Origin of the sequence: Paenibacillus aceris, from assembly GCF_017874035.1 — a bacterium.
Lineage (GTDB): Bacteria > Bacillota > Bacilli > Paenibacillales > NBRC-103111 > Paenibacillus_E > Paenibacillus_E aceris.
The window spans coordinates 1-100,265 of the sequence record NZ_JAGGKV010000025.1 but is presented as its reverse complement, the minus strand read 5'-3'; the positions used below and the strand labels follow the sequence as shown (position 1 = coordinate 100,265).

Annotated in this window: 87 protein-coding genes and 1 riboswitch; of the genes, 36 read left to right on the top strand and 51 right to left on the bottom strand. The window is 47.6% G+C overall.

Features of this window, described 5'->3' with window-relative positions; genetic code table 11:
- Nucleotides 1-360: 360 nt before the first annotated feature.
- Together J2Z65_RS29645 and J2Z65_RS29640 are read right to left on the bottom strand one after the other, a co-directional pair.
- Complete coding sequence (locus J2Z65_RS29645) at nt 361-639, bottom strand: hypothetical protein (RefSeq protein ID WP_167068393.1); 279 nt, start codon at nt 637-639, stop codon at nt 361-363.
- A gap of 162 nt (nt 640-801) precedes the next feature.
- Nucleotides 802-2,016, bottom strand: a complete 1,215-nt coding sequence (locus tag J2Z65_RS29640) for an S-layer homology domain-containing protein (RefSeq protein WP_167068390.1) — start codon at nt 2,014-2,016, stop codon at nt 802-804.
- A gap of 216 nt (nt 2,017-2,232) precedes the next feature.
- Here J2Z65_RS29640 and J2Z65_RS29635 point away from each other — a divergent pair, with 216 nt between their 5' ends.
- The 4 genes from J2Z65_RS29635 to J2Z65_RS29620 all read left to right on the top strand — a co-directional run bounded on the left by J2Z65_RS29635 (nt 2,233) and on the right by J2Z65_RS29620 (nt 6,833).
- Nucleotides 2,233-3,888 carry an FAD-dependent oxidoreductase gene (locus tag J2Z65_RS29635; protein ID WP_167068387.1) on the top strand — a complete coding sequence of 552 codons (1,656 nt, stop codon included), beginning with the start codon at nt 2,233-2,235 and terminating at the stop codon, nt 3,886-3,888.
- 152 nt (nt 3,889-4,040) lie between these two features.
- Nucleotides 4,041-4,817: a DeoR/GlpR family DNA-binding transcription regulator gene (locus tag J2Z65_RS29630; RefSeq protein WP_167068385.1), complete on the top strand. Its 777-nt coding sequence runs from the start codon at nt 4,041-4,043 to the stop codon at nt 4,815-4,817.
- Nucleotides 4,810-5,634, top strand: a complete 825-nt coding sequence (locus tag J2Z65_RS29625) for an HAD family hydrolase (RefSeq protein WP_167068382.1) — start codon at nt 4,810-4,812, stop codon at nt 5,632-5,634. Before J2Z65_RS29630 ends, J2Z65_RS29625 begins: the two co-directional genes overlap by 8 nt.
- Nucleotides 5,631-6,833: an MFS transporter gene (locus tag J2Z65_RS29620; RefSeq protein ID WP_167068379.1), complete on the top strand. Its 1,203-nt coding sequence runs from the start codon at nt 5,631-5,633 to the stop codon at nt 6,831-6,833. Before J2Z65_RS29625 ends, J2Z65_RS29620 begins: the two co-directional genes overlap by 4 nt.
- A gap of 67 nt (nt 6,834-6,900) precedes the next feature.
- On the opposite strand, the gene J2Z65_RS29615 is transcribed toward J2Z65_RS29620, so the two are convergent.
- From J2Z65_RS29615 to J2Z65_RS29600, 4 genes are all read right to left on the bottom strand, one after another.
- Nucleotides 6,901-7,446, bottom strand: a complete 546-nt coding sequence (locus J2Z65_RS29615; RefSeq protein WP_167068376.1) for a hypothetical protein — start codon at nt 7,444-7,446, stop codon at nt 6,901-6,903.
- Between the two features lie 53 nt (nt 7,447-7,499).
- On the bottom strand, nt 7,500-8,879 hold the full coding sequence (locus J2Z65_RS29610; protein ID WP_167068373.1) for a DEAD/DEAH box helicase: 1,380 nt from the start codon (nt 8,877-8,879) through the stop codon (nt 7,500-7,502).
- A 145-nt stretch (nt 8,880-9,024) separates the two neighbouring features.
- Complete coding sequence (locus tag J2Z65_RS29605) at nt 9,025-9,606, bottom strand: RNA polymerase sigma factor (RefSeq protein WP_193581162.1); 582 nt, start codon at nt 9,604-9,606, stop codon at nt 9,025-9,027.
- 110 nt (nt 9,607-9,716) lie between these two features.
- Nucleotides 9,717-10,526, bottom strand: coding sequence for an alpha/beta hydrolase family protein (locus J2Z65_RS29600; protein ID WP_167068371.1), 810 nt, complete (start codon nt 10,524-10,526; stop codon nt 9,717-9,719).
- Nucleotides 10,527-10,608: 82 nt separating this feature from the next.
- Here J2Z65_RS29600 and J2Z65_RS29595 point away from each other — a divergent pair, with 82 nt between their 5' ends.
- Complete coding sequence (locus J2Z65_RS29595) at nt 10,609-10,866, top strand: DUF2573 family protein (RefSeq protein ID WP_167068368.1); 258 nt, start codon at nt 10,609-10,611, stop codon at nt 10,864-10,866.
- Between the two features lie 147 nt (nt 10,867-11,013).
- On the opposite strand, the gene J2Z65_RS29590 is transcribed toward J2Z65_RS29595, so the two are convergent.
- The gene (locus J2Z65_RS29590; protein ID WP_240160077.1) at nt 11,014-11,790 is read right to left on the bottom strand and encodes an SDR family NAD(P)-dependent oxidoreductase; all 777 of its coding nucleotides are present in this window, start codon (nt 11,788-11,790) and stop codon (nt 11,014-11,016) included.
- Between the two features lie 110 nt (nt 11,791-11,900).
- A complete protein-coding gene (locus J2Z65_RS29585; RefSeq protein ID WP_167068363.1) occupies nt 11,901-12,359 on the bottom strand; it encodes a chemotaxis protein CheX in 459 nt (152 codons plus the stop codon).
- A 285-nt stretch (nt 12,360-12,644) separates the two neighbouring features.
- Here J2Z65_RS29585 and J2Z65_RS29580 point away from each other — a divergent pair, with 285 nt between their 5' ends.
- Together J2Z65_RS29580 and J2Z65_RS29575 are read left to right on the top strand one after the other, a co-directional pair.
- Nucleotides 12,645-14,339, top strand: a complete 1,695-nt coding sequence (locus tag J2Z65_RS29580) for a PAS domain-containing sensor histidine kinase (RefSeq protein ID WP_167068360.1) — start codon at nt 12,645-12,647, stop codon at nt 14,337-14,339.
- Nucleotides 14,336-15,130 carry a TIGR01457 family HAD-type hydrolase gene (locus tag J2Z65_RS29575; protein ID WP_167068357.1) on the top strand — a complete coding sequence of 265 codons (795 nt, stop codon included), beginning with the start codon at nt 14,336-14,338 and terminating at the stop codon, nt 15,128-15,130. Before J2Z65_RS29580 ends, J2Z65_RS29575 begins: the two co-directional genes overlap by 4 nt.
- Before the next feature lie 177 nt (nt 15,131-15,307).
- Here J2Z65_RS29575 and J2Z65_RS29570 read toward each other — a convergent pair whose 3' ends face one another.
- From J2Z65_RS29570 to J2Z65_RS29555, 4 genes are all read right to left on the bottom strand, one after another.
- Entirely contained in the window at nt 15,308-15,547 is a 240-nt protein-coding gene (locus J2Z65_RS29570; protein WP_167068354.1) for a hypothetical protein, read from the bottom strand.
- Nucleotides 15,548-16,176: 629 nt separating this feature from the next.
- Nucleotides 16,177-16,338 carry a hypothetical protein gene (locus J2Z65_RS29565; protein WP_209856200.1) on the bottom strand — a complete coding sequence of 54 codons (162 nt, stop codon included), beginning with the start codon at nt 16,336-16,338 and terminating at the stop codon, nt 16,177-16,179.
- A gap of 3 nt (nt 16,339-16,341) precedes the next feature.
- A complete protein-coding gene (locus J2Z65_RS29560) occupies nt 16,342-16,920 on the bottom strand; it encodes a PadR family transcriptional regulator (protein ID WP_167068351.1) in 579 nt (192 codons plus the stop codon).
- Between the two features lie 13 nt (nt 16,921-16,933).
- Complete coding sequence (locus tag J2Z65_RS29555) at nt 16,934-18,460, bottom strand: MDR family MFS transporter (protein WP_167068348.1); 1,527 nt, start codon at nt 18,458-18,460, stop codon at nt 16,934-16,936.
- Between the two features lie 222 nt (nt 18,461-18,682).
- Between J2Z65_RS29555 and J2Z65_RS29550 the strand changes: the two genes are divergently transcribed.
- Both J2Z65_RS29550 and J2Z65_RS29545 read left to right on the top strand, forming a co-directional pair.
- Nucleotides 18,683-19,585 carry a LysR family transcriptional regulator gene (locus tag J2Z65_RS29550; protein ID WP_167068345.1) on the top strand — a complete coding sequence of 301 codons (903 nt, stop codon included), beginning with the start codon at nt 18,683-18,685 and terminating at the stop codon, nt 19,583-19,585.
- A gap of 37 nt (nt 19,586-19,622) precedes the next feature.
- On the top strand, nt 19,623-20,429 hold the full coding sequence (locus J2Z65_RS29545) for a histidinol-phosphatase (RefSeq protein ID WP_167068343.1): 807 nt from the start codon (nt 19,623-19,625) through the stop codon (nt 20,427-20,429).
- Nucleotides 20,430-20,477: 48 nt separating this feature from the next.
- On the opposite strand, the gene J2Z65_RS29540 is transcribed toward J2Z65_RS29545, so the two are convergent.
- Nucleotides 20,478-22,784, bottom strand: a complete 2,307-nt coding sequence (locus J2Z65_RS29540) for a putative bifunctional diguanylate cyclase/phosphodiesterase (RefSeq protein WP_167068341.1) — start codon at nt 22,782-22,784, stop codon at nt 20,478-20,480.
- Nucleotides 22,785-23,047: 263 nt separating this feature from the next.
- Here J2Z65_RS29540 and J2Z65_RS29535 point away from each other — a divergent pair, with 263 nt between their 5' ends.
- Complete coding sequence (locus J2Z65_RS29535) at nt 23,048-23,932, top strand: helix-turn-helix domain-containing protein (RefSeq protein WP_167068339.1); 885 nt, start codon at nt 23,048-23,050, stop codon at nt 23,930-23,932.
- 70 nt (nt 23,933-24,002) lie between these two features.
- Nucleotides 24,003-25,058 carry a ParB/RepB/Spo0J family partition protein gene (locus tag J2Z65_RS29530; RefSeq protein ID WP_167068338.1) on the top strand — a complete coding sequence of 352 codons (1,056 nt, stop codon included), beginning with the start codon at nt 24,003-24,005 and terminating at the stop codon, nt 25,056-25,058.
- Here J2Z65_RS29530 and J2Z65_RS29525 read toward each other — a convergent pair.
- The 3 genes from J2Z65_RS29525 to J2Z65_RS29515 form a co-directional block, all read right to left on the bottom strand.
- Entirely contained in the window at nt 25,050-25,553 is a 504-nt protein-coding gene (locus tag J2Z65_RS29525) for a GNAT family N-acetyltransferase (protein ID WP_167068336.1), read from the bottom strand. The two genes, J2Z65_RS29530 and J2Z65_RS29525, sit on opposite strands and share 9 nt — an antisense overlap.
- Nucleotides 25,554-25,598: 45 nt before the next feature.
- Nucleotides 25,599-26,093: a CYTH domain-containing protein gene (locus tag J2Z65_RS29520; protein ID WP_167068334.1), complete on the bottom strand. Its 495-nt coding sequence runs from the start codon at nt 26,091-26,093 to the stop codon at nt 25,599-25,601.
- A 76-nt stretch (nt 26,094-26,169) separates the two neighbouring features.
- Nucleotides 26,170-26,988 (bottom strand): helix-turn-helix transcriptional regulator, encoded by an 819-nt coding sequence (locus J2Z65_RS29515; protein ID WP_167068332.1) that lies wholly within the window; start codon nt 26,986-26,988, stop codon nt 26,170-26,172.
- A gap of 112 nt (nt 26,989-27,100) precedes the next feature.
- On the opposite strand from J2Z65_RS29515, the gene J2Z65_RS29510 reads away from it, so the two are divergent.
- Nucleotides 27,101-28,807, top strand: coding sequence for a glycoside hydrolase family 2 protein (locus J2Z65_RS29510; RefSeq protein ID WP_167068331.1), 1,707 nt, complete (start codon nt 27,101-27,103; stop codon nt 28,805-28,807).
- A 519-nt stretch (nt 28,808-29,326) separates the two neighbouring features.
- Here J2Z65_RS29510 and J2Z65_RS29505 read toward each other — a convergent pair.
- Together J2Z65_RS29505 and J2Z65_RS29500 are read right to left on the bottom strand one after the other, a co-directional pair.
- Entirely contained in the window at nt 29,327-30,106 is a 780-nt protein-coding gene (locus J2Z65_RS29505; protein WP_167068329.1) for an APH(3') family aminoglycoside O-phosphotransferase, read from the bottom strand.
- A gap of 24 nt (nt 30,107-30,130) precedes the next feature.
- Nucleotides 30,131-30,709 carry an AAA family ATPase gene (locus tag J2Z65_RS29500; protein WP_167068327.1) on the bottom strand — a complete coding sequence of 193 codons (579 nt, stop codon included), beginning with the start codon at nt 30,707-30,709 and terminating at the stop codon, nt 30,131-30,133.
- A gap of 328 nt (nt 30,710-31,037) precedes the next feature.
- On the opposite strand from J2Z65_RS29500, the gene J2Z65_RS29495 reads away from it, so the two are divergent.
- The gene (locus J2Z65_RS29495) at nt 31,038-32,345 is read left to right on the top strand and encodes an erythromycin esterase family protein (protein WP_338111825.1); all 1,308 of its coding nucleotides are present in this window, start codon (nt 31,038-31,040) and stop codon (nt 32,343-32,345) included.
- A gap of 117 nt (nt 32,346-32,462) precedes the next feature.
- Nucleotides 32,463-33,416, top strand: a complete 954-nt coding sequence (corA, locus tag J2Z65_RS29490) for a magnesium/cobalt transporter CorA (protein ID WP_167068325.1) — start codon at nt 32,463-32,465, stop codon at nt 33,414-33,416.
- A 95-nt stretch (nt 33,417-33,511) separates the two neighbouring features.
- Here corA and J2Z65_RS29485 read toward each other — a convergent pair whose 3' ends face one another.
- Both J2Z65_RS29485 and J2Z65_RS29480 read right to left on the bottom strand, forming a co-directional pair.
- On the bottom strand, nt 33,512-34,015 hold the full coding sequence (locus J2Z65_RS29485; protein WP_167068323.1) for a DinB family protein: 504 nt from the start codon (nt 34,013-34,015) through the stop codon (nt 33,512-33,514).
- 75 nt (nt 34,016-34,090) lie between these two features.
- Entirely contained in the window at nt 34,091-34,606 is a 516-nt protein-coding gene (locus J2Z65_RS29480) for a DUF6886 family protein (protein ID WP_167068321.1), read from the bottom strand.
- A gap of 179 nt (nt 34,607-34,785) precedes the next feature.
- On the opposite strand from J2Z65_RS29480, the gene J2Z65_RS29475 reads away from it, so the two are divergent.
- Nucleotides 34,786-35,691: a phosphotransferase family protein gene (locus tag J2Z65_RS29475; protein ID WP_167068319.1), complete on the top strand. Its 906-nt coding sequence runs from the start codon at nt 34,786-34,788 to the stop codon at nt 35,689-35,691.
- A gap of 93 nt (nt 35,692-35,784) precedes the next feature.
- Here J2Z65_RS29475 and J2Z65_RS29470 read toward each other — a convergent pair whose 3' ends face one another.
- Complete coding sequence (locus tag J2Z65_RS29470) at nt 35,785-36,147, bottom strand: hypothetical protein (RefSeq protein ID WP_167068317.1); 363 nt, start codon at nt 36,145-36,147, stop codon at nt 35,785-35,787.
- A 241-nt stretch (nt 36,148-36,388) separates the two neighbouring features.
- Between J2Z65_RS29470 and J2Z65_RS29465 the strand changes: the two genes are divergently transcribed.
- A complete protein-coding gene (locus tag J2Z65_RS29465) occupies nt 36,389-36,700 on the top strand; it encodes a hypothetical protein (RefSeq protein WP_167068315.1) in 312 nt (103 codons plus the stop codon).
- A gap of 94 nt (nt 36,701-36,794) precedes the next feature.
- Here the strand turns inward: J2Z65_RS29465 and J2Z65_RS29460 are convergent, their stop codons facing one another.
- The 15 genes from J2Z65_RS29460 to gcvH all read right to left on the bottom strand — a co-directional run bounded on the left by J2Z65_RS29460 (nt 36,795) and on the right by gcvH (nt 55,441).
- Nucleotides 36,795-38,639 carry a hypothetical protein gene (locus J2Z65_RS29460; protein WP_167068312.1) on the bottom strand — a complete coding sequence of 615 codons (1,845 nt, stop codon included), beginning with the start codon at nt 38,637-38,639 and terminating at the stop codon, nt 36,795-36,797.
- A complete protein-coding gene (locus J2Z65_RS29455; protein ID WP_167068309.1) occupies nt 38,636-39,358 on the bottom strand; it encodes a formylglycine-generating enzyme family protein in 723 nt (240 codons plus the stop codon). The genes J2Z65_RS29460 and J2Z65_RS29455 overlap by 4 nt, the downstream gene beginning before the upstream one ends.
- Before the next feature lie 62 nt (nt 39,359-39,420).
- The gene (locus tag J2Z65_RS29450; RefSeq protein WP_167068306.1) at nt 39,421-40,920 is read right to left on the bottom strand and encodes an extracellular solute-binding protein; all 1,500 of its coding nucleotides are present in this window, start codon (nt 40,918-40,920) and stop codon (nt 39,421-39,423) included.
- A 226-nt stretch (nt 40,921-41,146) separates the two neighbouring features.
- Nucleotides 41,147-41,833, bottom strand: coding sequence for a FadR/GntR family transcriptional regulator (locus tag J2Z65_RS29445; RefSeq protein ID WP_167068304.1), 687 nt, complete (start codon nt 41,831-41,833; stop codon nt 41,147-41,149).
- 319 nt (nt 41,834-42,152) lie between these two features.
- The gene (locus J2Z65_RS29440; RefSeq protein ID WP_167068301.1) at nt 42,153-43,859 is read right to left on the bottom strand and encodes a dienelactone hydrolase family protein; all 1,707 of its coding nucleotides are present in this window, start codon (nt 43,857-43,859) and stop codon (nt 42,153-42,155) included.
- On the bottom strand, nt 43,856-44,752 hold the full coding sequence (gene rbsK / locus J2Z65_RS29435; RefSeq protein ID WP_167068298.1) for a ribokinase: 897 nt from the start codon (nt 44,750-44,752) through the stop codon (nt 43,856-43,858). Before rbsK ends, J2Z65_RS29440 begins: the two co-directional genes overlap by 4 nt.
- A gap of 27 nt (nt 44,753-44,779) precedes the next feature.
- Entirely contained in the window at nt 44,780-46,894 is a 2,115-nt protein-coding gene (locus J2Z65_RS29430) for an ADP-ribosylglycohydrolase family protein (protein WP_338111824.1), read from the bottom strand.
- 5 nt (nt 46,895-46,899) lie between these two features.
- A complete protein-coding gene (locus J2Z65_RS29425; protein WP_167068295.1) occupies nt 46,900-48,060 on the bottom strand; it encodes an ADP-ribosylglycohydrolase family protein in 1,161 nt (386 codons plus the stop codon).
- An 81-nt stretch (nt 48,061-48,141) separates the two neighbouring features.
- Nucleotides 48,142-49,617, bottom strand: a complete 1,476-nt coding sequence (locus J2Z65_RS29420) for an extracellular solute-binding protein (protein WP_167068292.1) — start codon at nt 49,615-49,617, stop codon at nt 48,142-48,144.
- Between the two features lie 31 nt (nt 49,618-49,648).
- On the bottom strand, nt 49,649-50,533 hold the full coding sequence (locus J2Z65_RS29415; RefSeq protein ID WP_167068290.1) for a carbohydrate ABC transporter permease: 885 nt from the start codon (nt 50,531-50,533) through the stop codon (nt 49,649-49,651).
- A gap of 12 nt (nt 50,534-50,545) precedes the next feature.
- On the bottom strand, nt 50,546-51,472 hold the full coding sequence (locus tag J2Z65_RS29410) for an ABC transporter permease (RefSeq protein WP_167068287.1): 927 nt from the start codon (nt 51,470-51,472) through the stop codon (nt 50,546-50,548).
- Nucleotides 51,469-51,780 carry a DUF4387 domain-containing protein gene (locus J2Z65_RS29405; RefSeq protein ID WP_193581160.1) on the bottom strand — a complete coding sequence of 104 codons (312 nt, stop codon included), beginning with the start codon at nt 51,778-51,780 and terminating at the stop codon, nt 51,469-51,471. Before J2Z65_RS29405 ends, J2Z65_RS29410 begins: the two co-directional genes overlap by 4 nt.
- Nucleotides 51,781-51,782: 2 nt before the next feature.
- On the bottom strand, nt 51,783-53,144 hold the full coding sequence (locus tag J2Z65_RS29400) for an acyclic terpene utilization AtuA family protein (RefSeq protein WP_167068284.1): 1,362 nt from the start codon (nt 53,142-53,144) through the stop codon (nt 51,783-51,785).
- A 39-nt stretch (nt 53,145-53,183) separates the two neighbouring features.
- Complete coding sequence (locus J2Z65_RS29395) at nt 53,184-54,188, bottom strand: substrate-binding domain-containing protein (RefSeq protein ID WP_167068281.1); 1,005 nt, start codon at nt 54,186-54,188, stop codon at nt 53,184-53,186.
- A gap of 863 nt (nt 54,189-55,051) precedes the next feature.
- Nucleotides 55,052-55,441 (bottom strand): glycine cleavage system protein GcvH, encoded by a 390-nt coding sequence (gene gcvH / locus J2Z65_RS29390; protein WP_167068279.1) that lies wholly within the window; start codon nt 55,439-55,441, stop codon nt 55,052-55,054.
- A gap of 162 nt (nt 55,442-55,603) precedes the next feature.
- A riboswitch (glycine riboswitch) is annotated at nt 55,604-55,703 on the top strand.
- A 202-nt stretch (nt 55,704-55,905) separates the two neighbouring features.
- Between gcvH and gcvT the strand changes: the two genes are divergently transcribed.
- Genes gcvT through gcvPB form a run of 3 tightly spaced genes read left to right on the top strand, consistent with a single transcriptional unit; the run spans nt 55,906 to nt 59,859 of the window.
- The gene (gene gcvT, locus J2Z65_RS29385) at nt 55,906-57,000 is read left to right on the top strand and encodes a glycine cleavage system aminomethyltransferase GcvT (protein WP_167068276.1); all 1,095 of its coding nucleotides are present in this window, start codon (nt 55,906-55,908) and stop codon (nt 56,998-57,000) included.
- Between the two features lie 22 nt (nt 57,001-57,022).
- Nucleotides 57,023-58,375: an aminomethyl-transferring glycine dehydrogenase subunit GcvPA gene (gene gcvPA / locus J2Z65_RS29380; RefSeq protein ID WP_167068273.1), complete on the top strand. Its 1,353-nt coding sequence runs from the start codon at nt 57,023-57,025 to the stop codon at nt 58,373-58,375.
- Nucleotides 58,372-59,859, top strand: a complete 1,488-nt coding sequence (gcvPB, locus tag J2Z65_RS29375; protein ID WP_167068270.1) for an aminomethyl-transferring glycine dehydrogenase subunit GcvPB — start codon at nt 58,372-58,374, stop codon at nt 59,857-59,859. The genes gcvPA and gcvPB overlap by 4 nt, the downstream gene beginning before the upstream one ends.
- A 59-nt stretch (nt 59,860-59,918) precedes the next feature.
- Here the strand turns inward: gcvPB and J2Z65_RS29370 are convergent, their stop codons facing one another.
- From J2Z65_RS29370 to J2Z65_RS29350, 5 genes are all read right to left on the bottom strand, one after another.
- A complete protein-coding gene (locus tag J2Z65_RS29370; protein WP_240160076.1) occupies nt 59,919-60,251 on the bottom strand; it encodes a DinB family protein in 333 nt (110 codons plus the stop codon).
- 20 nt (nt 60,252-60,271) lie between these two features.
- Nucleotides 60,272-60,427, bottom strand: coding sequence for a hypothetical protein (locus tag J2Z65_RS29365; RefSeq protein ID WP_167068264.1), 156 nt, complete (start codon nt 60,425-60,427; stop codon nt 60,272-60,274).
- Between the two features lie 74 nt (nt 60,428-60,501).
- On the bottom strand, nt 60,502-61,476 hold the full coding sequence (locus J2Z65_RS29360) for a helix-turn-helix transcriptional regulator (protein ID WP_167068261.1): 975 nt from the start codon (nt 61,474-61,476) through the stop codon (nt 60,502-60,504).
- A 365-nt stretch (nt 61,477-61,841) separates the two neighbouring features.
- On the bottom strand, nt 61,842-62,765 hold the full coding sequence (locus tag J2Z65_RS29355; protein ID WP_167068259.1) for a Gfo/Idh/MocA family protein: 924 nt from the start codon (nt 62,763-62,765) through the stop codon (nt 61,842-61,844).
- Nucleotides 62,766-62,772: 7 nt separating this feature from the next.
- The gene (locus J2Z65_RS29350; RefSeq protein WP_167068256.1) at nt 62,773-64,041 is read right to left on the bottom strand and encodes an MFS transporter; all 1,269 of its coding nucleotides are present in this window, start codon (nt 64,039-64,041) and stop codon (nt 62,773-62,775) included.
- 131 nt (nt 64,042-64,172) lie between these two features.
- Here J2Z65_RS29350 and J2Z65_RS29345 point away from each other — a divergent pair, with 131 nt between their 5' ends.
- Complete coding sequence (locus J2Z65_RS29345; RefSeq protein WP_167068253.1) at nt 64,173-64,730, top strand: hypothetical protein; 558 nt, start codon at nt 64,173-64,175, stop codon at nt 64,728-64,730.
- Nucleotides 64,731-64,882: 152 nt separating this feature from the next.
- On the opposite strand, the gene J2Z65_RS29340 is transcribed toward J2Z65_RS29345, so the two are convergent.
- The 5 genes from J2Z65_RS29340 to sigI form a co-directional block, all read right to left on the bottom strand.
- On the bottom strand, nt 64,883-66,334 hold the full coding sequence (locus tag J2Z65_RS29340; RefSeq protein WP_167068249.1) for an IS1182 family transposase: 1,452 nt from the start codon (nt 66,332-66,334) through the stop codon (nt 64,883-64,885).
- Between the two features lie 151 nt (nt 66,335-66,485).
- The gene (locus J2Z65_RS29335) at nt 66,486-67,994 is read right to left on the bottom strand and encodes a leucyl aminopeptidase (protein ID WP_167068246.1); all 1,509 of its coding nucleotides are present in this window, start codon (nt 67,992-67,994) and stop codon (nt 66,486-66,488) included.
- Nucleotides 67,995-68,015: 21 nt separating this feature from the next.
- On the bottom strand, nt 68,016-69,029 hold the full coding sequence (locus tag J2Z65_RS29330; protein WP_167068243.1) for an aldo/keto reductase: 1,014 nt from the start codon (nt 69,027-69,029) through the stop codon (nt 68,016-68,018).
- Between the two features lie 657 nt (nt 69,030-69,686).
- The gene (locus tag J2Z65_RS29325) at nt 69,687-71,093 is read right to left on the bottom strand and encodes an anti-sigma-I factor RsgI family protein (protein WP_167068240.1); all 1,407 of its coding nucleotides are present in this window, start codon (nt 71,091-71,093) and stop codon (nt 69,687-69,689) included.
- A 29-nt stretch (nt 71,094-71,122) separates the two neighbouring features.
- The gene (sigI, locus tag J2Z65_RS29320) at nt 71,123-71,902 is read right to left on the bottom strand and encodes an RNA polymerase sigma factor SigI (protein ID WP_167068237.1); all 780 of its coding nucleotides are present in this window, start codon (nt 71,900-71,902) and stop codon (nt 71,123-71,125) included.
- Between the two features lie 196 nt (nt 71,903-72,098).
- On the opposite strand from sigI, the gene J2Z65_RS29315 reads away from it, so the two are divergent.
- Both J2Z65_RS29315 and J2Z65_RS29310 read left to right on the top strand, forming a co-directional pair.
- Nucleotides 72,099-72,740 (top strand): helix-turn-helix domain-containing protein, encoded by a 642-nt coding sequence (locus tag J2Z65_RS29315; protein WP_240160075.1) that lies wholly within the window; start codon nt 72,099-72,101, stop codon nt 72,738-72,740.
- Nucleotides 72,741-72,976: 236 nt separating this feature from the next.
- Nucleotides 72,977-73,759: a LytR/AlgR family response regulator transcription factor gene (locus J2Z65_RS29310; protein ID WP_167068234.1), complete on the top strand. Its 783-nt coding sequence runs from the start codon at nt 72,977-72,979 to the stop codon at nt 73,757-73,759.
- 113 nt (nt 73,760-73,872) lie between these two features.
- Here the strand turns inward: J2Z65_RS29310 and J2Z65_RS29305 are convergent, their stop codons facing one another.
- A complete protein-coding gene (locus J2Z65_RS29305) occupies nt 73,873-74,295 on the bottom strand; it encodes a hypothetical protein (protein WP_167068231.1) in 423 nt (140 codons plus the stop codon).
- Between the two features lie 220 nt (nt 74,296-74,515).
- Here J2Z65_RS29305 and J2Z65_RS29300 point away from each other — a divergent pair, with 220 nt between their 5' ends.
- From J2Z65_RS29300 to J2Z65_RS29265, 8 genes are all read left to right on the top strand, one after another.
- Nucleotides 74,516-74,926: a DUF4912 domain-containing protein gene (locus tag J2Z65_RS29300; RefSeq protein WP_167068228.1), complete on the top strand. Its 411-nt coding sequence runs from the start codon at nt 74,516-74,518 to the stop codon at nt 74,924-74,926.
- 9 nt (nt 74,927-74,935) lie between these two features.
- Entirely contained in the window at nt 74,936-77,758 is a 2,823-nt protein-coding gene (locus J2Z65_RS29295) for a 1,4-alpha-glucan branching protein domain-containing protein (protein ID WP_167068225.1), read from the top strand.
- A gap of 132 nt (nt 77,759-77,890) precedes the next feature.
- Entirely contained in the window at nt 77,891-80,299 is a 2,409-nt protein-coding gene (locus J2Z65_RS29290) for a sugar phosphate nucleotidyltransferase (RefSeq protein ID WP_167068222.1), read from the top strand.
- 72 nt (nt 80,300-80,371) lie between these two features.
- Entirely contained in the window at nt 80,372-80,584 is a 213-nt protein-coding gene (locus tag J2Z65_RS29285) for a hypothetical protein (protein ID WP_338111827.1), read from the top strand.
- Nucleotides 80,585-80,744: 160 nt separating this feature from the next.
- Nucleotides 80,745-81,263, top strand: coding sequence for a DUF4912 domain-containing protein (locus J2Z65_RS29280; RefSeq protein WP_205301095.1), 519 nt, complete (start codon nt 80,745-80,747; stop codon nt 81,261-81,263).
- Complete coding sequence (locus J2Z65_RS29275) at nt 81,260-84,220, top strand: 1,4-alpha-glucan branching protein domain-containing protein (RefSeq protein WP_167068215.1); 2,961 nt, start codon at nt 81,260-81,262, stop codon at nt 84,218-84,220. The genes J2Z65_RS29280 and J2Z65_RS29275 overlap by 4 nt, the downstream gene beginning before the upstream one ends.
- A gap of 223 nt (nt 84,221-84,443) precedes the next feature.
- Complete coding sequence (locus J2Z65_RS29270; protein WP_167068396.1) at nt 84,444-86,411, top strand: glycoside hydrolase family 15 protein; 1,968 nt, start codon at nt 84,444-84,446, stop codon at nt 86,409-86,411.
- A 273-nt stretch (nt 86,412-86,684) separates the two neighbouring features.
- The gene (locus J2Z65_RS29265; protein WP_167068211.1) at nt 86,685-86,870 is read left to right on the top strand and encodes a hypothetical protein; all 186 of its coding nucleotides are present in this window, start codon (nt 86,685-86,687) and stop codon (nt 86,868-86,870) included.
- 155 nt (nt 86,871-87,025) lie between these two features.
- Here J2Z65_RS29265 and J2Z65_RS29260 read toward each other — a convergent pair whose 3' ends face one another.
- From J2Z65_RS29260 to J2Z65_RS29245, 4 genes are all read right to left on the bottom strand, one after another.
- Nucleotides 87,026-87,409, bottom strand: a complete 384-nt coding sequence (locus tag J2Z65_RS29260) for a glycine cleavage system protein H (RefSeq protein ID WP_167068209.1) — start codon at nt 87,407-87,409, stop codon at nt 87,026-87,028.
- Between the two features lie 81 nt (nt 87,410-87,490).
- On the bottom strand, nt 87,491-88,039 hold the full coding sequence (locus tag J2Z65_RS29255; protein ID WP_167068206.1) for a peroxiredoxin: 549 nt from the start codon (nt 88,037-88,039) through the stop codon (nt 87,491-87,493).
- 887 nt (nt 88,040-88,926) lie between these two features.
- Nucleotides 88,927-90,006, bottom strand: a complete 1,080-nt coding sequence (gene leuB, locus J2Z65_RS29250) for a 3-isopropylmalate dehydrogenase (protein ID WP_127455529.1) — start codon at nt 90,004-90,006, stop codon at nt 88,927-88,929.
- Nucleotides 90,007-90,191: 185 nt separating this feature from the next.
- On the bottom strand, nt 90,192-90,647 hold the full coding sequence (locus tag J2Z65_RS29245; protein ID WP_167068204.1) for a DUF2269 family protein: 456 nt from the start codon (nt 90,645-90,647) through the stop codon (nt 90,192-90,194).
- A 252-nt stretch (nt 90,648-90,899) separates the two neighbouring features.
- On the opposite strand from J2Z65_RS29245, the gene J2Z65_RS29240 reads away from it, so the two are divergent.
- The 6 genes from J2Z65_RS29240 (at nt 90,900) to J2Z65_RS29215 (ending at nt 100,017) form a co-directional block, all read left to right on the top strand.
- Complete coding sequence (locus J2Z65_RS29240; protein WP_167068201.1) at nt 90,900-92,234, top strand: extracellular solute-binding protein; 1,335 nt, start codon at nt 90,900-90,902, stop codon at nt 92,232-92,234.
- Between the two features lie 82 nt (nt 92,235-92,316).
- Nucleotides 92,317-93,192, top strand: coding sequence for a carbohydrate ABC transporter permease (locus tag J2Z65_RS29235; protein ID WP_167068198.1), 876 nt, complete (start codon nt 92,317-92,319; stop codon nt 93,190-93,192).
- Between the two features lie 18 nt (nt 93,193-93,210).
- Nucleotides 93,211-94,089, top strand: coding sequence for a carbohydrate ABC transporter permease (locus J2Z65_RS29230; RefSeq protein WP_167068195.1), 879 nt, complete (start codon nt 93,211-93,213; stop codon nt 94,087-94,089).
- 35 nt (nt 94,090-94,124) lie between these two features.
- Nucleotides 94,125-95,894 (top strand): cache domain-containing sensor histidine kinase, encoded by a 1,770-nt coding sequence (locus J2Z65_RS29225; RefSeq protein WP_167068192.1) that lies wholly within the window; start codon nt 94,125-94,127, stop codon nt 95,892-95,894.
- Complete coding sequence (locus J2Z65_RS29220; RefSeq protein ID WP_167068189.1) at nt 95,875-97,455, top strand: response regulator; 1,581 nt, start codon at nt 95,875-95,877, stop codon at nt 97,453-97,455. Before J2Z65_RS29225 ends, J2Z65_RS29220 begins: the two co-directional genes overlap by 20 nt.
- 30 nt (nt 97,456-97,485) lie before the next feature.
- Complete coding sequence (locus J2Z65_RS29215) at nt 97,486-100,017, top strand: beta-mannosidase (RefSeq protein WP_167068186.1); 2,532 nt, start codon at nt 97,486-97,488, stop codon at nt 100,015-100,017.
- The last annotated feature ends 248 nt before the right edge of the window (nt 100,018-100,265 follow it).

Below are 100,265 nucleotides of genomic sequence, written 5' to 3'. Positions count from 1 at the left end.
TATTAGGCACGCCGCCAGCGTTCGTCCTGAGCCAGGATCAAACTCTCCATAATAGAAAAGCTTAATTGTACTCATTGACTTGCTAGCGAGATTTTACAATCTCATTTATAGTCGATTGCTCGACTGTGCTTTACTCACTCGTTGTTCAGTTTTCAAAGATCAATTTCTCTCTCATTCCGTACCACTCTCGCGGCCGGAATTACAATATAGCACATTCAACCAACCAGACGCAAGCTTTATTTTTTACATTTTTCGATGAAATTTTCAGCTCGTCTTGGCCGGAATGACAATATACCATGGTGGCAGAAATAATGCAACACTTTTCTACATTTTTTTCAGATGGTTCGGTTAAGCATTTTATTATGAATGTCCTCGATTAAGCATTTCTTCAACCAATTCCTGTTCGAAACGCTCTTTCAGTGCATCATTGCTAGGTGCAACTGCTAAGCCGATCTCTTTGTATTCGCGGATCATATTTTGAATAGCCTCCAAGTTGCCCCCCTGGGCGAAATGATCCGTTTGCTCAATAACATGATACGCCATAGCTTGGTAAGCATCGGTAAAGCTTTGCTCCATATTGGCAGACCCTCTATAGTCGGCGTAATACCTTTTGAATGTTTCCATAAGTGTTTCGTTCATATCAATACCACTCCTTTCAAGATAAAGAACAGTTTCCCACAAGAAACGGAAGTTTATACGGCATAAAACACAACAGCCCCTCGCTATAAAAAGCGAGGAGCCTGTTATGTTGTATTTAACCTTCGTCTATCTCTCTAAGAGTTCTTTATTACCTTACATCATTTATTTTACATCAATAGATGTAACAACTTGGTTTTGACCTTTAAGCTCTACAACATGACCTTGTGTAAATGAACCAAGGTTGCCTGTCAAAGCTACGTTAGCTGCTACGTTGTAAACCGTAGTTTGGTTAACGTTATTGATATTTTGAGTGATGGAAATCGTTGTGATTTTACCATTGGCATCAACGGTTGTTCCGTTCAATGTACCTACTACATCAAAAGATTGGTTCACTTGCGCCAATTTCGTAACTTCTACGAATACAACTTGATTATTGAAAGAACGAACTTTTACTTCGTCTCCAACTTGAATATCGGAAGCAGCAACTTTCACGCCGTTACGCAAAATGAATGCATCCGGGTGCAGAACATAGTTTGTTGTAACTCCCGCTTTAGTTACCGGAAGCACGTTATTGTAAACTGCTGCGTTCACAGTTCCAGCTACGTTGTTTTCTTCATCAGGCATTTGCCCGCCAGTACGATCCAACAAAGCTGCCAATTGGGCACGTGTTACGTTTTGGTTTGGTCTGAATGTGTTATCTTCGAATCCGTCAACTAGACCTTTTTCGATAGCTACAGCTACATAGCCAACAGATCCAGCAGGGATTTGTTTTGCATCTTTGAAAGTAAGTGCTGTGTTCATTTTTGCTTTAGCTTCGGACTCAAGTTTCAGAGCTTTCACTAGAAGCGTAGTTGCCCATAGGCGGTCAGCTTCTTTATTCGGTTGAACGGAGTCATCGCTCTCAGTGAAAAGGTCGTTTTCAAGTGCTACAGCTACGTATCCTACTGCCCAAGCAGGGATTTTATCAGCATCTTTGAAGTTTAATTTTGTTGCCATTTCAGTAGCGGATTCCGCTTGATCACGCAGACCCATCAATCTTACAGCGGCTGTAATCGCTTCAATACGGGAAACGGATTTGTCCGGTTTGAACGTACCGTCTTCGTAGCCTTCGAATACTTGTTTGGATGCCAAGCTAGCTATGTAACGCATTGCCCATTGAGCGCCTTTGAGGTCGTCAAAGTTAATGCGGATTTGAATGTTGCCGCTAATGTTACCCTTGTTGTTTTTACCATTATTATAAAAGCTATTATAGCTATTGTTTCCTTTGCCGTGGTCATCACGGTCATTTCCTTTGGCAAACGCTGCAGAAGCGCCTCCCATTACCATTGTTAATACTAGTCCAGTTGCTACAGCTTTTTTCATTAAATTCTTTTTCATATCAAGTTCCCTCTCCCTTATTCATATGATTGGTATAAATAATGTGGAGCCTTCGCGAAGGGTTCCTGGTTATGTTACAAGGATTCGCCCTTGAGGAAATGTTTAGGGGGGTCGTACTTGGAATCTTTTAAAATATCGATTTGTCGAGTCTGTTAAATCCCCTATGAAACTGCTAAACTAAACGAGATATAAGACTATCACTAAAGGAGCTCATACATGCGTTTACGAAAATCAAGAGTTCAACTCGTCATTGCTCTTGTCGTTATCCTTATTGTTTTGTCAGTCTTCACTTTCGGCAAATTCGGACATAAACAAGCAATAGAGGAACCTGCTGATCTTACAGCACCAACTATCACGCATCAAGATCCTCCCCCTGCTAGCGTAGCGCCCTCGGCTCCAGCGGCAGGAATCAGTAATGAAAATTTAAACACGTATCCATCGGAGCAATTTGACGTAGTTGTAATCGGCAGTGAGCTAGAAGGTCTGTATTTAGCCCGGGCGGCGGCAGATGAAGGCTTGAAGGTTAAGGTTCTTGATCCTCATAAGGCTTTTGGGGGTCAAATTCTTCAGAGTCAAATGCTCTTTCTGGACGAAACACGCGACGATCAAGGTCATTTACTCGTACAAGGCCGTGTTAAAGAATTATTCGACGGTTTCCGTAATGCCAAGATTCGCAAGCTTTCCGAGTTTACTTCCTATATGAATAAATTGATCCTAAATATCCCTGTTGAATCCGGGGTCACCATGAATGAAATTGAGCAACTCAAAACGCCTGACAACATGCACAAAGTTGCTTCTATTGTGTATACAACAGCTCAAAATGAGAAGAAGAAGATTACAGCGAGCTACTGGGTCGATAATAGCGATTACGCTGCGCTCATCTCTCGACTTGATGCCAAAAGATTGCCAGGACTTGAGAAATTTTATGGACAAAAAGAGATCGAATATATGAGTGCCGGCATGATGATGAAGTTCAAGCATGTCGATTGGAAAAAGTTCAATACAACTTTCAACGCGCTAAAACCCGATGAAAAATCCAAACAATTCGGCGGCGGCTATGTCAGCGACAGCTTTGCAATCGGACTAAGCGGAATGACGAAAGCTTATCATCCTTCTAATGACCGCTTATTTTTAAGAGGATTAAATGCCGTGAATCAAAGGGATGGGGAAGTTTTGATTAACGCCCTTCTGGTGTATACGGTTGACCCGTCCAAACCAGAATCCATCCAGGAGGCTGTTACATTGGGCAATAAAGAAACGGCGTCCATTCTGGGGCATTTCCGAAAAACATTGCCGGGCTGGGAGCATGCCGAGCTTGGCGAACTGCCGACTTATCCTTATGTACGGGAATATAATCATTACGAAATGGATTATGTATTAAAACCGTCCGATCTCCTTTCGGGCACGATGTTCTGGGATAATGTCAGCATCGGCGGTTATCCGCTTGATTTACAGGGCACGAGCGCCAACAAGTGGGGAATTGAAATGGGACGTCCCGATAAATACGGCATGCCACTGCGCAGCTTTTTGCTGAAAAACTATGAAAATGTCATTGCGGCTGGAAAAAATGTGGGCTCTTCGGCGATTGCTTATGGCAGCACAAGAATTCAACCGAATACGAGTCTGGCAGCTGAATCGATCGGCGTCATTCTGGGTCAAGTTCATGGCAAGCAAAAGCTTAGAGAGATTACACCGGATGAAATGGCCAAGCTGCAGCAATATTTAGCTGCCCATTACCAAATCAAGTTGACGGGAATAACCGGCACGAACAAAATTAGCGGTTGGAATGAAGAAGAAATTAGAAAGCTCGATAGCGGAGAAATTACGTATCCCAGCTATGTGCAGACCCGTAAAAAAACAGCTGTAAAATAACGAAAGACCGTACATTCGTTCTTAGACGATTGTGCGGTTTTTTTTACGAAATTTTAATGAATGGATGGTTGAAAAAAAGAAACTGCAGTCATATAATAATGATAATACTTAAAAACACTTATATTCACTTAAGCGAAGGGAGTGAAAATCAATTGTTTCAAGAAGAGAGACTCATTTCAATTATTGATTACTTAAAATCGAATAAGCGCATTACGGTTGATGTGATTTGTGAGCTCTACGATGTTTCCCGGGATACGGCGAGGCGTGACATGGTGAAGCTTGAGGAGCAAGGACGCATTGTGCGAACACGCGGCGGCGCTATCCTTCCCACTCTATCCAAAGAAGTAGGCAACTATGAGCAAAGACTGCAAGCCGAGTCCTCCTCGAAGCTAACCATCGGCAAGGCTGCCGCAGGGCTCATACAGGATGGGGACTATATTATGATGGATGCTTCCACCACAGTTCTTCATGCTGCAACCGCACTAAGCTCTAAGAACAATGTAGTGGTGACAAGCTCCATAGAAATTGCTGCTATCTTAACCCGTAAGGATCAGACGACGATCCATATTCTTGGCGGTGTCTTGGACAACAAACACCATAGCGTATACGGAGCAAAAGCAATTGAAATGTTAAATGATTACCACGTCGATAAGCTATTGATCGGGACCTGTGGAATTACGGAAGAGGGCCTGTCGGCGCCTAACGAAGAGGATAGTTATCTAGTTCGCGCCATGATGCAGCATGCTGATCAGGTCATTGTTTTAGCCGATCACTCCAAGTTTGGTAAAAGGCTTTTTCATCGTGTGGTAGGTTTCGATAGCATCGATATTCTCGTTACGGATCAGGCGTTAAGCCCGGAAATGAAAGAAAAATTACTTGCAAGCGAAGTTGAAATCGTTTATGCAGAAGGAGATGACTTACATGATTAAGCTTATCGTAAGTGATTTGGATGGCACATTGCTCGATCATAGCAAGAAGGTTAGCGCACGAGAACAAGCCGCCCTCAAAAGAGTAAAAGAAGCCGATATGATACTCTGTCTGGCATCAGGAAGAATGAATGTAGAGATGCAGCAAGTCTTAGAGGAAATTGGGCATCGAGCTTATTCCTTATCACAAAATGGCGCATTCATCCATCTGGAGGACGGTACGTTTTTGAAATCCGAGCTTTTCGATCCTGAAGTATCTTTTCAAGTGTACCAATTGCTGAAAGATTTTGATCTCGTCAAGCTGGTTTGCTCGGGGGAAGCGAATTATATCACGCATCTGACACCTGCCTCCGACGACGTTCAGTCACGAACATTCCGGCCTTTTATTTTGAAAGAGGACTTGGAACAGTCATTAAGAGGCGAACTATCCGTTTGTAAATTCTCTTTGTTTGGTGATATCCATGTACTCTTAAAGCTTAAGGCACTAATGGAGGAAAAGCTCGGCGATCAAGTCGAACTGTTCATCTCCGACAAGGATTGCTTGGACATTATGCCGCTCCAAGTTTCCAAAGGCAACTCGCTGCTTGTGCTTATTGAGAAATTGGGCCTACAACCTGAAGAAATCGCATGTATCGGAGATTCCTTCAATGATATCTCCATGTTCGGCGTAACTCCCCATAGCTTTGCAATGAAAGGCGCTCACCCGGATGTCAAACAACGAGCAACTTATCACGTCGAGTCTGTAGCTGAAGCGATTAATCATGTATTTGCCTATAACGAGAAATATGCAGCCGAGCAAAAAGGATACACAATTTTATGAAAAGATTGCTCATCATGGGCTGCTTGTCCTACTTATTAACAGGCTGTACTCACGTTATTTTTGGCGCTGTTTTGCCTGAATTACTTGCACACTATGGACGGAGCTACAGCGACGGGGGTCTGCTGGTGTTCCTGGAGTTCGGCGGATTCCTTCTTGGTGTGCTAAGCATGCCCTCACTCAGCCGTCGCATCAGCCGGCGAAGCACGATAATTACGGCTTTTGGGCTGCTCTTTATAGCCATGATCGCCATCGTGATGCTGCCTCCTTGGCCTCTCGCGGTGTGTCTGTCATTCTTAGCAGGTGTGGCTTTCGGGCTCGTTGAAGCGAGCATTTCTACTTTTGTTTTAATGGCAGCGAAGGATAAGCAAGCTTCTGCCTTCAGTACGCTTGAAGTTTTCTTCGGTCTTGGCGCATTAATTATGCCAATTGTTTCGAGTTTCCTGATTGCCAACGGGCTATGGAAATATGGCTTTATGCTGCTGGGACTAAGCGCTCTAGCCACAGGCTTCATTTGGTCGAAGCTTTCCTTAGGGGAGCACGACGAATTGTTGGCTCACAAAGCAGACCGGACGCAGCAAGATAATAAGCCTCCGGCTCTGACGAAAAGCTCCTTAACTTTCCTTATCCTATTCATGCTTGTTTTCTTCATTTACGTAGGGATGGAAAATACGATTGTTAATTTCCTGCCTTCGATCTTTATCGATCAAATGCACACATCAAGCTCTGTTTCCACTTTGGCGGTAACGGCTTACTGGATTGCTATGGTAGTAGGGCGTCTATTCGCCGGCGTTCTTGCCGAGAAAATGACCTATTTCCGCTACTTGGCCGTCTCTTTTGGCGGCAGCTTGATTACTGTTTTTTTGTGGTTGTTCAGCACTCAGCTGTGGAGCAGCTTCGCTATCGTTCTTCTGCTTGGCCTCTTCATGTCAGGAATGTTCGCTGTCGCTCTAATCTATGCGAATCAACTGCTCCCTGGACGTACGGAGCAAACAACAAGCACGCTTATTGCAGCTGGCGGTTTAGGCGGATCCGTCCTTCCGCTGGGCGTTGGCTGGGGGATGGATAAATTTCAAGTTGGCGTGTCGATTTGGTTTGTGTTAGCTGGCATGTGTGTGGTGTTCGGGATTGTTGTCTATTCTCGCAGGTGGAAGGTGCAAGCTGCGAGTAAAAGGGCACAGGAGTCCGCGATTGTAACATAGCAGACGCTGTTTATAGAAAAAGGACAACCCGTCCATCGGGTTGTCCTTTTTTTGCTCAGCCACCTTATTACCGCAGCGCCTTCAATTGTATATAGACCGCTTTCTCCTCGAACCGCACATCCTTCACACCAATAAGCAGCGGCAAGTGATCTTCGATTGAAAGCTCAATTGGAGCCAGCTGAAGCCATTCTTTTGGTAACTGCATGCCTTTGATCATCGTGCTTTGATGTTGAATAACCACATTCGGCGGATCCCATGCTAGGGTAAAAAGCAATTGGGCACCCACAGGCACTTTGTCCTGCCACCTGACATTTACGTCAGCTACAAGGTCTGCCCCCTGAAGTGTGAGCTTGGCCCCTTCGATTCGAACACCATTAGGCAAAGTCTGATGGGCGGCCAACTGCTTTTTGACAAGATTGTTTAAATCTTGCTCGCTTACCTGCACCTCCAGCTTCCTGTTCTTGACAATGTCTGCGACTTTACTGGCGATCGAGATTTCTTCATAGTTCAGGTCTAGATCCTCAGTAGGTTTGATGTGCCGGATGATCATCGCCGCGGCGGCCGTAAGAATGACGATAACCGCAATGGCGAAAACAAATAACTTTTTCAGCACGCTTCACACCCCGCAGAAGACAGATTTGACGAGCTGTACCGAACCGTAATCGGCTACTCTTTGTTCTGCTGCTTTTCCTTAAGCCAGCGAGGAGCGCCCTTGCTCTTGCGATCTCGCTCGCGCTGGGCTTTACTCACGGCCTTGCCGCCGGCGGCCGTGTGCTTCGGCGCTGCCGGCTTCGCCGGGGCAGCGCTAACCTCGCGCGCGTCCATCGACGCAGCGCTGGTGCGTACAGCTGCCGCTTCCCTCGGGCGCGCAGCTTCACGGCGGCTGCGCATAGCAGCCGCACTACGATCCTGGGCCGGATCGACGAGCCGGCCCTCGTACATCGCCTTCGGCGCGATCGTGATACCGAGCTGTTTCTCGAATTTATCGAGAATGAACTGCTCCTTCGGTGTCACGATGGAAATGGTCGTGCCCTCGCGGCCCATTCGACCGGTCCGGCCTACGCGGTGGAGATAGTACTCCGCGTTAGTGGCAGGATCCAAATGGAAGACATGCGTAACCCCTTCAATGTCCAATCCTCTTGCAGCAACGTCCGTCGCCAGCAGCAATTGGAATTTCCCATCGCGGAAACTCCCCATCACTTTGGCCCGGTCCTGTTTGCTCGCTTCTCCGTATAAAGCTTCTATAGACAATCCAACATATTGAAGCTTAGCTACAACTTGAGCGATATCGTCCGTAACATTGATAAAGACAATTGCAGATTTGGGCTTAATTAAACGCACAAGTCTTCGAAGTGTATCAATCTTTTCACGTTCCTGGCATACCACATACAGATGTTCCAAGGTTTCCGCAGTGCGCTGGCTTGGATTGATTTTAATAATAACAGGCTCCTTCAGCCATCTGCCTGCCGCTTGCTCTGTACTTTGCGGAATTGTCGCAGACACGAATACTTTTTGACTGGACTTCAGCATCCCTTTTAGGACGGCTTCAACATCCTGCATAGAACCTAACTCGAACACTTGATCCACTTCATCGATAACGCCGATTTTCACATGGTGCAACGTCAGCTTTTTTATTTTCATTAGCTCAAGCAAACGCCCAGGTGTTCCCACAACGATATGAGGATGCAGTCGAAGCTTTTCGACCTGTCTGACCACAGCCGCTCCGCCAATCAAAGATTGCGAACGAATTGGGCCGCCGGCCGTTAATTTTTCAATTTCCTGCATGATTTGCATCCCCAGCTCCCTTGTAGGGACAACAACAAGAACCTGCAGCTGTTTCTGTGTTGGATCAATTTGTTCCAGAGCCGGCAGTAAATACGCTAACGTTTTGCCTGTGCCTGTTTGGGACTGAATGATCGCATCGCTACCTTGTTTTAAAACAGGGATCGCTTCTGTCTGAATCGGCGTTGGCTCTCCAATGCCCAGTTCTTTCAATTTATCTAAATACGTTTGTGCAATTTGCAGCTGTTCAAAGCTTGTACTCAATGGACGTAAACCCCTTTTCTCATTCAACCTAATGACCCTATTATATGCCACGCCTTATATCGATACAAATCGGAACTTGGAAAAACACCGCTAAACGGACAATATCTTTCTCCATATAAGCAGAAATAAGAGTCCGCATGGACTCTTATTTGCCTGTTCCCCACTCTTCTAACAGCTTCTGCTTGATCACGTCTCTTGCCCGGAACAAACGCTGACGTACAACACCCTCTGTAACCCCGAGCTCCATCGCCATATCCTTGTAAGATAAATTATGTATCCATTTCATCGCAATAATTTGCCGGTAGGACGGTGTTAATTGGTTGATATAAGAGATGATGGCTTCGCGCATAAGCTTCAGCTCGACCTCTTGATCCAGAGTACCCAAATAATCCGAGGTTGGCGCCGTTTCCTTTATACACAGCATGAGCTCAGTTTCTAATTCATCCCGGTTGCGTTTGTGCTTCCGGAGGTGATTCAGCGTTACATTCCGGGTCAACTTCTTAACCCAGCTTTCATATTTATCTATATCTTGAAGCAGCGGCGCCTTGTGCACAGCCCGAAGAAAAGACTCTTGAATGATATCCTCTACAGCCGCATGATCCCTAAGAATAAAATAAATCATCGGATAGACGAGGAGATAGAACTCATGATATATCTGTTCCTGCACGCTCTTCTCTAAGTTATAGAAATCACTGCTAAATAACAGTCTGAGAGACTTCGAAATCAACGCCCCCTAGCCAACCAGGTAAAAACAATCTCTATTTCATACCCTTATTTTAGGGCAAAGCTAGGGAGTAAACAACAATAAAAACAAAGTATTATGGTAATATAATCCACTTAGTACTTATGTTGGTTTTTTTCTCGTAGCCAGGCAAATACATCATCAAGCGCCTTCTCATCTTCTTTCCGGGGAAAGCGGTGATCTAGTCCTGTGAATAAGGCCATCGTGTAAGCTTTTCCTGCTCTTTCCAAGGATTCAGCCAATTTTTTGGCATGACCGATATCGACTTGCGAGTCATGAGTACCATGAATGATATAAATGGATGTGTCGACCTCGTGAACCCATGACGCCGGGGACCGATCTTGATAAGCTTCCACTTGTTTCTTCGGGTGCCCGACTACGCGCTTTAACATCCGCCGCAAATCCACTCGCTGCTCGTACGTATCGAACATGTCACTCACTCCTCCCCAAACAACAACAGGGCCAACCCCGCTGCACTCTCTAGCCGCGCGCATCGCCATAACGGCCCCACGGGAAAACCCGATTAAAGATACAGGACCAGGTTGTACTTCATCTAAGGACTGTACCAATGGAATGGCATGAAATACATCGAACCTGTCTTCCCCTGCGAAATCTTCGCGCCCTTCACCGCCTTCATTTCCTCTATAATAGGGCGCAAAGACGACATAACCGCGTTTCGCCATGGAGATAATTCGCCGCTTCCGAACCATACCCACACGTTTGATTCCTCCTCTGCAGTAAATAACTGCTGGGAGTGGATTTGTTCCTTCCGGAACGGCTAAAAGTCCCTTCACCTTTAACCCCTGGCTTACATAGGTAAGAATAAATAGTGAAATATGCTTCACAAAGCAGCGAATTTGCTCTCTTGCCACTAACTGACCATCTTGCAATTGTGCTATGGACATGGGTTCCCCCTATTTTGACAGCTGTCAGATCATCATATAAACTTAAAGTGTCTTACTATTTTCCATCCGAAGGGATGAAACTATGAATACAGATTTTGAGAAAGAATTTAACGCCTTAGTGTTAAAAACCGCTGAACTCATTACGGGAGACACATCGCCTGAAATGCTTGAGAAAATAAAGATTTGGGCATTCTTTAATCACGTTCATAAATCGCTTCCCGCCTTGACTTCCCATTGGAATCAAACGCATCCGGAAAGCAAAGCCGAAGTGCGCCGCATTTTCGAAGAGATTCGTGATCTCAACCAAGCCCAGCAAGCAAAAAAACCTGAGTCGAAGTAATTTCGCTCACAGTACAAGGATAAACGATTCGTCGTCCAATTAGGACGAGCGCGTTTGTCAAGGTAGGTGCGAAGCAAAAGTATAAAACTTATACTTTCTTACTCTACTGAAAAAAGCGGAATCCCAGTCTGCAGACCGGGAGCCGCTTTATTTTTTATTTAGAATACCCGAGGCCAGCCGGTCGAAAAGCCGGGGAAACAGATGAAACAGCTTAATTCCGACGCCAGCTACAAAAGGAAGATTCTTTTCCGGTATTTTTTTCTGTACGGCATGGATTAGTTCTTTAACGACTTTCTCCGGTTTGAGCATAAACCAAGCGACATTTTTAACATAGTTCCCACTCGGGTCTGCTTTATCGAAGAATGGTGTGGAGATCGGTCCCGGGTTAATCGCCGTAACGGAAATCCCCGTTCGCATCAATTCCTGACGCAAGCTGTTCGTGAAACCAAGTACGGCATGCTTCGTTGCCGAGTAGCCCGTAGATTTGGCTGAACCGATTTTGCCCGCCATAGAAGCAATGTTCACGATATGACCACTTCCTGCCTTCAGCATATGAGGCAATACCGCTTGTGTACAACGGACGATCCCCATGTAGTTCACGTTCATCATATCTTCAAAGTGCTCAAGAGGCGCCCCTGCGAACGATTCAAATATTCCATAACCGGCATTATTGATTAAAATATCAATGCGGCCGAACTTCGCAATAACCTGGCTAACCACCTCATTGACCTGCTGCGTATTCGTTACATCTAAGGCGTAAACTGCATGTTGACCTTGTATGCCGGCTGCAATCGTTTCGAGCTTGTCTGTACTGCGGGCAGTTAGAACGGGGATCGCCCCCATTGCCGCAAATTGCTGTGCCATGACGGCGCCGATACCGCTTGAAGCCCCTGTAATCAAGACGATTTTGTTCGAGATGTTCAACGTCATTTCTCTCCTTATTTCAGCAAATTACAAAAAAAAAAGAGAACTGCTTACCGCAGTACTCCATTCATTCTAACATATGTATCCAGCATAATTATTCAAAATTCATATTACGTAATTAACACTTGAATGTCCAGCTCGCCAATGCTATCCATGATCAACGGTATAGTTAACGCTCTCTTCGGCACAAATCCTGCAGCCGTTGCAGATTGAACAAGCTTCGGAGGCGTAATATCCACCCTCACACCTTGATTAAAGAGCATCGTGCTCGCATTCCCGCTAATCATATTACCGAGCTCCGATATGGCACTCTTGCCCATATCGTCCATTTCCGTAATCACAAATCCGCCCATCATCGCAGAAACCATCTTCAGGGCGACATCTTCAGCCAACCCGAAAACAATATCGCCTTCCATTTGTCCGGTCATCCCGATTTGGATCCAAATATACTTTTCCACAAATTTGACGTCTTTGACGCCGAGCTGCCCGGTAGTTGGGCGAATGTTAGCAACCTGCTCGATGACAATTCTAGCCGACTCCAAAAAAGGATTAATGTACTCAGCCTTCATAGCTCCGCTCCGATCTCATTTGTGAATAAGTTCCACGAAAAACGACCTTTTTCAACATTATACCTAAAATACTAGGACAAGTATACTGCATTTTTTCATAAATTAGTTCCTTGTACTCACATACAGAGCTTCGTCCTGCCTTCATACTAAAATTGTCAAACATGGATTTAGAGATCTTTTTCAGCAGGAAATCCAGCCTGTAATCTGGAAGATTATATATAAATGTGTCGAATCCTGATACACTTAAAAAGTGTATGTCCCTCAAAGGAGCGCTGATAGCCCGCCATGATAAAACAGAAAACGACAAATAGCAATTATACTTTATACCAGCTTATGCTTGTATATCATATGATCGCTCTCATACTGGTCGGTGCGGATTTTTTCATTATCCATCAGATTCCTTACGTAAAGGCTCACCGTTTCATCGGTGTAACAACCGATATGATTGTATTTTGCTCAATGGTTGGATTGGCTTGGTTCGGGATTAAAAGGATAAAACGCAAAGAAGCCGCCATTCTGGAAACCGCCGAGCGCTATCAATCCTTATACGACAATCATCCGGACTCGATTATTTCATTTAGCCTCGATGGTGAAGTACTGTCAGCTAATGATGGGATCGAAAGCCTTTTGGGTCTTGGGTGCGAAAGCAGCATGCTGACTTCCTTTATCCCTATGATCAGCCCGCCAGATTTGCTCAAGGCTTTACATCATTTCCAAGTGGCCTCTGCCGGGATGCCGCAAAACTTTGAGGCCTCTTTTATCCATCAAAATGGGTTCCCTATCCCTTCTAATGTAACTTTCGTCCCGACGAAGGTCGATGGCCAGGTGGTAGGGGTTTACGCCATCTTAAAAGATCTTACGGAAGTTAAAGAACAAAAGAAGGTCATCGACAAGCTCTATAAGCAAAATCAGCTCATCCTCAACTCCGTATCAGAAGGCATTTATGGGATTGATATGAGTGGCCGCACTATTTTTTGGAATCAGGCTGCTGAAGCTATTACCGGTTGGAAAGTGGACGAAATGCTGGGCCGGCAAATTCATAATCTGATTCGGCCTGAAAAGACGGATGGAACCCCGTATTCACGCGAGGAAAGTCCCATTTTAAACACTGTGCTGAATTTGGATGATCCCATAATGAGAGAGGACCTGTTCTGGAGAAAAGATGGCACCTCTTTCCCGGTCGAATATATGTCCAGTCCCATTCTCGAGGAGAAGGGCCACATTCTGGGGACGGTTATCACATTTAAAGATATTACCGAGTTAAAAAAGACGCAGGAGCTGCTTATTAAATCAGATAAGCTGTCTGCCGTCGGCCAATTGGCTGCCGGTGTGGCGCACGAAATCCGCAATCCTTTGACAGCTCTGAAGGGATTCCTTCAATTATTGAAAACAAATAATACAAAAGAGCAGTATTACATAGAAATTATGCAAAAAGAACTGCAGCGCATTGAGTTTATTGTGAATGAGTTCCTGTTTGTATCCAAGCCTCAGGCGACGAACTTTGCCACTCGAACTATCGACGCGATTGTTATGAGCACCATTGAACTCCTTCATCCGCAAGCGCTGCTTGAAAACATTCAAATCGAAGCCGATATTGCGCCTGAGCTCCCTCCTGTTTCTTGTGACGAGCGGCAAATTAAGCAGGTTTTCATTAATATTTTGAAAAATGCGCTGGAATCTATGGAACAAGGGGGAAAAATGCGTATCCAAGCTGCAGCCGACCCTACGCAGCGAAACGTTCTCATTCGTTTCATTGATCAAGGTTGCGGTATCGCACCGGAACGGCTGCCCAAGTTGGGAGAACCCTTCTATAGCACGAAGGAAAAAGGTACTGGACTTGGTCTCATGGTTTGTTACCGCATTATTGAGGCGCATGGCGGCATGATGGAAATTCGAAGTAAACTGGAAGAAGGAACGACGGTTGAAATTACACTTCCTTCCGCACAAACAAAAGACAACGAGGGAGTGTTCGCATCATGAAAGGTTTTCTAATTGATTTGGATGGTACACTGTATCGGGGGCATGAACCGATTCCCCATGCTGATTCTTTCATTCGGTGGCTGCAGCAGCACCGCATGCCCTATTTGCTGGTGACGAACAATTCATCCCGTACGCCGGAGCAGGTTGCCGAGCATCTGCTAGAACTCGGCATCGAAGTACCGGCGGCAGCGGTCTATACCTCCTCACAGGCTGCCGCCAAGTATTTGACCGAGCAGCGCGGCGGCAGCCGCGTGCATATGGTAGGCGAAGCCGGACTGCGGATCGCCTTAGAGGCGTCCGGCTTCGCTATTGACGGGACGACGCCACCGGATTACGTCGTCCAAGGCATTGACCGCAGCTTCTCCTATGAGAAGCTGACCGAAGCGGTCCGCCACGTGAAGGCTGGCGCGACCTATGTGTTAACCAACCCCGACCGCATGCTGCCGTCGGATGGGGGGCTTATGCCAGGGGCAGGCTCCCTGGCCGCTTCGATCACCGCCGCCTCCGGCGTGGAGCCGGTGGTGATCGGGAAGCCTTCGCCGATCATCATGGCTTACGCCATAGAGCGGCTCGGTCTTCCTGCCGCCGATGTCTGGGTCATCGGCGATAACGTGTACACCGACATCCGCGGAGGCGTGGTGTCGGGGTGCCGCACGGCGCTCGTGCTGACCGGCGTCGCAACGGCGGATAACGTGCACGAGCAAGTGGCGTCGGCAGGCGTGACGCCCGACCTTGTTTGCGATGATTTGGCGCATTTCATCGCGCAATTCAGTGCTTTTGACAGGTCTTAGTTCGCTGACGTTGAAGGCTCCTATTGACTGGCCATAGGCTGAAGCCTAATGGTAAACGGAAAACTAAGTCTTGCTCCTTGTAACACATGCAACGATAATCAATGCATCCGACTTTATGCGGCTTATATTGCAAAAGCATAACTGACTTGCCCCTTTCAAAATGAAATGGGCTTTTTTTTATTTGCGCTCACGTGCTGTAACGATGAGAAACATCGTTACAGCACGTGAGCGCCGCGACGGAGCACCTGTAGCGATGAGAAACATCGTTGCAGCATGTGAGCGCCGCGGCGGAGCACCTGTAGCGATGTAAAACATCGCTACTGCACATGAGCGCCGCCGCGGAGCAACTGTAGCGATGTAAAACATCGCTGCAGCACGTGAGCGCCGCCGCAGAGCAACTGTAGCGATGTAAATCATCGCTACATGCCGAAAAAGGCCAGGCAGTCTGGCCTTCTCTCACCTGCAACGATGAGAAACATCGTTGCTGCACGTGAGCGCCGCCCCGGAGCACCTGTAGCGATGTAAAACATCGCTGCATGCCGAAAAAGGCCAGGCAGTCTGGCCTTTTCTCACCTGCAACGATGAGGAACATCGTTGCAGCACGTGAGCGCCGCCGCGGAGCACTTGTAGCGATGTAAAACATCGCTGCATGCCGAAAAAGGCCAGGCAGTCTGGCCTTTTCTCACCTGCAACGATGAGAAACATCGTTGCTGCACATGAGCGCCGCGGCGGAGCACTTGTAGCGATGTAAAACATCGCTACATGCCGAAAAAGGCCAGGCAGTCTGGCCTTCTCTCACCTGTAACGATGAAAAACATCGTTGCAGCACATGAGCACCGCGGCGGAGCAACTGTAGCGATGTAAAACATCGCTGCAGGCCGAAAAAGGTGAGGCAGTCTGGCCTTTTCTCACCTGTAACGATGAAAAACATCGTTGCTGCACGTGATCGCCGCGGCGGAGCACCTGTAGCGATGTAAAACATCGCTGCATGCCGAAAAAGGCAAGGCAGTCTGGCCTTTTCTCACCTGTAACGATGAGAAACATCGTTACTGCACGTGAACGCCGCGGCGGAGCACCTGTAGCGAAGTAAAACATCGCTGCATGCCGAAAAAGGCCAGGCAGTCTGGCCTTTTCTCACCTGTAACGATGAAAAACATCGTTACTGCACATGAGCGCCGCGGCGGAACACCTGTAGCGCTGTAAATCATCGCTCAGTCCAACCGGTCCCAGTCTACTTCCGGAGGAGAGCCTTTTTCCTGCAGACGCCCTTCTCGGGCATCCTTTTGCAGCTGCTCCAGCCATTTTAACTCACTAAAGGAGCGTTTATATGTGCCAATCATCATCTGTAAAACAACACGGGGAACCGTGTTTCGGTGCTCCTCGTAGATGCTTTTTATTCTGTTCATGATCATTTTCTCGGCTAATATTTTATTTTCAAGAATATCGGCTATTTTGGCTTGGTCACCATGCACGGAAAATGGCAGAGCGACGTATAGCGGGTGATAGTGCTTAATTTCTTCATGCAGCTGCTCGATCAGCAGCTCTTGAAATTTAAGTTTCCCGGCTTCGGTAATTTGAAAGACGGTTTTCTCCGGGCGATTGGTATCGCGCACGACTTCAAGTGCTTCCACGTGACCGTCCTTGCGCAATTGATCCATGGCATAATAGAGCGAGCCATCTTGCAGCTTCATATAATTATGCATGCCTCGTTCTTTCATCGTTTGCCGAATTTCATACGTATGCCGGTTGGCTTCCATCAAAAGACCGAGTATGACGAGCTTCATCGACATAGCGGTTAACCTCCTAGTGCCCTACAGGCGCATTCCCTTTGACAGGGGCGCTTCCCATTTCCAGCTTCGCATTCCCCATAAGCAAAATAAACGCGAGTCCGATGACAGCTAAAACAATAGTTGTTTGAAAAACAACGGCAATGGAATCTGCAAGTGCAGTCAGCAGCTTGTGCAGCACTTCAGCAGGAATATTGGCTCGAACCTGCGGCTGCAGCAATATGCGCGCATCGTGAAACTTTTCAGCCATGGCCGGATCTTGTAGGGATTCTGTAATGTTATCTCTAAGAGAGTTTACCTGAATACTACCGAACACCGCAACACCGATTGCAGAACCAACGGAACGGAAAAAGCCCACGAGTGATGTCACTGTGCCTCTGCGGCGGAAATCCACTTTATGCAAAGCGGACATGGACGTAATCGGGAAGCAAGCACCAATGCCGAGCCCCATAAGAATCATAAATGTCGTGATGACCCAGCGTTTGGAATCAATGGAGATGCCGCCTAAAAGCGATGTAGCTACTAGCAAAAGAGCAGCGGACACCAGCATCACGTTGCGGTAAGAGAATTTTCCGATAAAACGCCCGCCCAATGCGGAGCTGACAACGACACCGAGCATCATCGGCGTTAAAGTAGAGCCTGCGCTTGTAGCAGAGCCTTCAAACACACCTTGAATAAACAACGGAATATAGGTCCCCGCCGAAATCAGAACAGCCCCGTAAGCGAAGCTGACACCCATACTTGCGGTGAATAGGCGATTTTTGAACAAATCAAGCGGAACGATCGGTTCTGCTGCAAATTTCTCAATCGTGAGGAAGACGGCCAAGAGCACGGCAAAGCCTGCGAACAAGCTAATAATTTGCCAAGAACCCCAAGCATAATCTTTACCGCCAAGTTCTAGCGCAAACATGAGTGACATGATCGCTCCCGTCAGTAAAATCGTACCGCTCCAATCGATTTTGGCTTTGCTGTGCTCCACGGACTCGTGGTAAGAGAAAATAATTAATAATAAGGATACGACACCCAGTGGAAGATTAATAAAGAAAATCCATTCCCACGTAACATGATCCGTGAAATAGGCGCCAATAATCGGACCGAGCACGCTCGACAAACCGAATACGGCTCCGAAAAGCCCTTGCATTTTCCCCCGCTTCTCCGGAGGAAAAATGTCGAAGATAATGGCAAACGTAATCGGCATGAGGGCACCGCCACCGATACCTTGAATAGCACGATACACGATAAGCTGGGTCATTGATGTAGCAGTTCCGCATAGAGCGGAACCAACCATGAATACAATGATTCCTATAATAAAAAACAGCTTACGGCCATACATATCCGATAGCTTGCCGAAAATAGGCATGGCTGCCACGTTCGCAATCAAATATGCTGAGAAAACCCAAACGAACTGGCTGAAACCGCCTAGTTTGGACACAATGGTCGGCATCGCCGTAGAGACGATCGTTTGATCCAGCGAAGCCAGCAAAAGTCCTAACATCAACCCGACGACCGTCCAGGTTGGGTTTGACTTGCGTGTTAACGACATGAGATGAATCTCCTTTATCACTCAATTTTGTATACAACAATTATTATAATCAAATTTGAGTATATAGCAATAAAAAACACAGCTGGTTGTCCCTGTTTAACTAGAAACATTGCCGAGCCTAGCCCTACTATCATATAATAGGGTTACAAAAGCTTTTTATGCCCTTTACAATTTCGATAAATTTTATTTGTAAATATACTATGAATAGCAGGAGGTAATCGCATGAATATGAACCAGTTGGAGACATTGCTCACGATCTCGAAAACGATGAGCTTTCGTAAAGCTGGCGAAATTCTCAACTTGACCCAACCTGCCGTTTCCGCGCAAATCAAGAGTCTAGAAGATGAATTCGGCACGATTCTCATTGATCGCAATCAGCCTGTTACTTTAACGGATAGCGGAAAGCTATTCTTGGAGCATGCTGAGAAAATGCTGCGGATCGCCAGTGACCTCAAGCAGCGCTTGACAGATTTACATCAAACACCCCAAGGTCATATCCACATCGGCACGACGACCTCGATTGCCATGCAAATTTTGCCGCGGGTGCTTTCCTATTTTCAAGACCAATTCCCCCTAATCAAAACGACCATTCACTCCATGACATCTTCCCAAATTATGAACTCTGTTGAGAATAGTCAAATTGATATCGGGCTGACTTATTTATTCGAGAAAAACCAAGCCTTAGAAACTTCCGTGCTGTACTACGACACCTTTGAGCTGATCGTCTCGACGCATCATCCACTCAGCCGGTTCGCCCACTTATCCATTGAGAAGCTGCGCAATATTCCATTCATCATGTTGTCACCGGAAACCGCCGGACGGCGTTTCGTCGATCAAGTTTTCAAAGCCTATGATGTCTCACCGCATATTGTGATGGAGCTGTCCAGCAGTGAGGAAGTGAAGCGCATGGTCGAATTAAATCTCGGCGTCGCGATCATCTCCAAGCTTTCAGTGGCTGAAGAGCTGCGGCATGGTACTTTGAAAATGGTGAAAGTAAATGAGCTGGATATTACTCATCCTGTAGGTGTAGTATATAAGTCGGGACGTTACTTAAATTCTGCGATGCAGCAGTTCCTTGCCGATCTAAAAGGGATGCCGGAAACGCAGTTTCTTGGCTCAGAATAAAATTAAACTCACTGATAAGTTTAGGAGGTATCCATGTATGAAATTCGACCTACATACTCATCATGACCGGTGCGGGCACGCTCAAGACAAGATTCGAGACTATATCGAAGCTGCCATTGCCGGCGGTTTGCAAGCGATTGGGATTTCGGACCACTCCCCCTATTTCGGAAGTCCGGAAGATCGAGCACAACCTTTAATCGCCATGGCGAAAAGCGAATTTCCCCGTTATATTGAGGAAGTGCTTCAGCTAAAAAAAGAATATGAAGGTAAAATCGATGTCCTGTTAGGCGTGGAGTCCGACTATTTTCCCGAGCACGTTGACATCTATCGCCAAGAGTATGCCAAATATCCATTCGACTACATCATTGGTTCCGTGCACTTGTCCGGTGGCGTCAGTATTTTTAATCGTAACAGATGGAAACATCTGAACGAAGCACAAAAAATCGAGCATAAAGAAGAGTACTATCGCCTTATCGCCGATTCCGCCCGTTCCGGTATGTTCAATATTCTTGGACATATCGACGCAATGAAAGGCTTTTACCCTGCTTTCTCTGACATCGCAACGCCGGCAGTAAACGAAACCTTGAAGGTTATCGGCGAGTGTGGTGTAGCCATTGAGATCAATACGTCAGGCAAAACCAAAGACGTTGGCGGCTGGTACCCTTCGCACTCGATTTTGGAGCAAGCGCTTCACTATGGCGTCGAGGTGACATTCGGATCCGATGCTCATAACCCAAGCCGTGTTGGGGATGACTGGGAAGAAGTGAGTAAAACGCTGAAAGAGATCGGCTTTAAGCATTGGGTTTATTTCAAAAACAAACAAAAACAGATTGTTCCTCTATAAGGAAGAGGCTGCCCTTCAGTAGATAGTTCTACTAGAGGGCAGCCTCTTTTATTCTGCTGCAATTGTTGCCATAAACGATAGCTTGGGCTGAAGACTCTCCTGCAGTCTGACTTGTACCTGATCGGCCGTCATGGGCTTAAAGAAATAGTAGCCTTGTATTTGGCTGCAGCCATTTGCAACCAGGAAATCGGCCTGCTCTTCCGTCTCAACCCCTTCGGCAATTATTTGCAGTTGAAACGATTTGGCGACAGAAATGATCGCTTTGATCATAGCCCGATCCTTGTCATCGGTTTGAACGCCTCGGACAAATGATTGGTCCAGCTTGATTTTGGTGACCGGGAACCTTTTTAAATAGCTCAGTGAGGAATAATGAGTGCCGAAATCGTCCACGGATATCGCAATGCCGAGCTCACGCAGACGGCCAAGAGCTTCCAACTGCTCGTCCTGCATCGCGACATTTTCCGTAATTTCCATTTCCAAATATATCGCCTCAAGGCCTGTCTCTTCTAGAATTTGAGTCACTTTATCGACAAACCGCTCATCGTTCAGCTGCTTAACGGACAGATTGACGGATATCGTCAGTGGATCTTCCAGGATGCTGTGCCAGGCTTTCATCTGCAAGCAAGCTCCCCGCAGCACCCATTCGCCGACAGCGACAATGAAGCCCATTTCTTCCGCAATCGGAATGAATTCAGATGGAGAAATGTAACCCTTGGTCGTATGATTCCAGCGCAGCAGCGCTTCAACGCCGGTGACTTTTCCTTGCAGGCAATCAACCTGCGGCTGATAGACAATCTCGAGTTCATTTCGATCCATGGACTGCCGGAGGTGGTTCCCCATTTCCAGCTTCGAAACGGAATTCATTGCCATCTGCTGATTAAAGAAGCTGTAGGAACTGCCGCTCTCTTTTTTGGCGATATACATGGCGATATCTGCGTTTTTAAGCAGTGACTCCCAGGTTAAACCTCCATGCGGATACTGCACGATCCCAATGCTCGCGCTGATGAAAAAAGAGCGGTTCGCTATCACACAAGGCGGCTTCAAGATTTCAATCAATTGTTCGCAGAAGCACTGAATGTCCTTTTCATCGGAGCAGTCTTCCAGCAGGATCGCAAACTCATCCCCGCCGAATCTGGCGAACGTATGAACGGGAAGCTCGGAGTGCTGTATCCGGTTTACAACTTCGCGCAACATGAGATCACCCATGTGGTGACCATGCGAATCATTCACCATTTTAAAGTTATCCAAGTCAAAAAACAGCACAGCCAGCGATGTATGGTTGATTTCGTTATAGACAATCTGTTCTTTCAAAATCATTTGAAAATGCGCGCGATTATGAATCCCTGTCAGCACATCATGGTAGGCCATATAAGATAGCATGTGCTCGGATTCCAGCAGCCTTTTGGTTGAGTCTTGAAGCTCCTGCTGTCCGGCTATCAGCTCCTCGTTCACCGCTGTCAAATCTTCATTGGCGAGCTGCAATTCTTGTGTGCGCTCATTCACTGCCCTGCTCAGCGTATCACGCTGCCTAACCATATAGAGGAAGAATAATAAACCGAGTACCAAAATCGTTATTAATGAGCTGCGCATCAGGAGGATCTGCTGATCGATGCTCTGTACCGCGCTGCTCTGTGGCAGCGCACCCAACTCCCATGTATGATCAGAAAGCTCAATGGTGGCTATCATAGGATGGTTAGCTTGGAAAACAGCATCATCCCCAAAAAAGGCAGGTTGCCCCGGGTTACGGATGGCAAGCTGTCCGTCTCTGGCATCCTCGTCCTTAAAACCTGCTTCGGCAAGCAGATAATCCACGTCTGCACCAACAGATACGAAGCCCCAAAAAACACCTTTTCGATAAATAGGTTTGCGTGCAATTAATCCATTCATCCCTTGCAGCAGTTCAAAAGGACCATCTATGGTCATTTTCTTGGTTTGAAGCGCGTGCAAAATTTGCTGCTGTACATTTACCCGGGGATCGTTCAAGAAATCCCAATTCGCAATGCTTTCATTTCCCTTAAGCGGAAAAACGAATTTCACTACGCCATTGGGGGCGATGATTAAATTAAGCGTAGATGCTTCTGCCCCAAGATAAAGAGAGGCTATGTAATTCAGTACTTCTTGATCTTGTTTATTTTCCAAATAGTTAGAGTTTACGTAAGCTTCCAGACTGACCATGAAATTAAAATTACGATCGATCACGGATTGCAAGGTCAAAGCCCTTGAGGATAATTTTGACTGTTCCGTTATGCTTAGCTCGTTCAATAAAGATTTCTTGTGCTTGCCGAGCACAAACTCGGAGGAAGAGACGAGTATGACGAAAACTAGAGCTATCATCGTATATTGCATCGCTTTCATTCGACACTACTCCCGTCAGCCGTAAACTTTAAATGTCATTTTTCGACATTCCCTTTCTATTATTTCATCTACGAAGTGCTATATCAATCTTTTTATTCCATTTGGAAATAGTTCACAAACAAAAAGAAACCCGGCGCGCAGCCAGGTCCTCGGGGTTCATATCCTTACTGCGTGAAAGTCCATCTTCCCCCTCTAGGTCTTGCACTTTTCACAGATAATGTGAAACAATAGATGCAAGTCATTGCCTTGTGGAGGGAAGTCCAATGAAGACTCATCTCGGATCACTCGGAAATCTGCGTCCCACCGTCAACTTCTGCAACTATTTTCAAGCTCCGGCCGGCACTTATTGGGGACCTCGCACGATTCCGGACTGTCAACTCATTCTCGTAGTTTCCGGTTCTGCCAGTTTCGAATTCGCAGGTAAATACCTGAATTTACTTCCGGGTAATTGTTTGTTCTATGGCTCCGATACGCCGCACCGTTTAGCGATTTCTTCCGATGGCCCCTCGACTTTAGGCAGCATTCATTTTAGCTGGGATTCGGCTTCAAGCGAAGCGATTCATCCGGAAGGAGCAATCATTTTACATACGAAAGAGCACTTAGTAAGACGTGCCAGAACCTATACCGTTCATGTGGAAGGACACGGGGACGTCGATATGTGGCACTTCTATGAGATCACGCAGCTGGAAGGCTTGTTTGCGCGGATCGCCAAGGAATTCGTTCACCGCGAGCCTGGCTACGGCTCTATCTCCCGCGGCTATCTCATCCAAATTCTTACCACCTTGTTGCGTTACCAAATAGACAAACGGTTTCGGGCTGCCAACGAGCATAGCAAAATTGCGGCATCGATAGAGGCGATTCAGCAGGATACCTCACGCAATTGGTCAACGCCCGAACTTGCAGCTATCAGCGGCTACCACCCTACCTATTTCGCTGAATTGTTTCGCGAAGCGACCGGGTATGCCCCAAAGCACTATTTAGTTCTGGAAAGAGTGAAACAAGCGCAGCTGCTTTTGCTGCACGAACCTTCCATTGAAGCCGTGGCGATGAAATTGGGTTACTCCAGTATTCATTATTTTTGCAGAAATTTTAAGGCGGTTACAGGATTAACCCCTACTGAATTTAAACAGCGTAATGTTGCGCTATAGGGAGTTATTTCCACAATTTGAACCTTGTTATATAATAATCCAAGGAAACTTGAACGATTGGAGATATGTTATGGAAATTATTGAAATTCCTATAGCTTTTATTGATGAAGACACGGATCAGCCCAGATATCAGTTCGATGAAGAAGCGCTGCAAGAGCTCATGAAAAGCATTGAAGAGATCGGTTTGCTCTCTCCGATTAAGGTAAGAACGGCGGGACACAACCGTTACAAAATCATCTACGGGAACCGCAGGTACAAGGCAAGTAAAATGCTCGGAAAACAAACCATGTCCTGCATTGTATCCACAGTGACGGATGAGATGGAAATTTATCTGGAGCAAATTGCGGAGAATTTGACGCGGGAAGGCTTCTCCCCGATTGAGGAAGCGGAGGCTTTCCATAAGCTGATGAATGATGCCAGATTCAGTTCCTCCATTAAATACCTCTCCAGTAAACTTGGAAAACCTGAATCCTACATCAAAAATAAATGTGATTTATTGAAATTCGGCAACGCAGTCAAAAAACTGATCGTAAGCGGTACGGAAATTCGCAAGGACAAACTGACGGAGGATCAGCTGCTGCCCCTCAAGGATCTACCGATCGAGCACCGCGATTCGCTTGCTTTGATTATTGCGAGAGACGAAATGCCGGTAAGCGACGTAAAAAAAATCGCGAAAATGTTCAAAGATAAAGATATTTCGGAAAGCACGAAAGGAAAGCTCTTGTACAAATCAGGGCACGAGCTGGTCGAAACCTGGTCTGTCTTTCAAAACAACCGCGCAGAGCGGGCCAAGCCTGCAGCTGCAAAGGCTCCTGCCAAAGCGGCGAAATCGGAGAAAGCCGCTGCTGCAAGTCATGCGCCAATGGTGGAGCATAGCAATCTGTCATCTTCGGTCGGCCAGTCCCAAGTGGCAGCGACTGCGGTATTAGCTCCTATTCAAGTCAAATTGCAGCAGCTGCTTGCTGTCGTCCAAGAGCCAAGTGAGAGTGACCTGCAGACCGATGCCGCCAAACTCGATGACACCGAAAGAGACAAGTTTCTGAACGATGTCAACACACTAGTCGAGCATTTGGAGAAACAGTTGGATGAATGGAAAAGAGTTAGAGAGCTAGCCCTTTCAAAATAGCTTTTTCGCGAAACAATGCCTTGGAAGACCGCCATACATTGGGCGGGAAAATTGAAGCGTAAGCCCAGCCGCCTCTAAGTTTTGCCGGCTGACCGCATTGTCCGGATGAACAGTGGCGTAAAGGTACAGCATGTCCTTTTCCCGAGCGCGCTGTTCTCTCCAGGCATGGAATCGCCGCTGCAGTCCTTGTCCTCTAACCGATTCGTGGACAATCGTTCCTTCCAGCGAAGCGACTCTTGGCAGTTCCGCCTCCGGCACGCCAAACTCTCGTCCGAGATTGCTGGCGCTGAACCCCGGGAATGCAATCACCGTATAGGCAACGAGCGCGTCTCCTTGATATACGCCGTACATCTCGCCTTTTTGCTCAACATATTCGTATAGGGCTTCTAAGCGGTCCGTTGAGTACAGAGCATCCGACGGCAGGCGCGAAACCACATCCATCAGTAGTGCTTGTACCTGCGGTACGTCTTGCTCCCATAGTCGTTTTATTTCCATGATGTGTGAACCTCCATTGCTTTCTGATCGTTCCTTCCCAAATCCCTATGTCTTACTTTGCAGCGCTACCCACATGGACTTGTTACGGAATTCTTCCTCTGCCCCCAGCTCCCTGCCGAACCAAGCAGGCACTTCAAAACGCTCTGCCGCTTCTAAGCTTGGAAATTCGACCTCGACCACTGCCAAATCCACTTGCTTATATTCATCGATTTCAAAACAAATCCCCTGAAATTCCACCGTCGTACGAATCTTCTCCAGCGGGATTAGACCTGTACGGTCCAGCAACTGCTTATACACAGGTTCCGAGATGCTGTATTCAATTTCTTCCCTAACCATGCCATGACCGGATTTAAACGTGTGTGTAAAATGCGATTCGCCCGAGCTGTCAACCAACTGACGCACGCGAATTTCCTGATCTTCTGAGAAAGCTAAGTATGTTTGATAAATATATTGCTTGGAAACGAGCTTCATTTCTTCATTTTCTAACTCTGTCGCAGGAAACACAGGCAATAAAAACTTTCTTTCAATCTCGGCACCCATAGGTAAAGCCCCTCTCCCAAATCAATCATGTTTTAACGCTATTTTAGCATAAAAGTGATCCGACTTCTTATGCGAGCTATTTATACAAAGCTCTGAACCTCGCCGGGGACACTTCATTCCATGCCCGAAACATTTTACCAAAATGAAATTCATCAGCAAAGCCGCAGGCAACCGCAATCGCTTTCATCGGCTCCTCCGTCAATAATAGAAGCGTTTTGGCTTTCTCGTTGCGAATTCGGTTCAAGTACTCCTTGGGAGAAATGCCCGTTTGCTGTATGAACATTTTGCGTAATTGGGAAACTGAAATATGGAAAGTCCTCGCCAGTTCCTCCATTTTGAGCTGCCGGTTGTAGCAGGTTTCCATCCAAAACTTCGCTTGCAGAAAAGCTTTCATATAGGGGTCCGCCGATGCCTGCGTATCTCTCATATAATGAAACAGCTTCGAAAGCACGTATTGAAACTCCGCCTGCCTTTCATGCGGATCGGTACTCTGGATCGACCACATTTGCTTAAATTGCTCATGAATCCAAACCGCTTGTTCCGGGGAATACAGCTTGATAAAAGGCAAGTGAAGCGTGTCTACATACACAGGCTTTTGCCAGGTTGCATGCTCATAAGGCACATCGAAAGCGTCAAATAGCAGCATCCGAATGTATAGCGGTTGGTCCACTGAGGATGACATGGTCAGCGAAAAGCCGGGCTTCAGGTAAAGAAGCGTTCCCGGCTTCACCTGGATGGGCTCCTCCTCCGGCGAATGTGAAAATTCGCCCTCCCCGCTCATAATCCAGTAAAGCGAATGAACATCCATCGTATTCCGAATATCCTTCCAGCCAGGAACAGGAAGCTTCTCATAGGTGAGACGGAGATGATAAATTCTGTGCGCTTTGATTTCCATACTGTCACCACCTGTAAAGCGATTTTGACAAATTGCAAAATACTTTGTCCATAGAAAATACTTATTCCTCCATGATACGCTTTACGAAACAGACATGAAAGGGGCTTTTCCTTTGATACGATCTTTTAACCAGCACATCCTTCGTAAGACCCGTTTGCTTGATGGATTATGGGACTTTGTCACAGATCCCGGCAATGTAGGCACTACCGAGGAATGGCACAAGAATTTCCCTTCCGATTCCCGAAAGCTCGTTGTTCCTTCCTGCTGGAATAATGAACTGGGCTTATTCGAATACATTGGCGCAGCGTGGTACCGCACCTATTTCGATACGACACAAGAAACGAATATTCGCTTGATCTTCGAGGGCATTCTTCATCATGCCGATGTTTATGTAGACGGTCTGCATCTCGGATACCACTTTGGAGGCTATACGCAGTTCATGACACTGCTTCCGCATCTCGCGCAAGGAAGGCATGAACTCATCATTCGTGTAGACAGCACGTTGGACTGGCAAACACTGCCGACTGATGTGGCGGATTGGTACTCTTACGGCGGCATCATCCGCTCTGTAGAGCTTCAGGAACTGCCTGATGTCTATATCGATACGTTGAAAATCGATTATGAACTTACTGGCGATCAAGCGGATATCCGCCTGCACGTTCAGGTAAATTCATTAAGCGACAAAGACTCTGAGATCGCTGTTAACGCTTCTACAGAAGGACTGGATTTCCCCGCTTCAACCGTGCAGCTGGCAGCGGGTCAATCTGAGACGCTGACACTTCTTGGGAGTCTCGCAAACATCCGTAAATGGGATGTCGGCGCACCCGAACTTTACACGTTCACGGTGCAAGCAGGCGAAGACGATCTTATCGACCGGACAGGCTTCCGTACGGTGAAAGTCGACAATGGCCAAATTCTTTTGAACGGGAAAAAACTTTATCTGCAAGGGGTTAACCGGCACGAGGAGCATCCGGAGTGGGGTTTTGCGTTTCCGCCTAAGCTCATGCTGAAGGATTTGGCTATTTTGCAAGATTTGGGATGCAACATCGTGCGCGGTTCGCATTATCCGCAAAGTCAGTTCTGGGTCGATTTGCTTGATGAACACGGCATGCTCCTATGGAGCGAAATTCCGATGTGGGGCTGTTTTATGAGCACGGAAACGCTGGCTAGTCCTCTCTTCGCGGAGCGCGGCGTTCAAATGCTGGATGAAATGATTACCCGCGACTATCATCATCCTTCGATCATTTTCTGGGGAGCCCATAATGAAATCGATACACGCACGACAGAGGCGCTAGAGCTTACGAAAAAGTTTGTTGGCAAAATCCGCAGCATGGATGAAAGCCGTCTAGTCACCTACGCCACCATGCACCCAGTGGAAGATATCGTCCTGTCCTACTTCGATGTCATCGGCATCAACAAATATTATGGTTGGTACGAAGGGAACGTAAACGGATTCCGCGATATGCTGCAAAATTATTATCGCAATGCCGAAGCGCAAGGCGCCGACGGCAAGCCTTTAATCATGAGCGAGTTCGGCGCGGCCGGTATTTTCGGAGACGCTGGCTGGGAGCCGCGCTTATTTAGCGAAGACTACCAGGCTGACGTCGTGCAGCAGGCACTGCAAATTTTCCGCGAGGATCCGCGCATCGTCGGTACGCTGATCTGGCACTTCGCCGACATCCGCGTCGATGTGCGCAGTGATCGCCCTTACTTCCGCGATCGCGCGCGGAGCTTCAACAACAAAGGGTTGTTGAATGAGTACCGCAAGCCTAAGCTGGCTTACCGGTTGGTGAAGGAGATTTACCGGTCTGAGCGATAGATAATAAGGGACCTGGCCTTAGTGGCTGGGTCCCTTTTGATATTTGGATGAGGAGTTGGGCTCTAACCTTATGTTTGTTTTATGAGAGTGGGAATTGCTGATGAGATTGAGGGAAAAGACAGAGGTGTAGCGAGATTCATGGAGGGAGCGTTAGATTTAGAGAGGTAGAGAGATTCATGGGGAAAGAGGCAGATAGATAGTGCAATAGATAGATAGAGGTAGCTGGATGGAGAATGAGATAGATATGGCAACTACAGGGCGCTATTTGAGTAAAATCAGCTTCTTTTGTGGTGTGAGTGGAACTACAGGCCCTTATTTGCCCATTCTGGCTATTTTTCAGCCAAAATCCGTAGGATAGAAGATCATAGTTCCCTTCGAACTATGATTTAGCTGTTTTGTTGGGAAATAGCGGACTGTAGTTCCTCTCACTGGGGGGGAGGCGTGGTGCAATTGAGGTGGATATGGCAACTAGTAGTTCCTCTCACTTGGGGAGAAGCCGCTCCCGCTTTGGCCTACCGCCTAAAAGAACTCATCCATGAGTTGATAGTACTGGACTTTTGTTTCATCCAGCTCTTTTAGACCATAAGCATTGAGAAAAGTTTGCACATGCTCACTGCCAAAGTTATACCCAATACTTCTGATCGCCAAGGCTAAATCCTGATACCGATCCGCAACCCCTGCCCTGCCCCAATCGATAAAACCGTGAACTTTTCCATCTTTGAGGATGATATTGGGTAAGCAGTAGTCGCCGTGCGTAAAGACCAAATCCTCTGTTTGGGGCTTTTTGTGCAGGAGATCATGAGCTAAATCCTCTGCCTTTAATCCATGTCTTTGCTGATCAAAATCATCTTCGTCAACAAATCCACATGCAATTCGCCTTTGTGCTTCCTCTAACTTCGTATCAAGCCTATGATCAAAAGGACACCCTTCAACCGGTATTTCATGAACAGCTCTAAGGCCATAAGCCAATTGCTGCATTAATTGTGGAAGCATCATTGAATATGACTTATCTGAGGCATTGACACCTTCGATTTCGGTCATTAGCAAGTACTCGTTGGCTTCATCCTGTCCATAATAAAAGACCTCCGGGACAGGCAGTTTGCCTTGCAACCACACCAACCGTTCTTTCTCACTCAGGAGACTTTCAACCGCGGTGAGCGATTGGATTTTTATGTATAGGTTCGATGAGGCACCTGTCAATAAGTACGTTTGGGATTGAGATAGACCGAGGGTAATTCTATGCCATGTGTACCCGTCTATCCATTGCGATAAATCCGCTGGCAGCGTCATATCTTGCATGTTGGTTCCCTCCCTTTTACAAGCTCACCGTGAATTCAATAATGCTCTTTGAACGCGCTCCATTAAGTCCGCATAATCAAAACTGTCAGGAGTTGTTGTGTCAATTTCAACAATCGTGCCACCGATGGCTAGCGGCGCAAGATGTCCGCGCAAAATCCGCTCTTTGTTCTCATCTTGCTCAATCCACTCTCTATCAGAGTGACCAGCATGCCGTTCTTTTGCCCCCATACGTGCTAGGAAACGCTTCAAGAGGACTTCCCCGTTCGTTTTGCATACGATTTGAAACGGCTCGAAATCGTAAGCATTCTGCAATTTCAGAAGCTCGGCACTTCTTAATTCTGGCCGGCCAAAAAATCCCTCCATCATCATCGATTGACCGGCTGATAACAAGGTGCTTGCAACCGAGTAAAGCATATTAAACGCTGCAGGCGCTATCAACGGAGGAATCCCATTGTTCTGGCAATCTAATGCATCATAAAGAGTCTCATAAATCCCGTCCCGCGAGAATAATGGAATACGTACATCTTGTGCAAGTCGCTTAGCTAATGTTGTCTTTCCAGTGCCAGGAAGACCATTCACAATAATGACTACTGGTTTCGACACGCAGAAGTACCTCCAATCCCTTTGGATTCGTTTTCATCCATTATAGCATCAATCATTAGACCCTTGGAAAAAACGGTCACGGTTACCTTTCCCCTCCAGCAACGAATCACGCCTCCAAACAAAAAAAGGGACCTAGCCAACGGGGCCGGGTCCAAAGTTTATATTAAAAAAGGGGGTCTTGTTTATTATAATAGCCCACTAATGTTAGAGGACTGTAACAGAAATATTCCAATTGTGTTACAAAAAAAGCGATTTCTGACGAGGCGCTATTTTGCTGGCAATTTTGTACATACTACAGAAATAAATCTTTAGGATAGGAGCATGTTTGGTGAACAAAAACAAGAACAAGCACAATAGCACGAACGGAAACATCCAAGAAGCCATAGTGGAACAAATCAAACAGCAGGCTGTGCCTTTAACCACCCCGCAAGATCTGGATGCCCTTCTCGAAGCTATCGGAGATAAAAAATATGTACTCCTGGGTGAGGCAACGCACGGAACATCCGAGTTCTATACGCTGCGCACTGAGCTAACCCGCAAACTTATAGAAACGAAAGGCTTTTCGTTTATTGCCGTCGAAGGCGACTGGCCCTCCTGCTATGAAGTCAACCGTTATGTGAAGCAGTACAAGGATGCAAAACCAAACACACGCGAAGTGCTGGAAGGTTTTAACCGCTGGCCTACATGGATGTGGGCCAACGAAGAGGTTGGAGCGCTTGTCGATTGGCTCAAACAGCATAATGCAGATAAGCCCATCGAACAAAGAGTCGGCTTCTATGGGTTGGACGTCTACAGCTTATGGGAGTCGTTAGATGAAATCGAACGCTATTTGCAGGAGAAAGGCACGCCTGAGCAGCTCGCTTTAGCGCGCTCAGCCTTTGAATGTTTTGACTCCTACGACAAGGAAGGTCAAAACTATGGTGTGTCCGCGGCTTTCTACGGCGAAAGCTGCAAAGACGAGGTCGTGAAGCTGTTGAAGGAGCTTCACGCGAAGCGAGTGCGGTACGACGAAGACAGCGAAGCGGCCCTTAGCGCGGAACTCAACGCGCTTGTTGCCGTGAACGCAGAGGACTACTACCGCACCATGGTCCGCCACGACGCGGAATCGTGGAACATCCGCGACCGGCACATGACCGAGGCGCTGCGCCGCCTCGCACAGCACCATGGCCCAGACGCCAAGGTCATCGTCTGGGAACACAACACGCACATCGGCGATGCGCGTGCAACAGATATGCAGGCCGACGGCATGGTCAACGTCGGCCAGCTCGTGCGCGAAGCGCACGGCGAAGCCGATGTGTTCGCCATCGGCTTCGGCACTTACCGCGGCACGGTCATTGCCGCGAAAGCTTGGGGCGAGCCGGTGGCGACGATGCAAGTGCCCGCTGCCCAACCGGGCAGCTGGGAGGAGCTCATGCACCGCGCCGGCGCGCACGATCAGATCCTCCTGCTGCGCAAGGAGGATCCGGTTCTTGGGCACGAGGTGCTCGGGCACCGTGCCATTGGGGTCGTGTACCGCCCAGCGTATGAGCGAGGGAACTACGTTCCCTCGGTGATGGCCCGGCGGTACGACGCCTTCGTGCATGTGGACGAAAGCCATGCGCTTCGTCCACTAACGATAGAAAAAGTGCTTGTGTGAACTCACACAAGCACTTTTTCGTAGCCTCCCCAGCTTATTGCCCAGGAAATTCTGAACTCTCGACAATATATGGTAAAATAATAAAACTAATAACGTTGATCCCTTAGGAGTTTTTTTATGATTCGTTCACTTGCGATTACAACCGATTTTACCGTGCTTCACGATATTCCCCTAAAACAATTGGATGACGCCAACATCAAGTGGTATTGGGTTGACTTCCATAATCCCAGCGAAGAGGAAGCGCTGCATCTGAAAGACCATTTCCACTTCCACCCGCTGGCCATCGAGGACTGCTTCTATTTGCTGCAAAGACCGAAAATGGATCATTACGACGATAATGTCCATTTTTTTGTTATGCACGCCATGAACGCCAAAACGCTGGATGCGGAAGAGGTGGATATGTTTCTGGGGAAAAATTTTATTGTTACTTTTCATTTGCATGATTCCAGAGAAATTGAGGATGCATGGTGCCGTCTGTCCGAGCAGGAAAACTTGCGAAGCGAAGGCCATATTTATGCCGCCTACTTAGTGCTGGATAATCTGGTAGACCAATATTTCCCCAGCGTCTACCAATTAGAGGATCAGCTGGATGAAATCGAAAACAATGTGCACTCCGAGTCCATTGAGGTGCTCATGAATGACATTTTTGAAATCCGCTCCAAATTGTTAAAAATACGCCGTACCATCGTGCCGATGCGGGATCTTCTGTACAGGGTCATCAATACGGAGCGGATTGAGCAATTCCGCGGGCACATTGTCTTTTTCACGGACATTCACGATCATTTGCTTAAGCTTTCCGAGATGATTGAATCCAACCGGGATATGACCGCCGATATGCGGGACAGCTATATCTCCTTAAATTCCAACCGGATGAACACGATTATGAAAACGTTGACGGTCATTACCACGATTTTCATGCCCTTGACGTTTATTGCCGGATTGTACGGCATGAATTTTGCCTATATGCCAGAACTGCAGTGGCACTGGGGGTATTTCGCCATTCTCATCATCATGTTCGGCATCGGCCTCGGCATGTTCGTCTGGTTCTGGAAAAAGGGCTGGTTTAAGTAGCTTTAAACAACAGCCGGTACCTGATGGTGCCGGTGTTTTGGGGCGTTCACGTCCGTTCATATTTCTTTTCTAAGCTTCAGAAGTAACGCAAGCCTCTATCCGGCGTACCAAAACAGTGCATATTCCGTCATCACAGAAGCGTGCCCCATTTGGCGCAGCATTGCGGTTATATTTCCTCGGTGATAGGTACCGTGATTAACCACTTGAAGAAGCATTTCCGCAAGGCTCGTATCCCGAACCCCTGCATAAGGATTATCCAACACAATCGTTTCCTCCAAAGTTGCTTGTGTATCCAGGAACGCTCTAAACCGTTCTGACAATTGGATGTACATTGTTTCTATTTCCTCTATGCTCTTGGACTCGGCATCCGCTGTCAGCTGGACCGAATCCGCCATAGCTTCATTCATGCTTTTACCGTTCATCATATCTAACCAACCGGAATCCACAACATAAATGTGAGCGATGACCTTCAACACAGTAGGAAAAACACTTTGAATCTCCCTTGTGCAGATGTCTTCGCCAAGCTTTTTTAAATGAGTCAGCATCGTTTGGTTTGCCCATACATGGAAATCGTACATGTTCCGTACTTGCTCAGTCATAAGTATCTCTCCCTTGGCTCAATGTCATTTTCATTGTTACCTTCATCATACAGGAGATACCCTGACAGCGTGCTGTCAGTTGCCCTTGGCGTTTGCAAACCGATGCATGCCAAAATCATTGATTGTTGAGTTTAAAATCGCATTTCTCAGCGGATGCAGGTTTGGCGTAAATCTAACTTCGATGTTAAGCAGCATGAGGCGATTCAGGAGGTCAGTAAGCGGTTCAACTTCTTGCGGAATGATGGTCTGAGGGGAAATGTAGTATCCGGCGCAGGCATCGAACAATTGAAATGTATCGCTCGGCATTTTATATCGATACAGCGTTGTGCGCTTTATTCGTTCGTACCAGTCTGTTTCAACCGTTACGATAATATCGGAGGATGTTAGGCCAAAAAACTTCTCATGATCCTCGTCGGACATTTCGTTCGTTCTCGTATATACAATGCGCGGACAATCTCTTGGAAAATAAAAGGTAAACGCATGAACGTCATCAATCGCCCAGACAACAGGAGGCATATTCTTTCGATTTTCTTTCACTCTAGGCACAAACACTTCAATTCCATTTTCCTCGCTAAAATGAAATAAGTTCATGGGATTGCTCCTTTTTCACTATATAATTTAGCGTCAAATTGTTTCATTTTTCCTGCCCCAGAATTTCGTGATAGACTAGGAAGTATCCTGCTTTCCTATGTCATATGGCTAGGCTGCGGATAAAAAACATAGGATGCCTAAGGGATGGTGATGGCAAAATGTCCGGGATTAAACCAAACATGGATACCAGATCAGCCGAAGCTTTTTTGTCGCAGTTTTTGAACAGTCCTGTTACCGATGTAAGGCCGATTGACCAAGGCGAAGTGAGCAAAGTGTTCAGCTACAATCTGCTGGATGAGGAATTTATCATTCATTTTAACAGCGGCCGGGAGGGTTTTGTGAGAGAACAGTATGTGCATGAAAAGTTCTCCCCCCAAGGCATACCTGTTCCGCGTGTTGTGGAGATCGGCCGAGCGAACGAAGCCTTATGCTTTTCCATTGCCGAAAAAGTGCCGGGCCGTACCATTATTTCCTATCCGGAAGCCGAAATCAAGCAGATTCTTCCTGACCTCGTCCAGCAATTCACGAAAATGAATGAAGCAAAGCTTGGCCAAACCAAAGGGTATGGATGGATTCAACCTTCAGGAGACGGCTCGCACGAGAGCTGGCCTGAATTTCTGGCTTCGTTCTTTCGGGAAGAGCAGACTGGCTTCTGGCATGGCTGGTATGCGCTTTTTGAGGAAAGCTTCTTGGAGAGGGATGTTTTTCAGCGTTTATACGGCATCATGATGGAGCTGTCGACATATTCTCCGCAGCAGCGATATCTCGTGCACGGCGATTTTCATTTGGGGAACATGCTGACGGACGGGCATAGTGTTACAGGCATTGTCGACTGGGAGATGGCCTTTTACGGCGACTTCGTGTTCGACTTGGCAACACAGCATCTGTGGACCCCGCAGCTGCAATTTCCAGAATTGGTGCGCAGCACTTGGGCTGTTGAGGGATGGGACATATCATATTTCGAGGAGCGATTGCGATGTGCTCTTCTTTTCAAAGGCATAGACGGCCTCCGGTTCTACGCTAAAAAAGGGGATCGGAACGCTTACGATAGTGTGAAGACGGAGCTTTTGCGGTTAGTGGATTGAAAGAAACGAGGATATAGCAAAAAATCCGAGCTTGGGGTCCCCCAATGCTCGGATTTTTTTAATTCTCTGCTATACTTCTTTCTTCACCCCTGATCAATGAAGATCCTTAAGTTGTTTTTCAGTCATTGTCAAGCCTGCAAGCGTAAAAGAATCTGCATTGGTTGCAAAAGTATTTGCAATCACATTCATGTGGGCAGGAAGAATAAGACGAATTTCATAATGGAAAGGCGTTACATTTTGATTAAAGCTCATAAGCGTATTCGGCAGCATAAGCACTGACTGGTTCATGAGAATAACCGGGCTTCCTGAATTCCAATCAATAACCAGAACTGTCACTTCAGTTGTTCTAACTGGCTCCATGTTTGCGACTTCAATATGTGCAGCAGTTTGGCCAACAACTGTATTTAATACACCTGTCGTTAAGATTCTCTTATGGTTGATATGGTGCAAGTGCATTTGATTCCCCCCTCTCACTCGGTTGATGAGGACCTATTAATCTCTTATTGAGGTCCATAGAATAATATATTCTAGTAAAACAACTCTGGTACGAGACAAACTCACAATAAGATTAGTGGAAAAAAATGTAATGAATCTTAAATAAAACACCCTTTATTACTAGTTTTTTAGGTGAACTGATTGTCAACTCTCTTAACTATTGAATATTTTATAGTATGCAACTTTTAGGAGGGGATCACTCATGGCAAATGTCATTCAGCTTGAAGATCGAAAAACGGCTAAATTAGCTTTGAAAATTCTTGCAATTGCCAAATCCATCTATGAAGAAGTCTCATCGCTTTGTGAAGCTATACGCGTGGAGGAATCCGAATTTATTGCCAAAGAGATAGGAGCGCTCATTGAGCTTGCCTACGAGCAATTGGGTATTGAACACTCCGAACATGTTCAAGACCTTTTATACAATTACCTGGATGATGAATTACTGTTGGATGAATTTGTAGCGTTGGCTAGGCAAAAGAAAACCGACGATGCTGAAGAAAGTCAACACGACTGAATGAACATAGAAGCCCCCTTCGATCCTATAAGAAGTTCCAATCATGCTTCGTTCTGGAATTCAAATATGGACAAGGAGGCTTCTTTCTGTTTTTCTACAAACTTACTTTAATAATCGACAACTGCTTAGATTTCACAGTCCCACGAAGGAGATCATATCCATCTAACTGTACTACTTGCACAGGAAGATTATCCCACAGTTCCACAACAGCAGTGATTTCCGAGTTTGCGCATTTCAGCAAGTCTCCGTGAATCTCTTCACTCGTGTCGTTAAAGACCGAGTAGATGACGCTCTTGCCATCGTCGGACGGGAAGGCGTTGCAATATAATCCACTCTGTAGCATCGGATATAGCGGGATTGGACTTGAGCCCTGGTAGTTGGCTTTATGCTCACGCCATATATGTTTCCACTTCTTAATCGCTTCCTGCTGAAGCTTATTATAGGGCAGCCAGCTGCCGAAAACATCCTGCCAGATCAGTATCCCGGTGCCATTAAAGATGGCCCGTTTGATGAGCAAGTCCTTGCGGATGCCAACATGCCAGCGAGAAATAATCGGCGAAAAATGCTCAGTCATCACATAGCGGAAGATATCGGTCTCCGGCATCGATTCTTTATTCTTGAACTGGTTCCACGAACCTGTAATGATTTCAATTTGATGCTTCTTTTTCGGGCGCCCCTCGGAGCAGAAAACGAAGTCTGGTTTGATGTCATGGACGGCATCGCGGAAACTATCGGGAACACTGTCCATGGTGTCTAGGAACACACCGTCGATATTCGTTTCTCTCACAATCTCCACGATGCTCAGGGTAGATTGCTTCACAGACTCGTCAAAGCCGATATCCCACGGTTTGAAAGGCAGGAATACCTTGACGCCGCGCTGGTGAAATTGCTCCACCGTGTTTTTCAATCCGGGCATCCCTCCCGGAAACTCCCCGAAAAACTCCCACTGATTTCTGCCGTCTACACCAAGCCGCGGATATTGATGCCAAAGCAGCAAGGAATCGTAGCCTCCGAAGGCTTCTCCTTGCTGTAATAGACGTTCCACGTCAATCTGGTTCTTTTCAAAATCATAAACTTCCTTGCTGAATATATATGTAAAATGCTGCAGAAACGTATCTTTATACCATTTCAACTCCGGCCGCTCATACTCTTTAAAGGAAATCGGCTTGCGGGCATTTTGCCTCCAGCTGTTGAAGAACTCAACCCAGCCGCGCTCAATCGCCGAGAATTTGATTTCCATCACATCCGCCGGCACCGGATCAGGACGAAGCAGCAATCGGTGATGCTGAAGCTCCACAAGAGAGGTCATTTGTTTCAATTCCATGTTGCGGTTTTGCACCCAAATGAACCAATGCTCGTTTAAATTGGGGAATTCCAAGCTAAAGCCATGCTGCTGATTGGGATGGAAAATGCCAAGGGGCATCGTAAATTCAACATGCATCTGCATAATGCTGCTGCCATCTCGTTTAGCTTGAGGATTAGACGGAAAATAGTAATGGTTCGGCTGCTCTTCATCCAATCTAAGGTTCGCAAGGAATGGCATGTGTAAGTAAACTTCCTTCGGCCCCCATTCGTCCCAGTTGGCGCCAAGCTGGATCAGGTATCGAATCGATTGATCCTCCAGATGATGAAGAAAGATGACTTTAGCCAGCAGCTGATCTTGCCCGCACTGAATCGATAATGACACGGACACTAGTTCTTCCGTCTGATCGCCTCCCGATTCAATCACCGTAATGTGCCACTTGCTGCAAGGAAGGATGTGCCCTCCTTCAAGCTCCATCGTGAACAGCTCAGCTTCTTCAGCTGACAATTCTGCGCGTTGCGGGATAGCGCCGTGAATCACCTGATGCAATACCAGATGGCCGTCATGTTTGATGGCAAACCCCATCTTCTCATTTTTAATCGTCGTTATGTTCGTCACTTTATCGACCAGAATCATCGTGCCACCTCGTATACGCAGCGGAAACCAACGGTTTCGCAGCGGTTTAACCCTTCATTCAGCAGTTGGAATTTCAGATGATAATCCGCCCTATGTGGACCGCCTTCCGCATGCCATGTATGTGGAGCTTTGTAGTAAGAGCCTCCGCGTAAAAAGGTGAATTTGTGCTGCGCATCGTTTATAGTGTCATCCATCCACTCCCACGTGTTGCCTGATAGGTCAACACAGCCGTACGGGCTAACACTTGCGGAAAACGCATCGACCGGCATCGTATCGAATCCGGAGGAGTGGCACTTATCGGCGTTATATTGATCGCCCCACGGCCATTTCCATTTCTGGCTGCCTCCCGCCGCGAGCTGCCATTCCGTCTCTTTCGGAAGTCTTCCGCCTTTCCATTCGGCATAAGCTCTTGCATCTTTCTGGCTGACCCAAACGACAGGATGATTCTCCTTGCCGTGAGGGATCCCGCTTTCTTTCCAATGCTTTATGAAATTGTGACTGTCCTCTGGATAATAGCCGCTCTCATCAAGAAACTGCTTGTATTGCTTATTCGTAACAGGGTATTTGTCTATGCTGAAAGCCTGTACCGTAACCAGAAATGGGCCGTGATGACACTGGCAATCCCCTTCCATTATGCGATGTTGAACACGATAAATGTACGTCGTTTCAGGAATGAACACCCGATTTTCATCTCCCGCACGAAATGCCTGTGTTTCCATTGCGTTCACCTCTCTATGCATTAGTAAAAAGTGGGGCTTTCGCCCCACTCGCAGTCAATTATTTATTTGATCGTTTTGTTCGCGTATTCCGTCATTTCTTTACCGCCTGCTGCATTCCACTCTTGTACAAACTTATCAAAATCTGCCGCGCTTTTCTTGCCGGTTACGAGATCTGCCGCAAACTCTCTGTACTTGGCAGCGGAAGCGTCCCACTTGGATGCCAGCTCAGCAGGAATCACAAAGCTGTTGTCTTTCGTCGACATGGAAGCGAACATTTGCAGAGATTTGCTTGCTGGCTCAGAGAAATATGGTGTCGACGGATCAAACTCTTTATCCGGTTTGAAGTTGACTGTGGACTCAACAAAATGCGGGAACCATGCTGCAAATTTGTCCGTTAGCTTGATTTTGTTATTCACGATTTGATATTCGTCGCCTTCTACGCCAAGCTTATCCAGCATTTGACCTTTTTGTCCCGCCATATATTCCAATACGGCAAAGGCCATGTCTTTATTCTTGGATGTCTTGGCGATGGCGAAACCGCGGCTTTCCTTACTGATATCAACCGGAGTATAACCTTGAGCTTTACCTTTAGCTGGCGGCAGTGTCATGACCTTGGCAGCTGCGCCATTTTGACCCACAGATTTGTTATTGTAGATGTCGATTACCTTGCCCTGCGTACCAGCCATGACAGCCGCTTGGCCGTCATAGAAAGCTTTCTCTTTCGTGTCCCATTTCTTGGTCAGGAACTCAGGATCCAGCAGGCCATCTTTATACATTTTTGCGTAGAAAAGGAGTTTATCTTTTTCGAACTGCGTTGTTTTACCGTAGGTGTATTTACCGTCAGCCCCCTTGATCCATGTGGATGTCAGCCCGAAGGATTGTCCAAACATGACGTCGAGCTCATCCAGTGTCCCAGCTGTCGTATAGGCGTATTTCGCGCCGCTTTTTTCCTTCAATTCTTTAAAGAAGGTATAGTAGTTGTCACTTGTCGGATTCGCAAGCAGTTCTTTGCCTGATGCTGTTTTATCAAACCAGTCCTGACGTACGACAGGCACAGCGCTATTCGGAGGTGACAGCCACAGCAGGTACGGATAGTTCTTCATTCTTTCTTGGTTATAAACGTTCATCGATGCCTTCACATTGGTTGATTTATCGATGAAAGGCGTCAAATCTTCCAGAATTTTCTGTGTAACGGCAAACTGGTAGTCGCCGCCTTGGAAGTAAATGAGGTCAGGGATATTACCGCTTTGCAGAAGCAAGCCTAGTTTCTCCGAATAGGTTCCGCTTTGCACAGGGACCACTTTCAGCTTAATATTTTTCCCTTCCGCCTTCATTCCTTCTTCGATGCCCTTTATTAGCTTCTGAACACCAGGGTCATCTCCCAATAAATCTTTGGCTACAATGGAGAGCGTAACCGGTTCTTTATTCGCATCCCCTGCCGTTGTTGCCGCTGGTGCAGACGTTGGAGCAGGCGTGCCGCTGGAAGACTTGCCACCACTGCTGGAACATGCGGTTGTAACAACCATTAAAGCTGTGACCATCATGAGAAGCGTTTTTTTCATACTATTTCCTCCCTTTTTTTATCTATCTATTATTCTTTGAAGCCGCCTTCCATTACTTCATTCGTATCGTAGTAGTGCCTTAGAAGAATGGGATACGGCACGAGAATCGAAATCAATGTCCCCTGATTTTGTAGCCGCTTTCAAATTGAATAAAGCGATTACATGAATGTTTTGGGTAATTGGATGACCCAATTATCCCGGACGGATGAGCTTCATCCGTTTTCCATCATTTCATTTGAATATTTTGTTTGACCTGCTTCAAATGGTACAGCAGCGTTTCTTTGGCTTTAAGGGGATCTCTCTCTTTTATAGCCTGGAAAATGTTAAAATGCTCGTTATATACTTCATTTCTACGGCCAGGTATCTCGACTGTTTTCGTAGCCGTCCTTTTCAAAAGATCCATGTTAAGATCGATGAGATTCACTAACACCACATTGTGTGTTGCTTTTGCTATCGATAGATGAAAGGCCTGATCTGGGGAAACCGGATCATCCGCTTCACTGTCAATGGTGCCCCACTTTTCGAGAGCGCTTTCAATATCAAGAATATCTTGTTCAGATGCTCTCAAAGCTGCCAGCTCTACGATGCCTGTTTCAAAAATTTCTCTAGCCTCGAGCAGCTCGATAATCGTAGCTCTCTCAATATTTTCGAGGATTCGGCTTTTGTCCTCCGCCTTACTGAGGTTCTTGTTAAGAAATCGGCCGCCGCCCGGACGAGTTTCAATCAGCCCTTCTCGTTCCAAAATTCGGAACGCTTCCCGCAAAGTCCCGCGGCTAATTCCAAAGGCTTGGGCCAGCTCTCTTTCCGTAGGCAAAACGTCTCCAGGCGCAAGGTTGCCTTCAAGAATCAGTTTTTCAATCTGCTCAATGACATCCTCATAAACTCTGTGGTACTTGATTTTCTTTATCGTCATTATGAGTAACCTTCCGTCTGGCAATATGCTGAGAATTGGATCATCCAATTACCCACACCTTTATACTAGTAAGTAGCTCAGATTGTGTCAACAGTTATTTTTACCAATGAGAACGCCGTCATGTGCCTTGGAGTGCCGCTTCGGAATATAAAAAGAACTACGGATTTGAGCTGAAATTGATGGAAAAACTACCATTATTCCGCGCTGCACTGTAGCAGGGAATGAAATAACGGTAGAAACTCCAGTTAATTATGGCAAAAGTGGATCAATTGAGGAAAATAGCAGGAGTAATCGGCGACTTAGCGGAATTCTCGTCAGCTTAAACAAAATGAACCGAGCCAAGAGCCGGCTTACAACTGCTACTGGAGTCCACCTGTTTAGGAAGAAAGGCTACACAGATCTTGTGCATTTTCTCCCAAGTCGATAGCGCCTTGCCGTCTGCGTGGCCAAAAGACTGCCTTGCTAGTCGCGCGTCCGCCCAGCCAAGCACTCCCTCTATCTCGCTCACCCAAACAATCTGCCCCGCTTGATCCGGCCTGTAGATAACCGATATCTCCCACACGCCAGGAACATCCGTAAACAGCCTGAGCTGCAGCTTCAAATGGTCTTTGTCCCCTTGCATGATCGGGTCAACCGGCTTATGGGTTACTAGTGCAAACTTCGATCCCGGTTCGTCCAAAGCGAGCGCTCGGCCGCCTTGCGGGTCATCCACAAACACATAGCGGAAATCAGGATCAAATGGCTCCGTCCGCTGTTCCGGACAGTGCCATCCATCAAGCCCGCGAGTGAAATTGGCCAATTCCAGCGTCAAAGGCATCCCGGATGCAGCAGCTCCCAGATAGACGGGAGAGAATCTCAGAGGGAAGCTGCTCGTTTTTACTCCATCCGCATAAATGGCATCCACATATACGAAACCGCTTATTGCAGGATCAATAACCGGTATTTCCACACTAAAACCGCTGTCTTGCGAACAATCGAGCTCCTTCACATGCCAGTATCTGCCCGGCGGAAGCACTTCACTCCAGTCATACCAAGACCAGCAAAAACGAAGCTTTTGCGGAAGCGCGGATAGCCCGGCAGCACCAAATTCGGCTGTCACCCGCAATGCTCCCTCGCTAACAGAGACGAATACAGCCGGGGCTTGCGGCCAATGCCCGTCTCCCTTCACAAGGGCATCCATCCAACAATCAAGCGCAGCGCCTGCCCAGCCGTCCAGATGATGGTTTTGATTCGCCGCGAAAAACAGCCCACGCTTCGCCTTCGGAAGGTGTGCAGCTCCTTCGCAGATCGCATCCATCCAGCCCCAATAATCATTGATGGCCGACATGATCAGCATCGGCGACTGCTGCCGCTCGGCCAGTCTGAATCCGCTAAGCAGCTGCTCCCATAAGTAGGTGTCTTCCAAGGTGTGCGGCCTGCGAACGTTCCGGTTCAGCCGTCCTGGCGACATGTGCTTGCCGCAGCCATAAATAGGAGCAACCGCCTGCAAACGGCTATCCCAGGCGTTAAGCAGTCTCGTTACCGTGCCTCCTCGGGAAATGCCGAAAGCACCCATCCGACCTGCGTCCACCTCTGGCAGCTGAGCCAACCACGTTACCATTTCCTTCGCATGAATGAGACGCGTGAACATGACCGATTGCAGCGGGTCAAACTCTTCTTCCATGTCTTTCGTGGGCATTTCCGCCAAATCGGAGTAGTGCTCCTGCCCGGAGAGTTCCTCCTTCCAATCGTAGCTAAGCGCGACATACCCTTTGCTCGTCCAATGCCGGACATGCTCCAAATTAGCCGTCTGCGAACCTCCCCCGTGGATGTGCAGCATAGCAGGAAAAGGCGTTTCCCCATAAGGAACGCCTATCCAGAAATACGTTTTCACCCATTGGCCCGGAATGAGCTCGGTCTCCAAATACATAGCGGCATAGTCGCCGTATTGGTCTGACCTCCGCTCCACCGTATGAATACGGTGTTCACCTAAGTGCTCAGCAGTTTTCAACAACTCATGAAAACGGATCTCCACTTTGCTCATCATAGACCTGCAAGCTCCGATAAATAAGGGATCGAATGCTGTGCGCCCATCCGGGTAACCGAAATCGAAGACGCATGCTGCGCAATGTTCACCGCTTCATCCAGCGTTTTGCCCGAAGTAATCATAGCTGCAAGCGTCCCGGAGAACGTGTCTCCGGCAGCTGTTGTATCTATGGCTTTCACTTTACGGCCTTCCATGTACACATTCTCGGTGCCGTTATAATACACAATGCCCTTCTCGCCAAGTGTGATCAACGGGAAGCGAATGCCCTTGCCGCGCAAAATATCAAGCGCCGCGAAAGCATCTTCCGTGGTTTTCACTTCTACATTCGTGTACAATCGGCATTCGATTTCGTTCGGTGTGAAATAATCCACACCATTCAAGATCTCGTCATCGAGTGGAACGGCAGGCGCCGGATTTAAGAAGATCGGCACCTTACCTTTCACAAGACGAATGGCTGCATAGACGGTTTCCAGTGGAATTTCCAGCTGCAGCATGATAGCCGAAGCCGAGAGCAGCTGATCCTTGTAACTTTCAATGTAGTCAGGCTTAACTAGGTTATTGGCGCCACCGTCAAGAATGATCGCATTATTTCCGTCGCAAACCGTAATCGCGGCTACACCTGTCGTAACTCCAGGTTCAATTCCCACATAATCAGTTTTCACACCGAACCCTTTGAGGCTGCTGATCAACGATTGCCCAAAAATATCGTCGCCAACTTTTGCCATAAACCAGGTATCTGCACCCATTTTTGCGCAAGCAACCGCCTGATTGGCTCCTTTGCCTCCGGAGGATAGCATAAACCCATCGCCTCGCATCGTTTCGCCCATTTCTGGAATACGGCTAGTCCGCATGACCATATCCATATTTGCACTGCCAATTACGATTATTTTCATAAACGTTCCCCGATCCACCCAAAAATTCTAAATTTCCGTAAATCTAATATGTCTGAAATAAGTTCTAGCTGCAGTTCTTGTACTTACGCCGTACATGCCGTAATCGAACGTATCGTCAGTGTGCTTCAAAACTTCCTGTCCGTCAATAGCGAATGTAAGGGTGTTACCTTGTACCGTCACTTTAAAGTCGTAGTCTTTGCCTAGCTGCCATGGGAACTCTGCACCCGCCAACTTCGTGAACCCGAAGTTATTGATATACAAAGCTACTTGATTCGCTCCATCAAATCCTACATGATAACCTCTCATTGCGCCTTGCGCACGCACAGCCACTAAATGTGAATGTCCGCTTTGCGGATTAAGCTGGACAGATACGGAGTAGTCTTTGGCGAAATAGTTACCTGTATAGGCTTCGCTTGGCTCCGCTGTCATGAGATACATCGCGCCATCCTCTAGGCTCCAAGCTCCGTTGTTGTGCGCGAATGGCGTAATGCAGCCGAAATTGCTCAATTGCTTGTTAAAATCAATCGTGTAATCCGCGTTGCCATAAATCCGGAACTCATCGATAAAAATGCGTCCTAAGCTTTTCGGCTTGCGAGTCGAATAAGCCTCCAACACGATGCCGACTTCATCAATCAGCTCGCCTTCGGAATCCGGGATTACAAATTCAACATGAACCCACTCTTGATCAACAAGCTTCACATAACCTTGTACAAGCTCTTTTTTGCTTTTGGATAAGCGCACATAAGGTGCGATGCCCATCGTTTCATTGCCGCCCCACTGATCCAAGAAGATTTGCATGGATACTTTTTGGCCAGAGGATGCTTTAGGCGCAAATGTCGGTGAGTATCTTTCGTCACTGAAATCATCGCGTGTATAGAAAGGTTTGTAGAATACCTTTGATTTTTCCCCACGTGTCATACGGTCAAATACAACTTCCAGCGAGCCCGTTCCTTTGAAGGATTTTTCGGTTGAATGCTTCGCCTGGCAGAAGAACGGATCCGAGATGCGGATGTTATGTGTGGAACCCGGCAGTTCGAAGTCGAAATAAATATCGTGCTCCGTGAAGCTCTGGGCAAGACCTTCAGGGCAAGGAACATTCGCCAAACGATGTCCTAGAATCGCTAATTCTTTCGCGTAGGTCGGAATGTCGAGAATATTCATAAAGCCCGAAATCCCCGACATCACGATGGAATCATTGATCGGCTTACGATACTTATCTGCAATACCTTCCAAACCACAAGCTACACCCAGAACAGTACCAACGTTACCAGCGTTGCAATCCGTGTCCCAACCGCACATCGTTGCAATCTCAACCGTTCTGTTGAAATCGCCTTGGCCGTAAATCATAGACAACACGCAAACGCCTGCATTAGGAATGATGTGGCATACGCCCGTATATTTGTCGTAGCCCCAGTCTCTTTCAAGCATGTCTCGGCATGCTCTGAAATCATCCGGATGCTGTGCGTGGAACGCAAGCACCGCTCTAGACACTTTGGCATAGATCGAGTCAGCTGGAATTTGAGCCAAACCAGCTTCAATAATTTCATTAATATCGCTTGTTTCGAACGCTTTGGAAATAGCTGCGCAGAAAAATCTTGCGCCAAGCACGCCTTCTCCATCATGAGAAACGCGAGCTGCCGCTTCGCCGAAATCGGCTGCTTTTTGGGGATTGCAAGGATTGACAAGACCCCATGTGTCGATGAAAATTTGACCGCCGATTTGTTCGGCGATAATGAGTCCATTTTGCTCTATAGAACCGGACTGTGGAGCTTCAATCCCTTTTTTCAAGTTGATGTAGGCCGTATGCTCCGTGCTTATGCCATAACCGCCCCACCAGAACATCCCGATTCCTTCACGGGCATAGTTCAACCAAGCGCGAGCTACATCGTTAGGCGTAATATCGCGGTCCTTGGCATCGTCATAAAGCGCGCGCAAGAAGTAGAACGGACCGTTCGCATCGTCGTCCGCCGCAAAGTTTTTAAATTCTTTGACATAGTCGGTAATGTCGCCATATGTGTTTTGTATTCTTTCATAAGTCCAAATCGTCGGTTCTACCGGAGCGCCCAGTCTTATGCCAATGTTCATACCTAAGTAACCTGCGTAAATTTTTTCCAAATAATTAGAAGGAATCAACGATTGCACCACCCTTAAATAATAGAAAGAATCTGTTGTTGTCTGCGATTGTTCAATTCAATGTCTTGCTTGATAATATAAGAAGCAGTTTCAATAAATTCATTGCAATGCTTCTCGATCTCTTGCTTATTTATCTGCTCTATAATTGCAATTTCAGATGACGGAATAGCATGAACACCCTGCATGGCTCCCAGAATGGCGCCGACCATAACACCAATAGAATCCGTGTCGCGTCCAGAACTCACACCGTCTTTTACAGCCTCCAATAAATCCCCGTCATGCAAAATAATGTAAGCTAAAGCCAAAGGAAGTTCCTCAATCGAGAACAATCGACTTGGGGTGTAGTGGTTAGAAGGAATGCCTACTTTATGAATGTTTCGATTGACATCATCGCCCATCGGCGAATATTTGCCCATTACAGCGTGCAGCTGTTTGACAACTTCAGCCCGGTTATTCTTAATTGGCTTTAGGGATCGAGCCGTTTCACATAGGTCTTGAATCGCTTGCTTCGTACCATCTTTGGCATACGTAAATGCAGTATGAATAATGTCTTCCACCGTCACACCGGGTTCGAAGGCTTTAGCCACACAAGCAGCCAAAACGCCCGCCGCTTCCAAGCCGTAGCTGACTTGATGGCCGGATGCAAAAAGAATCGCTTCATCATACGCTGCCTTCGGATTGCAGGCATTCACCATGCCGATCGGCGAGATATACATGGCAGCACCGCAGTTAACCATATTGCCATAACCGCCTTCGCGTGGCTCGCAATTGGCAAGCACATGACGGTTGAAAATATGCTTCTCTGGATAAAACAATCGATCCATGACCATAGCTACTTTACCCAGCTCAGGAATGTATTTAGGACGGAACGAGATCTCTTTGACAAACTCATTAGCCAGATCGTAAGCATCCAAATGACGGCGTTCAATGCCGTACACATTCATGAGCGCAAGCGTCATGAGCGTATCATCGGTAACGATGCCTTCGCCTCTCATCCTGCCGAGTCTCTTGTCTTCCGGCCAATCCGCTTTCCACCATTTGGTCATCGTTGTTTCAACCCGACCATACTTTTCATGTATTTCATTGAACGTCATTTTCTCAACAACAGCGCCCATCGCATCGCCATAAGCCGTGCCATATACAACGCCTTTCACTCTATCAGCAAAAGTAACCATTTGACTTACTCCCTTCTACAGGGAGTGCGGGGCTGTTACGCCCCACACTTTGCAGTTCATTTATTGGCTTCAAAGCCCGATTTACTTAATTGTTTTATTGGCGTAATCCGTTACATCTTTACCGCCCGCAGCGTTCCAGGCTTGAACGAATTTATCGAAATCAGCGCCTGTTTTCTTACCTGTTACAATGTCAGCTGCGAATTCTTTGTAAACAGCCGTAGCTGCATCCCATTTCGCCGTCAAATCGGCAGGTATAATGAAGGTATTGTCCTTGGTGGAACTGCTCTCGAACATTTTGAGCGATTTCGCTGCCGGTTCCGAGAAATAAGGCGTAGTCGGATCAAACTCTTTGTCCGGTGTGAAGTTGATCACGGACTCGACAAAGTGCGGATACCAAGCGGCAAACTTATCTGTCAATTTAATTTTGTTATCAACGATTTGATACTCTGAACCTTCAAAACCAAGCTTATCCATCATTTGCCCTTTTGGACTAGCCATGTATTCTAATACGGCAAAGGCCATATCTTTGTTTTTGGACGTTTTGGAAATCGCGAAACCGCGGCTTTCTTTACTTGTATCAACCGGCGTGTAGCCTTGCGCTTTACCTTTTGCCGGCGGCAGAGGAACGACTTTCGCGCCTGCACCATTTTGTGCGATTGATTTGGAGTTGTACAGATCGATTACTTTCCCTTGCGTACCTGCCATGATAGCTGCTTGGCCGTCATAGAACGCTTTTTCTTTTGTATCCCATTTCTTCGTCAGGAACTCTGGGTCCAGCAAGCCTTCTTTATACAACTTCGCGTAGAATTCCAGCTTTTCTTTTTCAAACTGCGTTGTTTTACCGTATGCGAATTGACCGTCAGCGCCTTTGAGCCAAGTTGTCGTCAATCCGAAAGCTTGCCCGAACATAGCGTCCAACTCATCAAGATTGCCCGCTGTTGTGTAAGCATATTTCGCGCCGCTTTTTTCCTTTAAGTCTTTGAAGAACGTGTAGTAGTTATCGATTGTTGGGTTTTCCAGAGCCGCTTTACCCGAAGCTGTTTTGTCCATCAAGTCTTGACGCACGACAGGAACAGCGCTGTTCACCGGTGACAGCCATACCAAGTAAGGGTAGTTCTTCATTCTTTCAATGTTATAAGGATTCATAGAAGCCTTAACATATTTGGATTTATCGATATATGGAGTCAGATCTTCCAATATTTTTTGCGTTGTTGCAAATTGATAGTCTCCACCTTGGAAATAGATCAAGTCAGGGATGTTGCCGCTTTGCAGAAGCAAGCCCATTTTCTCGGAGTACGTTCCGCTTTGAACAGGCGTAATTTGCAGCTTTACATTTTTACCTTCTGCCTTCATGCCGTCTTCGATGCCTTTAACCAATTTCTGAACGTTAGGATCGTCTGGTGCAAAATCTTTGGCCAAAATGGAAACCGTCGTAACACCCGTGCTATTTTGAGTTGCAGATGGTGAAGCAGTGTCAGTTGATTTGGATCCTCCTGAACTGCATGCTGTTGTAGTGATCAGGACGACTGCAGCCATTGCAAAAAGCGTTTTTTTCATTTGGATTGCCTCCCAAAATAATGTTTGAATACTATTCTTTTACGCCGCCTTCCATTACTCCCTTGGTATAATGCTTCAGAATAATGGGATATAGCATTAGAATCGGAACCATAGCAATGACAATCGTTGCCGCTTTCAAGGACGAGAAGTCCAATTGCGCGATATTGTTGTTTTTCATCAAATCAGCCGCACCGACTAAAGTCGTCGTATCGCCTTCGACAACGAACTGTCTAAGCAGTACTTGAAGCACAGTGTTGCTTCGGCTCGATAAGAAAATGCTCGATTTGAAGAACTCATTCCATCTCGCCACTGCATAGAACATACCGATCGTCAGCAGCGGAATGCGGGACAGCGGTAAAATAATCCGCATGAACACGGTCATGTGCCCAGCGCCGTCGATTTTAGCAGCCTCAACTAAGGAATCAGGTATTTCTTCAATAAACCGCATCATAATGATCAAATAAAAGACGTTAATCGTGCGGTAGAGAACCATCGCCCAAAGATTATCCAGCAAGTGCAGGTCTTTGATGACCATATATTCTTGCACGATACCGGGCTCAAAAATCATGATGATGATTAGAAAAATCATGATAGGCGTTTTGCCGACCAAATTTTTGCGCGTCAATACGTAAGCTGTAATGGTTGTAAAGAAAATGCTGAACCCTGTGCCGACAATCGTAATAAATAAGGAATTCATTAACGCTTTACCGACAATCGGATTGCTCAGCACAACCTGGAAATTGATGAACGAGAAACCTTTTGGCAAAATGTCATAGCCATGCAGCATATGGACTTTGCTAGGGTTCGAAAAAGCTTTGGCGATCAAGTTCATAATCGGCACAAACATCGTCAGTGATATGAGGACGAGTATGGCGCCGAGCACTAATTTGGTGAACGAAAATTGTTTGACACTCATGCTAGCTCCTCCTTACCATGCGCCTTTCGAGGTCAATTTCTTGGATATGAAATGCGTGGAAAGCACCAGCACGACCCCAATCATACTTTTGAACAAATTAGCCGCTGTGGCGAACGAATATTGACCATTGATCAAACCAACGCGGTAAACATAAGTATCAATAATATCAATACGGCTGTTGACGGAATCATTCGTGAAGTTCAATACCTGATCCAGTCCCGCATTCATAATAAATCCGACATTTAGAATGAAGATGGTCACCATCGGGATATACAGATGAGGCAAAACAATCCGCGTCACAATGTGCCAACGGTTGGCCCCATCAACATGCGCTGCTTCATATAAACTTTGATTCACACCCATGATGGCTGCAAGGAAAATGATCGAATCCCATCCGATATTCCGCCATGCTTCACTGGCGACAAGCACCCACCTGATCGCTGATTTATCTGTCAAAAAGTCGTGAGGCTGAAACCCGAAGGCTTGAATGATCTCATTTACTACGCCGTTTGACTTGGATAAAAAGTCGAACCATACCCCAGCAATAACGACCCAAGACAGAAAGTGCGGCAAATACGAAATGACCTGAATGGATTTCCGGAACTTTCCGTTAATGAACTCGTTAAGGATGAGCGCGAAGATGATCGGAATCGGAAAAATAAGAAACATTTTCATCGCACTGATAATGAGCGTATTTTTTAAGACTTGCTCAAAGATCGGCGTGCTGAATAGCTCCCGGAAATATTTCAATCCGACAAAGACGTTATCTCCAAGAATTTGATAATCGTAGAACGCTAGCTTCATGCCGATAATCGGCCAGATATGAAAAATAATAAAATAAGCGATCCCCGGCAAAAGCATCAAGTAGAGCACTTTGTCACTCCACATTTGTTTAACTTTCGAATGCGTTCTTATTTGAATCGACTCCTTTCCCATCATACGTCGACTTCCAATTCCATCAGAGGGGCATGCTGTTGTGCGCCGTAAACATCACGATCCAAAAATGTGCCTGAGGAAACTTTACGCGCGAACGTAATTTTGAAGCCGAGCGCTTGATCGAAAAAGATGATGTGCATAATCTTATCTTGCTCAATGCTGTAAAGTTTCGATACCAAATCTTTGTTAATGATCCCGGAATTCTTTATTTTGTAATAAATCACCGGATCTGTAAAAAGGGCATCCACCGTTATTTCAAACGGCCCGCTGTTTTTGCTTCTCAGTACTTTTGCTGCCTCTACTAGCTTCATAATTACACCTCGATATATTCGTTGCGGAACATTTGGGTGCCATCCGCAACTTGCATCAAATGATAAACGGAGAATTCATACACAGCGCCGAAAGGGATATCGCTCGGGGCAAACGGAAACGCCAGATTGCCTGCCGTCGATTTCCTGCCTTCATAGCCGTAATGCAAGAAGGTAGATCTGACGGAGCTGCAAATCGTATTGGCTAGTTCTTGTGTCTTCGCAATAACCTCGAATACGACGCCTAATTCGTGACCCGCTGTTTTTTGCGGTTCCAGTTCACCCAGCACGCCGTTAAGGCCGTAGTTGATGAAATTGATTTGATAATCCTCTTGCGGAATTTCACTGTAGTACTCCCAAACCTGCTGTTTGACCAAATCCTCAACTTCTTCGATCCGTTCGATCAAAAGCGGGTCGCGGATACCTGCGACGACGAGTGTACGGTAAGCGACTTTCATTGCGCCTTCCAGCTTGATTTTATACTCAGGAGATGGGGATATTCGGCTGCCCCGCACTTCCACGCTATCGTCTCCCAATTCCGTAAACTCGCAATGCTCAAGATCCAGAACAAGTCCCGGACCATGAAGCAGATAAGGATGATCCTTCTCATAAAACGTGTGCGCGGCTACGGAAACTGCCGTACATTTACGTTTGTCGTTCAGCGGTTTGACGATAAACGAATCTTTGGTCAGAATACCGAGCATGCAATCTTTCGTCGTCCCCGGTTCTGCGCAGAGTGCCGAGCATTCGAGAATTTTACCCAAATGATAAGCAAGCGCTGTATCGAAACCGTTATACATCGCTACCGCAGCAAATGGCGAAGGGTCGTAAGCGCGACCACAGATGATAATGTCGGCCCCTTCTTGAAGCGCTGCGATGATCGGTTCATGTCCCATTTGGGCGACAATACCGTTTGTCGCTTCCAGCCTTTCTTTCGTAAGCGTCTTCACAGCGATGCCAAGTGGCTCACACTGGCCTTCTGCCAATTTAGCTTCCACTACTTCATGAGGAATGTCCGCCCAGATTGTCGCGACTTTCAGTCCTGTAATGTTGTTTTCATTAAGAATTTCCATAATGATTGATCGTGTCCACTCGACATGGACTTTTGCGCCGCTTCCTCCAGCAGATCCGATAATGACTGGAATTTTGGCTTCAGCGCCGGCCGTGATCATTAGCTCCAAATCTTTCTTGCAGGCCTGCTTACTGACAATCGCAGTTCCTGCCCCTAACTTATGTGGACCGGCATCGGTTGATCCGGCATCCACGACGATCGCATCAGGACGATGTTCCATCCCTTTCATAAACGATGATTTTGGGAAGCCGTAACCTAACATCCCGCATGGCGCCAAAATTTTGAATTGTTCCATTGCTTTCAACCTCCACTGTCCATCATCCGATTCGATGGTTCATTCTTTTCTTTTTCTTCTCGTCGATTCGCGAGGAATGAGTTTGACATCAAATAGATGCGTTTGATTTTCGCTGTTGTCGCCCTCGATTTTCTTGATCAGGAGCCTTGTCGACAGCATCCCCATATCATAAATCGATTGTGCAACCGTTGTAATTTCCGGCTCTACGATGACCGTTAAGTCGATACCGTCAAAGCCGCACAACGCAACTTGATCAGGGACGCGCACGCCCATTCGCTGCAATTTCTTAAGTGCTCCTACTGCCATGGTGTCATTGCCTGCAAAAATGCCATCAATATCAGGATGGCGCTTCATTAGGTTTTCAACCGCTTCCATTCCGCCGTCGACGCGGAAATAACCAGGTTCGACGAGGCTTGGCGAATACCAAGGAAAATGTTTCACGGATTGCTCGTATCCGATGAACCGCTCTCTCCCGGTTACTGTATCCTGCGGGCCATAAATATGAGCGATTTTCGTGCAGCCCTCATCCAAAAGATGCTGTACAGCTTGCTGAGCTCCTTCCAAATGCTTGGAGCTAACGACCGTGCAAGAGGTTTCGCGCGGCGCTCTATCCAGCATAACGAATGGAATTTTCTCGTTATTCAGGGCGTCTACATCATCCGACCGAAGACTATAGGAAGCGAACAAAATACCATCCACATACCGCTGTTTCAGCACCTTAATGTAGGTTTGCTCCTTATCCGCCTGATTGTCCGAATTGCACAAGATCACCGTATACCCGTACATCCGGGCGACATCCTCAACAGCTCTTGCCAATTCGGCAAAGAATGGGTTCGTAATATCAGGGAATATTAAAGCAATCGTCCCCGTCTTTCTGCCAGCAAGTCCTCGAGCAATCGCATTCGGCTCATACTGCAGCGTCTTGATCGCTTGTTCCACTCTCAATTTGGTTTCTTCATTGACATATCCGTTTTTGTTCAAGTATCGGGAAATGGTCGCTACGGAAACGCCCGCCAACTTTGCTACATCTCTAATTGTTGCCACTAGTTACGACTCACTCCTACTAAAAAGCAAACCTGCACTCTCAGCAATGAAATCTTGCGTAGGGTACCGGTTACATGCTCCCGAAATTTTCCTTCATTTCGATAATTTCTATTATTTACAACATACACTTCAATTATTTATGTAACCGTGAGAAACAATGTGTAACCGGTTACCTATCTCATGGAACTAATTATATTCCTCATCTTTCGACAATGTCAAGTCCAAATGCTCCCTGGGACATCAAAAAAGACCCCTGACTTGGGGCTGCGCCAAGGGGAGTGTGGGCAAGAGGAAATGATGCTGCCAATCGGAGGGTTCATCTATTGAGGGCCGTGAACAAAGGTGCTTGCGTTTCCAATCTACACTTTTATCCATAGGCTCACCCCATAAATAAATTAAGGTGCACCGCGCCTCCAGCATTAATCTACGTTGCACTTTCTACAACATAAAAGCGGCATACACCACACAAGCCATACTCTCATTGCACAAAGTACAATCATTTCACCTAAATCGCCCCTGATGTAGTCTTTTTTACCGAAATCGTTGCGCAAAGTGCAGCATAGAGTGCTCAAGGTGCGCGTAACCAGCTTTTTTATTGCACAAAGTACAACATAGGGTGGCGATTCGGGAGGGATGAATGGAATCCAATGAAAGTTGAGCTGTTCCTGCACGCATTTCGTTGGAGTGAATTGGATTTCATCCAATGACAACAGGAGCTGGTGCAAGTTCCCCTCAGCTAGCCACAAATGAGACCGAGGTATTTGAGCAAACAAAACAAGAGTCCAAGGCATCAAATAATCGATGGCCCTGCACTCTTGTTAATCTTTGTGTACAAATAATACGAGGTAAAGAAGACCTATTCCCTAGTCATTGCCGATATAAGAAGCATACTCATCAGCTGTAAGCAGGCCTTCAAGCGCATCTGCACCGGAAACCTCGACCTCAACCATCCATCCTTCGCCAAATGGCGCACTGTTTACCAGCTCCGGAGAGCCTTCCAATGACCCGTTTACAGCTGTTACTTTACCGGAAACAGGTGAGAAAATATCGGAAACCGTCTTGACGGATTCCACACTGCCGATGCTTTCATTCGCGGTAACGGATGCTCCTGCTTTAGGCAGCTCAACAAACACAATATCTCCCAATTGATCTTGGGCAAAATCAGTAATCCCTATGCGGACTACCGTATCCGACAGCTTTTCTACCCACTCATGCTCTTTGGTGTATAACAAATTGGCTTGTACGTTACTCATCGTTTTACGCCCTCGCTTACCAGCAAATTTTGCTTTTAGCTTAATCTAACGGGAACACCAAAGTCAAGGCGAACGAAGGTAAATTTTATCAAAAGTTGCAGTTGACAATTCACACCTCAATAGGCAAATATTAATACAATACTACAAATTGAATATTGGCGAATGATGGTGCAGGGAGAGACCGCAAAGCAAGCTCGCGGCGCCGAAGGAGTAAGCCCGGAAAAGTGGTGAATCTCTCAGGCAAAAGGACCTGTATCGGACGCAACTCTGGAGAGCTTCGAAGACCGCAGCAGCGGGATTTCGGACACCAAAGGGGAAACTCGAGTGACAGCGCATAGGTCTATCGAGGTAACTCTCAGGTAAAAAGGACAGGGCAAAAGGTATGTTTGTGTTGCATATCTTTTGCTCTTTTTTGCATTTCGGGCAAGATAAGGGATGAACAAAATCGAAGGTGAGGTTAAAGCATGCTGAAACGAACACCGCTCTTCCCGGTTTATGCGGAGCACGGAGCGCGAGTTATTGATTTTGGGGGCTGGGAGCTGCCGGTGCAGTTCATGGGTATTCAAAAGGAGCACGATGCCGTTAGACAACAGGCCGGGCTTTTTGACGTATCTCACATGGGGGAAGTCCGGGTTACCGGGGATGACGCCCTCCCTTTCCTGCAAAAGATCACTACGAACGATGTGTCGAAGCTCGAAAACGGTCAATGCCAATACAGTCTCATGTGCTATCCGGACGGAGGCGTTGTAGACGATCTGCTCGTTTATAAGCTGGGCGAAAACAACTACTTGCTGGTCATTAACGCATCCAACATCGACAAAGATGTGGCTTGGATGCAGCAGAATCTCACAGGTCATACAGAGATCACCAACATTTCAGATGAAACTGCTATGCTCGCTCTGCAGGGTCCCCACGCTGAACAGATTTTGGCTAAACTTACAGATGCGCCTATTCAGACTTTGAAAACATTTCGTTTCCTGCCCGATGTGCAGGTATCAGGGATCAACGCGCTGCTGTCCCGCACAGGCTATACCGGAGAAGACGGCTTCGAGCTCTATATCGATCAGAAGGATGCTGTTCAGCTGTGGAAGCTACTGCTGAAGGCAGGCGAGGAGCACGGACTTGTGCCGGCTGGCTTAGGCGCCCGTGATACGCTGCGTTTTGAAGCGCGGCTTCCCCTTTACGGGCAGGAGCTCTCCCAAGATATTTCACCGCTCGAGGCTGGGCTAAGCTATTTTGTGAAGCTGGATAAGGGAGATTTCATCGGACGTGACGTGATTGCCGGTCAAAAGGCGAACGGCACGCCGCGCAAGCTCGTCGGGATCGAAATGATTGACCGCGGCATCCCGAGGCCCCATTACAAGGTATTCACGACGGACGGTATGCCTATTGGGGAAGTGACGACAGGCACACAGTCTCCTACGTTCAAAACGAATGTAGGCCTCGCTTTAATCGACTCTGCCTACAGCGCGCTAGGTACAGAAGTGAATGTGGAAATTCGCGGGGCACAGGTCAAAGCCAAAGTCGTGGCCACCCCTTTTTATAAGAGAAAGCCGTAACCGGAGAGGAGCAAGCGCCATCATGAAGCACCGCTATTTGCCTATTACCGAGCAGGACCAAAAAGAAATGCTAGAGACGATCGGCATCTCCTCCATGGAAGAGATGTTTCAGGACATTCCGCAAAAGGTTCGCTTTCAGGGCGAACTGAACGTATCGAAGGCGTTGGATGAGCAGGGACTGCTGCGCTATATGCGCGGCTTGTCCGGCCGCAACGCCGACTTCGACCGCTACGCCAGCTTTCTCGGCGCTGGCATCTACGATCATCACCTCCCCGTGGTGATCAATCATGTCATTTCGAGGTCGGAGTTCTACACCGCGTATACGCCTTATCAGCCGGAGATCTCCCAAGGGGAGCTGCAGGCAATTTTTGAATTTCAGTCGTACATTTGCGAGCTCACCGGCATGGCCGTAGCGAACGCTTCGATGTACGACGGCGCCACGGCGCTGGCCGAAGCCGGCGCCCTCGCCAGCGGCGCGACGAAGCGCAGCCGTCTGCTCGTCTCCCGCGCGGTGCACCCGGAAGCGCGCGCCATCCTGCGCACAACCGCCCGCGGGCTGAACTTGGAAGTAGTCGAGATCGGCCTCACGCCAGAGGGCGTGACCGACTTGGGCGACCTCGCTTCCAAGGCAGCTGACGCGGCGGCCGTCATCCTCCAATCGCCGAATTTCTTCGGCTGCTTGGAGGATATCGGTGCGGCGGAGCCGATCGCGCACGGCACGGGCGCCCTGCTCGTCGTGAGCGCGAACCCGCTCACGCTAGGGCTGCTCGAAGCGCCGGGCAAGCTCGGCGCTGACATCGTCGTCGGCGACTGCCAGCCGCTCGGCATCCCAGCTGCGCTGGGCGGGCCGACGTGCGGTTACTTCGCCGTCGCCGAAAGCTGGATGCGCCGCATGCCGGGGCGCATCGTGGGCCAAACCGTCGACCGCGCCGGTAAGCGCGGCTTCGTCTTAACGCTCCAAGCGCGGGAGCAGCACATTCGACGTGAGAAAGCCACGTCGAACATCTGCTCCAACCAGGCGCTTCTCGCGCTCTGCGCATCCGTGTACTTGTCCACGATGGGCAAGCAGGGCATTCAGGACGTCGGCAAGCTAAACGTCCAGAAGGCTCACTACGCGGCTAACCGCTTAGCCGCGTCCGGCAAGCTCTCGCTGCCGTTTGCAGGCAGCTTCTTCAACGAATTCGCCGTCAAGCTTCCGGACGGCGCGAATGTGCAGGAGCTGAATAGCAAGCTCCTGCAGCATAACATCATCGGCGGCTATGATCTTGGCCGCGATTATACCGAGCTCGCCGGCCATATGCTGGTGGCCGTCACCGAGCAAAGAACCCGCGAAGAGATCGATGCCTTCGCTGATGCACTGGAGGAACTCGTATGACGACAAGTACGAATGATATTACCGTGAAAAATGACGGCAAAGCGCTCATTTTCGAAATGAGTCATCCGGGCCGTGTCGCCTATTCCTTACCGGAATCCGATGTGCCGGAGCTGGATTTGAACGACGTTCTGTCTTCCAAATTCCAACGCAAGAACGCGCCGGAGCTGCCCGAAGTGTACGAAGTAGACGTCATCCGCCACTATACCGCTCTTTCCCGCCGCAATTTCGGTATAGACAATGGCTTTTATCCGCTTGGCTCGTGTACGATGAAATACAACCCAAAAATCAATGAAGACGTAGCCCGCTTCCCCGGCTTCGCCAAAATACATCCCTACCAGCCGGAAGAATCGCTGCAAGGTGCCTTGGAGCTGCTGTACAATCTCCAAAAAGACCTTGAAGCCCTCACCGGCATGGATCGCGTAACTCTTCAGCCCGCTGCTGGCGCTCATGGCGAATGGACCGGACTCATGATGATTCGCTCCTACCATGAAAGCCGCGGTGAAAAACGGACCAAGGTCATTTGTCCAGACTCCGCGCACGGGACGAATCCGGCCAGCGCTACAGTCGCAGGGTTCGAGACCATTACGATTAAATCCAACGAACGCGGTCTGGTGAATCTCGATGAGCTTCGCAAAGCGGTTGGTCCGGATACCGCCGCCCTGATGCTCACCAATCCGAACACCCTCGGCTTGTTCGAAGAACAAATCGTCGAGATCGCCGAGATCGTCCATGAGGCCGGCGGACTGCTCTACTACGACGGCGCTAATGCGAATGCCATTATGGGCATTACACGCCCCGGCGACATGGGTTTCGACGTTGTGCATCTCAACCTGCACAAAACAATGAGCACTCCGCATGGCGGCGGTGGTCCTGGAGCCGGTCCTGTCGGCGTCAAAGAAAAGCTCATCCCGTTCCTGCCAACGCCGCTTGTGGCAAAAAAGGAGGATGGCAGCTTTTACTTTGACTATAACTACCCGCAGTCGATCGGCCGCGTCAAAGGCTACTATGGCAATTTCGGCATCCTCGTCCGTGCCTACACCTACATCCGAACACTCGGACCGGAGGGTCTGCGCAAAGTATCCGAGTTTGCCGTACTGAACGCCAACTATATGCTGGCAAGGCTGACGCCATACTTCGATGTGCCGCATCCCCGCTTCTGCAAGCACGAATTCGTGCTGTCGGGCAACCGTCAGAAAAAGCTGGGCGTGCGCACCCTCGATATCGCCAAGCGATTGCTTGACTTCGGCTACCATCCGCCGACCATCTACTTCCCGCTCAGCGTCGAAGAATGTATCATGATCGAGCCGACCGAGACGGAAAGCAAGCAAACGCTTGACGAATTTATCGACACGATGATCGCCATCGCCAAAGAAGCGGAAGAAAATCCCGATATCGTCAAAAATGCGCCATACACCACCGTGGTCAGCCGCATGGACGAAGCGCTTGCCGCCCGCAAGCCTGTCCTGAACTGCAGCTGCGGATAACAAGTTGGGGCTGCCTTAGAAGTCTTATGATTCTTTGACTTCTAAGGCAGCCCCTTTTTTTACTTATTGACTTCATACAAGTAAAATACATAATCACTCGAAGCCCCTGCATGCCCAAGCTGGCGGAGCATCGAAGAAATATTGCCGCGGTGGTACGTGCCATGGTTCATGATATGCTGAACCAATTCGTTGATGCTGGCATTCAGCACGCCAAAGGTCGGGTGCAGAAATTGCTTCTTCGCTTGCAGATCGTCGTCGCCGTTCAGAAAAACGCGGTACTCCTCGGCCTTTTCCAAGTAAGCCGCTTCCAACTGCTTCAAGGTTTTGTTCGCCGTCTTCGCTTCAATAGCGCCTAGCAGCTCTTTTACTTGTTCATAACTGCTTCCCATCATGCCTGACAACCAAATTGTGTCTACTTGATAAATGTGTACGAGACCTTATAAATCGTCGGAAAAACATTGCCGAGCTCATGATGCAAAACTTCCTCTGGCAACTCCCCCAAACGTGCGAAAACTCGTTGATTGGCCCATACGTGATAATCATAGGTTTTGATCGTTTGTTCTCTCATGCTTCATCCTCCTCAGAGTGGAACTTCGTATTCAACATAGCCCTATTGTACATCCTCTTCACTGACAAAATCAGTCAGTCAATCTGCGCAGACGCATAATGCTGATGCAAATTTTGCGTAATCTCCATCAGCATCTCAATAAGCAGCTTCGGTTCCTTAATTTGAATGGTCCCTCCATAACTGAGAAGTTGATATGGAAGATGAGAGTAGATCGCTTTTTCTTGCAGTTGAAAATGGGCTTCATGCTTTGTGCGCTCTACTAGCGCATGAGTCAGAAACCAATGGCCGCACAGGTCGTCCAGCGCCTGTTCTCTGCCAGTGATTTTGACGGAGACCAGCACTTCCGGTTTGTCCGAATCAGGCAGGACACCCGCGAGAATGAATTGGCGCGCCGAGAAATCGACCGGCCTCTCAAACGTCAGGTCCGTCCTCGACAACTCACGTATACGATCCACTCGAAAACTGCGAATTTCTTGGCGCAAGTGACAGTGCCCTACGACATAACATTTGTTTTTCCAGCAAACAAGGCCATATGGATCCAAATGGCGTTCAGCTGTTGCGGAGCCGTAACCCTTCTGATAGTGCATGTGCAGCGTGACCCGCTGTACAACCGCAACCTCCACTTCTCGCAGCAAAGAAGCCTCGGCGGCATCTGCCTGCGGCAGAATGACATCAAGTCCCTGTTCATGAAGGTAGATCTGCTCCAGCTGCTCTTGATTGGTGTATATTTTAAGTTTGGTAACGGCCTGGTTCAGCTTCTCTCCAAAAGGATAGCCTGCCTCCAAGGCAAACGCGGCTGCGTGAATGAGCGCCTTCTGCTCGTCCAGATCAAATACAAGAGGCGCTTCGTTAAACTGCCCGAGCAAGCGATAGCCGCCATGATGACCGGAATCCGAAATGATCGGGACGCCGCTCGCGCATAAAGCATCGATGTACCGGTATACAGTTCGAATATGAATTTCAAGCTTCTCTGCTAACTGCTTAGCCGTTATTCGTTTATGCGATTTGATGAGCCATAGAATGGCTAGCATTTGATCGGCTTTGGACATTCGGGGCTAGTCCTCCTAGGGAATAGTTTCCATGTTGTTTCATCATAGCATTTTCTTGGATTGTATTCATGTTTGTACATACTCGCGCTCGTACTTATATTCATGTTCATACTCATATTCATATTTATACTCTTACTCTTACTCTTACTCTTACTCTTACTCTTACTCTTACTCTTACTCTTACTCTTCTCATACCCACGCTCTTGCTCATGCTTTCATCCATTTCCCTCATTTCACTCAATTCCACTCCATCGCTACTCCCCTCCCCTTTTCCAGAACCTTGAGGCAGCGCCATCTCAAACAAATAAAAAGGGACTATCCCCAAGTAGAACACTCTACTCGAAGACCGCCCCTTACAAAATCCTTTAAACAGACAACCGCTCAACCAACTGGTGCGACTTCAGCACAAGGTCGCCACGGATCGTGCACGCATTCGGGTTAGCCAAGCTGTCCAAGAAATGCTGAACAACGCTGGCGAAGCCCCTTCTTTCCAATACCGTATCCCAGCTTCCGAAGGTTCGTACACGCGGCGCGGCGCCATTTTCATAGAAGACCGCTGACTCTAAATTGGTCACCTCAACCGAACGGCCGCTGCCGTGCAGCTCGACTTTTTCCAAATCCACACCGGCCAGTCTCACCATGCTGTAGGTGCCCATTGAAGAGCCTAAGGACAGTGTTCCCGACGCGTGTAGCAGTTTTCCCGCCTCGTCTACGTGTTGGTTGTAGGCAGACATTTCATAAGCCCCGCCGCCAAGCCAGAGCAAAAGATCCAACATGTGAATCAAATCATCATAAAGCGTCTCTTTTGCGCTGTGTCCCTGCTGCTTGATCCGATGCTTAGCCGCTGTGCACCAATCGAAGCCGCCAGCTTCCTGCAGCCAGTCTCGAGCTTCAACATAAAGCGGAGCAAATCTGCGATTAAAGCCCGCAGCAAGCAGTACACCTTTACGCTCCGCGTAAGAGGCCATCTCTACGGATTGTGCCCACTCGTAAGACAGCGGCTTATCTACGTAGACCGCCACGCCCTGCTCCATACATCGCATAGCAATTTCATAATGCGTAGCTGTCGGACTATGTACGAAAACAGCATCCAGTTCAAGTGCAAGAAGCTCTTCCAATTTCGTCGTCCCAAACGGGATGCGGTATTTAGCTTTCATTCGTTCAACCGTCGCCGGTGTGAAGCTCATAATGCCTGCGATGTCTACTTGTTCGTTAACGGAAAGAAGGGGAAGGTAAACTTTTTGTGCGATATCCCCAAGTCCGATGATTCCGATTCTAGTTCTTTTCATTCTGCGGTCAGCTCCTTATTTGTTTCCCGAGCACCATGCGCCCTACGACTAATCCAAGTACAAGCAGCACAGCGCCCACCAGCGTTGAAACGCCATAAATCTGCACCCACATCGGTGCTTCCGAAATGAGAGCATACACTTTCCCGCCAACAATTGGCCCCAAAAAAGCGGCAAAGCCCGTAATCGCCGAATACGTTGCGATGTACATCGGTCGTTCACTTTTCGGTGTGTCGCCGATTGTAAAGGTAAAGACCATCTGATTGAATCCGCCCAGTCCAATGCCGAGCACAATATGAACCGCATAAAGCACGACAATCGCCGGTATAAAAGCAATCGCGCCCCATAAAAGACAAGCGAGCGCAATAATCGGTAATGACCATAGCAGTAAAGTTTGCGCGGTATGATGTGCATTTAGATTACCCCAAACATAGTAACTTGCCATCATGACCAAAGTATGGACGACTGTAATGTAGGAGACTGTTTCGTAATTTATATTCATGAGTTTCAGCATGACATAGGAAAATAGCGGCACTGTCAAACTTTGCACAAATAAAAACACAGCTAAGAAAATAATCGCTTTAAGAAAAGCGCTGTCTTTCAATGGCTTCCCAATCATTCCAATGGGATTCGACTCCTTGGACGGCTCAAAAGGCGGATTCGGATATAAGCAATAAGCCAGTACATTGAGGACCGCGCAAACGCCGACGATCATAAATAAATAGGTAAATCCCTGCTCCCCGGGATACCGGTCCAAAATTTGCCCCCCAATGAACAGAGCAAGGGAACTCACTCCGCCTAGAATCGTATTGCGAAGCCCGAAATAACGACCCCGAACAGGCCCCGGCACAGCGTCGCTAATGAGCGAGGTCCACACAACACCGCCCGCGGCATTGCCTAAATGAGCCGCCGTATACAGGATAATGTACATCACGACCCACAGATCTTGCGGAAAAAGAAACGGAATCAACCCAACGGAAGCCCACAGCAGCCTGTGTGAGGAGCCGAATATGAGGAGCATTCGTTTGCGGTTTCTAAATTTCTGCATCGCCACAGCCATACCGATTTGAATAATATTGACGACTGTCGTAATTGCTAAAATAAAGCCAATCTCAGTTGAAGTCGCGCCGAGGAACAGTAAATAGCCCGTTAAGAATGGACCTCCAAGAAGCTGGAAAATTATAACGGCTGGAAACCCCTCCAGCGTTGCAATGAGTAGACTTTTCCGGTAGTAGGACATCTTTTTCCTGGGGTTCCTCAAGCTTTCCAGTATTTTCATAAGCGTGCTCGCCTCCATTTTGTAAGGGTAAAGCCTATTACTGATCTAATAGTTTACAAGATATAGGGCGCTTATGTTAAAATAGGACAGACTACCTAATCTATCATGTCAGGCGGGATCAGCGAATTACTATGAAACCAAACCATTTTGGTCTTATCACAAGCTCATTGCTCTTTTTGACTTTTATTGTACTCTCTCTTGTGTTCCAGTCAACAACTTATTTGTATATCGCCAGTGTTTGCCCGCTTCTCATCGTTCTTTTTCTTCCTGATCTTCGTTCGACCCAGTTCATCAAGCCCAATCAGGCCAAAGGTGCTGTCCGTCTCATTACGATGGAAAATAAGGATAAGTCCGATTCCGATTTTCTTGTCATCTTGTTTGAGCAAGGTTTTGTCAAATGGAACAGCAGGCAGCTCTATTTTAATCTGGATGATATTATGAAAGATGTTTATATCAAACCAGATCCATTCGCCGCCACGATGACTGTGCTCAAATATGACCTGTTCCTGCATCGCCGTAAGAAAAACTGGGTCGGCATTTCCTTGCCCCAGCTCCAGCAGCGTATAAGCCAGCTCTCTTATACAACCAATGAAATCAACCGCCTAGTCATTCAAATGTCCGATATAAGCGATCTGCTGCAAAAACCGGTTTCGCAGCCGGCAGCAGCCGGAAGAAGTGTCGGCGCCTAAATGGAAAACACCCAACCTTTTCAGGAGGCCACTGAAGAACTATCTATGTTTTCGGGACTCCAAAATAAATCAAACAAAAAGACGACTCATTTCCATTTTTTTTATGGAACTGAGCCGTTTTTTTCTATTTTCATACATGTTTTTGATGAATTTTAATCAGACAGTTTTAATATTCGCTTCAAATTTACTGTGAATATCGCCAGAGCTCCTTGGATCTCCATGCCGATTAGACCCGAGGATTCCGCTACATCCAACCCGTGCCTATGTTTTAATTCACTATTTTTTGCTTCTATTTTGTAACGCTGCTTCGACTTTTCTCTAAAGTCATCACTTTCTTGAAACGTTGCTTGCTCTGCGTGTTCGAGCGACTTAATACTTACATTGTATGTTTTTGTTGCAGCGCCTTCTATATAGCAGCCTTCCTTTATTGGGCATCGTTTGCATTTCTCAATATCGAAATAGTATGTAGTCTTTTGGTTCCTATCCTTTTCTTTTTTTCCTGTCCGCGCTTTTCTGACCGCCATATGTCCTGACTTGCAGACATACATGCCTGCATCTTTATTAAATTCAAATTCCTCTGATTTGCTTCGCTTTCCTTGCGCAACCAAGGGATGTAACTTAGATACGAGTTGTATTTCATTCTTTTTGCTATACATAATATTATCTTTTTCTGAATATGCAGTGTCCCCAATCACGGTATCGATTTTCATGCCAGCAGCTATGCTTTTCTCAATCAACGTTTGCAATTGCTTGCCGTCAGTTTTTTCTCCAGTCGTAATGGTTGCTGCGGTGATTATTCGTTCCTCGCTCATAGCCAAATGCGTCTTGTAGCCAAAAAACGAGGAATCCGCACTTTTGTGGCCTATCCTTGCGTCTTGATCTTGTGAAATTCGCAATTGCTCAATGTCATCTATGATAGTTTCTTTCAAGAAGTTCAACTGTTCTTTTACTTTTGGGAATTCCGAGATGCTACCTTCCTTCTCAATTACCGAGATGAGCTTATGGCAATAACTAATTTCATCTTCTAACGCTTCAGTTGTGGTCTTTGCTGGAAACTTATTTTTTATGGATTCATCAATCTTGTAGACAGATTTTCGAAGTTTCTTGGCGCGCTCCATCAATATTTCTTTGGGAGTTTTCTGATTGTAACGAGATTTGGTGTGCGTGGCATCGACGATGATAGCTTTACTTTTAATGATTTCTTTTTCAATAGCGATTTCGACAGTTTGTTGGATTAGCAGATCCAGCAGGTTAAGGTCTTTTAACCGCAATTTCCGAAACTTGGTCAAGGAACTCGGTTCAATTGCTGCTTCTTCAGGTGCCATTTGAAGAAAATATTTAAAAGACATGTCGTATTTCGAGCGTTCTACAACGTCGACGTCGGATAAATCGAAGATAGATTTTAATAATAAATATTTAAACATTCGAATAGGGTTGATGGCGTTGCGACCGTTATCTAGGCAATAGTTATTCTTCAATTCTTCATACACAAACGAGAAGTCGACAAGCTCTTCAATCTGACGCAGCAAGTTATCCTTGGGAACAACCAAGTTATATATCTCCATATATGGGCTTAATATCATCGACTGTTGGTTCGTAATCATCCCTAACCACCCGCTAAGTTTAATACTCTTAATTATACAGAAAAAAGGTACAGTCTCCTCAAAAAATTGAGAAAATCTGTACCTTGCTTTAATTTAGAAGACTTTTTCAGTGGCCTCCTTTTCAGGCTGGGTGTTTTTTTGTGATCAACATTTATTTCAACTGATCGCCGCACAAATAGACGGCTAACGTTCGTACCATAACGCCCGTTGCCCCTTTGGGCTCGATGCCTTTGGCTGACCATAACCAGGCGGTGCCGCCCGTATCCAAATGAATCCAAGGCGTTTTTTCAGCGAAGTAGCCGATGAACAGCCCGCCAGTGATGGCTCCCGCCCAGCGATCTGAGGAAGCCTGATTCTTGATATCGGCGACATCGCTTTTCAGCATGTCACGGTACTCAGGATAGTTTGGCAGCTGCCAAAGCTTTTCTCCCGCTTCTCTTGCCGCTTGAAGCAGCGGTTTCAGGAAGTCATCATCGTTCGTCACGGCTCCCGTCGCCACATCAGCGAAGGAAATTAAGATGGCCCCGGTCAAGGTAGCTACATCAATAAGCCGCGTCGCTCCGAGCTGCTTCGCGTAAGTGATGCCCTCTGCCAAGATTATGCGGCCTTCCGCGTCCGTATTCAGCACTTCCACGGAGTGTCCGCTAAGCATCGTCACGATATCGCCTGGACGATATGCGGAGCCGGACGTCATATTTTCAGCCGCCGGTATGACGACTACTATGTTAATCTTCGGTTTCAACTGACCGACGACGTGAAGAGCTCCAAGCAGTGTTGCGGCTCCGCCCATATCGCTGATCATTTCTTCCATGCCGTCGGGGCTTTTCATCGAGATGCCGCCGGTATCGAAGGTCACGCCCTTGCCGACGAGGCCCAGCACGTCGGTGGAGTCGGGATCCCCCTTATACTGCAGGGTGATCATCCGTGGCGGGTTGGCGCTGCCTGCGCCAACCGCGATCAGGCCGCCCATCCCCCGGGCAGCGATCTCGTACTCATCCAGCACTTCGCAGCCGAAGCCGTAGTGCTGGGCAAGCTTCATGGCTTCCTCTGCAAGAGTAGCCGGAAGCAGCTTATTCGCCGGGAGGTTCGTGAGATCCCGGGCATAGTTAGTCCCCTCCGCAACCGCCTCGGCGGCTGCGATCGCGGATGACAGAAGCGCTGCGTCCGCAGCCGCTTCTGTAAGCAGTACCGCCCGGCGCAGCTCTGCGCGCGCCGGTTCGTTTCTGCGGTACACCGCGATGCGGTATGTACCGAGAAGCAGCCCTTCGGTCGTCGCCGTGACGGCGGACCGGCTGTCAATGCCGCTTGGCAGCTTCAGCGCCAAGCTTTCCAGCTTCAGCGCGAGTGCCTCGCGCGCTGCATAGACGGCGGCTGCTCGCAGCGTATCGCGTGATGCTGCGGGGCCGAGCCCCGCAACGAGCACGTACGCATACGGCAGCAGCCCGTGGGTTGGCAGCGCCTCGAGCTCGCCTGAGGCGCCGGAGAAGAGGCCCTTAGCGCGCATGCGCTGAAGGGCCTGGTCGAGCTGCGGGTGGCCGAGGACGGTGTCCTCGCGCAGCTCAGCTTCACTTAGGCAGACGAGGATGGCGTCTGCCCCTTGGTCGTTATGCGTGAATGACGTGAACACGCCCGTCGTAATTTCAGTGATTTTTGCAAACATTGTGTCATTCTCCCTGTTTATTTAATAGAAAGACGCTGCCTTCTGAATGACAGATTGCATAGGCAGATGGTACGGACATTTCTCCTCGCAAAGCGGCTTCTCTTTACACGGATCATGGTCAGCACAGCCTACTATTCTATCCTTTTGTCTTTCGAAAAATCCCTCGCCCTTCGGCAGCAAGCCAAATTTATCCCTAAATCTGCTGGAGATCATCACATCCGGGATAGCGATTTCTAGCGGACACGAACAATAGTTGCAGCGTCTGCAATCGTGCTGACCCAGCTCGATAGCCAATTGTTCGAGTTCTTGGCGCTCTTCTGTTCCAACTTCCTGCTCTTGCGCAGCCAGGTTTTCCTGTACTTCTTTAACGCTTACCATCCCTGATATTGTCACATGCACGTCTTGGCTGTACGGATAACGGATGGCCCGGTCCACGGGTTGAATGAATCCGCCGGACAAAGGCTTCATCGCGACCTTCATTAAATCCATCTCTGTCGCTTTGGGAATCAACTCATCTAGGGCAAAAGGCTGCGCCAAATTCAAATGAAACAAAATTTGATCGAATTGCCCTTTGGCGATCCACTTCGTCAGCAAGTCCGGCCGGTGACCGGAAATGCCGATGAAGCGTACTTTGCCTTCACGCTGGGCTTCCAGGGCTGCCTTGTAGGCTCCTTCCACATCCATGGCTTTCTTAAACTCACTCACATAGTTCACATAGTGAATTTGAAGCAAGTCTACATGGTCTGTCTTCATCCGCACCAGACTTCGCTCGATCTCCGCCTTCGCGGTTTCGTAATCACGCGCCCCCGTTTTCGTCGCTAGAAAGTACTCCCCTCTGCGATGCGAAATGCATTCGCCGATGATCTCCTCACTGTTGCGATAAGCTGCTGCGGTGTCAATATAATTAATGCCGTGGTCCAAGGCATAGTTTAATGCTTCTCTAGCCTGTTCTAGTGGTACACTCGGAAGGTTCATTGCACCAAAGCCAAGTGACGATACGTTGTAGCCTGATTTACCGAATCTCGAATATCTCAAACCAATATCTCCCTTCCCAGTTCCGTTAACGAGTGGATGAATAATTGCATATGCAACTATTGTAATACAACTTGGTCCTACTTTCCACGAAGTCGTGAATGATTAGGGAACTACAGGGCACTATTTCTCCAAAAAACGGCCAATCGGGAGGCGAGGGGGAACTACAGGGCTGTATTTCATCTGTTTGTGCGCTTATTGGTCAAGGAAGTCAATATAAGGGATCACTGTTCCCTTCACTTGATTAAAATCCCCGATTTATTGCAAATAGTGGATCGTAGTTCCCCTAAATGCTTGACCGAATCTTCGGGATGGTCACAGCGCTGCAGCATCCTCGTAGGTTGGCGGGATGGTGTAATGGGAGCGACTGACGTATGACACAGGTAGCAGGTTCGCACATTGGGGCGACTGACGGGTATGACCGAAATATGAGTGGGACAAGTTCAGGAGTGAATAGGTGTCGTGTGACCATCAGATGATCAGTGGTTATCAATATGGGTTGACTGCTTGATCGTTGCATATCTGATAGGGGTTAAATTCCGGATCACTGCATACCGGTAGGAGGTGACTCAGCAGCGATGTGTCGGACCTCCCCCCTTGATCCAAAAAAATCCCCGTAACACTCCTAAAAGTGTACACAGGGATTTCGTTCAATCATGATCAATCGTCCTTACCGTCTTTCTTGTCATCCCAGCTGCGATCGCCCCAATTCCAATGGAAATTGGAGTTCCGATCATTCTCCGGCTTCGCTGTCGATATCGGCTTCGCTGTCGGTTTGGCCGTCGACTTACTCGTTGGATTGCTGGTCGGCTTTCCACTAGGTTTTGGGGTTTCTCGTGGCTTTGACGATGATTCATTTTTCGAATCATCGTCATCTCTGTGGTCCGGCTTTGGTGTTGATTTTTTATCTCCGTTGTCATTCTTGCCGTTATTATCATTTTTGTCGTTCTTGTCGTTATTATCATTATTTTTGTCATTCTTATCGTTATTGCCGTTAGTACCGTTTTTGCCATTTTTGTCTTCACGATCATTATTGTTATCTCGGTCATTCTTATTGTCGTTGCGGACATTTTTCGGCGTAGGTGTAGGTGTCGGCTTCACACTTGGTTTGACATTATTATCCTTCTTACCAAGCTTAGTCGTATTGTTGCCATTGCTGTTGTTGTCGTTCTTGTCATTGTTCGCATTGTTCTTGCCTTTATTAGAATCGTTTTGAATCAGTTGATTTCGCTCGCTCAGCTTACCGGATTTCTCATCAGCGACCAGCCTTTGCAAAGAGGACTTATCGATCGGCTTGGATGGAGCTACCAATTTATCAATCCCGCCGTTTTCCTTCGCTAGCTGATGGATGGAGACACTTTTGATATCATCCAGCGATACTTTAACCCCATTATCTACGGCATTAAGATAGATGGCATATTTACCTGCGGATACACCGCTGGCCTTTGCTTCTTGTCTTACTTCTTGCGGTGCTGCGAACGCAGTGACTTCATAGTTTTTGACTTGCTCCGGATGTGCTTGCTCAATATGCTTGCTGACCTGATTTTTCAGCTTGGTTGCAATCGCCTCATCATTCACTGCTGCTTTTTGCTCTACGACCGTGGAGGAGATGATAATGTCGCCTTCACCTTTGGCTAGTGCTCCTTGCTCAGCCCTATCCAGAATATCTGAGGTGACGTCTTCTAGCGATTTGCCCTTATACTGCAAGGTGCTGATTAACTCAACGCCATCTGAATTTAATCCGTTTAAGTCCTGTACAATCTCTTTGTTATCAATGCCAATTTCAATACTCGGATTGATATCTATGGTTACATAAGCAACCACTTGGTCACTCGGCACGCTGCCTGTCAGTGTAGATACTAAGACGAAACACAAGACAATTGCGGCCGCCAAACCAGAAAGAATTCCTATTTGCGGTACCCGGAAGCGCCTATTTACAGGTGCAAACAGTATTTCTTCCCCTATTTCACAATTTCGCGTCCCCCTAGGAAGCTTCTCAAATCGACCCTCTGGATTCATGACAATAATGGAGCTCTCGCTTATTTCCATTACGATTCCCTTGTTCATGCGCTGTTCTTCCTTTCTTTATGCTGTCCTCATTCTCGAATCTGTAAATAATCTCGCAAGTAAGGGTATGGTCCGTTAAAAATGAGAGCAATTGCTATCAGATATTTACGGTTGCGCTCCAATGTTTTCCTTGAAACCTGTACTTGCTCCAGCAGCTCTTTGATGGGCAGCTGCCGTTTCGTCAGAAGAGTCCGCATAAGTTCCGCATCCTGTGCTAGCGTCCGTCCGATGCCGAAGAGCATCTGTCTGGAATCGTCGTGTTTAGGAGAGGCTTCCGTCAATTCAGAGAAATCGATATCAAAATCACTTAAGCAGCGGCTGAAATCCATAATTTCGCTACGCCGTTCTTCAAGTCCTTTTTGCTTTTCATAAGCTTCTATTGCTTGATGAACCTCAATAGGATTGAGTAGGTTATCTTCATCATCTTCCTGATCGAATGAACTATAAGGAATCTGTCCTTTGAAACGTTGTTCTTTACGCAAGAAATCAATTAATCTCCTCCGGATGACCGTTTCAGCAAAACCAAGGAAAGATCTCCCCATAACGGAAGAGTATTGATTAATCGCTTCATTAAATGCCCCTAAAGCAATACTGAATTCATCGTCCCTAGCCGGGTCTATATATCGTTTACAGAACCTGCTTGTCACTTTAGCTACGTAGGGCTGATAATCCGATATAAATTGATTCCTAAGTCTTAGGTCTCCTGCTTGAATTTGATGTATGGTAACCTCAAGGGAAGAGGCATGGGATTCACTTTGTCCCTGGGATTCCTTTTTCCCAAGGAACCTTTTGAATAGTACCAGTAGCACCTTTCCACCTCACAGTATAGTAGTTTCGTCCTTATGTATGACAATTCGGGGGGTACGATTTATGTAAAACAGAAATAAAAAGTAGATTTATTATAACATACATGTCCAAATGAGCACCTACTGGCAAATAAAACCTTTGGAGACGATTTCATTTTAATCTAGAATCCTTTACAATTAAGGGAAGGAGGTGTTTCATTTGGAACAAGGTAATCAATTTGGCAAGTTTCTCGAGACTTTACGCGGGAAAATGTCCTTGCGCAAGGTTGCCAGTAAAAGTGGCCTGTCTCATGCTTACATTCGAGACTTAGAGCTCGGACGTAATCGTACCACGAATGACATCATCAAGCCATCCCCTGACACCTTACGGAAGCTTTCGCAAGCCTATCAATATCCTTATACGGATCTTTTAATGAAAGCCGGATATCTGGAAGAAGCGTCATCTTGGCAGGCGCCTGGTGAAATCCGTTTAGATAATGTCTGGTATGTCGAGTTCGGTACGAAATCAATCAAATACTTTTCGCAAGATGGAATCGTGGAAGAAAATGTGGAATCACTCGTGGCTTTTACTAGCTTTATAGAAGCGCTAATGGATCTCCATTTTGTCAAAATGGATATGCACCTATTCGTTAATCTGAACAAAATAAAAAAGTATGCCTCCTCAGAAGGCAAACTTTATTTTGATACCTTTGAAAATGAACCTTGCATTACCATCACTACAATGGCGCAAATGAAATATCATCAAATAATCCTGGACTATGTGGCTCGAAACACAGGCTTAGCTTTGGAAGCTGATGCCGACGCTCGCCAACTACCCATGAAAGCTAAGCTCATTACCTAGCGTGAACTAGATAAACAGAGCTGATGCGATACCGAGCATATGAGTCAACATCCGTGAACAAAATACTAACCCATCATTTCCAAGCTTGCTCCCTGGAGATACCTTACTTAACTCTACAACAAGAATTATACTGGAAAACGGATCATTTGCGTTCAATGTGGACTAAGTTGGCTGTTTCTGAGCATAAGCTGACAAAATGCAGGGGAATAGGTGAGAGAAATGGAGTGCGATATTGTATGGGGCACCGTTTCACAGTTGCCATCGTAGAAGATAATTATTGGGTCGGCAAATTACTTGAAAGCTATTGTCAGCAATGCGGGCTGCATGTCATCTCGATCGCCACGGACGGCGAACAATTTCTTCAGATGTACGATCAGCTTCTTCCGGACATTATGCTCGTCGATATAGGACTCGCAGGCAGTCTGGATGGCATCACTATGGTGGAATCATTGCGTAAAGCGGGTTATCAGCAGAAAGTGATCATGGTTAGCGGTACGACGAATATCGACCATATCCTAACAAGCTTTCATGATCTTGGATCCCTCTACTTTTTGTCTAAGCCAGTGATGCTGCCAAAGTTTCAGGCGGCCGTTCGGAAAGCCATTGCGGAAGTTCAATTAGAGCGCAGTCTGCAGCTCCAAGAGGCACCTTCTGTCAAGACAACATGGATAACTGTCAAAAATCAAAAATCTCAGCTGCCCATCTCGGAGGAATCGATCCTTTTCATTGAGAAAGAAGACAAGCGTCTAACAAAAATTCATCTCATGAATGGCGCTCAGATGGAGTCCAGCACCAATCTAACGGATATCCTGTCTCAGAGCTCGCCTCTGATCTTCAGTCCATTCAAAGGCTTTCTTATCAATATGCGGCACGTTGTTTCGTATGCAAAAGAAAGCAGTTTTCCTACGTCACGCAGATTCCTTATTCATTTGAATCATACACCTGTAAAAATACCGTTAAGCAGAAGCCTGCAAAAAGAATTCGGCCGATTACTTCTGCAAATGAATGTAAATGCTTAACCGCAACCAATGGTTGATACGAAGCACGAAGCAACTGTAACTTCCTTATCAACGAACAAAAGGCCGCTATCTTCCTTTAAGAAAGGATAGCGACCTTTATGAATATATAACCTCTACATAGGCTTAGAGGTTTTTTTATTTTTCAGCCTATCGCGGCGTACGCTTAACATCTTCAATCGTTTCATGAGCTGATCTTCCCACTCGTCGTCGACTAAGGACTTTGCCACTCCGAGCAGATCAAGCGCCATATCAATTTGGCTGCGTACAATCTCCATGGGCTCTTCGCCTTCATGATTCACACAGTTGTCGTGCAGCAGATGATCTTTCCCATCTACGTACTCTACAAAATCAACCTCGTGAGCCCCATCCCCATGAGCATACTCCGCCAAAATCTCATACTCGTTCTCCACCAGATAGTGAACCTCAATGCGGTGACATACCGGGCAGAAGAGAATGGGCACATTGTGAATCTGCGTACGAATATGCTTCAATGTACCTTTTGTACCTATCATACTAGCGCCACAACAAAAACTCATCGATATCACTCCCTTTGAGTTTTCCGTGAGGAAAACTTGCATCGTAGCATAATCTTCATTACCCCGGATTCATCTAATATATTCGCCTTAAAAGCTTGAAATTCCTTTTTTGCAAGACATCTAGATTTTAGCAATCCACGCATATTTTACTTGTGAAAAGCAAATGCTTTTACAAGCAAATGATCTTCAACCATGCGATGGCCAGAAAAGAGGAATGACCTTGAAGGCTTCAACCATTGCGGGATATGAGGTTCCCGGCAGATATTACAAGGACTTACTCCATCTTATGGTCGTAGGTGCAAATTCGCTCTATGCATATTGGGAAATATCTGACAAGCGCAGATGGCTGGTATCTCAGCATTTTGAATGCGACTTTAGCGTCATGCCAGGCATCATTCGTTTGTACGATGTGACTCATTTGATCTTTAACGGACATAACGCACACGCCTATTGGGATACAACTACGCTGCCCGAGGCTAATCATTCGTACTTGCATCAGGCCCATGCTGACCGCAATTATATTGTGGACATAGGTACCTACACATGGGAGCATGAATTTATCCCCTTACTTCGATCCAATTGTGTTGTAACACCCAAAGATTCGGAAGCGGGATGGGGAGATCCGAGGTGACGATTCTCTTTGATTAATCGCATAAAACCGAAGCCTGAGGTTAAGGGATATTTTGCCCTCGTACTGCACGCTCATCTTCCCTATATTCGCGAGCAGGATCAGAATGCAGCATTGGAGGATCGTTGGTTTTTTGAAGCTATGACAGAGACGTATTTGCCTTTATTGGAAGTTATGCATCATCTATCTCAAGATCAGATCGATTTCCGTATAACATTCTCCATAACACCGACTCTCCTATCCTTGTTCAGTGATCCGTTCCTGCAAGCCAAGTATCGCACTTACCTCAGCGAACTTATCGCACTAGCAGATAGCGAGCAGGTTCGTTTACATAAGGACCCCGTTCTCCTTCCGCTTGCCAAACAGTACTCGCAGAGATTCCAGGAGCTTCAGAAACTGTATGAAAGCTATAACGGAAATGTCATTGTTGCCTTTAAACACTATCAAACGTTGGGACAAATAGAAATTGTGACTTCCGCCGCGACGCATGCCTATTTGCCGTTGATGAAAACGGAAGAGTCAATCCGGGCGCAAATCCTTACGGCTGTGAGAGACTATGAGCGGTATTTTGAGCGAAAACCGCGCGGCTTCTGGTTACCCGAATGCGGCTATACGCCAGGGATTGAGCGTATGTTGGAGGAGGCCGGTATCCAGTATTTCTTCACGGGTTCCGCAGCTGTGGCTTTCGCTTCCCCTCCGCCCCATCGCGAACTGCTAGCGCCTCTGATGACAACGCCATTTGGCCTGATGGCCTTTCCATGCGATTCGGAATCCGCTAGTCAGGTATGTTCTGCCGAGCACGGCTACAGCAGCGATTTTATTTACCGGGACTACTACTCGGATATCGGAAATGGCTTCAAATACGACAGGATCACAAGCAAAGGCAGCCTCAAAATGCCCTATCATCCGGCACTGGCCTTAGATAAAGCAGCCGAGCATGCCGGGGAATTCCTCAAGCATCGCCAAAAGCAGGTACAGCAGGGATTACGTTGGATGGATCGAAAGCCGGTCATAACAGCCGCCTATCCTGCTGAGCTTTTCGGTCATTGGTGGTATGAAGGCCCCCATTTTCTAGAGCAGTTATGCCGTAAAATATTTCTCGAGCAGACGATGTTGAAAATGGTGACTCCCAGCGATTACTTAGATAAATATCCGACAGCAGGCTCCGCTCAGTTGAATGAATCCAGTACAGGGCGCAACCATAACTCCGAAGTATGGCTGCAAGAAAACAATCACTGGATCTATCGTCATCTTCACGAAGCCGAAAAGCGGATGATCCAGCTGGTATCGGGCCAGGAGCATCTCAAACGTCCTGACAAAATGAGCGCCGAGGTGTTCAAGCGGGCCTTGAATCAAGCCGCCAGAGAGCTCATGTTGGCTCAAAGCAGCGATTGGGCCTTCATGATGGACTCCCAATCCTTAGCCGAGAACGCCATTCGCCGAACCAAAATGCATCTCGGCTGTTTCCATCAGCTTTGCGATCAGGTGGAGCTTGGACAGATAGATGAGATTTTTCTTGCTGATTTGGAGGAGAAAGATCACTGCCTGCCGGATGCCGCGTATCAAGCTTTCATGAGCGTCACCCTCCAATCACCTATTTCCATTATTCCAAGCAGGAGCGAATGGGAAACCGTACTGGAGCAAACTAAACATCGTCCCAACGTGTTCATGCTTGCCTGGGAATATCCGCCCAAGCAAGTCGGCGGTTTATCAAAAGCCGTCCATGAACTGTCCGAGGCACTTGCCGCACATGGTGAAATTGTCCATGTCATCACGACCTCGTGTGATGGGGCGCCTAGTTTTGAAAAAAAGAACGGCGTTTATGTCCACAGGCTGCCAGTCCTGCATTCCGGTGATACTTCTTTTTACCATTGGACCTTCGAAATGAATCTGGCGATGACCGATCATCTGGCCAAATGGAAAGAAAACGGCGGCCGTATCGATCTTTTACATGCACACGATTGGATGGTTTTCCACGCCGCTAGGGAAATCAAAATGAGCTATGGCATCCCGCTCATAGCTACAATCCATGCAACCGAGTGGGGACGGAATCAAGGAAACCTGCATGCTGACTTACAGCGAAAAATTCATCAGATCGAGTGGAAACTGACCTATGAGTCGAACCGCGTCTTTGTGTGCAGCTCGTATATGAAAGACGAAGTAGTGCGTATTTTTAACCTGCCTATGGATAAAGTGGCTGTCTATCCGAACGGGATTCAGCTCCCCACATCATCAGGCAAAGAGACGGCGAAGCGCCCTCGGGATTTTTCGAAACAAGACAAAGTCATTTTCTATATCGGCAGACTTGTCTATGAAAAAGGCGTTCACACGCTCATCCAAGCCATGCCAGGCATCCTATCGCATGTGCCACACGCGAAGCTCGTCATTGCCGGGTCAGGGCCGATGGAAGCGGAGCTTCGAACGCTGGCAGCTCATTTAGGAGACCGCGTCTTATTTACCGGCTTCATCGATGACGGCTATCGCGCTCAGCTCTATCGATGCGCAGACGTTTGCGTCATTCCCAGTTTATATGAGCCTTTCGGTATCGTTGCCTTGGAAGCCATGGCTTACCGGAAACCGCTCGTGCTCTCTGATACAGGAGGTCTGTCCGAAATCATTCGACATGGCATAGACGGCTACAAAGCTCTGCCCGGACACACCGATTCACTCTCGTGGCATATTACCGAAATGCTGCTGCAGCCGAAAGTGGCCGCCAAAATGGCCGAAAGCGCGTACCAATTGCTTCAAAAGAATTACCAATGGCACCACATCGCTGCGCATATTCGGGAGGAGTACCACAAGTTGACCTACGATTTTTCCGACATTCAGGTTTAAGCGCATGCTTTCGAAGCTAGTTTTCTTACGAAAACTCTAAGCGCATGCTTTCGAAGCCAGTTTTCTTACGAAAACTCTAAGCGCATGCTTTCGAAGCCAGTTTTCTTACGAAAACTCTAAGGAGGACCCACTATGAAGGCTGTTATTATGGCCGGAGGCAAAGGCACGCGGCTTCGCCCCCTTACCTGCCATCTTCCCAAACCCATGGTGCCTCTCCTGGGAAGACCGTGCATGGCCTATATTATTGAACTGCTTCACAAACACGGCATTCATGACATTGCGGTCACGATGCAGTATAAACCTGAAGTCATACGCGACTATTTTGGCGACGGAGAAGCCTTTAATGTGAATCTCCATTATTTTGAAGAAACGAGTCCGCTGGGTACAGCCGGGAGCGTCAAACAGGCGCAGGATTTTCTAGACGATACCTTTGTGGTCATTAGCGGCGATGCCCTAACCGATTTCGATTTGGAGCAAGCGCTCGCTTTTCATAAAGAGAAACAAGCCAAAGCTACGCTGCTGCTGACGCGTGTCCCTCACCCTCTCGAATATGGCGTTGTCATGACCGATCACGATGGGCGGATTACCCGTTTTTTGGAGAAGCCAAGCTGGGGCGAAGTGTTTAGCGACACCGTAAATACCGGCATCTATATCATGGAGCCAGAGACGCTGGAACGAGTGCCCCGGGGGCACGAATTTGACTTTAGCCAGCAGCTGTTTCCTGCATTGCTCCAAGAAAACAATGAGCTCTACGGCTACATTAGCCCCGGGTATTGGATGGACATCGGCAACCTGCAGCAGTACCGCCAAACCCAGTTTGATATGCTCGATGGAAAGGTAGAACTCCAAATCCATGGCACCCAAGTTCGGCCGCACGTGTACATAGCAAATGACGTTGAGACAAGTGACACTGCCCGTGTCATAGGACCTGCTTTTATTGGCAAAGGGAGTACGCTGGAAGACGGAGTAGAGCTTGGGGAGTACTGCATCGTCGGGGAAAACAACCGGCTTTCCAAAGGCAGCAAGCTCACGCGCAGTGTGCTCTGGGACCATAACCATATCGCACCTAACAACGAACTAGCCGGTTCCACACTGACCAGCCGCATTGTTTGTAAAGAGGCCTCGTATTTGGGCGAAGGCTCGGTCATCGGCAATCATGTCGTCATCGGTGAGAAGAGCCGTATTGAACCTAACGTGAAAATATGGCCTCATAAACAAATTCGCGATAAGTCCCGCCTTCATACTTCTTATATATGGGGGGAGCATGCGGCCAAAACATTGTTCAAAACTCGCGGAGTAAGCGGCCTTCCCAATCTCGAATTAACGCCAGAGATGACCGCTAAATTCGGGACTGCCTACGGAGCAACCCTTGCCTCCGGCAAAACGCTCACAGTAAGCTGCGCCCCTCATACCTTCACTCGTTTGCTAAAACGCGCTTTGACAGCAAGCCTGCAATCAGTCGGCACGCATGTCATTGATTTGGGAGATTGTTTGGTTCCGGCAGCTTCGTTCGCCATTCGTCATTTAGGAGCCGCAGGCGGCATCCATCTGGATTGGTCGGGCAAAGACAACGAATTGTGCCATCTGGCATGTATGGACGCTGAGGGACTGCCTATCCCGAGATCGGCCGAACGTAAAGTGGAAAACAGCTTTTGGCAGGAGGATTACGCGCGGGCATCCATGAAACAACTTGGCAGTTATAAAGATGAAACCCATTGGTTTCAAACGTATGTCAACACATTGTCTGAAGAAATCAAGGATGAAGGGGAAACTTTGCCCATTTCAGCTTTGCGGATCGTCATTGAAGCCAGTTCTTGGCTGCAGCCTTATCTCGTGCCATTTTTCGAGCAATTGGGGATCGATGCGATTCATGTGACGGCTGCAAATTCGCAAGAGCCTCTCCCCCATTTCACATCGCTTGCCGGAGCCAACCTTGGTTTGCGTATCTTCGATGACGGCCGTACGCTGCAGCTTGTGACGGAGAAAGGGGAGGCCGTCGATTCCGATTTACAAACGGTTTTCCTGTATCTGTGCTATCTGCACAGCCGCCCTGGGGCAACGATCGGTGCTCCCGTCAGCGCTCCCGAGCTTCTTGAAAGCATAGCGGAAGGGCTGGGTGCGACCATTGTTCGTACGAAGGAATGGGAACGCGCCATTCTCGAAGCCACGCACCAAGCCCGGATGCATCCGCTGTTCGACTCGCTTTTTGCCATCGGACTTGTCGTGCTTCATTTGGGCAGAACCGGCATGCCGCTCTCGGAGCTCCTCGCTCTGATTCCGAGCTTCTACCTTCACCGCGAGCAGATTGATTGCCCTTGGGACGCCAAGGGAGAAGTGATGCGGAACATGATGGAACGGACGAAGGATACGCCCGTCGACTTAGTTGACGGCATCAAATTTTATCACGAAAATGGCTGGATTTTGCTGCTCCCGGATAGCGATGACCCTGTTTTTCGGCTTGTCGCCCAGTCCCCAAATCCGCTTTTTGCCCAGCAGCTTGTTCATTCCTACCGCAACCACATTCTAAATGTGCTTCAATAAGCATAATATATGACAGATATATCCATACGGGTGTTTCCGAAGTCTTAAGATGAAGGGGAGAGCGGCGTGAATATGATTCCAAGCGTTTCCAGGCAGATCGCTTTTGTGCAGTATGACGATCAATCCTCCAGTATGACGGTTCAATATCATACCGGTTTCAAGGCATCTTATACGAATATTAATCAGGATGATTATCTTTTGATTTTAAGCTCCGTCAATCGATATGATTCTTTAATGAGGCTTACGGAAACCCGGTATATGGAAGGCCAGTCTCCAATCAAGTAAAGCCTATACAGGAGATCTCCCCTTTTTTGAAAAGGTGGAGATTTTTCGTTTCCTGGACGCATATGCTACAATGTTGTCCAAAGGTCTATGCAGCTTATTTCCAAAAATGACCTAAGAAAAGGTGAGTCTGATTCCTACCCAAGCTTTCTCTGCCCATCCAATGGACAGGGATTCACTCCACTTGCTTGTTCAGTCATGGGCGAACCTTTTTGCCTACTGGCAGCTTTCCTCCAGAAAAAAAAAGATGGTGCTGGACCACTTCCAAACGGACTGGCTTCTGCTTGGGCCGACCTTGCGCTTCTATGAAGCGACTGAACACGCTGCCGGCTTCCATGGAACCGATAACGTTTCCGAGCTGCCGCTTCCCCAAGGAGAATGCTGCTTCCTAAGCGGTTTTCTACCCGGACGGCTTTACTTCGCAGAACTCGGCATTAAGAACGACCAGGGACATTTTCTCCCGCTTCTGCGTTCTAATACGATTCAGACTCCCCATATACATACGAATCAAGAATTTCCTTCAAACGAATTCACAAAGAATGACCAAGTTACTTACCGGCCAACTGCCGTTTCCATTCAGCTAATGACTTCTAAAACTTATGAGCAATTCTCTGCCTATACAGTGTATCTACCCAAATGCGTATACCCAGCAGATACGGAATTCGGAGGCGATATCGATTGAGCACAAACGTACACGGTTATGTTGCTTTGCTTCTGCATGCCCATATCCCTTACGTTCGTCATGATGAGGCAGTCATCACCTTAGAAGAACGTTGGTTCTTCGAAGCGGTTGTGGACAGCTATCTTCCTTTGATCGAAATGATGGATCGGCTTCTTGAGGAAAGCGTGCCCTTTGGGCTGACTTTATCCTTATCTCCGCCTCTGCTTGCGATGCTGGAGGATGCAGGCCTGCAGAAGAGGCTTCGCAAGCATCTGGCCTCTCTGTGCGAGCTGGCGCAGCGCGAAGTCATCCGCTTATGGGGGCATGCCGACTTCGGCCCCACGGCAAGACTTTACGCCGATCACTATCATCGGCTGCTCGCCTTGTACGATCGCCTGCGAGGCGATCTGATCGGTAAATTCCGCAGCCTAAGAAGCTCAGGCTGCTTAGAATTAATAACTTGCGCCGCGACGCATGCCTTCTTGCCCCTGGTCAAGAATGACGCCGCGCTGCGCGCGCAGCTTGAAGCCGCCGTTCAGGAATTTCGGCGGCATTTCGGGTCCGCCCCGGCAGGCATCTGGCTGCCGGAGTGCGGCTATACGCCTGCGGTGGAGCCCCACCTGAAGGCGCTGGGGCTGCGCTATTTTGTTGTTGATGCGCATGCGTATGCGGGGGCATCAACAAGCACGCCGCTGCGCACGCCAAGCGGCGCGTGTGCTTTTGCTCGGGACCTTGAGGCCGGCGCTCAAGTATGGAGCGCTGAAAGCGGATACCCGAGCGACCCCGACTATCGCGAGTATTACCGCGATATCGGTTTCGATCTCGGCCGCAGCGGCGGGGCCGAGTGGGAGTACTTGAAGCCCTATGTGCTGCCGGACGGCGCACGCATTCATACAGGCTTCAAGTACCACCGCGTCACCGGCCAAGGTGACGCCAAAGCGCCCTACCACCCGGCGCAGGCCGCGCAGAAAGCTCAGCAGCATGCTAAGCATTTCGTCGCCAGCCGGGTGGCGCAGCTGCGCCGCCTCGCGGCGGAGCGCGAGGCTTGTGCCAGTGGCAGCGCAGCGCAGCCGCTGCAGCCGCCGGTCATCGTATGTCCATACGATGCCGAGCTGTTTGGGCACTGGTGGCACGAAGGCCACCAGTGGCTGGAGGCGGTGCTGCGCGGCCTTGCCGCGGCACGCACTGGTGTCGTCGTAGACACGACGACATTGGGCGGCTACGCGGCCGCTCATGCGCCGGCCACGGCAGCCACGCTGCCGGAGTCGAGCTGGGGCCGCGGCGGTTACGCCGAGGTCTGGCTGCAGCCGCGCAGCCAGTGGGTGCATCCGCTGCTGCACGCGGCGGAGGATCGTTTGGTGCTTGCGGCGCACAAGCACCGCAAAGCCGAGCTGCTCAGCAGCCTGCAGGTCCGTGCGCTGAATCAAGCCGCGCGGGAGCTGATGCTCGCTCAAAGCAGCGACTGGACGTTCATCCTGGATGCTGAGACTGTAACCCAATATGCAGTGAAACGAATCGAGACGCATATCGCTTCTTTCCATAAATTGTTAGACACTATTGACGACGACGATACGATGGTTAGCGCTTCATCCCGAGAGTTCTACGAGCTTGTGACGGCCCTAGAGCGGAAATCCCCTTTTTTACCGGAACTTCATTACCGGCTTTATCAGCCAATGTCTATAAGCTTTTTCCGTGAGGCCGTAGAGCGCCCGCTCCATGCTCCAGATCAGCCTGATACCCTGCCGTCCTTGCGCATTCTCATGCTTGCTTGGGAATATCCGCCACACGTCATCGGAGGTCTTGCCAGAGCTGTCCGCGACTTATCCGTGCAGCTCGCTTATGCCGGGCATGAGGTTCATGTCGTCACATGCCTTGCGCCCAATTGTTTGCCCTATGAGCAGCTGGACGGTGTGCATATTCATCGTGTTGAAGTGCTTTCTACGCCTGAGCCCCTTCATTTCTTAGATTGGGTGTTCCAGATGAATATGGCTTTTACCGACAACATTTTACGCCTATCCGCTCAAGGTGTACCGTTCGATATCATTCATGCGCATGATTGGCTCGTTTATTACGCTGCCAAAGAGTGCAAACATGCCCTGCAGCTCCCGCTTCTGGCCACCATTCACGCGACCGAATCCGGACGCAATTTGGGTAAGCTGGATACTCCTGTACAAAAACGCATACATGCGTTAGAACATAAGTTGGCACACGAAGCCGATCACCTTGTGGTTTGCAGTTCATATATGCAGCAGGAGGTCATGCACCTTTTTCATATTCCTTTTCATAAGATGACCCATATCCCTAATGGCGTTATGCCCTTTCGGGTACCTGCAGCTAACGGCTCGACCGCTAACCCGATGCTTTCTCAAGTGGTTTCGCCTGGAGAGGCTTCCCCTCCCATCCTTGCTTTCCTCGGAAGGCTTGTCTATGAAAAAGGCGTACACATCCTGATCACAGCCATGCAGCTTGTGCTCAAAGAATTTCCTGCCGCTCATCTCGTTATTGCTGGTACAGGTCCTGAGCTTGAGGCGCTTCAGCGTCTGGCCGCCCCGCTTGGCGACCGTGTCAGCTTCACCGGCTTTCTGGATGAGACGGACAAAAGCCTGCTTTTGCATAAGGCGGAGCTCTGTGTATTCCCTAGCTTGTATGAACCGTTCGGCCTTGTGGCATTGGAAGCGATGGCAAGCGGTACACCGCTGATTGTATCGGATACGGGAGGTCTGTCCGACATCGTGGACCATGGCCTAAACGGGTGCAAAGTGCCACCAGGGGATGCGAACGCGCTTGCTTCACACATGATTCAGCTTTTGCAAAATCCCGCTGCTGCTTCCGAGCTCGCTGCCAACGCTATAACCAAAGTGAACGAGAGCTTTGGGTGGAAGCAAATTGCTGCGATAACGCTAACCGTTTATTCAAAATTGATCGCTCATGACGAGCTATCAGGTATATTCCCGCATCAAAAGGAAATAATCAAATAATATGGGTAACTATGCCAAATGAAAGCGCGACCAGTTAAAGTTTTCAGCATTTTTTCAAAGAATCATTGATTCCTTGGTAAATATTAGGTAACCTATTGGCAAGCCTTGTGCTAGCCATGTTCTGTGTTCCGGCAAGAGCTCACTGCGAGCTGTATCCATCATGAACACGCGAGATCGTTATCTGAAGTCGACAATCAAACAAACGAGTGGGGAAGTGATTGTATTGCCTAGACATCTGGTCATCGGAAACGGAAAATTTCTTATTAATCTCGATCAGCATTCCTACATGCGAGATCTGTACTATCCTTTCGTGGGCCAGCTTAACCATATTGGCGGCTATCAATGCCGTGTAGGTATTTGGGTGGACGGTGACTTTGCCTGGCTGAATTCCCCCGAGTGGCAGTTCAAACTTGGTTATGTGGAGGATTCCCTCGTCACGGAAGTGACAGCGACGCATCCCGGTCTTGGCGTCACATTGCTTATGAATGACGGGGTTCATCAGCGTGAGGATATCTACATCAAGCGCATTCAAATTACGAATCACAAAGATACCGTTCGCGAAGTGAGAATGTTCTTTAATCAGGACTTGCTCATTAATGAGACTGAAGTTGGCGATACCGCTGCCTTCTATCCGTTGACGAATACGGTATTCCACTATAAAAAAGACAGATATTTCATGTTCAACGGCAGTACGGGAACAGAAGGCATTTATCAATACTCTACAGGTGTCAAAAGATTTTATAACGCCGAGGGTACTTGGCGCGATGCCGAAGACGGGCATCTTATGGGCAACGCCATCGCGCAAGGCTCTGTAGACAGTACGATCTCGTTTCGACTCTTCGTACCACCTAATGCCAACCAAACGCTTTACTACTGGATGGGAGCAGGCAAAACGCTGGAGGAAGTCAAGAAGCTCGACGCCTACGTTAAAGACAGCCACCCTGGCAAACTCCTCGACCGCGTGACCGTTTATTGGCAGCGCTGGGCGAATAAAATTGAACGGGATTACGGAGATTTAAATCCTGATGTGCAGCGCCTTTTCAAACAAAGTCTGCTCCTCGTCCGAACGCAAACCGATGTGAACGGCGCTATTATTGCAGCGAACGATTCTGACATTATGCAGAGCAACCGTGATCACTACAGCTACATGTGGCCTCGCGACGGAGCTTTAATTGCTTACTCCATGTCGATGGCAGGCTACCAAGGGATGATTATTCCTTTTTTCAACTTCTGTGCGAACGTGCTGTCACCCGAAGGTTACCTCCATCATAAATATAATCCGGACGGCACCGTAGGCTCCAGCTGGCATCCTTACATTCATTCCGGCCGCGTCCAGCTCCCTATTCAAGAAGATGAAACAGCCCTTGTGTTATTTGCGCTTTGGGCGGACTTCCAGAAAAATGGAAGCCTCGAATTTGCTCAGTCTCTCTATCGCAACCTCATCCGTAGAGCAGCCAGATTCATGTCCACTTACATTGATCAGGAATTGAATCTGCCTAAGCCAAGCTATGATCTATGGGAAGAGCGCTACGGGATCTATACGTTTACTGCATCTGCTGTATATGGCGGACTTATCGCGGCTTCCAACTTCAGCAATCTGTTTGGTGATGAAGAGCGCAGCAACCGCTACAGGCATACGGCCGAGAAGATTAAATCCGGCATTCTCAAACATCTGTGGGACGAGAATGAAGGCCGATTCGTTCGCGGTTTGTACATGGAGGATGGCGAGTGGGTTAAAGATATGACGTTGGAAAGCTCTGTTTACGGTATTTTTGAATTCGGAGTTTTGCCTGCGGACGATGAACGCGTTGTCGGCACGATGAAAGCGAATAAAGCTGGTCTTACGATCAAAACAGCAGTCGGTGGTTCTGCCCGTTATCATCATGATTATTACTTCCAACGCTCTACCGATATCGAAAATGTACCAGGCAATCCTTGGATCATTTGTACGCTCTGGATTGCGGAGTGGGAAATCGAGTATGCCAAAACGTTGGCAGATCTCGAAGCCCCGCGCCAAACGTTGGAATGGGTCGTCAAGCATGCCATGGAAAGCGGTGTACTGTCGGAGCAATTGGATCCTTTCTCAGGCGATCCCGTGTCCGTAGCCCCTCTGACTTGGTCGCATGCGACTTATGTGCTTACCGTTGTGAAGTACTTAAACAAGTACAAACAGCTCGATAGTAAACAGTAATTTATGTAGAACCGTAGGGTTAACACTTTGGCGTAAAGTGCTGGCTCTGCGGTTTTTTTGCTTATGAAATTATTTGCGATTCAGCCCCTTGCTCTGAACATAGTTGGTAAAATTGCATTGGCGCATTGCTTTGCAGCGCATTGCTTTGCAGCACAGTGACATGCTTGTGTGACCATGTATCGCTTCGCGCATTTTCGTTGCGGTTTGCATAGTAGGCTCTCATCTGCGCGTCATACTTATCAATCTGCTCTAGCGCTCCTCCCTGGAGCTGTAGTGATTCTCTTTGACCTGCATGCTCATCTGGATCTCCATTTGGAAGAGCTTGCATTCCGGGTCATGGGCAAATACGATTCCGATCAGCTTCGGTTCGTCACTTCTTTTCTGCAGGATCTCATGCAAAATGGCTTGGCGAATCAGGAGCAGCTGCTAGAGCAGGAGCCAATGCAGGGGCAGGAGTAGGAGCAGGAATAAGTGTAGGTGGCTAAGTAATCCAATGAACTTGCTCCAAAAGAATCCGCCAATTAAAAAAACCGCAAGCTCGCATTTAAGCGGGGGTGCGGTTTTTTTGAGTTTGAGTTTGAGTTTGAGTTTGAGTTTGAGTTTGAGTTTGACCCTCACTCCAGCGAATAATTTGCCTCATACGTCTGAGCATCCAAGAGCTGCTCCAGCTCCGACAGTTCGCTGCATGCCATACGAAACAGCCATGCTTTATCATAAGGTGATTCAATCAGCATCATCGTAGCCCGTTCCAGCAGCATGTTGACGGCGATGACTTCGCCGGATAACGGAGCTAACAGATCATGCTCACTATCGGCGGTCTCCACGGAGCCAGCAAAGTAGCCTTGCCCCAGCACCGCACCGCGCTCCGGAAGCTCGATAAATAAGACCATCCCCCACGCTAGCAATCCGATTTCCGTCAGGCCAATGACAGCCTCATTCCCCTCCTGGCGTATCCAATAATGATCCCTCGTATACTGCAAGTGCGTAGGTACGATCACATTCATTCTCCTTCATGTAGAAAAAGCTCCCCCGCCGCATTCGCATGCCAGCTAAGAGGAGCTTCTCTATGTATGAAAAGCTTATTTTACGACAAGGTTTTTGTCGCCTGGTTTCCAGTTCATTGGGCACAATCCGCCGGATTGAAGCGCTTGAAGGACACGAAGTGTTTCTTCTACGCTGCGGCCTACGTCGTTGTGGTTAACAACTTCGTATTTCAATTCGCCTTCTGGATCGATGATGAACAGACCGCGAAGCGCGATACCTTCTTCTTCGATTAGAACGCCGTAGTCACGTGCTACGGATTTCGTGATGTCAGCAGCAAGTGGGAATTCCAATTTGCCAAGACCGTTGTCGTTGATTGGTGTATTGATCCAAGCTTTGTGTGTGTGGATGCTGTCGATGGAAACGCCAAGAATTTCAGTGTCCAATTCTCTGAATTGAGCAGCAGCATGACTAAGCGCTGTAATTTCTGTCGGACAAACGAATGTGAAGTCCAATGGGTAGAAGAACAATACTAACCATTTGCCTTTGTAATCGGACAAAGATACTTTGCCAAACTCTTTTCCGTCACCTGTAGCTGTCTCCATTGTGAAATCTGGAGCTTGTTTACCAACTAAACGCTCTGCCATGTGTATAATTCCTCCTCAAATCTATCTTATTCGTATAAAATGGTATCATCCGAGTAGATGAAAGTCAATAATTAGACCCCCTACTAGATAATAATTATTTTAAAATATGAAAGCTCCATGAACATGAGCAATTCCGCTTTCTTTTCCGACCTTTTGGACGCTCAGCTCCCCCAACCTGAGGCGCAGAAAAGCCGCTTCATGCGTCTATTCCCCCCCATACCCATAACTAAAATGGACCTCTTGCTGCCTAGTTCCCAACAAATCCGACGCCATATACTTCGCAACCAAAGCTGCCGAAGCCGTTGCACCATATTCTCCACTTAGCTCAGATCTATTCTATCGCATCATGCGAGATACTTAACAAGTAAGCTCGGGAGGGGCTTTCTCTGTTGGACTTCGTACGGTCTCTTATGGCCCAACTTAGGACACAGAACTCTTCTTTGTTGTACTTTGCATTCTATGTTGTACTTTGTACAATCTTTTTGCCCTAATTTGGTCAAAAACTCTTCTATATTGTACTTCGTACAACCATTTTACCTAAAAAAGGCTCTTACAGGGCCTTCTGGGTTGAAATGATTGTATTTTGTACAATGAAACAAGACATTGCATGGTTTGATCCCCTACTATGTTGCATAAAGTGCAACAAAGATTTGGAGTCCATTCCCCTGAAGGGTGCAAACAGCACCAGCACCAGCACCAGCACCTTACCCTTACTCTTACTCTTACTCTTACTTTTACTCTTATTCTTACTCTTACTCTTACCCAATCATCATACTTAAGCCCTGATCCTTACTGCCCTCACTCTAATAGAAGTCTACCGCATCACAAAACAAAAAAAGAGCTTGCTCGCTGAAGCACCGGATGCTCTAGCAGGCAAGCTCTTATTATTATTTGCGCATAGCGTCTACAATCAGTTGGCCCATAGCCAGCGTTCCGATTGCTTTGCTCTTATCGACAGCGATGTCGCCTGTGCGGTTACCCGCATCAAGCACTTCTTTCACGGCGCGCTCGATGGAATCCGCTGCATCGTGGTAACCGAATGTCAGGCGGAACATCAAAGCAACGGAAAGGATCGTTGCGATTGGGTTGGAAATCCCTTGCCCTGCGATATCAGGCGCAGAACCGTGCACCGGCTCATACAAGCCGAAGCTGCCTTCGCCAAGGGAAGCGGATGCCAGCATCCCGATGGAGCCTGTCAGCATTGCAGCTTCGTCGCTCAGGATGTCGCCGAACATGTTCTCTGTCACGATGACGTCGAAGGAGGACGGACGACGCAGCAATTGCATCGCACAGTTGTCTACAAGCACGTGCTCAAGCTCAACATCCGGGTAATCCACGGCGATGCGGTTTACCGTTTCGCGCCATAGGCGGGATGTTTCCAGAACGTTTGCTTTATCAACGGAAGCAAGCTTTTTGCGGCGCGTACGGGCAATATCAAACGCTTGACGAGCGATACGCTCGATTTCCGAAACATTATAAGCGCAAGTATCTACCGCTTCTTGACCGTTAGCTGTTTCACGACGGAATTTCTCACCGAAGTAGATACCGCCAGTCAATTCACGAACAACGATCAAGTCAGTGCCTTCCAAAACTTCAGGTTTCAGCGTGGAAGCCTCTTTCAAGCAGTCAAAGATGAACGCTGGACGAATGTTGGAAAACAAGCCAAGCGCTTTACGAATACCGAGAAGACCAGTCTCCGGACGAGTCTCTTTCGGGTTATTGTCCCATTTAGGTCCGCCTACAGCCCCTAGAAGAACAGCATCTGCGGATTGGCAAACCTTCAATGTTTCTTCCGGAAGCGGTGTGCCTGTCTGATCAATGGCAATTCCGCCGAACAAGGCATGCTCGGTTTCAAATTGATAACCGAAAAGCTCTTCGGTGCGTTTCAATACTTTTTCCGCTTCTGCAACGACTTCTGGACCAATGCCGTCTCCAGCGATTACAGCAATTTTTTTCACATCTGCCATGACTGTCATTCACTCCTTAGAATAGTAAAGCTGCTAGTTAAGCATCTCTATCGACTATATGATGCTCTCATTGTAACACAAGATAGTCCTTTTCATTAGATATAAAAGCTATTGCTTTAATAGGTTCCACCTATAACAAAGAAAAGAAAAGCCCTTTCCCGCCATTAAGCAAGAAAGGGCTCCAATTAACTGGGCTTTACAATCATAAAGATGAACAAAATAAGACCAATTGCCGATGCGCCATAAAAGTAGTTGCGAGCCTTTACCCATTGAATGAGCTGCTCGGCCGGCAGGCTTGACGCCTTTTGATTGGCTGGATCGAGCACCCAACTTACTAATTTTTTTTGATATGGCGTAGCGAAACCAACCGCAATAATTTGAATTAATATGTAAGCAATCAGTGAGCCGAATAGCCAAATTTGCATAAAGGAGCCATAATCGCCAAGCCAGATCAGCAGCAAACCTGTCAGCACAGCCAGCGTCCCTCCAATCTTCGGGAAAATCTCTAGCCGTGCGCCCACTCGCAATGAAGATCGCAGTTCGTCGAGTGTCTGATTTTTCCTAAGAAGTACGTGTGCAAAGTACGTTGGGCCTACCCCGATAATGGCTGAAAGCACATGAATCAAAACTAGAACTTTCATATACAACACCCTTCCTTCGCCTGTAATATTCAAACAACAACTGCTTTATCATACAGTCGAAGGATTTGTACCATCCATGCTTTATTTGTTAGATCTGGTTTCTGAACCCAGATAATTGATTAAGTTTGCATCAAATTTTATGGCCGAAGTTGATCCGATGATTTTCTACCCTGTTCCTTATCCTCTTCACCTTACTAAATTATTTAGAATCCGTAAAATATACAATTAGAGTCACTAACAGGAGGTCAATTTATGAAAAAACTCACTCAAATTTCTACTGTATTGCTTGCATCAACTGTGCTGCTTGCCGGATGTGGCGGTGGCCCAAAGACTACAGACAATGCAGCTTCAACGGCAGCCAGCGGCGGCTCCAAAGAGAAAGTTAAACTTACTATCTGGCATAACTGGTCCGGTCAGGATGCTAAAGCGCTGGCTATGCGCAAAATCCTAGATGATTTCAAAGCGCAAAACAGCGACATCGAACTTGAAATTGAAGGCCTTCCAACAGACGGTCTAAAAACACGTTTGAAAACGGTGGCCGCGGCTAATGAAATGCCCGACCTATTCGTGATGTGGCCCGATGCGATGACGAAGGAATTCGTTAGCGGCAACCTTTTGCAGCCGATCAATGAATTCTTGGACAGCAAACCGGAGTGGAAAGGCAATTTCATTCCTAACGCACTCGATGGCTATACGGTTGACGGTAAAATCTATTCCGTTCCTATGAACTTATCGCCTACGTCCTTCATTTACTACAACAAAGCCCTTTTCGATCAATATAAAGTACAAGTTCCAAAAACATGGGACGAGCTGACCGCGGCGGTCAAAACGTTTAACGATAATAAAGTGATTCCTATCGCGCTCGGCAATAAAGCTAACTGGGCTGTACAGTCCACCATCTTCAGCTCGATTGCCGATCGTACAACAGGTACAGAATGGTTCCTAAAAGCTGCTAAACAAGACGGCGCAAAATTCACGGATCCGGAATTCATTCAATCTTTGACTACTTTAAAATCGCTTGGCGATTCGAAAGCTTTCCAAGATGGTTTTAACAGCATCGATCAAAACCAAATGAGACAGCTTTACTTCCAAGGCAAAGCCGCAATGTTTATCGATGGCGGTTGGGCGATGGCCGACGTTGTGCAAAACACGCCAAAAGATGTATTGGCTAACACCCACGTAGCGCTTCTTCCTCCAGTTAACGGCGGGAAAGGCGAAGCTCAAACGACATCCGGCGTAGTCGGAACAGGCCTTGGCGTTAGCAAAAAGTTAACAGGCGCGAAGAAAGACGCTGCACTTAAATTGTTCTATGCGCTTTCCGGACCTGAAGGTCAGCAAGCAACGCTTAACAGCTCAACACTAGTCAGCTACAAAATCGACCTTGATCCAAGCAAAGCGCATCCGCTTTTCGTTGAATTGAACGATTTGATGAAAACTACAAAAATTACGCCTGTTTATGACTCCAAACTAAGCTCTGCGACTGTGGAAGTCATTAACAACGGATTGCAAGAACTGCTTATGGGTGGAAATCCAGAAGCTATCGCGAAGAAAATTCAAGATTCACAAGCAAGCTCGCTCGGTAAATAATCGATCCCTATAAATATAAGTATCCAGCCCTCCACAACCGTGGCAGGGCTAGATACTTTCACTAGCAAAGGAAGTGAGAATAATGAATGCATCCTATATACGCAGGTTCGTTATACTAAGTCTTACGCCTGCAATTCTGATCTATGCTTTATTTGTCTTTGTCCCTGTCATCTGGTCCTCTTACTACAGCTTCTTTGATTGGAAAGGGATTGGCGCAGCGAAATTCATCGGCCTCAAGAATTATGTGGAGATTATCCACGATCCTATCTTCTGGCGAGCCATGAAGAACAATCTTATTTTCCTGGTTGTTTCTGTCTTCGGTCAACTTCCTATCGCGCTTATTCTCGCCATCCTGCTGCACAAAAGCAATGCGCTTCAACGCTTTATCCGCTCTGCAGTTTTTGTTCCGATGGTTCTGTCTTCTGTCGTTATCGGGATGATCTGGCAGTATATTTATCACCCGCAGATTGGGATTCTGAATTTCCTCCTCGACAAGCTCGGTCTGGAAAGCTGGAAGCTGCAATGGCTGTCTGATACGAAAATTGCCATCTTCTCTCTAGCGCCTCCATTAATTTGGAGCTTCGTAGGTCTGTATCTCATTATTTTCATCTCCGCTTTTCAAAATATTCCCGGGGAAATTCACGACGCCGCTCAACTTGATGGCGCAGAGGGCGCTCGCAAGCTGATCTCGATTACACTGCCTATGATTTGGACGACTGTGCAAATCGCCATCATTTTATGTATTTCCGGCAGCTTGAAATCATTCGATTTGGTCTATGTCATGACAAAAGGCGGTCCCGCACACGGCACCGAATTGCTCGCGACATATATGTACAATTCGACCTTCTCTTCGTACCGTTACGGATTCGGGAGCGCGATTTCTACTTCCATCGTCCTGATCAGCCTGATCTTCATTGGGTTAAGCCAATGGATCACGAGCCGCAAATCGAAAGCATAAGAAAGGAGGAATGTAAGCATGCAACCACTTGCTGCACAACCGGCACATGCAAGATCATCAAAATCTGCTTTTTCATTTAGCCTAGTCAAACAAGGCGTACTTTGGACGTTCTTAACCCTGTATGCCATCTTAACGTTATTCCCGCTGCTCTGGTTAGTAATATCCTCTTTTAAAACGACCGGAGAGTTTTTCAACAATCCGTTTGGACTGCCCGTTTCATGGCAGTTCTCCAACTACGCGACGGCGTGGAAATCGTCCAAAATGGGAACGGCGTTTCTAAATTCCGTCATCGTTTCCTTGGTTTCATTAGCGCTCACGTTATTCGTAAGCTCTCTCGCCGCCTATGTACTCGCCAGATTGAAGTTTCGTTTTAAAGGCATCATTCTAACGTTCTTCGTTATCGGCATGCTGATTCCTATTCACAGCACACTGGTTCCTCTGTTCATTCTTATGAAACAAGTGAGCCTGCTGAATTCCTACTGGGCGCTTATTCTGCCTTATACCGCCTTCGCTTTGCCGACGGCTATTTTCGTGCTAACAGCCTATCTGGCATCCGTTCCTAAAGAAATTGAAGAGGCTGCTTATATTGACGGCACACGGCTATGGGGTGTGTTTTGGCGCATTATGCTGCCTATTTCCTTACCGGCTCTATCGACGGTCATTATTCTCAGCTTTCTGCACTTCTGGAACGATTTCTCGTTCGCACTTGTGTTTATCAGCAAAAGCAGCTTAAAAACGCTGCCTCTCAGTATCGCCAACTTTGCCGATGGCTATCAAACGGATTACGGTCTAACCCTAGCGGCTATGACCATTGCGGTAGTCCCTACCATTGCTGTATATCTCGCCTTCCAGGAACAAGTCATGAAAGGCATGACAGCCGGAGCCGTTAAAGGCTAATCTGCCACAGTAAACAACAAAGGAGCAATTGTGTGATGATCAAATGGTTTGGATACTCGCTACGCAGCAAGCTTTCTGTCATTATGCTCGTTACGACATTAATCCCCTTGTTGTTTCTTGGCACGTTTGCCTTCACCATATCCTCCAACGTTACCGAAGGAAAAGCACAGCAGGCAGGTCTTGACACATTGGCTCAAATGGATGCCAAATTCCGCTTTATTTTGAAGGACGTTGAAAATATGTCTCTCTTTATAATCGGACAAAGCGAAGTTCAAGCCTATATGAATAAACCGGATGAATCGAAAAAAATCGCTATTCTCGGACTAATGACAAATCTGGTTTACTCCAAAGACTACATTTCCAACATTACGCTCTATTCAAAAAATCCAAGTGCTGAGGCGCCTCTATCCACTTCAACGATCTATCAAACGGATATTCACGAACAAATAGACATAAAAGAGATTACGGATAAGACATGGACACAGCTCTATCACATTGAAAACTACTTGGGGGAACGAAAGGTTTTTTCCTTTATCCGCCCTTTTCGCAGCTACAACAGTTATCAGACGCTCGGTTGGCTTTCGATTACACTGGATGAACAAGTACTCTCACGAATATGGTCTGAGCCTATGTTGGCAGAAGGTCATGGACAAGTTGCTTTGCTGAACAATCGTCATGAGGTTATGTCCGCTACGGATAAAAGCTGGCTCGCTCGCCCGTTCGAATCGCTGTTTCCGGGGGTTAGCGCGAATTTGAGAAACAAAGTATCCGGAGAATGGACCTATGGTCAAGGGAATACTCAGCATAATATTCTTTATTATCGAGAACCCTCTATCGATTGGACGATTGTCGGCGTCATTCCTTCTCAATTGTACCGCGCTCAAAATCGGTACATTCTGCAGTTATTAGGCGTTGCGGCCCTTCTGGCTATCCTTACAAATATCGTTCTCACCTTGTTTGTCATTCAAAAGGTAACGAATCCGCTTCGGACCTTGACCCGGCTGCTCTCCAAAATCAATCCAAACGAGCCCTTGCCCCAATACCCGGCGGATTCCAAGGATGAAATTGGACGGCTTGCTCAAAGCTACAACATGTTGGGGACGCACATTGAGGCACTCAAAAAGCAGCTCATTCAGAATGAAACACGCAAGAAAGAAGCGGACATGCGGGCACTGCAGGCACAGATTAATCCGCATTTCCTGTACAATACGCTTTCCTCCATTCATTGGATTGCGCTGTTGACGGAAGAAAATCGGATCGCTGAGATGGTCGGCGCCTTAAGTGATTTCCTTCGCTTCAGTTTGAACAAGGGGAAGGAATACTGTACCGTCTCGCAAGAAATCGCGCATATTCGCAACTATGTGCTGGTTCAAGCTATTCGTTTCCCTGACGAATTCGAGGTCGACTTTACGATTGATGCCAGACTGAATAATACCTTGATGCTGAAGCTGCTGCTTCAACCCCTCGTTGAAAATGCGATGATCCACGGCATTCAGAAAAAAGAAGCCAAGGGCACCATCTCGATCTATGCTGAGCAGAAAGGCAACCTCATCGGCTTCAAAGTTATGGATGATGGCATCGGGATGTCCGAGGAACAGTTAGCTGCAGTTAAACAAAGTCTGAATCCGCAGGACGGACAGCCCCCCTCCGATGCCAGCTACGGCATGCGAAATGTACATGAACGGCTGCTGCTGCACTATGGACCGGAATCGGGACTCATCGTCGAGAGCAAATTATATGCAGGCACTTGTGTTTCTTTTTCCATACCCATATTGGAGGAATCCCATGAAAATCATGATCGTTGATGATGAAGTCATCATCCGTACGGGGCTCGCAAAAGTCATCAAGTGGCATGAAATTGGTGTAGATCTTCTTCAACCAGCCGCTTCTGCCGAAGAAGCGCTTCGCCGTATACCGGAGGAGCATCCTCATATTCTGTTGACGGACATTCGCATGAAACGTATGAACGGGCTTGAGCTTGCGAAGAAGGCCAAGGAGCTTTTGCCGGAAATCGAAGTCATTATTCTTTCGGGGTACGATGATTTCGTTTATATGCAGGAAGCGATTCGGCAAGGGGTCAGCGATTATTTACTGAAAACAAGCCGTCCTGAGGAAATCATGAAGACCGTCCTGAAGGTCAAACAAAGCATTGAGGAAAAATGGAAGCACCACAACCAGGATCAGTACAAAAATAAAGAAATCCGCAATCGGTTATTCGAACAATGGATCATTGAGGGAGCGACTTCAGCCATAGATTCAGCCCTGCTGTCTGAGTACATGCCGCTCTTGTTTCCTAGGCCGAGCACCGGTGACTGCAAGCTTCAAGTCTACATGATCGCGGCTGAAGGTTGGGCTGAATCGACAGCGGCGACCTCTCTTCTTTTGTTCGCTGTGGATAATATTCTGCATGAACTTTTGAAATGTGAAACCTTAATTTATAAACAACAAATCATCGTCGCCACACGGAATGAACTGGGTACCGATCCAAACAACCATCCTTCCGCGGCGCTGGGTAAAATTGAACGGTTGCTGAAATGCAAAATATGGCTTTCTATCGGGGAACCGGTTTACCGGGTGGAGGATTTGCATAAATCTTATATCACGGCCGATTATGCCTACAGCTATAAACCGATATTGGAACAATCTTTACTTGATTACTCGGATATTGTTCAACGCAAAGGCGGCAGAACGGTTTGCTCGCATGAAGAAGAATTGGAGCTCTCGGCCATTCTGCTGGAGAATGATTCCATCGCGCTAAAGAGCTGGGTTCACCGTTTTTTACAACCGGAGTACGAGGATCCCCAAATGACCATTGATTCGCTGGAGTCAAAAATTCGCTCAGCCGCGCTCTCCGCCCATCGGTGGCTAGAACGTGTGTTGACCGCTACTGGCCGCTCCGGAAACATCGAAGAACAAATCAGCCCGCTTACGCTGAAGCGCGGCACGTTGCTCAAGGATGTCCTGTTTCAGCATTTGCTTGCCCTTATGGAGCTTTACCACCATCGTCTCGGGGAAGGCAAAGCTACGCATACCCAGAAAGCTATGGCTTATATCCAGCAAAATCTAGGCAATGACGTGGGCTTGCAGCAGGTCGCGAAATTCGTACATTTGCATCCCAACCATTTGAGCGAAGTGTTTAAAAAGGAAGCCGGCATCACGTTCGGCGATTATGTGACAAGGCAGCGAATCAACCGGGCGATGGAAATCCTTACCGGATCACCTGCCAAAATCGCTGAAATCGCAGGCGCTGTCGGATTTGAAGATATCAAATATTTCAGTCAGGTGTTCAAGAAATTCACGGGGAAAACACCTAGCGAGTTCAGGGAAGAAGCTACTAAGCATGTAAGACATACATCTAAATCGTAAGCTGCAATGAAACCAAGGGAGAGAACAGACATGGAACTATCAGGTTTATGGAGACTTCAACAATTTGAGGTTGGACAAGCCAGACCGCTGGAAGTAGCGGCTGCCGGATTGGACGACCGTTTCTGGATCACAGCTGCAGTACCCGGCGATGTGCATTCCGCATTAATCGAGCGGGGGCTTATCGACAACCCTTATTTTGGCCATAATGACGCAAAAAGCAGATGGATCGAGCAAAAGGAATGGTGGTATCGCTACGCATTCAACTATTCGTTCCAAGCGGATCGGGATGAGAAGCATGAATTGACCTTTGAGGGTCTTGATACGTTCGCTACCATCTATGTCAATGGCAAGGAAATTGGCACGACGAACAATATGTTAATGGGCTATACCTTCGATGTGACCCGCGTACTCGTGGATGGCAAAAATACAATCGCAGTCAAGTTTGACCCGTTATACTTGCATAATCGGGATAAAGAGCTTTTCCAATGGTCCTCCTACACGAAAGAACGTCCTTGGCTGCGTAAAGCCGCGATGAATTTCGGTTGGGACTGGGGACCTCGAATGGTTACCGTAGGCATCTGGGGTAAAGTTCATATTGAGCGTAGACGCCTCGCTAAGCTGGACAGCGTTTTTGCGAGAACGGCAGCCCTTAATGAGTCGTCTGCTTCGATTAAGGTTGATGTCGATGTGATCGCTCTCCGCAAAGATGTGGAACGTGAGTGCGAAGTTCGCCTATTGACGCAAGAAGGCGATATCTTTGCTTCGCTGCGCGAGCCGGTAACGGGACAAGCAACCTTAACAAGCCGTGCAACAACAAACACATTGACACTGGATGTCGTGAATCCAAAGATATGGTGGACGCATGACTTGGGCGAGCCTTACTTGTATGCGTTGGAAGTGCTGCTTTACGCGAATGGCGAGCTCGTCGACCGTTATCAGAAGCCTTTTGGAATCCGGACCATTGAACTTCAGCTGCAAAATGAGCAAGGTGAGCATGCGTTTGCTTTCCTCCTCAATGGCGTCAAACTATTCGCCAAAGGCGCCAACTGGATTCCTGCCGATCACTTTATCGGAAGTATCCCCGATCAGCGCTATCGCGATTTGATTGATCTCTCCGTGGGTTCGAATATGAACATGCTGCGCATCTGGGCCGGCGGCATTTATGAGAAGGACGTGTTTTACGAGGAATGCGACATGCGCGGTGTGCTTGTTTGGCAAGATTTCGCCTTCGCCAATGCACTCTTCCCTGATTTTAACCAAGATTTTATGGATAATGTTCGTAAGGAAGTCATTTATAACATTAAGCGTCTACGCAATTATACGTCTCTTGCGCTATGGTGCGGTAACAACGAAATCGACTGGCTTTATGACATGAAATCGTCCGGCGGCGACATTAACTGCCCGTTCTGGGGAGAAGTCATTTACCATGAACTGATCCCGGAAGCACTTGAACTGCTGGATGACAGCCGAGCTTACTGGCCTTCCTCACCTTTCGGAGGCAATGACGCGAATGATCCGGACGTCGGTGACCGCCATAATTGGCAGGTGTGGCACGGCTCCGTTTACCCTCGCCAGTTCGGTGATGCACCTTTGCTCGATTACAGCATCGAAGGCGTCACGTTTAAAAATTACAAAAAAGACTTCACTCTGTTCAGCAGCGAATTTGGTATGCATGCTTCAGCCAACCGCTATACACTTGAGAAAAACATTCCAGACGGCCAATTTTACTGGAACAGTGTAGAGATGGCCTATCGGAATAAAGATACGAACCATCAGAAGGGCATCCTGCTTATGGAAGGGTACACCGGCATTCCGTCTAACATTGAGGAGTACATGAACTTCTCCATGTTGACCCAAGCCGAGGGCTTGAAGTACGGTATCGAGCATTACCGCCGCAATAAGCACCGTACAAGCGGATCGCTCGTCTGGCAGCTCAACGACAGCTGGCCGGGTACAAGCTGGTCGCTGATTGACTATGAACTGCTGCCGAAAGCATCCTTTTACTACGCGAAAAAGTTCTATCACCCGCTGCTCCTTTCACTCGATCATGAGCCAGGGCAACCGCTTCAGGTTTGGGCGGTTAACGATACTTTGGACGCTCTCCAGGGCGAAGTCGTACTGTCTGTGTATAACTTCGCAGGCGAGCTGTTGTTCAGCCATGCTTTCCAAGCGGAGGTTAAACCGAATGCAGCTGTGTATCTCGGCAGTTTAGAGGAAAGAGACGTGCTGAACGGTTCTTCGCCGGATCAGGTCGTCGTCAAGCTGAGCACTGCGGCCTGGGATGCACCGGATAACTTGTTCTACCTGCGCGATCAGAAGGATCTTAAGCTTCCTCCTGCGGAGTTGGAAGTCCAAGTGGATGAGGCTGCACAAACCGTTCAAATTACCGCTAATGGCGCCCACGCGCGTTTGGTGAAAATCGATGTCCCGCAAGGGAACCTTCGCTTCAGCGATAATTTCTTCGACTTGCTGGCCGGTGAGCAAATTATTGTTCACGTCAGTGACCCAGCCGGAGGTAAAGTTTCGTTGAACAATGTGTCCGTGAGTGCAATGAATTTATAAAAAAAAGGCCATCCCTTAGCCATGTTTCATGGCTTCTGGGATAGCCTTTTTATTTTTTTAGATCCTATCCGCTAATGGGAACTATAGGGCGCTATTTGAGCTAAATGGGCGGCTTTCAGAAGCTTAACGGAACTACAGGGCCTTATTTGCCCTATAACTATTAAGCCCCCTAATTAAATTGGAGAGTACCATGGGAAATAAGGTACTATTCATATAAAGGGAGGCGAGCGGAATGAGACAACGTAACA

Bases quoted from the DNA above. Each gene is read 5' to 3' on its own strand.
- J2Z65_RS29415 (WP_167068290.1), bottom strand. From the start codon at position 50,533: ATGAGTGTCAAACAATTTTCGTTCACCAAATTAGTGCTCGGCGCCATA.
- J2Z65_RS29540 (WP_167068341.1), bottom strand. From the start codon at position 22,784: ATGAAAGCGATGCAATATACGATGATAGCTCTAGTTTTCGTCATACTC.
- J2Z65_RS29290 (WP_167068222.1), top strand. From the start codon at position 77,891: ATGAAGGCTGTTATTATGGCCGGAGGCAAAGGCACGCGGCTTCGCCCC.
- J2Z65_RS29570 (WP_167068354.1), bottom strand. From the start codon at position 15,547: ATGATTTACATCGCTACAGTTGCTCTGCGGCGGCGCTCACGTGCTGCA.
- J2Z65_RS29555 (WP_167068348.1), bottom strand. From the start codon at position 18,460: ATGTCGTTAACACGCAAGTCAAACCCAACCTGGACGGTCGTCGGGTTG.
- leuB (WP_127455529.1), bottom strand. From the start codon at position 90,006: ATGGCAGATGTGAAAAAAATTGCTGTAATCGCTGGAGACGGCATTGGT.
- J2Z65_RS29405 (WP_193581160.1), bottom strand. From the start codon at position 51,780: ATGAAGCTAGTAGAGGCAGCAAAAGTACTGAGAAGCAAAAACAGCGGG.
- J2Z65_RS29360 (WP_167068261.1), bottom strand. From the start codon at position 61,476: ATGTCCAAAGCCGATCAAATGCTAGCCATTCTATGGCTCATCAAATCG.
- gcvT (WP_167068276.1), top strand. From the start codon at position 55,906: ATGCTGAAACGAACACCGCTCTTCCCGGTTTATGCGGAGCACGGAGCG.
- J2Z65_RS29240 (WP_167068201.1), top strand. From the start codon at position 90,900: ATGAAAAAACTCACTCAAATTTCTACTGTATTGCTTGCATCAACTGTG.
- J2Z65_RS29445 (WP_167068304.1), bottom strand. From the start codon at position 41,833: ATGACGATAAAGAAAATCAAGTACCACAGAGTTTATGAGGATGTCATT.
- J2Z65_RS29635 (WP_167068387.1), top strand. From the start codon at position 2,233: ATGCGTTTACGAAAATCAAGAGTTCAACTCGTCATTGCTCTTGTCGTT.
- J2Z65_RS29215 (WP_167068186.1), top strand. From the start codon at position 97,486: ATGGAACTATCAGGTTTATGGAGACTTCAACAATTTGAGGTTGGACAA.
- corA (WP_167068325.1), top strand. From the start codon at position 32,463: ATGATTCGTTCACTTGCGATTACAACCGATTTTACCGTGCTTCACGAT.
- J2Z65_RS29235 (WP_167068198.1), top strand. From the start codon at position 92,317: ATGAATGCATCCTATATACGCAGGTTCGTTATACTAAGTCTTACGCCT.
- J2Z65_RS29220 (WP_167068189.1), top strand. From the start codon at position 95,875: ATGAAAATCATGATCGTTGATGATGAAGTCATCATCCGTACGGGGCTC.
- J2Z65_RS29485 (WP_167068323.1), bottom strand. From the start codon at position 34,015: ATGACTGAGCAAGTACGGAACATGTACGATTTCCATGTATGGGCAAAC.
- rbsK (WP_167068298.1), bottom strand. From the start codon at position 44,752: ATGAAAATAATCGTAATTGGCAGTGCAAATATGGATATGGTCATGCGG.
- J2Z65_RS29545 (WP_167068343.1), top strand. From the start codon at position 19,623: ATGAAATTCGACCTACATACTCATCATGACCGGTGCGGGCACGCTCAA.
- J2Z65_RS29465 (WP_167068315.1), top strand. From the start codon at position 36,389: ATGGCAAATGTCATTCAGCTTGAAGATCGAAAAACGGCTAAATTAGCT.
- J2Z65_RS29550 (WP_167068345.1), top strand. From the start codon at position 18,683: ATGAATATGAACCAGTTGGAGACATTGCTCACGATCTCGAAAACGATG.
- J2Z65_RS29585 (WP_167068363.1), bottom strand. From the start codon at position 12,359: ATGAAGGCTGAGTACATTAATCCTTTTTTGGAGTCGGCTAGAATTGTC.
- J2Z65_RS29575 (WP_167068357.1), top strand. From the start codon at position 14,336: ATGAAAGGTTTTCTAATTGATTTGGATGGTACACTGTATCGGGGGCAT.
- J2Z65_RS29530 (WP_167068338.1), top strand. From the start codon at position 24,003: ATGGAAATTATTGAAATTCCTATAGCTTTTATTGATGAAGACACGGAT.
- gcvPB (WP_167068270.1), top strand. From the start codon at position 58,372: ATGACGACAAGTACGAATGATATTACCGTGAAAAATGACGGCAAAGCG.
- J2Z65_RS29470 (WP_167068317.1), bottom strand. From the start codon at position 36,147: ATGCACTTGCACCATATCAACCATAAGAGAATCTTAACGACAGGTGTA.
- J2Z65_RS29285 (WP_338111827.1), top strand. From the start codon at position 80,372: ATGATTCCAAGCGTTTCCAGGCAGATCGCTTTTGTGCAGTATGACGAT.
- J2Z65_RS29595 (WP_167068368.1), top strand. From the start codon at position 10,609: ATGAATACAGATTTTGAGAAAGAATTTAACGCCTTAGTGTTAAAAACC.
- J2Z65_RS29355 (WP_167068259.1), bottom strand. From the start codon at position 62,765: ATGAAAAGAACTAGAATCGGAATCATCGGACTTGGGGATATCGCACAA.
- J2Z65_RS29520 (WP_167068334.1), bottom strand. From the start codon at position 26,093: ATGGGTGCCGAGATTGAAAGAAAGTTTTTATTGCCTGTGTTTCCTGCG.
- J2Z65_RS29645 (WP_167068393.1), bottom strand. From the start codon at position 639: ATGAACGAAACACTTATGGAAACATTCAAAAGGTATTACGCCGACTAT.
- J2Z65_RS29325 (WP_167068240.1), bottom strand. From the start codon at position 71,093: ATGAACAAGGGAATCGTAATGGAAATAAGCGAGAGCTCCATTATTGTC.
- J2Z65_RS29230 (WP_167068195.1), top strand. From the start codon at position 93,211: ATGCAACCACTTGCTGCACAACCGGCACATGCAAGATCATCAAAATCT.
- J2Z65_RS29340 (WP_167068249.1), bottom strand. From the start codon at position 66,334: ATGATTACGAACCAACAGTCGATGATATTAAGCCCATATATGGAGATA.
- gcvPA (WP_167068273.1), top strand. From the start codon at position 57,023: ATGAAGCACCGCTATTTGCCTATTACCGAGCAGGACCAAAAAGAAATG.
- J2Z65_RS29305 (WP_167068231.1), bottom strand. From the start codon at position 74,295: ATGAGTTTTTGTTGTGGCGCTAGTATGATAGGTACAAAAGGTACATTG.
- J2Z65_RS29425 (WP_167068295.1), bottom strand. From the start codon at position 48,060: ATGGTTACTTTTGCTGATAGAGTGAAAGGCGTTGTATATGGCACGGCT.
- J2Z65_RS29345 (WP_167068253.1), top strand. From the start codon at position 64,173: ATGAAACCAAACCATTTTGGTCTTATCACAAGCTCATTGCTCTTTTTG.
- J2Z65_RS29245 (WP_167068204.1), bottom strand. From the start codon at position 90,647: ATGAAAGTTCTAGTTTTGATTCATGTGCTTTCAGCCATTATCGGGGTA.
- J2Z65_RS29600 (WP_167068371.1), bottom strand. From the start codon at position 10,526: ATGTCCATAGCACAATTGCAAGATGGTCAGTTAGTGGCAAGAGAGCAA.
- J2Z65_RS29515 (WP_167068332.1), bottom strand. From the start codon at position 26,988: ATGGAAATCAAAGCGCACAGAATTTATCATCTCCGTCTCACCTATGAG.
- J2Z65_RS29625 (WP_167068382.1), top strand. From the start codon at position 4,810: ATGATTAAGCTTATCGTAAGTGATTTGGATGGCACATTGCTCGATCAT.
- J2Z65_RS29370 (WP_240160076.1), bottom strand. From the start codon at position 60,251: ATGATGGGAAGCAGTTATGAACAAGTAAAAGAGCTGCTAGGCGCTATT.
- J2Z65_RS29225 (WP_167068192.1), top strand. From the start codon at position 94,125: ATGATCAAATGGTTTGGATACTCGCTACGCAGCAAGCTTTCTGTCATT.
- J2Z65_RS29365 (WP_167068264.1), bottom strand. From the start codon at position 60,427: ATGAGAGAACAAACGATCAAAACCTATGATTATCACGTATGGGCCAAT.
- J2Z65_RS29525 (WP_167068336.1), bottom strand. From the start codon at position 25,553: ATGGAAATAAAACGACTATGGGAGCAAGACGTACCGCAGGTACAAGCA.
- J2Z65_RS29460 (WP_167068312.1), bottom strand. From the start codon at position 38,639: ATGATTCTGGTCGATAAAGTGACGAACATAACGACGATTAAAAATGAG.
- J2Z65_RS29565 (WP_209856200.1), bottom strand. From the start codon at position 16,338: ATGATTTACAGCGCTACAGGTGTTCCGCCGCGGCGCTCATGTGCAGTA.
- J2Z65_RS29620 (WP_167068379.1), top strand. From the start codon at position 5,631: ATGAAAAGATTGCTCATCATGGGCTGCTTGTCCTACTTATTAACAGGC.
- J2Z65_RS29350 (WP_167068256.1), bottom strand. From the start codon at position 64,041: ATGAAAATACTGGAAAGCTTGAGGAACCCCAGGAAAAAGATGTCCTAC.
- J2Z65_RS29410 (WP_167068287.1), bottom strand. From the start codon at position 51,472: ATGATGGGAAAGGAGTCGATTCAAATAAGAACGCATTCGAAAGTTAAA.
- gcvH (WP_167068279.1), bottom strand. From the start codon at position 55,441: ATGAGTAACGTACAAGCCAATTTGTTATACACCAAAGAGCATGAGTGG.
- J2Z65_RS29560 (WP_167068351.1), bottom strand. From the start codon at position 16,920: ATGTCGATGAAGCTCGTCATACTCGGTCTTTTGATGGAAGCCAACCGG.
- J2Z65_RS29455 (WP_167068309.1), bottom strand. From the start codon at position 39,358: ATGGAAACACAGGCATTTCGTGCGGGAGATGAAAATCGGGTGTTCATT.
- J2Z65_RS29335 (WP_167068246.1), bottom strand. From the start codon at position 67,994: ATGTTTGCAAAAATCACTGAAATTACGACGGGCGTGTTCACGTCATTC.
- J2Z65_RS29310 (WP_167068234.1), top strand. From the start codon at position 72,977: ATGGGGCACCGTTTCACAGTTGCCATCGTAGAAGATAATTATTGGGTC.
- J2Z65_RS29440 (WP_167068301.1), bottom strand. From the start codon at position 43,859: ATGATGAGCAAAGTGGAGATCCGTTTTCATGAGTTGTTGAAAACTGCT.
- J2Z65_RS29505 (WP_167068329.1), bottom strand. From the start codon at position 30,106: ATGCAAGATATGACGCTGCCAGCGGATTTATCGCAATGGATAGACGGG.
- J2Z65_RS29535 (WP_167068339.1), top strand. From the start codon at position 23,048: ATGAAGACTCATCTCGGATCACTCGGAAATCTGCGTCCCACCGTCAAC.
- J2Z65_RS29420 (WP_167068292.1), bottom strand. From the start codon at position 49,617: ATGAAAAAAACGCTTTTTGCAATGGCTGCAGTCGTCCTGATCACTACA.
- J2Z65_RS29475 (WP_167068319.1), top strand. From the start codon at position 34,786: ATGGATACCAGATCAGCCGAAGCTTTTTTGTCGCAGTTTTTGAACAGT.
- J2Z65_RS29400 (WP_167068284.1), bottom strand. From the start codon at position 53,144: ATGGAACAATTCAAAATTTTGGCGCCATGCGGGATGTTAGGTTACGGC.
- J2Z65_RS29640 (WP_167068390.1), bottom strand. From the start codon at position 2,016: ATGAAAAAGAATTTAATGAAAAAAGCTGTAGCAACTGGACTAGTATTA.
- J2Z65_RS29255 (WP_167068206.1), bottom strand. From the start codon at position 88,039: ATGGCAGAGCGTTTAGTTGGTAAACAAGCTCCAGATTTCACAATGGAG.
- J2Z65_RS29580 (WP_167068360.1), top strand. From the start codon at position 12,645: ATGATAAAACAGAAAACGACAAATAGCAATTATACTTTATACCAGCTT.
- J2Z65_RS29480 (WP_167068321.1), bottom strand. From the start codon at position 34,606: ATGAACTTATTTCATTTTAGCGAGGAAAATGGAATTGAAGTGTTTGTG.
- J2Z65_RS29450 (WP_167068306.1), bottom strand. From the start codon at position 40,920: ATGAAAAAAACGCTTCTCATGATGGTCACAGCTTTAATGGTTGTTACA.
- J2Z65_RS29280 (WP_205301095.1), top strand. From the start codon at position 80,745: ATGGACAGGGATTCACTCCACTTGCTTGTTCAGTCATGGGCGAACCTT.